This is a genomic window from Paraliomyxa miuraensis (assembly GCF_026337845.1).
Lineage (GTDB): Bacteria > Myxococcota_A > Polyangia > Nannocystales > Nannocystaceae > Paraliomyxa > Paraliomyxa miuraensis.
Genome location: NZ_JAOVZF010000155.1, coordinates 261,145 through 376,487, shown reverse-complemented (window position 1 = coordinate 376,487; position 115,343 = coordinate 261,145). Strand labels below are relative to the sequence as shown.

The window sequence follows — 115,343 nt, the reverse complement described above, 5'->3', positions numbered from 1 at the left end:
ATGGCCTCGATGGTGGGGGGAGTGGTGGCGGAGCGCAGGCTCGTGCCATCGAGCTCCCAGGGCCCCTTCGTAGGGCTCTCGTCGCAGGCTCCGAGGAGCATGATGCTCCCTGCGACGAGGCCGCGGACGAAGCTTCGGGTGACGAGGTTCGTGGTTCCGTTGTGAGTGTCCATGTCCAGCGTGCTCCTGTCGTGATCGGCTGGAGCGGTCGGCCTCGGCACGAGGCACGACTGCGTCAGCGCGGTTGGGAGCGGCCGTAGGCGGCCGCCGAGCGTCGGCACTCACGGGCGCACGGCCTCGGCCTGGCGAGGGGTGCTACCGGTGGCAGAGTCGAGGAGCAGGGCTCGCTTGGCTCGGGCTCACCGGCTTCGTGAGCGGCGACGTCGGCCTAAAAAGCAAGCGGAGGGCCACTGGGATATGGACGTGATTTCAGTGGGTTGGGAAATCGGTGGGGAGTGGGCTCGTGGCCCGGCTACGCGGGCGCGTGGATGATCCACGCGGCGGCGAGGTCTTCGGAGGTCCGTGCTCGACCCGAGGACCTTCGGGAACTTCACTACAATGATCCCGCGAATGGATGCCTCACAGGCAGTCGCGGTGTTCCTCGGACCGTCGTTGCCCCGATCTCGTGCTGCCGCTCTCCTGGATGCCACCTACTACCCGCCAGCTCGCATGGGCGATGTCTATCGGCTCGTCGCCTCGGGCGTGCGCATCATCGTCCTCATCGACGGCGTCTTTCACGGGGCCGCTGCAATCTGGCATCGCGAGCTCCTCGAGGCGATGGACCACGGGATCTGCGTGATCGGTGCGTCGAGCATGGGCGCCTTGCGAGCGGCGGAGCTGCACTCGCTGGGCATGGTCGGGGTGGGTGAGATCTTCGAGTGGTATCGCGATGGGGTGATCGACGGTGATGACGAGGTCGCTCTGCTGCACTCGGACGCCGACGACGGATACCGTCTGCTCTCTCAGCCCCTGGTAGACACGCGCCACCGCCTTATGACAGCGGTACAACGGGGTGGACTGACGCCCGAGCAGGCGCGCGATGCCATCGCGCACGTCAAGAAGGTTCCGTTCATGTGGCGAACGCACGGTGAGCTGCTGGCGTCGGAGGTCGTGGCCAGGTGGCCCGAGGACGAGAGACGTTGCCTGAGGAGCGCGCTCGATGACGCCGACCTCGACCTCAAGGCGCGGGACGCCGAGCGGGCGCTCGAGCACGCGTCAGCCAGGCTCGCGCGGGGAGACGTGCGGTCTCCCGCCGTCGATCGACCGGCGCCGAGCCGCTACTACCGAGCAACGAGCACGCGCAAGCGGGGGCTGCGGCACCCCAAGGGGCACTTGGTGAGCGGAGAGGAGGTCTGGGACCGAATCTGCTCGGATCGAGCCCTGGTGCGCGAGTGCCTCGCCGAGGCAGCGACGCGGTTCTACTTGGACTCGCTCGCGGAGCACTGGGCGGTGCAGTGTCCTGATGAGCACGTGGAAGCCTTTGGTGAGCGGTGGAACGAGCGCCACGGGGTCGACGAACTCGGGCCTTGGCTGATGGCCAACGGGCTGACGGTGGCGGAGCAGCGTGAGCTGCTGCGGCAGCATGCTCTGGTCTCGTGGATGCTCGAGCAAGGACCCGCGGCATTCGGGCTGGACTTCTCCCTGTTCTCGCGGCTTCCCGAGCTGTGGGCTCGTGAGCGCGGGAAGGAGGGGACACGAGGAGACGGTTGCAGCGACCCGGCTCGAGCGGCTCGACAGTGCTTCCTCGCGGCATGGGCTCGGGTCCGTGGGATTTGCTGTCCCGAGGCCGTCGTGGAGCGTACCGAGCAGGAGCTGGGCGGGGTCGATGCGCGCACGACCCTGGGCCTGGGGATCGAGCCGTGGCGCGGGCTGGTGGCCGAGCTGGCCTGCAGCGACTGGATCGTCCACCAGCAGCCCTACCGCTTCGGCTACACGGGATGGGCGCCGATTACGGCGGTGCTGGAAGAGCTGCAGATCACCGGGCGGGCCGCACAGCTCGTCGCGGAGGAGCGGTAGACCCATGACCGACCCGCTCGTCCCCGCGTACACCCTCGGGACGCATCGCCTGGTCCCTCCCGAGCACACGCTCGCGCGCATCGAACCGCTGCTGAGGCGCTGTGGGATCACCCGCCTCGCCGAGATCACCGGGCTCGATGACGACTTTGGGGTGCCGACCTACACGGCGGTTCGACCCGGAGGGCTGGTGCTGCAGACGGGCAACGGCAAGGGGCTCACGAAGGCAGCCGCCAAGGTCTCCGCTGCGATGGAGGCGATCGAGCTGTTCCACGCGGAGAACCCGGATCGCTCGCGATTCGTCCGCACCAGCCTGGAGGACATGCGAGCGCGTGGGCTGACGACGCTGGTGCCGCTTCGCGATCAGGCCGACCAACGCTTCTTCCATTCCGATCGCTGCGTGATCGACTGGGTGCAGGGTCGAGAGCTGATCACGGGCACGGAGCCCTGGCTCCCGGCCAGCGCGGCATACTTCATCGAGCCGACGATCTACCAGACCAACACCAATGGACTGGCCTCGGGCAACCACATGGTCGAGGCCACCGTGCACGCGCTATACGAGCTGCTCGAGCGAGATGCCATCTCCCAGGTCGTTCGCAGGGACATGCTCGACATCCGCGGGACCTGCCGCGTCGTCGATCCAACCACCATCGCGGACGATCGGCTGGCCGAGATCATCACCAAGATCCACGCGGCCAATGGTCAGCTGGTGCTGCTGTGGGTCCCCGCCCGCGCGCCCGTGCACGTGCTGTGGGCGTTCTTGCTCGACCATCGGCCGCACCACGCGTGCACGGCCCTGCTCATGGGCGCCGGGGCACACCCCGACCTTCGCGTGGCCACGGCTCGGGCGATCACGGAGGCGATCCAGTCACGGCTGACCGTCGTGCAGGCTGCCCGCGACGACATCATGACGCGGCCCTCGTTCATGCGCGAGGATCTGGCCCCGAGCGCCGCGCTTCGCTTCTTTGCGTGTCTTCGGCCGGATACCCGGTGGAGCGAACTCGCGCCCACGGCCCCAGGTTCCCACCCCGAGCGCCGCGATCTTCACGAGCACCTCGCCGAAGCGCTCGCGGCCCTCACCGCTGGTGGGCACGATACCGTCGTCCGCATCGATCTGTGCCTGCCCACGATCGATGTCCCCGTCGTCAAGGTCATCGTCCCCTCCCTCGCGCTTCGTCGCGAGCTGCTCTAGAGATGGAAGCCTACGAAGCTCGGTCCCCAGGAAGTGTCGGGTCGGTGTGGCGGGGCGCGAGCACGCCGTCGATCCACGCGAGGTCGAAGACCGCGGCGTAGATCGGGTTCCCGACCTCCACGCGGTCGAAGGTTCGCGTCACCAGACCCGACAAGATCAGGCTGGTTTCCACCGAGGAGCCGTCGGCGATGACCTCACCCCGCTCGAGGACCTGGCGATAGCGGGCCAGCACGGTGGGATCCTGCGCTTGCGCGGCCAGGACTCGGGCGGCGATGGTCCCGAGGTGCTCGGGGTCGTCGTGCTGCTGCCAGTGGTCGATCACGCGGGCTCGAACGAGCTTGGCGACCCACTCGCGCTCCCGACCGGGAGACGGCCGGGACTCCTCGCGACTGATGAGGTTGCAGATCTTCTGTGTCAAGAAGGGCTGACCACAGGTCCAGTCGATCACCGCTCGCAGTAGCCGCTCCTCGTTCCCGATGTGGGCGAGCCCCCGCGCGAGGACCCTGGCTTCATCGAAGCGAAAGCCAGACAGAGGAAGCGAACGACCGACGTTGAAGGATGTGCGGCGGCGGTCGCGGATGAGATCGGCTGGGCTCGCGACCCCGAGCAGAACCACGCTGAGCCGCCGATAGCGCGGGTCTTCGGCCCGGCGGTTGTAGAACGAGCGGAGCAGCGCGAAGAAGTCGTCGAGGCTGAAATCGAGACCGAGGACCGAGTCGACCTCGTCGATCAGGACGGCGATCGGTGTATCGATGCGTGACAACACCTCCTCGTCGATCAGCACATCGAGGCGCTGCACGGGTGACAGCTCGTCGAGGTCGCGCCACCATCGGCGTAGTTGGAGCTCTGCCTGCATGCCGAGGCCGTGCACCAGTGCCCTCGCAAGGCCGGCGTACCACTGCTCGGCGGAGATGTTCCGCGAGCCGATCGAGCTCAGGTCGATGGATACGCACGCGGCTCCCGCTTCCGCGAGGCGTGCCGCGCTTCGAACACGAAGGCTCGACTTTCCCATCTGACGGGCGTTGAACACGTAGCACAGCTCGCCATTCTTCATGTGTTCTTCGAGCAGGCGATCGGCCCTGCGGACGACGTACGACTCGGCATCGCAAGGCAGGCTGCCGCCGACCTGATACGCTAGCGCGCGGACCTCCTCGGATTGCTTGAGCAGCGCGTTCTCGACCGAGACCGCGGCCTGTCCCATGATGAGGGTCAAGATCTCCACACGGTCGGCGCTGAACACCGCGCGGGCCCGATTGTTCTCGAGGTAGGTGATTGCGACGAGGGTGCCCTGGCTGCGGATCGGAACACACAGCACCGACTTGCACGCCTGGCCCACGAAGCGAGGATCGGGCGCAAAGCGCTCGCTCTGGCTCGCGTCCTCGAGCGCCACGGGCTCGCTGGTTCGTGCGACGTATTGAACCACCGACTGAGCGAGGTCGGGTCGATCCTCCAATGTGAGCGACAGCGGCTCGATCCTCGTGGTCTCGCCGAATTCACCGTGGGCCTTGATGATGAGCTGCTCCTCGCGCACGAGGATCAAGAAGCCGCGCTCGGCCCCGGCGTGCTCGAGCGAGACTCGCATGATGGTTTGCAGCAGCTCATCGATGCCCGTCTGCCGGGTGATCGCACGAGTCGCCGTCAGCACCGAGTCGAGGTCCAGGGTGGCATGCGTGCCGGTGGAGAACCGCGCGTCGGGTCTTGTGGGGGTTCGGTGCGGAGCGGCGCTGCGGGGAGCGCCCGACAGCAGGAAGCCGTAGTGATGGCGCAGGTGCTCGAGCTTGGCGCGCGCCCCCCAGCGCTCGTAGACATAGTAGGCATCGCGGATGTAGTAGCCCGCAAGGCGCGGGCTGCCGCGCTCGAGATAGTGAAGCGCGGCGCGTTCGAACGCCAGGCCTTCCTCCTGGGTGTAGTCGTGCTCACGCGCGAGCTCGATGGCCAGGTCGTAGTGCTCGCGCGCATCCGCGAGCCGACCGGTGAGCCGACACAGCTCTGCGGCCATCAGGTGGTGCTTGTGGCCATAGTTGGCGACGCAGGCGCTCGCCCAGCGAGCCATGGTGGAGGTGAGCTCCTGCGCCTGGGCGAGGCCCTGCTCTCTGTCGGGCCCCGGGGCGAGCGTCATGCAGTGACCGATGAGCGCCAGGCAAAGATAGAAATTGGCGATCGGCGTGGCCATGGATCCTGCCTGGTTGAGCGACTCCAGCACACGCAGGTGGGCCAGCGCCTGCTCATAGCGATGGAAGTGATAGGCGAGGATCCCCTTGTTGAAGTTGACGACGTAGATCGAGGTCAGATCGCCCTGGCGCTCGTGGACGGAAAGCTGCTCGACCTCGTCGTAGACGTGGCCTTGCAAGCGGGTTGGGTCGTCGCTCAGGCCGAGGAAATTCTGTACCCCCTGGTGATAGATGTAGCCCCAGTTGAGGTAGGGAAACTGGCGATGCCGACGTAGGGCATCCGCGCACTCGTGGTACTCCCGGTCGATCTGCTCGAGCGGCTGACCGCTGATCAGCGCCATCAGAGTGCTGGTCTGCAGGCTGTTGCAGGCCGAGGCCACCTGGCCGCTCTCCAGCCCGGCGTGGTAGCCAGCACGCATCTTCTCGATCGAGTCGCGGTTGGGTCGCTTCCAGTGAAAGATGTAGCAGCCGCCGAGCACCGCGAGATCGGCCATCTGACTGCGGAGCTGGCGACGCTCGACGAGCAGCTCGGCGAGGCAACCGAGCTCGTAGCCGAGCTCGATCTGGGCGCGAGCACACAGTGCCATCCCGTAGCAGAGCAGGCCCTGGATCGACTCCTCGGCGAGGCCATGGCGCAGGGTGAGCCGCACCATCTGCGCGGCCACGAGGTCGAACAGCGCCGGGAGGGCGAGGCGGGCAGGTGGGATGGTACTCACCAACAGCCCCATTGCACCCAGGGCCTGAACGTCGGTCATGGGTCCGGCCTCGGCCAACTCCTCGATGCGCCGCGTGCCCAGCTCACGGCGGACGGTAGCGAGCATGGCGTCGACGTCTTCGACGGTGGGCTCGAGCGGGAGCTCGACCCCAAGCTCGCCGAGCAGTCCGCGGGAGATCGTGATGGCAGCGGTGAATTCATTCTGGGCGCTGAGGGCGTTGATGCGAACCCGAGCAGTGTGAACTCGCTCGAGGGCTCCACACGCGTGGCGGTCGACCATGTCCAGGTGCAGATCCATCGCCTCGTAGTTGGCGTCGATGTAGGCGGCGTCAGCGGCCTTCTGGGTCAGCTCGAGCGCCAACCGATGGTCTCGGGCGAATGCTCGTTCGTGGTCGTCTCGCGCCGGGGCTCCAAACGCTCCACCGAGCCACGAGAGCCCTGCCTCGTAGTACTCCCGGGCCGCCGCGGGGGCGACCGCCTGTCTGGCCCGGTCGCCAGCGTCGCGATTGAGCACGGCGATCTCGAGTCGCTCGGCCGGGTCGTCGACCAGGCCGAGTGCGCGGTTGAGCTGGCTGGCCGACGCCAAGATCTGCGAAGTGACTGGTCCCTCCGCGTGGCGTGCTCGCATTGCCCGACCGATGCGCAGGTGGATCCGAGACCGAGCTTGCGGCGCATTCTCGGCGTGAACGGCCTGCTGTATGCGATCGTGGGCGAACTTGTAGCGAAGCTCGGTGGCGGCCTGCGACAGGCCTTCGAGCCCGGCCTCGAAGAGGCGGTAGTCTCCCCGCGTGGGAATGAGGTAGTCGCCCTCGAGGGCGGGCATCAGCGCGGCGGCGACCTCGTGACGGGACTGGCCACACACCGCCGCGAGCAGGGAGAGTTCGAATTCGGCACCGATGCAGGCCGCCTGTGCCAGGAGCTCCCGAGTCGCGGATGGGAGCTTCCTGCGCATGTTCGACAGCACGAGCTCGACGACGTTGTCGCTCGGCTCGAGCACGCGAAGGCGCTCGTGGTCCCAGCGCCACCCACCCGCCTCGGAGTCGAAGCTCACGATCCCCTCGCCCACCAGCGTGCGCAGCAGGGTGTGGACGAACAGCGGGTTGCCGTGGGTCTTGTGATGGATCAGCGCTGCCGCCGAGCCGCTGGGGTCGAAGTGCCGCCGCAGCACTCCCCCCACCAGGGCCCGGGTGCCAGCCTCATCCAGGGCCTGCAGGTGCAGCTCGAGCCGCTCCGCGCTCGACGACCGGAGCTGCTCGAGCACGGCCCGAAGCGGATGCGCTGCCACGAGCTCCTCGTCTCGGTAGGCACCGATCACCAGGAGGTACGGGACCGCTTCTTCCACCAGCGCCAGCTGGAGAAACGCCAGCGACGCTCCGTCGGCCCACTGAAGGTCGTCGATGAAGATCACCAACGGGTGCTCGGCCCGGGCGAGCACCCGCACACAATCGACCAACGCATGGCGAAACCGAAGATCGAGCTCGGCCACCGGCAGGCTCGGGTAGGGCGCGAGCTGCTCGTACAGCAGCTCGAGCCGCGGCAGGAAGTCGGCGAGCACGGGCAGCATGCTCCCGGCAGCCGCGCGCAGAGCGTCGGACCACTCCGCGACGCGGTCGGCGGGCTCCATCAGCAGCTGGCCGAGCAACGCGTCGAGGGCGGAGAGGATCGGCTCGTAGGGAGTGTCGCGCCGGAACTGTTCGAACTTCCCCGACACGAACGAGCCGCGTCGGGCGGTCACCGGCTCGCGGAGTGCCTTGACCAGCGAGGTCTTGCCAATGCCCGGCGGCCCGGACACCGAGACGTAGACGGTCGCACCGTCGCAGGCTCGCTCGAACGCCGATCGGATCTGCGCGACCTCGGCATCTCGGCCGTGGAGCACGGCCGGCGGGGCGAGTCGAGCGGAGAAGTCCTGCGCACCGAGCTCGAAGCTCGAGATCCTCCCCGACTCGCGCCACTGGGCCAGGCACCGTGCGAGATCTGCCTGCAGGCCGCGCGCCGACTGATATCGCTCGTCGACGCCCTTGGTCAGGAGCTTGTCGACGATGGCAGCGAGCTGCCCGGGCAGCTCTGGGCGGCGCGTGAGCACCGAGTCGGGACGAAGGGCCAGGTGGCAGTGGACGAGCTCGATGAGATCTTCGCGCTCGAAGGGTGGAGCCCCCACCAGCAGCTCGTAGAGCGTGCAGCCGAGCGAATAGAGATCGGTGCGATGATCCAGTGGTTGGTGGGTCCTACCCGTCTGCTCCGGGGAGAGGTAGGCCGGGGTCCCCTCGATGAGCCGGGGGTGATCGAAGGCGACCGTCTCGTGGGAGAGCCGGCTGGCGATCCCGAAGTCGATGAGCTTGACGACATCGCGATCGCGGGCCCACACGATGTTGGAGGGGTTCAGGTCCTTGTGGATGATCGAGCGCTCGTGGAGTGCCCCGACGATCTCGGTGACCCTTGCAATCAGGGTGAGCAGCTCGCCAAGCTCGAGCTCGCCGGCAACACCGAGACGGGCGAGCGAGTCACCGCCGAAGTCCTCGATGGCGAGCACCCAGTGATCCGACGCCCGGAACAGACCGTGGACTCCGACGACACCCGGCAAGTCGAGCCCCGCCAGCAGGCGACTCTCGCGATCAAGCCGGGCGATCTCCTCCGGGGTGGGGTTGACCCCCCCGAGCACCTTGAGGATCATCGCCTGTCCGTCGATGTCACGAGTTGCCCGCATCACCAAGGAGCGGTTTCCCGCGTGGAGTTCCTCGATGATGGTGTAACCCCTCAAGCTCAACACGAGCCGTCGCCTCCGCGCACTACGACCAAGCCCAGGTGTAGTACCACGTTGTGGCGGTTGCTCGTGGTGTGTTAACCATGCGCGTGGTCGAGCGGTTTCCACGCGAGCGGGCCCACGACGAGGTCTTCGGCGCCCTCGAGCGCGACGGGGTGGCGATCGTCGAAGAGGGCATCGACACCGAGCGCATCGATGCCCTGTACGCGGACCTTCGTCCGCAGCTCGACGCGGTCCCGTGGTGCAACGTGGGCGCCAAGGACGATCCCGAGTTCTCGGGTCGACTCACCAAGCGCTTGCGAGGAATGGTCGCGCGCTCGCCTCGAGTCGGTCCCTTGCTGGTCGAGCCGCTGCTGCTCGGCGTGTGCGACCGGTTCTTGGGGCCCAACGCCCGCGACTATCGCCTGAGCACCGGCGAGCTCATCGCGATCGGAGCGGGCCAGGTCGCCCAGCCCCTGCACCGGGACGCCGACTCGTGGCGCCACTGCCGGCCGCCCTTTCCCATCCTGATGAGTGCAATCGTGGCGCTCACCGACTTTACCCCCCGCAACGGCGCGACCGTCGTCGTCCCCGGCAGTCACCGGTGGCCTCGCCTCCGCCGGCCCGAGGCCGCCGAACTCGAGCGAGCGAGCATGCCCCGCGGCTCGGTGCTGCTCTACCACGGGCAGCTCCTGCACGGCGGGGGCGCGAGCGACGATGGCGAGCTCCGTATCGGCCTCTACCTCGGCTACATCCCGAGCTGGCTGCGCCCGATCGAGAACCAGTGCATCACCAGCGGGCTCGACGCACTGCGAGCCGTCCCACCTCGGGTCCAGGCTCTGCTCGACTATAGCGACGACGGCTGGGAGACCCTCGCCTGAGACCGAGCACTACCTCACACGGACAGGGGCTCACTCGGTCGTCGCGTTGTCGATCGCGAACAGCCAGGTACCGTCGGGCTGCCGGCGGATGACATCGACCGAGTCTCCACCGAACTCCACGCGGTTGCCGTCGGCGTCGACCCCCTCGCACTTCCACGTGCTCAGGGCCATCGCGATGTCGCCGGTGACGTGCATGGCCCTGCGCTCGGCCGAGAACTCCGCCTCGAGAGCAGCGAACCCCGCGAATGTCTCGCGGATCGCCGCGTGCCCCTGCACGGAATTGCCCCCGCTGATGAACAGCGCATCGGGCTCGTAGAGCGCAACGGCTGCCTCCACGTCGCCCCGATTGAGCGCATCGAGGAGCATGTCACCACATTCGATGGGAGTCTTGGCTGGCATGGCGCTTCCCTCGGCTAGACTCGTACGTCGTCCACGTGCTCAGGGTCTGGATCCTGCGGCCACTCGTCGGGATACCAGGTCGGGTCGGGTCCCGGGTCGAGCCCGATGCAGGTCGCCATGGCAGCGGTCAGACAGTGCAGTGGTAGCTCATCGATGCTCGGTTCGTTCATCATGGATTCGTTCAACATTTGTTCATTCTCCTCACGGCGAGCGCGGCCGGATGTGGGTGGTCATCTTGTGGGTGGGCTTTCCGCTCATCATCACCCCAAGGAGCTCGTGCCTGGAGTCCACAGTGGGATCCCACCCCTCACCAAGTGCTTCGAAGCCCAACCTGTCCGCGATTCGGCCCATGCACATCGAGACTTGCGTGGTATCGCCACCAAGCCGCTCGAGGATCGACTCGAAGTCCTTGAACACGAAGTAGGCCTGGATGAGGCTCATCTCGATGTTGGTGTCGAGCGGAGCGACACTCGACATGGCGGGCGCAATCGTCGGCCTGCCCACTCGCACCACGACCTCGTCGATGAAGCCGATGAGCGCGGTCGTGTCGACGATGGGAACCTCGGGGATCGCCACCCCGCCCACGGAGAAGTCGGCCCCGATCTCGCTATTGAGCAGCGCAATCAATCGTTCGTTCGGCACGAACGGGAGCTCGTGAGCGGTGATCCCGGCCGAGATGTCGACCAAGAGCTGGAACCCCTGCAGGGCTTGCACTCCGGGCAGGAAGTCGAACTGAAACATCCGACCCATGCCGTTGCGCGTGAGCGCCCACGCCCGGATGGGCATGCGCAACCAGAAGGCGAGCAGGCCGTACTGCAAGAAGTCATTGACATAGAGCTCGCCTGGCTCGAACTCGAACTTCGCCATCGAGGGCTGCAAGTGCGTCGCCGCAACCACGTTGAACAGCGCAAGCGCGAACGCGTCGACCGCCAAGTCTTGCTCGGTGACATCGAAACCAGCGAAGGTAAGGGTCGCCCCGTAGTAGTCCTGGGCCCAGGGGTAGTAATTGCCAGCCCTTCGCTGGGCCAGGATGAGCGAGCCCTGCCCCTTCCGAGTCAGGAGCCGATAGGCCTCGTCGGGAGCGGATCCAGGAAACCAGGCATCGAGCAACGCGTCGAGCGCGGGGCTCTGCGGCTTGTGGACCACACCAGCAAACGCACGAACGTTCACGATGGCCGCACCGAGGTGAGCGTGAACCCAGAATGCACCGGGGGCATCCGGCTCGAGATCGATGCTCCGTTGATAGTAGAGCAGTGCCAGCACGTAGTTCGTGACCCGCGGCTCGGGGTCGAAGAGCGTATCTCCGTAGCCAGGCCAGCCGTTGGCGATCCGGCGGTAGGTCTCGCCGAGCCGCCCCGAGGCCCAGGCATTGTCGGGCTGGATCGCGAGCGCCAAGTGTATGGGTTGGGCGGCCGCGAGCAACGCCGAGGCCCCCGTGCCGAGCAAGATTTGGTGCTGCATGTACAGCCGTGAAGCATCCTCGACGCCGGACCACCCGATGTGGGCCAGCAGGTAGGATAGCCGAGCCCGAACGAGATCGGACATGGGTGAGGCCACGACCCCGGTCTCGGTGGCCGCGAGCACGAACATCCGCCCCCGGCCCACGGGCAACGAGCACTCGTCGAGCACCTGGCGCTCGCGAGCATGATAGGACACCACCCAGATCTTGGTAGTCCCCGGCCACTGAAATCCAATGAAGTGGCTCGAGCCTTCCACGATCTCGCGACCAAAGCACGAGAGCAGCGCATCGTGCACTGGGGATTGCAGATCGGCGATTGCATGGGGTACGCTATCCATGCCAGCCGTCTCGGCGCTGATGTGCACGAGGCCATCGAGCGCCTTGGCGTCACGCGGCTCACCTGGAACACAAAGGCTCGCCGCTACGGCTTCGTACTCGCGAGATGCATTGGTGAACTGGCCGTTGCGAGCGTAATGGCTCGCAATTTCGAGACGAGATCCAATGGTTGCCATAACACTCTACTCTTCTCATCATTGCTGATCTGGAGACTCGGGTCAAGCTCGATCATCTCCTGCCCGCGAGATTCCTACTCATAGTCGAGACACACCATCGTGAGTGACGAGTTCCTCGAGCGCTATCATCGTCGACCAGGTCGTACCTCGTTCGGTCTGCAACCATGGCGTGACGACTCTGGACGCTCGAGCTACGAGGTGCTCGCCTCGCGCCTCGGCGGAGCAGAGCCGAGTCGCCGCATCCTCGATCTCGCCTGCGGTGAAGGACACCTGCTCGCGCTGCTCGACGAGCGAGGCTTCACGCCACTTTGGGGACTCGATCGCAGCGAGGACGAACTCGCAGTCGCTCGGCGTCGCGTGGGCCCGGCGGTCGAGCTGGTCCACGCCGATGCCCGCTCGATGCCGCTTCCAACCGGTGGCTTCGACGTGGTCCTGTGCCACATGGCGCTGATGTTGATCGCGCCCGCCGAGGCCGTGCTCGACGAGATCGCCCGGATCCTTCGTTTCGGTGGCGAGCTCGTCGCGCTGACCAACCGCAAGATCGACGATCCGGCCTACGACGCCCTGCTGCACCGCATTCGCGGGATCACTGCGGAGGCAGGCTTGCCGCGGCTCCGTCTCGGCGATCCGCGCTTCTTGGCGAGAAGCGGGCTCGCCCAACTGTTTTGCCACCCACGCTACGACGAACGCAGCCTCACGATCGAGGACTTCGAGGTCCACGCCCGGCTCCCGCCGGCTCGGCTCTGGCCCCCGCTGCAAACGATGTACGATATCGTTCGCTTGCCACAGGCGCTCCAGGCCGAGCTCGAAGCGCGGGTGCTCGAAGAGTGGTCCCTGCTGACCGACCCCGACGGGATGGTCCACTGTTCCCAGGGCATGCGCCTCATCAGCGTGCGCACAGCCCGGTGACGGTGACCATCTCCGGAGCCGATCGGAACACCGTGCGCCAACGGAACATCTTCGAGAATGCCCACCATCAGCCATTCGCCACGCCCCCTCGACGAGTTGGCTGCAGCCGCTCCATCAAGTACCGCCGGTACAACTCCCGGGTTGGTTCGACACCGTTCCCCTTGACCTGGACCAGCCCCAAGCTCGCCAGCTTGAACGCCAGCTCCGTGCTCAGCTGAACGGCCATCGTTGCGGTCATCACTCGCGCCGCGGCTTCACCGAGCTCGGGTTGGGCTCGAAGGCGCCAGATCAAGGACTTGAGATGGTCGGCAAACGGTCCGTCGTCGGCCGCGGCACTGGTGACGACGTCGTCCAGGGTCATCCCCATGGCCAGATGGTACGCCGCTACGCGAATCAGGTGAGGGTGCCCGCCGATCACCTCCATCAACCGAGCGATCTCCGGCTCCCCGAGCGACAGCCCGTGGCGTCCCATCAGCTCCTGAACCATGCCCGCATCCCACTCCGACAGCGTCACCGGAAGCCCCACGTTGAATGGGGAGTGGTTGATGTTCATCGGCAGGTACATCTCGGTGGCGTAGGCCAGCACGATGCGCAGCCCTCGCCAGGGCTGCTGGCTCCTGCTCATCTCGTTCCAGGCTCGAAGCAGGGCGAGGAATTCCTCGCCAGTGGCTGGATGCTCGAACACGCGATCGACGTTGTCGATCGCCAGCACGAGGGGCTGGGGGCCGGGGAGGATGTACCTCCCGATGTAGTCCGTACAGTTGTCCTTGGCCCCGAACACGTCGTCCCACTCCTCGTCGATGACGCTGGTCTTCATGCCGAGTCGGCGGGTGATGACCGCGCAGAGCCAGCGCAAGAAGCGATCGAGGTCGGCCAGGATCACGTTGTCGGTGAGCCGAAGATCGATGTTCACCGCTCGGGCCCCGGCCCGCCCGACGCGCTCGAGCAGGCGTGTCATCAGCGAGGTCTTGCCCATCTGCCGCGGTCCCTTGATGCGGATGAGCGCACCCGGCTTGTCGATGCCACGCAGACAGGCGTCCTCGAGCTCGGGACGGACCACGTAGTGGGGCGAGTCGGAGCCCACGACGCCACCCGGAAGCTCGAGCGCCAACCGTGGCCCGTCGCTGGCGGTGGAGCACGAGATCGGCTCGGCATCGTCCGGCCCCTCGCGGCGAACCCGGAGGCGTACATCCGACGAAGACGCGCTCCCGCCGTCATCGAGGGAGCGACGCAGCGCCTCACCGAAGGCGGCCATGGTGGGAAATCGCAGCTCGGCCTCGGTCTGCACGGCCCGCAGCACCAGCGATTGCAGCGCCTCGTCGACGTTGGCGTCCTGGAGAGCCCCCTGATGGACCCCATGGAGCCCCGGCATCCGGGGCAGCGTCCCGGCGAGCTGCTCGTACAGCATCACGCCGAGCGAGAAGACATCGGAGGCGGGGCCGACCTCGAGAGCACGCCACTGCTCGGGGCTCGCGTAGCACGGCGTGAGGGCCATTTCGCCGGTCTGGGTCAGCGCGGGCTCCGAGCTTCCCAGCAATCGAGCGATGCCGAAGTCGAGCACCTTGGGCTCACCGCGAGCGGTCACCATGATGTTGCTCGGCTTGAGGTCGCGATGGACCACATCACGAGCATGGGCGTAGCTCAGCGCATCGCAGAGCTTGGCGAACAGGTGCACGATCTGCGGGATGCTCGCGTCTGCGTGCTCGAAGTAGCGGTCGAGCGGCACGCCGTCGACCAGCTCCATCACCAGGAACGGTCGACCATCGGAGGCGGTACCACCGTCGATCAGGCGGCAGATGCCAGCGTGCTCCAGGTTGGCGAGGATCTGACGCTCGCGAACGAAGCGCTGGATCAGGTCGGGGCGTGCGGCATCGCGGTTGATGAGCTTGACCGCGGCGTTCATGCGAAAGGCGCCATCGGCTCGCTCTGCTCGCCATACGGTCCCCATGCCGCCGACACCCAGCTCTCGTACGAGTCGCCACACGCCGAGCACCGTCGACGGGCCCACCACGGCGGCACCATCGGCACCGCGCTTCGCAAGGCCGTGTGCGGGTCCAAGCTCGTCGCTCATGAGCGGCGGCAATCCTATCGAATCCAGGAGTGTCTGTTGACCGATCACGAGGGCCTCCTGGCGCTGGCAATTCGTGACCGAGACGGCATGATTCGATCTCCTCGGGTCACCTCCGGTTGACCCCACGAAGCCATCGACCACACCATGGAGCGGTGCCAGCTCGACCAGCGGACCCAACGGGAGCACCGCTCGCCCGCCTCCTCGATGGCCTGCGCCGGGCTTCGGCCCTGGAAGACGCAGCCCATGGGCTTCTTTCGGCGCTGCTGAACACCGCCGCCACGGCAGCGGACGCATCCACTCACGATGGGTTGCGCTGCGAGCGTGCCGTGCTCCATCTCCGCCCCGCAGGCGGCTACAAGGGTCTCCTCGTGCTCACGCCGGGTCAGAGCCAGGTCGAGGTTCCCGACGCCGACGCCTCCTTCCTGTCCTCCGCCACCGCCTGGCGCCACGTGCAGGCCCACGGCGTTCCAGTGGCGATCGACGTCCTCACCGGCACCCTCGTGCTCGATCCGGGCGGCCCAGCCCCCTCGAGCCTCGATGCCAACGATGCCGGCTTCGATGGCCGGCGAACCCTGGCCGTCGCCCGTCGCCGCCAGACCACCCACATGCTCGTCTTGCCGCTGAACGACGTGGGCGGCGCCTTGGTGGGTCAGATCTCCCTCGAGGCCCACTGCGTGCGAGCCGTGGGCAAGCCCTTCATCTGGCCGGACTGCGTCGACGACTTGCGAGCATTGGTCGACATGGCAGCGCCCTACCTCCTGCGCTTGCCGGCACGCCGACAGGAGGTACCGACCATCGACTCCATGCTCCCAGTCGTGGGCCAGATCATGCAGCCCATCGTGCGCAACCTTCGCGTCTTTGCCCGGAACGACGAGACGATCCTCTTGCTCGGGGCCACGGGTACGGGCAAGTCGCGGCTGGCTCGCTGGTGCCATGCAAAGTCTCCGCGCTCCGAGGGCCCCTTCGAGGTGGTCGACCTCAACGCCGTTCCGGGAGATCTCCAGCAGGGAGAGCTCTTCGGCTGGCGCAAGGGCGCGTTCACCGGAGCCGGACGCGACCAGGACGGCGCTGTCTCCCGGGCTCGGGGAGGCACGTTGTTCATCGACGAGATCGACAAGCTCGACCTGAGAGCCCAGGCATCGATGCTGCGGTTGCTCGAAGACGGGACCTTCCGGCAACTCGGTGGGGACCGGGACGAAACCGCCGAGCTGCGCTTCGTGGTCGGAACCAACGCCGACCTCGAGCACGCGATCGCCGAACGCCGCTTCCTGCCGGACCTCTACTACAGGATCAACGTGCTGCCCATTCGCTTGCCGACGCTGGCCGAGCGTCGCGACGAGCTTCCCGACTGGGCACGCTTCATGGTGGAGCGCCGCGCCGGTGCCGAGCGCACCGTGGTACTGGAGGCGCCCGCCTTCGAGCCGCTGCTCGAGCAGCGCTGGCCCGGCAACCTGCGCCAGCTCGACAACGTGCTGCGACGAGCATTCGCGCTGGCCCTGGTCGACGTTCCGCCCGTGGCTGCGGCTCACGAACCGCTGACCATCGGGCACGACCACATCGAGGCCGCGTTGATGATGGAGCACGCCAGGAGTCGGCCCAGCGCAGAGCCAGGGGGCGCGCTGGCGCCGATCCAGCGCGCCGCGGCGTGGGTTGCCGACCACGCCGCCCGCCTGCACCGAGACGGGCGCGAGCTGCCCCTGGAGACCGTGGTGACGGCATTCCGCGGGCTGGTGCTGCTCGCCGCGATCGAGCGAGGCGAGCTCGAGACCGCGTTCGAGAGCCTCGGCCGGGGCAACCTCGTCAAGTCGCGCAATCACCAGAAGTCCCTCCGCACGGCCAAGGAGCAGATCGAGGCGCTGCGCTCGCTGCTGGGCGAGGAGTAGAGGTCCCGCCACGCACTTCGCGTCGAGCAGCCCCCTGCCCCATCGATGGCATTCATGTCCCCCATTGATCCTCGAGCCTCGGTTGCAGCTACTGGTCGGTCGATCCTTCGGCCCTTCGTGCTTCATCGAGACTCTCGCGCGCAGAATCCATGATGCGTGCGAGCTCGGGTGTCGGCCGCTGCTCCTCGAAGATCTCCAGCGCGAGCTCGAGCTCGCCGACCGCCTCGTCGTCGCGACCACGACGGTGGAGCAACCGGCCCAGGCCCAGGCGTGCCTTGGCCACCCGCGGGTGCCGGGGGCCGTTGACGGCCACCCAGTCCTCGATGCCGAGCCGGAGCATCGGCTCGGCCTCCTCCCACTGTTGGTGCTTGGCGAGCAGCGCGCCGAGGTTGGTGCGCACGTGGGCCAGCACGTCTCGTGCAGGGGCGTCGGTGCTTCGTAGGAGGTCGAGGGCGTACCGATAGTGCAGCAGAGCTCGCTCGTCGTCCTCCGACGACTGGAACACGGCGCCGAGGTTGATGTGCTGGTGGATGACGTCGGGGTGGTTCTTACCCAGCCGGCCGATGCGGATGTCGAGCGCACGCTGCGACGCACCACCGGCCGCCTGGAGCGCCCCCTGCTCGCGCAGCGCGGTGGCCAGGCTGTCGAGGGGCCTGGCGAGGAGGATGTGGTCGCGGCCGTAGGCGTCACCGAGGATGTCGACCGCATCTTCGAGCTTCCGCTGCGCCGCGTCATGATCTCCACGCGTGATGAGGACCTGTCCCAGCACCGTGAGGACCTCGGCGCGAGCACGAGCCGTGGCCCCCTCCTGCTCAACCAGTGGCTCGGCCATCAGTCCCAGGGTGAGGGCCTCCTCCGGCCTGGCTTGCTCGATTCCCACCACGTAGATCAACGGCACGACCGCATCGACGGCGATCTCGTTGGCGCGGTTCCTCAGCGCGTCCTGGAACGCGTGCGTCAGCAACTCGGCCGCACGCTGATGCTCGTACAGGTCGGCGCGAAGGGTTCCCTCCTCGACCTGGATCTCGGCCAACAGCGAGCCATCGAGATCCGGCACGAACTGCGACAGCTCCTCGACGATTCGAAGCCCGTCTTCGTACCTGCCAAGGACCCGAGAACGTCGAGCCGCTCCCAAGCGCTCTCGCACCTGCGCCACCATTCCGGCATCGGAGTCCTCGTGCTCGGCGGCTCGCCTCAAGGCATCGAGATCGGCACACTCCTCGTGCAGACGCAGCGCTGCGACCAGATCGACGGCCCTCTGTGCCACGGCATCGTCGGCGTCGTCGGCATCGGCGAGCGTTGCGATCGTGCCCTCGAGCTCACCTCGCTGTCGATCGAGGCAGGCGTTCCTGAGCTCGAGATCGGGAAGCGCTTCCTCGGATCGAACCTTGGTCGCCTCGCAGGCTTCGACGTACTGGTCCGCGAGCCCTCGCGCGTAGTGCTCGATCGCCTCGTCCACGGTCGCCCAGGTCTGCTCGCCATAGCCCCGGCCAGCAAGGAGCAGCGCGTGCTCGACCCGAGCTCGCCGCTCGTCGCTCCACAGCTCGGCCGTGTCCCCCGCCGCATCGCGGCACGGTGCTCGCTCCCCGCTCGATGAAGCCAGCCACCCCCCGGCCATGAGGAGCACGGAGGCGACGCCGGCCGAGGCCCACGTCATCGACCGCCGCTTCCCGAGTCGCTCGAGCTCCTCGAGCAACGCGCTCATCGACGGCCAGCGCGCGTCCGGATTGCCCGACAGCCCCCGCACGACGGCACGTCGCAGCGCACGAGGAACCTTGGGCGAGCTCGGATCGACGAGGGGAGGCTGATCGTGGCCTCCCATCATCGCCATCAGCACGGGTCGGGGGTCCCGCGAGAACGGGAGCAGTCCGTACAGTGCCTCGTAGAGCGCCACGCAGAAGCTGAACTGGTCGCTCTTGGCATCGACCCGTCGTCCCCCGAGCTGCTCGGGAGCCATGTAGGCGATCGTGCCGACGATCGCATTGCGCTCGGTGAGCTGCGCCTGGAGCAGGCTGCCGCTCGACCCGTGCGATGCAGTGGAGCCACCAGCCGACGCTCCCACCGTGGTGACGAGATCTTCGGAATCGCGGGGAGGCGGACCAGATGGATCCACGAAGCCGACGGCCCGGGCCAGCCCGAAGTCGAGGACCCGAACCCGCCCCTTCTCGTCCCGGATGCAGTTGGTGGGCTTGAAGTCACGGTGGACCAGCCCCGTTGCATGGGCGGCGGCGAGACCCCGCCCGGCCTGCAGGTAGACCTCCAGGCACTCGCGCCAAGAACGAGGCTCGTGCTGCCACTCGTGGAGCGTGACGCCCTCGATCAGCTCCATCGCGATGAAGACCTCGCTGGCGAGCTCACCGACCTCGTAGATCTGCACCACGTTGGGGTGCGAGAGCTGGGCCAGGGCTTGGGCCTCTCGCAGCAGGCGGTCGTGGTGCCGAGGTGCCGACCCGTGGCGCACCAGCTTGATGGCGACCTCGCGAGCGAGCCGCTCGTCGTAGGCTCGCCGCACGGTTCCCATGGCCCCGTGTCCCAACAGACCCAGATCGATGAAGCGACCGATGCGACGGGGCGGCCTCGGACTGCCGAAGATCCGCGCCTTGATGTCGCGCTTGTACTCGTCGTCTGGCTCGCCCTCGGCTCGCGCGTGGCCGAGCCGGGCCAGCGCGTCCTCGATCTGGATGTTCTCTGCCATGGTCTAGCCCTGGCGCTCCCCTGGGGCCGCGGGTCGTTGCTGCCGCTGGAGCTCGACCCAGTCGTCGAGGCGGGTGATCGTGCTGTGCAGCATCTCGGTGGATGCGGCCAGCTCGCCGACGTGCTTCTCGAGCAGCTCCCGAGCCCGCCGAAGGCGGGTGTTCACCGTGCTCCGAGGTAGACCGAGGATCTGCGCGAGCTCCTCCTGATCGAGATCTTCCCAGTACCGCAGCTCGAGCACGAGCTGGAGCCCCACGGGCAATCGCCGCAGCCCTTCGAGCAAGAGCCGCTCCTGCTCCTTCTTCGCGATGACTCGGCTCGGGGTCTGGCCCAGATCCTTCATCGATGCGGCGTCCAGGGTCTCGATCCCCTCGTGGCGCAGGAACCGTCGGTAGTGGTCGCGCAGCGCGTTGGTCGCGACTCCCAGCAAGAACGCCCGAAACGTCGATTCGCCGCGGAACCGGACCGAAGCGTCGATGCAGCCCAAGAACGTGCGCTGGATCAGCTCCTCGGGCTCGGTCGCCTTGTTGCGGAAGAACCGCTCCACCATCGGATAATGGCGCTCGAAGAGCTCCTCGCCGGCCGCACGATCACCCCGGCGCCACGCCTGCAGAAGCTCCACATCCTGCATTGCTGCGAGTCTACGCCCCGCGCGGATGGCCACAGCGCCCCCGACGAGGGCATCCCGGGGAGGTGGGTCTGCGACCGGCCGGTCACGGAGAGCGGTGGGCCATCCCACCGGGTTTCGTGATGAGTGAGTGCTTGCATCGGACTGGGCTTCGGGCAACGGACTCGATGGCGACATCGGGTGCCCACCATGGGCCTCGACGTCCAAGAGAAGAGTATTCCCGCGCGACGCTTTGGCTGCGGGGAGGTGCAGGTTTCTTGGGCTGGCCCCCAGAGCGCGTCGGGCGCTCGACACGTCGACGTCCCGCCGCGATCCGGCGCTCCTCCAGGCCTTCGCGAAGCTGGTAGCATCGGGCCATCCAGGACGCCTACAACGGCTGGCTCGAGACCATCCCCGAGAACCCCCAGGTCATCGAGCTCGACGTCGCCGGGATCTGGACCCTGCTTCGCGCCCCCGACAAGGCCACCGCCCTCATGGAGGCCTACCGCGAGTCGGTGTCGTTCGAGTCGATCAAGGCCGTGTTCGACATGGGCCCCGATCTCTACTTCATCCGCGGCAACAAGTTCGTCCGCTACGAGCGCAAGCTCACCGCCTCCGCCCGCCCCCTGGTAGGACGGCTGGAGGGGCGAGTCCGCGACGGAGGGCTCGTGATCGATCGACTCTGGCCCGAGCCCGGCCGCACGCTCGACATGGATGCCCTGAACCTCGCGCTGGAGCGCCATGCGATCGCATGCGGAGCCGAGTGGTTCCAGCGGCCGGAGATCCATTGATGCAAGATCGTTCGACGACCCATCCTGGACCGAGCGCGCTCGAGTGGCTCAGGTCGATGGATCATCTGCATGCCGCTCGAAGAAATGCGCCTCGGTGACCGGCACGAAGCCCAGCTTGTGCGCCACCGGGCCCGAGGTCTGCGCGTTGGCCCAGATCACCACGCGCTCGATGCCACGACGGTGTAGCTCGGCGATGCGCACCCAGGTCAGCGCCTGATAGATCCCGCGCCCACGAGCCGACGGCACCACGCCCGCACCTTGCAGGTAGCCCAGGCCCGGCAACACCCGCAGCATCGACGAGCCCACGAGCGTCTCGCCGTCGTGGGCCAGCCAGTAGGCGAGGTCACCTCCCGCGCCGGCGAAGGCCCGTCGGGCCACGTCGGTCATCGTCCGACCGAAGGCCGGCGATAGACCCCACGCGGCGGAGATGATCTCGCCCAGCCGCTCGCAGTCGTCCACCGTGGCCCGCACCACACGGACCCCGGGCGGCGGCTCGGGATGCGGCGGCGACTCGACGCGGCGCACCATGCCGATCCCACGGCCCAGCGACCGCAGCCCTCGCGCGGTCAGACGCTGGGCGAGGTCGGCGGGACTCGAGTCGGCGTCGACCACCCACCGGATCCCCGATCCCCGCTCGGCATGCTCGGCGAGCACCGCGTCGATCCGGGCATCGGCCTCCTCGGCCGTCAGCTTCGCCCGCAAGATCACGTTGTGGCCGGTGTGGCGCGAGGACGGCGTACGAAGCTGCACCCAGTGGTCCTCGTCCTCGAGCGTCGCGTCGGGGAGACGGTCGAGCGCATCCACCAGCACCCGCCACATTGCATGGGGATCGATTGGACCGGAGGTCATGGACGGCAGCCCGCTTTTGCCACGGCTTCCAAGGCCCATACAACCCAAACCCCAGGCTGCCACGACGCATCGGCCACCGAATGCGTACAATGAGCCCGTGCCAGCGCCCATGCCTCGAGTGCAGCGCATCACCCCCACGATCGGCGCCGAGATCACGGGGATCGATCTTTGCGCCCCCATCGACGACGACCTGTTCGGCGTGCTGCACGCAGCGCTGCTCGAGCACCTGGTGCTGGTGTTTCGCGATCAGCAGCACATCGAGCCCGCCCACCACGTCGCGCTCGCGCAGCGCTTTGGCACCCCGGTCCCGCACCCCGCCTACCCCACCGTGCCCGGCCATCCGGTGGTGACCGTGCTCGCCAGCAGCCCCGACCAGCCGACCAAGATCGACAGCTGGCACACCGACCTGACCTGCTACGAGTGCCCGCCCCTCGGCTCGATCCTCCGCGCGGTGGAGATCCCCGAGGCGGGCGGTGACACGGCCTTCGCCAGCTTGCAGGCCGCATGGGACGGTCTGTCCGATCGCATGCGCCGCTACCTCGACGGGCTCGAGGCCGTGCACTCGTTCGCCCACGGCTTTCGCCACAGCCTCGCCGAGCCCGGGGGCGCCGAGCGCCTCGCTCCGGTCGTGCGCGCCAATCCGCCGCGCCGGCATCCGCTCGTGCGCACGCACCCCGAGAGCGGCCGCAAGGGGCTGTTCGTCAACCGGCTGTGGACGACCGGCATCGAGGGGCTCGGCGAGCGCGAGAGCGACGCGATCCTCGGGTTCCTCTACGAGCACATCGAACTGCCGGAGCACGCCTTTCGGCTGCGCTGGCAGCCGGGCACCATCGCGTTCTGGGACAACCGAGCGACCGTGCACCGCCCGACCAACGACTACTTTCCGGCCATTCGGATCATGCACCGGGTGATGATCGCCGGCGATCGCCCGCGCTGAAGCCCACGCATCGCTACAGCGCCGCTGCGAACGCTCGGGCGAATTCCACCGGATACGGCCGATCGGCGGGTTCTCGGGCTGTCGCCCCCCGCAAGAGCCGTGCGATCTCGGTCGGGAACATGCGCAGGCGCTCGTCGTCCTCGAACGGATCGCGCTGCATGTGGGCCACGATCCGCGAGCGGTGATCCTCGATGTCGTCGAAGAACGCCCGGCCCGTGGTGACGTTGTAGATCGTGCCCGCGAGCGAATAGACGTCGGCCCGCGGATCGAGCTCCACGGGGTCGAGCACCTGCTCGGGTGCGATGTAGCCGGCCGTCCCGGCCACGAAGCGACCCCCGACGTCGGGCGCGACCTTGGCCGCCCGGACCATCCCGAAGTCGATCACGACCGTCGACAGCGGCATCGTCACCGCGGGGTCGCGGTGGCGCTCCGGGTCGAAGCGCTCGCCCCCCGCGAGCGGCAGGCGCAGCCACAGGTTCGCAGGCTTGATGTCCCGGTGGATGAGACCCGCCGCGTGCAGGGCCGCCAGCCCCGCGCAGGTCTCGAGCACCACCTTGCGCAGCTCGAACAGCGACATCTTGCGCGCGGTCGAGTACTGTTTGAGATCGGCGCCAATGAGGTACTCGAGCACGAGGAACGGTGCCCCGTTGGACACCCCGCGATCGATGATGTTGGCGACGTTGGGGTGGTAGAGGCTGGCCAACGCCGCCGCCTCCTCCACGAACGACGCCAGGATTCCCTCGCGCTCGAAGTCGGAGGCCGCTTCGAGCGCCTCGAGCTTGGGGATCTTGAGGACGAACAGGCGATCCGCCCCCGGCTTGCGCACCAACCACACCGTGCCCACGCCGCCCTCGCCCAGCGGCTTGACCAGCTCGTAGCCCTCGATGCTCCGCAGCTCTTGCTTCTTCTTGGGCGGCGGCGGCGGGGTCCGCTGGATCGCCCCCCGAATCGAGGTCTCGACCAGCGCCGCCACGGTGGGCCCGAGCGACGCGAGCCACACGTCGACCATCGAGGGCTCGCGGGTCGAGACCGCACGCGCCACCAGGCTCGCCACCCGCGGTGCGTTGGTCGCCGCCCCCGGCGTCAGCGAGTCCGGGGACTCTCCGTCCGGCGCCGCCGGTCGAAGCGCCTTGACCGGATCACCCAGGGCCCGCACCAGGCGATCGGACGCGAGCACGAGCTCGAGGCACAGCGGCTCGAGCCCCGGCTTGCGCCCCACCGCCCCCTCGAACGCTCGCATGGCTCGCGCCAACCCGACCAAGCCATGGGCCAGCTCGGTCTGCCCCGTGTGCAGCTTCTCCAGCGCCACATCGGCTTGCACGATCCAGTCCTTGCTGGTGGCACCCGAGGACACTGCCGTCCGCAGCACGTCGGCCTGCTCGCAGCACAGCTCGAGCGCGCGGTCGTGCACCATGGGCAGCGCGTTGGCAAGCCGGCGTAGCACCACCGGTCGGTCGATGACCAGCGCCCACCAGGCCGCAAACGGCCCCAGCCACTCCTCGTCGTCGTCGTCAATGTCTCGCGCGGTACCGCGGGTGGCATCGACCAGGCGCCAGAACACCTCGGAGAGCGCCCGCTCGAGCACGGGTGGGAACGTGCGCGAGCCGTCGGACAGCCCCTCGAGCTTGCGCAGCCACAGGCACGTCCGGTGGGCCGTGGAGCCGCCGCTTCGCCGGGTGGGATCAGAGGCGTCGGACTCTGCATCCAGCGCGTAGCCCCCCAGCGTCAGCGCGAGCACCTCGAGCGGTACGTCGGCATGCAGCTCCGCTCCCCCCTCGCGTCGATGCTCGCGCACCACCTCGAGGATCTCGGCGGGCATCTCCACCACCAGCTCCCGAGCCTCGGCGAGATCGGGCACCTCCATCCCCTGCCCGGCGGGATGGGTCGCGAGCAGCGGGGCCCACAGGCCCAGCGCAAGCGCCCTCGTGCATGCAACCAGCGCATTCATGGCCGCCGCCCGGTGACGCGGGCTTCCCGAGCTGAGGGCCACACGGCGCGTCTCCGCGATCGCCGGGGCGAGCGCTCCGGCAAAGCGAGCCGCACGAGCGTCGGCCTCCTCGTCGTCGTACTGGGCCGCGATGCGCACGAGGTTGTCGAGCCCGCGCTCGAGGTCCAGGGGGTCGCGCTCCGCCCCGTCGAGCACGTCGGTGATCGCGATGACCTCGATCCAGCCGCGAAGATCCTCGGGCCGTGACGACGGCGGAAAGCGAGCCATGTCGCGAAGCGCTCGCAGCGGTCGCGCGACCTCGACCTCGTTGTCGCCGCGGCGCCACAGCGCCGCCAATCCACTGGCGAGGGCGCTGGCGGTCAGCGGCCCCCCTTCCCCGGCGAGGATCCGATCGGCCAGGCGCTTCCAGATGTCGTGGCGCTCGTAGAAGAGATAGGGAGTCGCCGAGGCGACCGCCGCCAGCACCCAGGCGTCCTCGTCCGGCGACGACACGATGGCGCGCAGCTGGCCCGCCAAGAACCCCAGCCGCTCCGATGGGATCGAAGCCAGAGCCGTCACCGCACGCTGTCGCAGCACCTCGGTCTCGCCATTGACCCAGTCCAGCAACATGCCCTCGAGCTGCTCGGCGGGTCCGATCAGGCGGCCGAGGGCCCGCGCCGCGTGAACCCACACCAGCGGCTCGGGATGGAGCAGCAGCGGCTGGAGGGCGGCGAGGACGGGGCCGAGCAGACCCGACGGGTCGCCGCCTGGCATTCCGCCCACGCTGATCTCGAGGCTCCGCGCCGCCAGCACCCGACCGCGCAGGGAGCCGAACGCGGGCCGCGAGACCATCGTCTCGAGCGTCGACCGCGAGCCGAACATCCATGAGCCCAGCTCGGCGATCTCGCGGGCCGTGGCTCCGGCCTCCCACACGAGGATCTCCAGGCGGGCGCGCACCTGCGCCTGCTCGTCGCGACGCAGCTCGTCGCCGTCGCCGAGCAATGGCGCGCACCTCAGCGCGTCGACGAGCGGACCGGCCACCACGCGATCGCCCGCCGCCGCGGCCACCCGGGAGCGGAGCGCGGGCTGCTCGGAGGCCAGCTCGAGCATTGGCGCGATGTGGGCGTTGCCCCGCCATGCGCTCGCCGAGCACCACGACAGCAGCACCGATGCGGCCGGGCCCTCGAAGAACGGGCGCAACGAGGCGATTCCTTCGCTGGTGCTGGACAGCGGTGGGAGATCACGCGACAGCAGGTTTGCCGCCTTGGCCAGCGCCCCGTCGAGCGTCCCCGGGCTCGGTGATGGGGTGCGCCACCACCCCCGCACGGCTTCCTCGGCCTGGGGAGACCGCGAGAACGCCGTCGCCAACTTGGTCACGGCCGCTTCGAGCTCGATCACCGTCATCGACCGCAGACTACCGCGCTACGCCTCGCCGGCGGGTCGAAGGTGAAATCGAAGCCTCGATTGCATTGGCGGTTGCCGTTGACCCCGGCCTTGCTACCTTTTTTTCTTCTCGGGGCATCGATCGGTGCCCCTGCTGCGTTGCAGTGCCCGGATGGACCGCTCGATGCCACACCTGACCGTGCTCGAGATCCCCACTGAGCTTGGAATCCGGGTCTCCCGCTCCACGCCCACCCTCGTCGGCCACGTGCCCACGGCCGGGGTCATGGTCGGGTCCAACCCTCGACCCCAGCCCCCACCGGCCCCCTCCCCTCCGATCTCCCGTCCCGCCCCATGGACGGAGACCGTCTACATCAGCCCCTCGGGTCGCATCTTCCTGCCGCCCGGCTACGCCTTCGCCGACGACCAGCCGTCCGCGCTCACGGCCCACACCATCCGTCGCGAGCCGGCCCCGCCCCGGCCCGAACCCTACCGAGCCCGCGTCGTCATCGGGCAGGTCGCTCCCGTGGTAGCTCGGCCCCGCACCGTCACGCGCGAGTCGTGGGTCGTACCAGCGCACCTGCGGGCCGGCTGACGCATCCGCGGCTCAGCGGGCATCGAACGAGGGGATGATCTCGCCCACGAGCCGGATGCTCTTCATGACCTTCTCGTGCGGGAGGTTGCCCACCTGGTGGAAGCACATCAGGCGGTCGACCCCCAGCTCGCGATAGACCTCCATCTTGCGCCGGCAGGTCTCGGGGCTCCCGACGATCAGCGAGTCTTGCTCGCTGAGCGCATCGAACACCTCGGCATCGGAGACCTCCTCGCCGCCCATGATGCGGCCGATCACGATCTGAGCCCGATTCGGCGCGGCCTCGCCCTGCGCGGAGCGATCGCGCAGGAACTGCCCGGTGAGCCCGCCGCCGGCCAGGTCCCGCATCTTGGCCTCCTCTTCGGCCGCGGTCTGCATGAAGGTCTCTCGTGCCTCGAAGAAGGTGAAGGCTCGGTTCGTGTACCAGGCCGCCGCCGTCGCGGCGCCGTTCTCCATCGCTTCCTCGTCGGTCTCGGCGCAGTGGACGAACGTGAAGAACGCGACCTGCTCGTTGACGAACGAGCCCACCGGACGATCGGTGCTTCGCGCGGCGGCACGATAGATCTCGATCCACTCCTTCACCTGCGAGGGCGGAGCCCAGAGGGTCACTCCGAGCGCTCCCACGCCGTTGCGGCCCGCCTGCTCGAACGAGGTCAGGCTCGAGCACGCCTGCCACAGCGGCGGATGAGGCTTTTGCAGGGGCTTGGGCACGATGCCGACGTCGTTGATCTCGAAGTACTCGCTCTTCCACGAGAACCGATCCTGCGTCCACATCCGCGGGACCATCTCGAACGCCTGCTGCATCTGATCGCGCGCCTCGTTCGCCGCGATGTTGAACAGGCGCCACTCGGGTACGGTCGAGCGGGCCATCCCGAGCTCCACGCGCCCGTTGCTGAGGTGATCGAGGAACGCCGCACGCTCGGCAATGCGGATCGGGTGGTTGAAGCGATGGGGAGCCAGCACCGCCGAGTGCCCGAGGCGGATGTTCTTCGTCTGCGCAGAGATCGCCGTGAGCATCAGCTCGGGCGCGGAGGACAGGCTGAACTCGCCGCCGGCGTGGTGCTCGACCAGCCAGAAGCATCCGTAGCCGAGTTCGTCCGCGAGCTTGGCCTGCTCCAGTGTCTGTTGGATCCGCCGGTGTTCGTGCCCTTCGGTCCAGGGCTGGGGATTTTGGATCTCGGAGAATACGTCGATCTTCATGGCTGGTCGGCAATGCGCAGGATGGTCGCGGCATCTAGCAGGCCCGAACGCCGCGCCCCCGTCAACCGCCCGGGGGAGCATCGCCACTACGCGTCGGGTAGCGCGGCCGGGTCGGCGCCTGCGGGAAACTCGCGTGTGATCCACGTTCGAGGGGCTCGACGTACTGGATCCGCACGCCCCGTAACGTTCTTCCAGGCCCGTGCATATCCCCCCTTGCATGCCACCTACCCAGACGGTGTCATCCTAGACCCCCAAGGTGAGCAACGAAGAAGCCATGACGAACGAGACCCAGGACCCCGACCTCTGCCGTTCGATCGCGCGGCGCGACTTCATCATGCGGGCTGCCTCCGGCACCGTGATCGCCGCCCTCGGGGGCGGGCTCTACGCGATCTCGGACCGGCTCACCCGCGAGGCCAAGGCCCAGACCCGCGACGACGGCCGCCCTCGCGTGCCTCCCGGGCAGCGCGTGATCGAGACCCTCAAGCCGATGGGTGGCACCCCCGGCGACCCCAGCCGGGCGAACTTCAAGCTGCGCGTCCACGGCGAGGTGAAGAGCCCCTACGAGCTCGACTTCGCCGAGCTGATGGCCATGGGCCCGGTGACCGTCCGCTCCGACGTCCACTGCGTGACCGGCTGGACCATGCTCGACGCCAAGTGGACCGGGGTCACGGTCAAGGCGCTCGCCGAGCGGGCGGGGCTCGAGAGCACCGCCCGCCACGTCATCTTCGAGGCGGCTGCGGGCTACACCGCCAACGTGCGCCTGCGCGAGGCGCTGCGCGACGACGTGATGGTGGCGTGGGACTTCGGCGGGCAGCCGCTGCGCCGCCCCCATGGTGCCCCGGTGCGCGCGGTGGTGCCCGACCTCTACTTCTGGAAGAGCGCCAAGTACCTCACCGGGATCCGCTTCGTGGCGCGTGACGAGCCCGGCTACTGGGAGACCCGCGGCTACAACAACCACGCCGATCCGTGGAAGGAAGAGCGCTATGCCTGATGGCGGGGCCCAGTCGGAGGCCGAAGCACCCGCCAGCAAGCGCCGCTTCAAGCTCCGCTGGCGCCAGTGGCTGCGAGCGCTGCACCGCGACTTCGGCTACATCGCGGTGGGTCTGACCTTCATCTATGCCCTCAGCGGCTTGGCGGTCAACCACATCGCCGACTGGGATCCGAGCTTCGAGAACTTCGAACGCGAGTACGTGGTGGAAACTCCGCTGCCCACCGACGACGACGAGGCGGCGGCCGTGCTCGTGCAGCGGCACGCGGGCATCGCCGAAGCGCCCATCGACGTGTACCGCGTGACCGACGACCTGCTCGAGCTCACCTTCGAGCACCGCACCCTGCACGTGACCCTCTCGGATGGCAAGGTGTTCGAGGAGGGCCAGGAGCCCCGCGTGTTCCTGCGCGCGGCGAACTGGCTGCATCTGAACCGCGGCAAGAAGGCATGGACATGGTTCGCCGACGGCTATGCGGTGGTGCTGGTGTTCCTCGCCACCTCGGGCCTGTTCATGCTGCCGGGACGCAAGGGCCTGCTGGGCCGGGGCGCGGTGCTCGTGGGGCTGGGAATCGCGATCCCGCTGGTGTACCTGAGCTACGTGGGCAGCCCGTAGAGGTGAGGTGACCGTGGGCAACGAGCTCGTCCCCCGGGGCACCGCGCTGGTGCTGGGTGACGGCGAGCTACTCGCTCGCGGCAAGGCCGGCGCACGGCTCGCGTGACTGCAAGGGCGACCGCACCACCAACCCATCGTGCATCGCGGGCCGTTCGTCGACTGAATGCCACCCCTGAGGTACGCTACCGCTGTGCCCATGAACCGTGCGTCCCAAGCGCTCGAGTCCGAGGAACGCGATCGTCTCGTCGACGAGGCCCGCGTGGCAGAAGCCATCGAGCAGGGGCTCGCTGACGTCCAGGCCGGGCGTGTGATCGACGACGACGCCGTCGATGAAGTCCTCCGCGCCCGACTCGGAGATTTGATCGATTGAAGCTGCGCTGGTCGCAGCGATCGCTGGACGACCTCGTCGAGATCGCAGCTTTCATTGCTCGTGACGATCCCGCAGCCGCACGCGCCTGGGTGAAGCGTCTGCGAGCGCGCGCTCGACTGGCGGCTTCGACTCCCTTCGCTGCCGGGTGGTACCGGAGACTCAAAAGGAGCAGATCCGCGAGGTCTTCGTCCGATCGTACCGGATCATCTACCGCATCCAGGGCAACGAGTTGGTCGTCCTCACCGTGTTGGAGGGTCACCGCCGGCTTCGGAGCAGCATGCTCCAACCGTAGCTACACCTCGACAGCAGAGGCGGGCCCATCGTGCATCGCGGGCCGTTCGTCGACTGAATCCCGTCCCGGCCGATTCGAGCGTCGTCCTGGCCAGAACGAGACCGCGGGGGCTACCCTCGCAGTGGCCCCATGCACGACAATCCCTTTGCTCCCCCCACGGCCACCGCCGACTCTCCCGAGGGTCGCGGCTTGGTGTTCTCCGAAGAAGGCGTCCGCGTGGTCAGCAGCCTCGCCACGTGGATGCGCGGCCTGTCCACGTTCTACTACGTGGGGGTCGCGTTCCTGGCCCTCGGCGCCTGCGGAGCGCTGGTCACGGGCAGCGCGGCCGGCGTGGGGGTGGCGCTCGGGTTCTCGATCGTGATGCTCGGCCTCATCACCGCCGCGATCTGGCTGCGCTCCGCCGCCAGCGGCTTCGAGCGCGGGGTCTACAGCGACGACGAGATGACCCTCGGCCAGGGCTTCCGCAACCTGCGGGCCTACCTCATCCTCATGGGGATCATCAGCATCCTCTCGCTGGGCTCCACGATCCTGGAGGTGATGTGATGGACGCACGACGCATTCCCTTCACCGAGGAAGACGAGCGCCGCATCGCCAGCGCGGCGACCTGGGGCGTCATCGTTGCGGTGTCGTCGCTCGCCACCGGCGTGATCTCGCTGCTGGTCCAGATGCAAGCGCTCTCCAGCCTGCCGCCAGGCCTGAGTCGCCTTGGCAGCGGCTTCTTCGTCAAGGGAGCCCTCGGCGCCTCCCTCGTCCAGGCCGTGATCGTGGTGCTCATCAACGTGTGGCTCTTGCAAGCCAGCCTGTCGTTTCGCAAGGTCGCATTGACGGACGAGGCCGACCAGGCGCACCTGCTGACCGGCTTCCGTAGGCTTCGCGCGTACTTCATGGTGCAGGTGGTGCTGCTCATGCTGCTGGTGGGCCTGGTCTTGTTCGGCGTGGTCGTGGGGCTCTCCTCCTGACCGCAGCGGTCGCGCCTACAGCAGGTGCCGTACCTTGATCTCGAGGTAGCGGTTGACCACGCTCCGACGGCATGGCTCGGGCAGCAGGCCGTGCGGTTCGACCTCGACGTGCTTCGGAGGCCCAGCGTGGCGGGGCGTGGCTACGGTAGGGGGTGCTCGGCGAGCCAGGCCTGGACCTCGTCGAGTTCGGTCTTCTTGGCTTCGCCGAGCGTGGCATAGGCGTCGCGGGCTTGCTCGGCGAGGCCGCGGGCGCGCGGACGATCGGGGCCCTGGGCGGCGGGGGAGCTCCACAGAGCGCGGGCGAGGGCGAATTGGGTCTCGGCGAGCAAGGCACGATCGACCTCGTGGGTCGTACGAATAGCCAGGGCCCGCTCGAGGGGCGCGAGGGCGTCGGCTGGCTCGGCGAGGTCGAGCCGCAACGTTCCGAGGCCGGTGAGCGGGTACGCCACGTAGGGGTGGTCGGGGCCCAGCGTCTTCTCGTAGATCGCCTCCGCTCGCTCGTACGAGTCGCGGGCCCGCTCGTGCTCACCCTGCTCCTGTGCCACGATGCCCAGCTCGGTGCACACGCTGGCCACTTTGGGGTGGTCAGGGCCCAGTGTCTTCTCCCGAATGGCCAGGGCCCGCTCGTACAAGTCGCGGGCTCGCTCGAGCTGTCCCTGCGAGCGCGCCACGTCACCCAGGTTGTCGAGCGAGGTCGCCACTTCGGGGTGGTCGGGACCCAAAGCACTCTCATAGATGGCACGCGCTCGTTCGTGCAAGTCGCGGGCCCGGTCGTACTCGTTCAGCATCTCCATCACGTTGCCCAGGTTGTTCAGCGAGGTTGCCACCTGCGGGTGGTCAGGGCCCAACACCTCTTCCTTGATGGCAAGCGCTCGTTCTTGGAGGTCCCGGGCATCTTCGTAGTGCCCCTGCCTCCGCGACAAGCTGCCCAGGCTGCCGAGCGAGACCGCCACTTGGAGGTCGTCGGGGGGCAGCGCCTTCTCGCGAATCGCCAGCGCTCGCTCGTGGAAATCCCGGGCTCGGTCGTACTGTCCCTGCAACTTCGCCACGCTGCCCATACGGGAGAGGTGGATCGCGAGTGCGACGTCCGTTCCCACCGCCTGCGCCAGTGCCTCGGCATGCTCCACCCAACCCTCTGCCTCCTCGTGCTGAGCCAGATTGACCCCCAAGACGTACACCAAGCTGCCTGCCGCATCTGCCGCCTCGGCCGTCATGATGTGCACCACCGCCGAACCGTAGGCCCGACGCAGCACCTCCACCGCCCCTTCATACTCTCCCTTCTTCGCTCGCAGGATTCCCTGCCGCAACCATGCGCGGACCATCAGCGGCTCGTGCTCGAGCGCCGCCCCTTTCTCCACCACCTCGTCCGCCTGCCACAGCCCCTCCTCGTACTTCCCCGCCTCCTGCTTGGCCTTCGCCTCCACGAGTCGCACCTCCAGCGCCTCGACTTGCAGCGCCACCGCCGGGTCCTCCGGCGGCGGCACCTCGGCTCGCAGCGCTTTCAGGTCCCGGCACCGCTCCATCCCCGGCAGGCTCGTCACCGCCCGTACCGCGTTCTCCACCACCGGCGCGTCCGCCTGCCGTAGCTCGTTGACCGTCGCCCGCAGGTGTTGCCACCGCTCGTGCAAGCAACCCATTCGCAGGCTCATCTCCTCCTCGGTCTGCTCGTTGCGCGAGCGGGTCGCCTCGCACGCGTTGGTGTGCTCGTTGGTCCATGCGTCGGCATACTCGTCCAGCCGGGCCTCCACCCGCTCCCACGTACCGGGGGCATACGAAAGTCTCGTGCCCAAGATCGCCGCCTCGACCTCCTCCCTCCGCGTCTCGTCCCACGCGCCCTCGAGCTGCTTGCGTGCGCCCGTGCAGCGCTCGAGCCAATCCAGCGTTCTCGTCGTCGTCAGCCCAGCGCCCACTGTCACAAGCCCCACCGTCAGCAGCGCCACCGCCCGCCGTCGCCCCCGAGGCACCACCAGCCGCCGCAGCTCGGCCACCAGCGCCTCCATCGACGGCCACCGCTGCTGTGGCTCCACTGCCAGGCCCCGCTCGCATGCACGCAGCAGTCGGCTCGGTACCTTGCGCTTCTTCGGCGCCGCTCTGCGTCGCCCGGACACGACATTGGCGATCAGCACCATCAGCGAGTCTCCTTCGAACGGCCGCTCGCCGTAGAGCGCCTGCCACAGCGTCACGCAGAACGAGAACTGATCGGCCGCCGCTGCCGTCATGCTCGCATTGGAGAACTGCTCGGGCGCCATGTAGCTCGGTGTTCCCACCAGCGAGCCTTGCTGCGTCAGCGCCAGCGCCAGCGCTTCCACGTTCGGCTGCGGTCGCGAGCGCTCGTCCTCGGTCGACTCACCGCCCACCCGCGTGCGGGCCAGCCCAAAGTCCATCACCCGCACGCGACCGTCGTCACCGACCATCACGTTGTCGGGTTTGAAGTCGCGGTGCAGCAGGCCTGCCGCATGCGCGGCACACAGGCCCTCGCCCGCGCCCACCAGCACCTCGACCACCTCCCGCCAGCTCCGTGGCATCTCCAGCCACGCCCCCAGCGTCTGCCCCCGCACGAACTCCATCGCCAGCCACACCTGCTCGCCCAGCGTCCCCACGTCATAGATCCCCACGACGTTCGGATGCGCCAGCTTGCCCAGCGCCTGGGCCTCCCGCAGCAGCCGGCTCTTCCCCTTCTCTCCCCCCACCCCTGGCAGCAGCAGCTTGAGCGCCACCTTGCGATCGAGCTCGGGATCATAGGCCGCATACACCACTCCCATCCCGCCCGCGCCGAGCTTGCTCAAGACCACGTACCGCCCGATGAGCTCACCGATCACGAGCGCGCGCGGCCGTTCGCGCCGCTCGTCCCCGACCCCGTCCAGCGGCGCCATCGTGTGCGATCCCGCTCCGCTGGGCGCCAGCGTCGAATCCGTCTCTTCCACCACCATGACCGTCCCCCCCTTCACATGGTGCAGGTGCTCCTGCTGCTCCTCGCCCCGGGCCTGATGCTCTTCGTCGTGGTCATGGCCGCGACGCGCTGAGCCGCACGCACCGCCCCCTACAGCAGGTGCCGTACCTTGATCTCGAGGTAGCGGTTGACCAGGTCCACGGTCAGGTGTCGCGGCTCCACGTCGAGTACGTGGGCGCCCAGCTGCCGCAGGCGCCGGGCCAGTCGATCGTGCCAGCCGAGGATCTCGGCCGCGGCGGCGCGGCGGAACAGCATGGCCTCGTCGTCGCGGGGATCCACCAGCGCCGTGCTCTCGAGCTCTGGATCGCGCAGCAGGATGATGAGCGGCAGGTGCCGGGGCAGTAGACCGCGAGTGTAGCGGGCCAGCGCCTGCGCCGAGACGTCGTCGCTGACGCGGGTGAGCACGACCACCAAGGTGCGCTGGCGCAGGTCCCGACCCAGCCGCGAGAACGCAGCATCGTAGTCGGGCTCCACCAGCTCGGGGTGCAGGTCGTAGGTCGCGCGGACCAGCTTGACCGTGGTCGAGCGACCGGCCGTGGGAGCGAGCGACGCCCGGATCCGATCGGAGAACGCCAGGAGCCCCACCCGATCCCCGCCGCGGGTGGCCACGTGGGCCAACAGGAGCGCGGCGTTGAGGGCATGATCGAACAGCGGCAGCCCCTGCGACTCGGACGTCATCAGGCGTCCCGCGTCGAGCATCAGCTCGATCGTCTGGTTGCGCTCGAGCTGGTACTGACGGGCGATCAGCTTCTGGCGCCGGGCCGTGGCCTTCCAGTCGATCGCGCGGAACTCGTCGTCGCGCGAGTACTCGCGCAGGCGCTCGAACTCGTTCTCGCCGCCGGGGCGCCGCGTGGCCCGGGTCAGGGCGCTGGCGCGATCCTGCCGCGCCAGCAGCTCGTAGGCCCGCACGGCCTGCACGTCGGGATACACGTGGACCTCGTCGCTCGCGGGCAGTCGAAGCTGGCGGATCCACAGGCGCAAGGGGCTGTCGTAGCGAACGGTGTGCGCCCCCAGGCGATAGGCCCCGCGCCGCAGCGGTCGCAGCTGATAGCGCACGCTCGCCGTTCCGTGCGCGCGCAGCTGCACTCGGGCCGGGAGCCCATCGATCTCCGTCGGATCGAACGTGTCGTCGGTGACGTCGACCCAGAGGCTCCGGCGCGCCCGCGAGCGCAGGTGAAGGGTCACCGGGTTGTCGCGCCCGACCGAGAACACCGAGCGAACCTCGCGATGCACCTGCACCCGCCGCGGCCAGCACAGCAGCGCGTCGAGCCCGGCCAGCCCGGCCACCGCTGCGTCGACCAGGAGCATCGCCGACATCAGCGACTCGTCGAGCAGGGTGAGCAGCGCGAGCCCCAGCGGCCCGAGCATCAGGAGCACGAGCTTCGACGACGGGATCATGCGGCGCTCTTGGGAACGGGAGCCTCGGCCAAGATCTCGCGGATGCACTCGTCGGCGGTGATGCCCTCGAACTCCGCGTCGGGCACGAGGATGATGCGGTGGCGGAGCACGGCCGGCGCCAGCGACTTGACGTCGTCGGGGATCACGAAGTCGCGCCCACGCATGCCCGCGGTGGCCCGCGCTCCGGACAAGAGCGCAATCGAGGCACGCGGCGAGGCCCCCAGCTCGATCGAGCGATGGGCCCGCGTGCGCGCCACGATGTCGGTGATGTAGTCGAGCAACGCTTCGTCCACGCGGATCTCACCGAGCGCGCGCTGCATGGCGACCACGTCGTCGGCCGAGATCACCGCGCGCAGGCCGGTGGCGTCGAGCGAGGCGGCGTCGAATCCCTGGACATGGTTGCGCAGGATCTGCTTCTCGACCTCGCGGCTGGGATGCCCCACCTCGACCTTCATCAGGAAGCGATCGAGCTGGGCCTCGGGCAGGGGATAGGTGCCCTGTGACTCCACCGGGTTCTGCGTGGCCACCACGAAGAACGGGCGCGGCAGCGAACGCGTCACCCCATCGGTGGTCACGCAGTGCTCCTGCATGGCCTCGAGCAGCGCCGACTGGGTCTTGGCGGGAGCACGGTTGATCTCGTCGCCGAGCAGGAGCTGAGCGAACACCGGCCCGGGCACGAAGTCGAACGTCTGCGTGCGCTGGTTGAACACGTTGCCGCCGGTGACGTCGGTGGGCATCAGATCGGGCGTGAACTGGATCCGCTTGGACTCGCAGCCCAGCACCCGCGCCAGGGCCCGCACCAGCAGGGTCTTGCCCAGCCCGGGCACGCCCTCGATGAGCACGTGACCTCGAGCCAGGATCGCGGTGAGCACCTGCTGCACCAGCTCGTCTTGACCAACCAACACGCGCTCGACCTCGCGCTGGATGCCGTCGCAGATCTCACTGAAGGCTTCCGGGTTCATGCCTTTCCTTTCGGGGTTGCTCGGGTGACGTCGACGAGCTGACCCAGCTCGCGGAGCACCCGCAGATCATCCTCGCTGCCGTATCCCGCTGAATCGTCTTGGCCGCTCTCTCGAGCCTGGTGGGAGACGTCGCGAGCATCGTGTGCCTCGACCAGGATCCGCATGATCTCGGTCTCGTCGCGGCCGGTTCGGGTGGCGATGCGGTGGGCGAGGTGATGCAGCCCACGTCGGCGCCCGCCGAGGCGCTCCTGGACTCGATCGAGGGCCCACCCCACGTAGAGCCGCAGCGCATGGCGCCTCGCTCCCGCGCGGTGGTACTGCTGCGCCAGCGCATCCACGTGCTCCACGAAGCGACGCCGCGAAGGCGGTGGTGGATCGCGAGGGCGCCCGAAGTGCACGCCGCGCCAGAGGTAGAGCAGCAGCACCAACAGCAGCAGCTGGAGGATGACCGGCGTGAGATGAGCCCGGCTCATGGCGTCGAAGGGATTCTTGGCTCCCCCCTCGGCCGTCATCGAGCGCAAGCCCCCGTCGACCAGCTCGAGGCGCGGGAGCCCACGCAGCAGCTCGACCAGCATGGTGTCGTGACCGGGAATGGCCAGGGCCCCATTGGTCAGCAGGCGATCGTCGGCGAGCACGATGATCGTTCCTTCACCCATGAGGCGAACCACCGCGTAGGGGGTGCCCGCGGCATCGACCCACAGCGGATAGCCATCGACATCGCCTCCCATCGAGAGCCCCTCGTGGCCGGGAACGGCCAGCCGCGTCGACTCGCCCTCCAACAACCCCCCGTAGGGCTCCAACACGTCGCCCTCGCGCTCGACGTGCTCCACCTCGAGCTCCGGCGGAAGCCGCTCTCGGGTGGCCACCACGGCGTTGCCCCCCGCCCGCACGTGCCGCAGCAGCGCCGACCACTCCGCATCGTCGAGCGCGGCCTGGTCGAGCACGATGGGGGTGCGGCCGGCCAGGCCCTGGCCGTGATCGCCGTGATCGCCGTGAGCATGGTCGCGGTCGAGCGTGGACTTGCGATACTCGATCTCCATCCCGTAACTGCGAAGCAATTCGAGCACCCCCGCGGTCCCGGAAGGAGAGTGCGACCACGGGTACTCCTTGGTTCGCTCGAGACCCTCGGCGGTGCACGCCAGCGCGGTCCATAGCAGGAGCACGGCTCCGGCCACCGTGCCGAGCACGGTGCGCACCTGGGCGATCAGGCGATCGACATCGGTCCGAGAGATCGGTGCGTGCCCGAACTGCACGCGCTCGACGATCCGCATGACGGCGCGGGTGGGCTGCTGCAGCGCCGGCTCGCCCCGCAGGTCACGAACGTGATCTCCGTTGGTGCGCGAGGCATGCAGGCGAATGTGCCCGCGCTCGGCCAGGCGGCGGACCAGCGCGGCGTGCCCATCGGCGACCGCCGCCTCGAGCTCGCCGCGCTCGGCCCGGGCAACGGCGCGGGCAAGCAGGCGATCGACGTCGGTCAGATCGGGCTCGAGCGTCGCCGGCGGCACATCGGGTCGATCCTCGGCCTCATCGGGCTTGGGCCCGTCGGGCACGTCCTTGCGCGATGGTCCGAGCGTGCCGCGGAATTGGGCCAGCACCACGATCACCATCAGCACCACGATCACCCACAAGAGCACGTGCGCGAGCGGGCCGAGGCCAGAGTCGGGGATCGCCGCCGGCTCGGATTTCTGGCGCTGGAAGTCGTCGGGGCCGCGCTCGCGCGGCTTCTCGGCGTCGTCCTCCTCGGTCCCCTGCTGTCCGGCCCTGCGCTGCCGCCATGGCCCCGCCGTTCCCTCGACCGCCCGCGGAGCGCCGCAGGCCGCCGCAAAGGCGGGACACGGTGGATCCTCGGTGGGCAGCAACGGGCACCACCGGGCCTCCTCCTCGGTCAGGGGATAGCGCTCGTCGTGACAGAACCCGAACGCGTCGTTGGCGAGCACCTGCCGGGCCGTGCGAGGCTCGGCGGCCGCCGTCTTCGCGGCCATCGTGAGCCCCACGAGGATCGCCAGGCCGATGCCCACCCGCCGCCGTCGAGTGCGGAACACCCGGGCTGCCTCCCGCATCACGAGGCCCTCCGCTGCGGGGGCTCGCGCATGCGTGCATCCTCGGCCGCCAGCGCCATGAAGCGCAGCTGGATGTCCCAGCCATCGCCACGGGTTCGTTGATCGACGTAGCCCAGGAAGCGGGCCACCGCCACGTAGGGGATGGCGGCGTGGAAGCCCACCAGGGCGTAGAGCGATCCACCGTCTTCCACGAGCTCGCCCAGGGGGCGACCGAGCTGCAGCACCACCTCGACCAGGCCGTGTCCGAGCAGCTCGGCCGCCGCGATGCCACCCATGATGGCCAGCCCCAGGCCGCCGAGCATGAGCGCCATCTCGGTCCCGCGAAAGCGCGCCATCTGCCATGCACGATCGGTGGCGGAGATCGGCGAGCTGCCCTCGAGCAGGCTGGCCTCGTGCACCATCGCCACGCGGATCCACGCCGAGGGCAGCAGCACGAACGTGACCGCTCCGATCGCGAGGATCGAGCGGGTGACCAGCAGTGCCCCCACGTACGAGGGCAAGCGGCGCAACCACTGACGCAGCACCGCCCAAGCGCTCACGTCGTGTTCGAACAGGGCGCGGCTGGTGGCCACGGTGAACGCCCCCTGGGCCACGGTGCACAGCGCCACCGCGAGCAGCCAGACCTCGGTCCACGACCACAGCCAGGCCCAGCGGGCGACCACGCACAGCACGAGCGAGGGCAGGAGCACGGCCGCGGCCACGCGGGCATAGAGCACGCGATCGGCGTTGAAGCACCACCGCGCGGCCAGGTCGAGGATCTCTCCGAGGGTACGTGGCCGCAGCACCACGCGGGCATCGGCGAGGTTCATGGCACTCGCCTCCGACCCGCGAGGGCGAGATAGGCGATCACCAGCAGCCACAGCCCACCGGCCACCGTCCACTTGACCGGGGCGGGCACCCCCGACGGCGACCAGAAGCCCTCGATGGCGGCCGCAATGGCCAGCATGATCGCCGCTCCGCCCACGATCGTCCCCACCGCCGGGGCCTGGGCCCGCAGCGAGCCCAGCCGCGTGCGTCCTTCGGTGCGAACGAGGGCGTAGCCCATCTGGAGCCCGGCCCCTCCGGCGATGCAGATCGCGGTGAGTTCGAACGCGCCGTGGCCACACACGAAGGTCAGGATGTTGGTGCCGTGCCCCTGCACGATCACCCAGCCGAGCACGGTGCCGATGACCACCCCGTTGTAGACGAGGAAGAACATGCTCCCGAGCCCGAACAGCACGCCGGTTGCAAAGCAGCGGAACGCGATGCCCACGTTGTTGTAGACGTAGAACCCGGCCATGGTCGCGTCGCTCCCCGACTCGCGGCCCTCGAGCCCCTCGGCATAGGACTCGGCCGAGGCATCGAGCGCCTCCTGGGGCAGCACCGCGGGTGCGAATTCGGGATGAACCAAAGTGGCCACCAGGGACAGCACCAGGGGCACCACGAACAGCAGGGTGGCGATCGCGAAGAAGCGACCGTTGGCCCGCAGGGCGCGGGGAAACGCGTGGGCCACGAATCCGCCGAGCGAGCGCAGCGACAGCGGGCGGGCCCCGTAGAGCATGTTGTGGGCGCGGGCCGCCAGGCCATCGAGGTAGGCGAGCAGCTCGGTGTCGTAGCCGGCCGAGCGCGCACGCATGAGGTCGGAGCACAGGCTGCGGTAGAGCGCACCGGCGCGCGAGATCGAGGCCGGAGCGAGCCGATGCAGCGCGGGCGCCTGCGTGAGCAGCACGTCGAGGAGCTGCCAGTCGGCCTTGCGCGCGGCCACGAAGTGATCTTGCGGATGCATGGCCAAGATCTCCGACTAGTCCGAGCGGGGAGCCGTGGGGCGCCGCTCGGTGGCGCGGAGGTAGAGGAGCGCGAGCCAGCGTGCGGGACCCGTCCTCGGCGACCCGGACGAAGGGATGCCGGTGGCCGCCGCAGGCAGGCGATCGGCGAAGCGCGGCAGCACCAGCCCCGCCAGCTCGTCGGCCCGCGCCGGCCCCAGGCGATCGAGGCGGCGAACGAAGAGATCGAGTGCCTCGCGCTCGGCCGGCTCCAACCGGGCGGCCGAGGGCATGGCCGCGAGTTCTTGCGGGGTGGGCGGCGGCGACAAGCGCACGGCCGCGCCGAGGTGCGAGTGCTCCTCGACCACCACCATCGTGCCTGCCATCAGATCGCCGAGCCGGCGAAAGCGGGGATCGAGGCCCATCACCACCACGCCCAGCGCATAGCCGCTGGGGAGGAAGTCGGCCGCACGCAGGAGGTTGCGCAGCAGCGCATCGATGAACCCGATCGGGTGCCCGCCTTCCTTGACCACCCGCAATCGCAGCACCCGCTTGCCGGGGGTGCGACCGCTGGTGAGCGACTCGAACAGGACGTTGTAGCCCCACTCCATCGCGAATGCGACCACGGCGTAGACGCCCATGGACCATCCCGTGAGCTGGTCGTACTTCACCCCGCCCACCACGAGCAGACCACCGAGCACGATGAGCACCGCCGCCTTGATCAGCAGATCGATCACGTAGGCCAGCGCCCGCCGAGCCGGGCCGGCCACGCGATACTCGAAGCGCACTTGCTCGGGCGAGTCGACGGAGGCGATGGTGTCGAGGCGCTCGACGGTGGAGGGGGTCACCATCGGATGCGGCTACGGTAGCACTGGCCTGCGGCGGGCCGCCACCGAATCTCGGCGGGCTGGAACCCGTCTGCGACGGCGGCTCGCTGAACGTGGTGCGGCACACCTGGCGCGTCAGCGCCCCGAGCAAGACCGGGACGACACCCGATGGCCACCGTCAGTCGGTCCCGATCGGCCTCGTACGGCGGCACGCCAGCTCGCGGATCTCGTCCTCTGCGAGTTGCTCGGTGTCCATGAGCGAACGGTCGGCCTTGAACTCGGTGACGGAGCCGGAGCGAAGCATGAAGAACTCGCCGATCCGCTGACGGGCGAGCTTGCCCCTGACATTGGTGCGACTCTCGCTCAGCAACGACTGCATCTTGGCGATGGCTGTATTCTCCGCTACCCGGCCGAGGAACCACGTGAGGATGTTGTCTCGGGACTTGTAGTCGAGGTCGCCCGGGCTCTGCGTGGCCAGGAGCAAGCCCAGACCGGCGGAGCGAGCCCGCCGCAGCAGGTCTTGCATCGGCTCCTTGGTGGCGGGCTTGCGCAGGGCGGGCATGTAGATGTCGGCCTCGTCGAACAACGCGAGGGCCTGCAGGTGCGGGCTCGGGTTGCGGCTCGCCCAGCGTGCGAGCTCCGACAGCATGCGGGCCACCCAGAAGTCGATGCTCGCGTTGTCGCCGAGGAACTTGGTGCTCACCACCGACAGCTGCACCTTGCCGTCGTTGCGACCGAGACCCAGGAGCTGCACGGGGTCGAGCCGCTCGGAGTGCGAGGACAAGAGCTCGCCCTTGGACAGCCGTAGAGTCTCGAGGTGATCGACGAGCCTCGCGAAGTGCCTGATGTCGAGCCGTCCGACCGCGTTGATGAGGGTCGGATCCTCCTCGCCGATGAGCTGGATGACATGCTCGAGCCCGATCTCCTCGGTGGTCAATTGGCCGAGCACCTCCAGCGCCTTGGCGAGCACGCTCTGGCGGGCGAGGTCGCTGCTCGAGCCCTTGTAGTTGAGCATGGCGCAGATGGCCGCCGCGGCTTGGCGGCAGGTCTGAGACCGGTCCTGACTGGACATGTCACCGAGGCCCGCCGGTACGACCGTGAGGCCGAGGTCGCGTCCACCGGGTGTCCCGGGGGTGTACACGACCACCTCGACGCGCTCGCGAAGCGCTTGCTTGCGCGTGGTCGCAGCGGCGTCCCGCCCCGGAGCATCCCACCACCCATAGCGAGCGTAAGTGGACAGATCACCCTTGCGATCGAGCAACAGTGCGGGAATCCCTCGCTCGAGCGCCTGCTCGATGATGTTGAGGGCGAGAGTGGTCTTGCCGCTGCCCGTCGAGCCCAGGAAGGCCGCGTGGGTCACGAGGTCATCGAGCTTCATCGAGACCGGTGCGCGGGTGATGCCTGCGGTCTGGCCGACCGAGAGATCCGTGTCACGCATGGCGCGGGACGAGCCATCGCGCGCGAGAACGAGTGAGGCATCGTCGGATGCGACGGCAGCGGGGCTCGAGTTCTGCCCAGCCGCGTCGGGGGCTTGCTCGATGCCCGGCTCGCGATCGGTCGCTCGTTCCCCCGGAGGTGGCTCCCCCTCGTCGGAACCCTTCGGATCGTCCGCGGACACGACGGGATGGTCCGAGCCGCGGTCGGACGGCGTGCCATCGATCATGAGCAACGTGCGCAAGGAGGAGAGCTGAGAGAGCGGCCGCTCCTGGCGGCGCCACGCGGCGAAGCTCGGGTCGTCGCCGTGCCGCTGCGCGAACACGCGAAACGCCATGATCGTACGCCAGTCGCCATCCTCCACGGTGACCCGCCGTCCTCCGTCGCGCAGTAGCTCGCCAAGCTCCTTGAACACCCGGGAGCGGGGGTTGTCGGGAAACTCCGAGCAGCGGACGATGCCGACCATACGCTCGCCCGCGAGCTCGCGCAGCGCGTGCAGTTGCTTGCGCAACCCCCCGCCGCGAGCATCGCGGTTGCCCATGCCCACGACGAGCGGTCGACCTTCGCCGGTGATCACCAGTGCGACGCCCTCTCGCAGAGCCTCGAATGCGAGCGCCGGCTCGAGCTCTTGGCCGACTCGGGTGGCCGCCAGGCCGAGCAACTCGAGCAGAGCGTCGTCGTCCTCGGGCACGGCCTCGGTAAAGGACGTGCGAAAGTCGTTCCACCCCTGCTCGATGCGTGCGACCTCCAGCGGCTTTTCGTGCTCCCGCGGCGGCGCGCCGGTGGGAGGCTCGGTGAGCCCACCACGCTGGACGCTGCGCGCCTGGAATTCCCGGCACCAGTCGAGCACGTCCCGCGTCCGCATGTTGACCAGCGACTCGAGATCCTTGATGCAGATGGGAAAGGTGGGATCGTCGTCGTGCGAGCGCACGCCCATGCGGTCGTAGAGATGCTCGAGGCGAAGGCCGACGATCTGCTGGATGTCGGCGAGGCTGCGACCGGCGTTGAGCGTGACGGGAGCGGGATCGGACTCGATCCGATCGAGGGCAGACCTGGTGAGGTGCCCACGGATGCGCTCGTAGTAGTCGTGCAGGCACGAGAGCACCACGACGGAGGTCGGCACGTGGTCGACGACGTGGCGTAGCACGTCGACCGAGCGCGCGATGCGAGCCCCGGTGTCGTCGAGATTGAACACGTCCTCCATCTGGTCGATGAGCAGCACGAACGCGAATTGTCCCACGCGTGCCATCAAGCGCCCGAGTTGCTCGATCATGCGAAGGGGTGAGTCCTGGTCGATTCGAGGCGCGATGCCTCCCAACAGGCGTGCGTCGTACTCGTTGAGGTGCTCACAGCGCAGGTACTTGATCACCCGCGCGCGGATCTTGGGCTCCCTGCGCTGGAGGTAGAGCAGCACGCGCAACAGGTCGGGATCGAAGTCGTGGTAGGCGGGTTGCTCGAGCAGGCGGTCGACCAGGGGGCTGACGTGATCGACGTGCGCGAGATCGAAGTCACCCTCGCGGAGGTTGGCGAGCGCCTCCGCCGAGAGGGCGCGGCGATCCTCGGCCAGAGCATCGGAGAGGGTGATGAGGCCGGAGCTGGTCAGCTCGGGTGGATCGTACGGACGCTCGAGCGCGTCGATCACGTTGACGAGCACGTAGCGGGCGTAGTCCTCGGCGCGCGTGGTCATCTGCATGTAGGAGGCAAAGCCCCGGCGCCGCCCATGGAGATAGGTACGAAAGGCTCGCATGAGGTGGGTCTTGCCCGCGCCCGAGGGACCCCGCACGACCAGGATGCGGCCGCGCTGGTCTGCGTCGGAGGCCGTCACGCGATCGACGAGGCGCTCGAACCCCTCCCGGGCCTCGGCATGCACCATCTCGGCATCGAAGGGATCGCGCTCCCACACCTGGTGGGCGTGCGCGATGGCTCCGAACACGGGCGGACCGGCCGGGCTGCAGAACGCGACGAGGCGGGGATCGGCGACAGCGGATCGCGGCTCCTCGACGAGCCGTCGTCGTAGCTCGATCATCGCGTCGAGCTCGGTCCGGGCGGCTGCTTCCTCGGGCGTCGTGCCTCCCAGGGCGAACACGCGATCCATCGTGCGCTGCTGACAGCGCACGTAGATCTCGAGCGGCTCCTCGTCACCGGTCATCCGGGCGGTCCGCCGACACACGTCGAGGCCGATCCAGCGGGTCTCATCGGCCCTTGCGCCGAAGGGAGCCGTATCACCGGCATACCACGCCAGCAACTCGCGCAGCTCGTCCTGCCCGACCCCCGTGAAGCGGCGGTAGGCGGGCCTGACCCTCGCCAGGAAGCTGCACAGTGAGTAGAAGATCGGATAGACGTGCTCGATCTCCTCGTCGGTGATGCGATGATCGGCCTGGATGCACGAGTAGGCCACACGACCGAAGTCGTTGAGGAGCGCACCGACCACCACCATGCGCCGCGGCAGGCCGTGCTCGGTACGAAGTCGGTGCAGCTCGGGGCCGAGCAGTTCGGCCTCGTTGGCGGCAGTCAGCACGCGCTCGATCATCGTGACGATGGTGTCGACGGTGTCGGTGATGTCGAGGGGCAAGATGGCGTCGGTGCTCATGACGGCCTCCGGGGATCGATCTCGATGAAGTGGAAGGTCGCGTTGAGGTGTCGGGTCTCGGACTCGCGCACCAAGCGTTCGTCCATGGCACCCACGAGGTCGGCACGGTGCAAGCGCAGCAGGCCCGCACGGTTGGCCTCGACGAGCCGGGTCTTGAACGCCGGGAGCGAGTCGTGCGGCGCGGTGGGGTCGGCCTGCGCGGCCTGCCACACGGAGGCGATGAATGCTCGTTCCTCCCCGTAGCGACCGCTCTGCACCGTGTCGGCGAGCCGCTGAATTCGTTCGGCCCAGCGCTCCAGGGGCATGGGCTCGCTCCCACGCGAGCTGGCCACGGCCAGGGACTTGGCACGCCCCTGCTTGGGATCGACCTTGCGCTCGTCGGCCGTGTCGGGGACCTTGGCCTCGAACAACCAGCGACCGATGAGCGCCCGCTGGATCGCGATGATGTCGCGAGTGGGAGTCCCGGCAGCAGCCGTCGCAAGCCACCGACCGGCCTCGGGACCATCGATGGACTTGGCCCGGATCGAGACCCCCAGAGTCCGCTCGAGCACCGCGCGGCGCAGCTTGCCGAGGGTCAGCGGTCCCGCCTCGGGCAGACCGAGCGCCTGCCAGATCTGGGCGTCGACCGCCTGCGCGAGCGTGGGGATCTCGGGCAGCACGAGCCCGCGGCTCTGACGAATGAGCCGGGCGCGGAGCTTGTCGGCGCTCGCGACCTCCAACCACTGCTCCCCGGGCAACTCGAGCATCAATGCCGGAATCAAGGCGCGCCAGATCTCCGACCAACGAGCGGGAAGGTCTCGAACCCCCAGGGCCCTACGCAAGCGCTGGAGACCCTTTTGCGTGGGTACGCGACGAGCATCGAGCTCGCCGTTGCCGCGGAGTACTTCGACGCGCTCGGCGAGTCGCGAGGACCACTCTCGACGTGAGAGCCGAGCCTCCACGAAGGGAAGGAGGTCCTGCTCCAGCCTTCCCACGGAGGGCGGGCGCTTCGAGGTGGTGGCGAGCTTGGCGAGGATCAGCAGATCGAGTCGTGGCGAGCATTCATCGTTCATGCGAAGGGCTCCCATGGCGGTGAGCAGGCGGAGGCACGACGAGGCCAGTGTCCGCAGGCGCGAGTTCGGGACATCGAAATGCAAGGATCACGATGTGAGCTTGCGCGTGTCGTTCGAGCGACTCTTCCCATCGACCAAGCCCGACATGAAGGCGTGACGAATCCTCGTTCGGCCTGCATAGTGATCGATGCGGTTGTCGATATGTCCGATGAGTATGACGTGTTCCTCTCGCACACCGAGGATGACGAGCCGGCGGTGGAGGCCCTCGCGAGACGCCTGAGAAGCGAAGCGGAGCTGTGGCCGTATCTACGTCGCTGGATGTTGATCCCCGGCGAGCCCTGGATCCCCGCGCTCGAGCGAGCCATCGAGGATAGCGCTGCGGTGGCCGTGTTCTTCGGCCCCGGAGGATCCGGCGCTTGGCGCAATCAAGAGAGCCAGCTGGCCCTCATCGATCAAAACGATCGTCGAGTCATTCCCGTGTTGCTGCCAGGTGCATCGCAAGACAGCATCAGTGGCTTCCTGCGGACGCGCACCTGGGTGAGCCTGAGCGAGGAGCATGGCTTCGAGCGGTTGATCGCCGGGATCACCGGCCAGGTACCGGAGCTCGTCATGGGCCTCGATCCTGGACCGAGGCTCCGTCGGCGGCTCGGCGCATCGCGTCGCGCGATGAGACGACGTCCGCTCGAGCCGGCTCACCCGACACCCTATCGGGTGTTCGTGTCCACGACACTGTGTGACGATCAGGCGCGCCGAGCAGAGCTGCTCGAGACCATCGCGCGCGCCGGCATGGTGGCCTGCGTCGTGGATCCGGTCCCCACCGGAGCCGGAGCATCCGTGCTGGAAGCTCGACGACAGCAGCTCGAACAGTGCGACCTGTTCCTGATGCTCGTCGGCTGGCGCTACGGAACGGTGCCCGGAAGAGGCAAGCGCTCGATCGTGGAGCTCGAGTACGAGTGGGCTCGCAAGCGGGACCTACCGCGGCTGGTGTTCCTCATCGACGAGGACCGACCGGTGGTGGTGACGAGGGACTTCGACGAGGCCGACCAGCGGTGGACCAAGCAAGCGCGCCTGCATGCCTTCAAGGCTCGCCTCGTGACCAACGAGCCGATCGCTCGCTTCAACCCCGACAGCATCGGAGCGATGGTGGGTCGCAGCCTACTGCAGTGGAGGAACGAAGGAGCAACCGCGAGTGCGTGGTCGCAGATCGTCACACGCACCGAGCCTGCCGCCGTCTCGGAGACCGACCCCCATGCCGAGCCCGCACCCCGAAGGCGCCCCTCGAGCAAGAGCCGGGAGACCGCACCGCGTCGCCGTCCTCGCAAGCCCCGAGCGCGTCGGGTCTCGGTACCGGAGCTGTCTCTCTATCTCGAGACCATCGAGAGCGACAGCAGCTGCACCTCCATGGTAGGGGCCGCGACATCGATCGCGAGCCCGATCGAGCCCGATGACCTTCGAGTGAAGGTTCGATTGGCCCCGCGGCGCGCCACGGAGAACGACGACGCGCTCGAGCGCGACGAGCCGGAGCCCGAGATCGATCTGTTTCGGGTGTTCGAGCGAGCCGAGCACGAAGGCTGCCGCGTGACCGCCCTGGTGGGGCCTCCGGGCTCGGGCAAGTCCACGTACCTTCGTCGCTTCGCGCTGTGGCTCTCGCGGCGCAGCGCCACCACGCTCGGGCTCCCACTCGACACGGTGCCCATTCTCTTGTCGCTGAGCGATCTCCCTGCCGAGTTCGAGAGTCTCACGGAGGCCGCCGCCGCTCACCTGCAGCGCGATGGTCGGCTCGATGCTTCGCTGGTCGAGGCGCTGCTGCGACGCGAGCACCTGCTGTTCTTGCTCGATGGCTTCGACGAGCTGCCCAACGAGGATTGCCGGGCTCGGATCACGCGCTGGCTCGCGCAAGGCCTCGACGATCATCCCGGCGCGCGCTTCATGATCACGCAGCGCCCTCTCGAGCCCGGAGGCGGAGGCTCGTCGCTGGGTCCCACGCTGGAGGTCCAGCTGCCACCGCTCGAAGAGGCAGAGGCCCTCTCGCTGGTCGAGCGGTGGTTCCACGCCAGCCTGGGCGAGAGCGGCGGCACCCCGGCCGAGGCCAGGCGCCTGGCCGACGGGCTGTGGGCCGAGCTTCGAACGCCGGAGCTTCGAACCACGCGGATGTTCGAGCTGACGCGCAACCCGCTGATGCTCTCGGTGCTGTGCGCGGTGTTTCGCCAGCGCGGCAACCTCCCCACGCGTCGGGTGGAGCTGTATGAGCAGTGCTTGCAGGTGCTGGTGCGCCAGTGGTGCAGCAAGGGCGACCTGCCACGCCGCTTTGGTGATCGCGAGGCACGGCAGATCCTCCAGCCGCTCGCCCACTGGCTGCACGAAGAGCGCGGGCGCACTCATGCCGACGCGCGATCGATCGCGACCGTGCTCGAGCCCCAGATCTGCACGAGCCTGGGCTACGCCGAAGTCGATGGGGAGGGATTCCTCCGCGCGGTGAGCACGACCGACGGCATCTTGACCACGAAGGGCGGCCAGAGCTTCGGCCTGCTGCACCTGTGCTTCCAGGAGTACTTGTGTGCAAGACACCTGCGGAGCCTGTCCCACGGCAACCCTAGCGTGCTCGACGAGTTGGCGGAGCGCTTCGGAGATCCGTGGTGGCGCGACGTCACGGTCCTCTTGGTCGCGCTCGGCGAGCCGACGCTGTTCGAGCCCTTGATGCAGCGCGTCGTACGACGCTCGGCCTTCGTGGAGCACCTCGATCTGGTCGTCGACTGCTTCCACGACGCCGCAGGAGCGAGCGTCGCGCCCTTCGAGGGGTTGCTGATGTCTCCGCCGCTGGACCAGCCCGAGCTGTGGTCGCGCCAGCTCGCCGCCGCACGGATACTCGAGAAGGTCGCGCCCGAGCGCTTGTTGGAGATCGCTCCGGATCTTCGCGAGCACCCCCACGAGCCGCTGCGCCGCCTGCTGGGCCACGATGCGCGGACCGAACCCATCACCCGGCGCTCGCCTCGCGGCGGCTACGCCCTGGTGGAGATCCCCGCTGGTTGCTTCGAGATGGGCTCGCACCACCGCGAGCGGGATCGCAAGGGAGGTGAGGGGCCACGCCACCCGGTCGCGCTCGCGGACTTCTTCATGGGCAAGTACCCGGTGACCAACGAGGAGTATGGACAGTATCTGCGCGTCCACCCCGAGGTCCCCGAGCCTGCCTACTGGGGCGACCCTCGCTACAACCATCCCCGGCAGCCCGTCGTGGGTGTGTCGTGGCACGAGGCCATGGCGTACTGTGAGTGGGCGGGATTGTCGTTGCCCACCGAGGCGCAGTGGGAGCGCGCCTGTCGTGGCGACACGCAGACGGCCTACTGGTCCGGGCGACGAGAGCAAGATCTGGATCGCATCGGCTGGTACGACGACAATTCCGGACAGCGCCTGCACTTGGTGGGAGAGCTCGCGCCGAACCCGTTCGGGCTCCACGACGTCCACGGCAACGTGTGGGAGTGGTGCCTGGACGACTTCGGCGACTACGAGGGATGCACCACGCGGTCGGGCGATGGCCTTCGCCATGCGCCGCAGGCGGAAGGCAACCGCGTGATCCGGGGCGGGAGTTGGATCGACCCGGCACGCAAGGCGCGTGCGGCCTCCCGGCTCAATCGTCACCCCGATGATCGGATCGCCTATCTGGGCTTTCGCGCGGTCGAGCGTCTCGAGCCCGAAGAGGACTGACCGCGGCCCGACAGGCCGGTCATGCGCGGTGGCGGCCCTGGCCGTTGGCCGCGGAGCGCCCGGGCGATGATGCCGACCTGCTCCCGATACGGGTCTTCACTCAACCCTCGCAGATCCACGGGATGACGCGTGCGCAAGAACGGGGGTAGCTTGCCGTTGCCTCGACCGATGAGCACCGGGATGAGCCGCCGGCCCTCGGTTACGGCCTTGTCGAGCAGGGCCGCGTACTGCGTCTGCACCCACGGCTGGGCCATGGTGTGCGCTGACACGGCCATCAGCCCCTGGGTGCTGCCTTCTACGCCCTGCTCCAGCCGCCGTGTGGCTTCCTCGCCATGGGCGAGCTCCCACTCGTCGAAGAACACCCGCAGGTGCCGCTGGTGCAGCTCGGCTGCGAGCCGGTGGACCTCCTCTCGATCGGCCTTGGCGTAGGCGACGTACACATCCCAGCTCACGCCATCATCGGCCCTGGGCGCGGCCACGAGCGTGGTCTTCGTGGGATCGGCACCAGCCCGCGCGCGCAGGATGGGAAGCTCCTGGTCGTCCTCGAGACCCTCGAGCATCAGCGCGTTGACCCCGAACTCGAAGGCATCCTTGATCGTGCGACCGAGCGCGAGCGCGCGGTAGAGCGCCACCGAGAACACCTTGGCGGCCTCATCCCTGATCGCGCCATCGATGCCGATGACGAAGTCGACGTGCTCGACGATGGCCCGGACCTGCTGGGCGGAGTGGCATGCATTGAGGAACACCAGCCGCACGGTCGACCCGGCCCTGGCGAACAGGTCGCCAAGCGCTCGGCCCGAGACGACCTTGGTCTCCGTTCCTCGATCGCCGTGCAGCATGATGCCCCCCGGCTCGGGAAGCTCGGGATCCGGGGTCAGATCCCGGGAGGCGTTCCTTCGGCGCGCACGGTCGGGCTGGCGCGTACGGCCGGGTCGACGAGCTCGGCCATGCCCGCTGAACTGCACCACGGTGGGTCGCTCCACCAGCAGCACGCGCTGGATCGCGTTGGGCGTGGTCGCCCGCTGGTGCTCGAGCTGGAGCACGCCGCCGAGCCCCGAAGCGTCGAGCTCGGCCGTGATCGCTCGGACCTCGCCGTCGAGGTCCAGCGGGGTGGTGATGGACGGGTTGGCCGTGAAGACGGCCACGAGAGGAGGACTCGACTGCCGAACGCGCGCAGAGGACATGATCACCACCGGAGGTTGGGTCTCCTGCCACCGGGTGAGCCGATGGCAGGCGTGGGGGAGCGGTGCTCAGCCCGCAGCCGTCGGCGCTCGCTCGAGCTCTTGCCGCAGCGCGTGCAGCCACTGCTCCACGTCGTCCTCGGTCAGCTCGCGGGAGTGCTCTTGCTGCCCGAGTTGTTGGTGCAGCTTGGTGAGGCGCCGGACGGCGAGCCGAAGACGGCTGCGCACGGTCGACTCCGGCGCCTCGATCGACTCTCCGACCTGCTTGGCGGTGAGCCCTTCCCAGTAGTAGAGGTCGATGACCTCCTGCTGCTCGAGGGTCAGCTGCTGGAGCGCATCGAGCAGCAGGCGATGGTCCTCGCGCTCGGCGAGCACCGAGGACTGGCGCCGGCCCGTGAGGTCGGCCAGCGAGCTGCTGGCGGGAGAGAAGTCGCCTCCCTGTCGGTAGTGCTTGCGCACGTGAGCGTTGCCCACGTAGCGCGCAATCCGAAACAGATAGGTCTTGAACAGAGACTCACCGCGGAACTCGTCGCGGTTCTGCACGATGCGGGAGAAGGTCTCCTGCAGGAGATCCTCGTGCGCATCGGGGTACTTGAGCCTGAAGTACCGCCGGAGGCCCGCGAAGTGCTTCGCGAGCAGCCGCTCGCCCGCCTTGCGGTCACCCTTGCGCCACTGCAGGAGCAACTCGAGGTCGGGATCCTCGCGGATCATGGTGGTGCTTGTAGCACGACCATCGTCCAATCGATAGGCTGCGAGTCCCACGGTGAACGTCCTGCTACGTCCGGTCCGGCAGACCGTCGACCGGCCTGGTCTTGATCCAGATCGTGCGCGTCTCGGTGGTGGGAGGCGAGGCGTTGCTGGTGGCTCGTACTTCGACCTCGAGGGCATCGGTCATCGCCCCGAACTCGCAGTAGGCCTCGCTGGTGTCGCGTGACCAGGCGATGGTATTGCCGGCGACCACGTGGGATGCCGTGATCTGCCAGTCATATCCGCCGCTGGCGAAGTCGGCGAGATCGACTCGGATGGTCTCACTGGGCTGGCTCAGATCCGCGTGCCGTGCCTCGAGCGAGTGGCCGTAGTCGTAGAGACTGTTGGTGCCGTGCTTGACCTGGAGATCGCTTGCGCCATCGAGGAAGCCTTGGAGATGGACTGGGTCTTGGGCGATGACGATGAGAGGACTGGACATGGGTACGACTTTCCTGGGTGATCGCATCGGGGTGATCACTCTCGGTGGGTTGGGTGATGGGGTGATTACGAAAGGTATCGATATACAGGGTTCATGGAATCAGCGATTCCGCGGCCTCGAGCATGGAGAGCAGTCGCTGCCGCTCATCCTTGGGTAGTTCCTTCGCCTCCACCCGCCGCAGCAGATAGCCACGAACCGACGTCGCGAGCTCCTGGGCACGGTCTGGAGCGACCTCGACCAGTTCGCCCGCTGCCATCAAGTCCAGCTGAGCGGTCTGCTGTTCCACACTGTCGCCGATCAGGAGTGAACCCTTCCTCAGCGCCTCCTGGGCCACGCGATCGAAGCACGAGCGTGCGTTCTCGAAGGCCGCGAGGTCGTGACCCATGGCATGTCCGATGGCGACGTTCTGCCATGCGTCCAGGCTGCGCTCTGCGGAAAGCGACGAGCTGTTGTTCAACAGCGGCTCGAGTTTCTTGGCCCACGCGCTTGCCGCTGGAGGATCGTTCTCGGAGATCGCCAACCACAACAACTCGGTCAAGGCTGAGATCTGCATGTCTCCGGGCCCGGATGCAGCCGCCTCGAGGAGTTCCCTGGCGCGTTCCTTGTCGTCGTCGTTCTGCGCCAGCCAGCGACCGAAACCGACGGCAGCAGCGAGCCATTCGGGGCTCGACGACAGCGGCTCGAGGACATCCAGGGCCCCCTTGTAGTTGCGATATACGAGAGCCGGATCCGAACCGCGATGCTCCAGGATCGTCGCGAGGTTGAGGGATCCTCTGCCGATCTCGATCCTGTCGCCCCACCAACCACGCACCAGGAGTGCATATATCTGATATGCGAGTGCACCATCCAGGTTGCCTTCACGCTTGAGGACCGCAGCCGTCACCTCGTGGTAGTCTGCGCGTCGGGGGCTGATCCAGGGCTCGCGAAGACGACGCAAGACCGAGTGAGCTTCATTCAGCGATTCGCGCGCCCGGTCCAGATCACCCAGCCTCATCACCGCGATCTTGGCCGCGAGCAGCTCATTGTCCAGACGAGCATCATCGTACGCCGCGGCGTCCGCGTGGCCTGCGGCCTTCCGGTAGGCTTCGTAAGCGTGTTCGTGTCGTTTGTCCATGAAGGCCAACACGTCACCACGCCATCGGAGAGCGAATGCCAGCTCGAGGTCCTCGTCACCAGCAGCCTCCACGGCCCGGTCGGCCAAGTAGAGCGCCTCGGGAAGATGGTTGTTCAGCCTTAGGGGATAGGAGATCAGCAGGAGTTGGACAACTTCCGCCTTCAACGGCCGCGGGGGGGGAGCACTCCAGCGCTCGGCTTCGAAGCGATCGATTTCCCCCTGAAGACTCGCGAGGTCCAGGTCTTTGGATCGCTGGAGAATGCTACGGAGATGCTCGACCCGCGTCTTCAGATTCTGTTGACGAGCGACGATCTCGTCGTTGCCTCCCGGTCGACAGAGTTCCTCGGCCTCCACACGCATGCCCTGGTGCAGACTCTCGAGGCGCTGGTACGTCCGACGGAGCCCAGCCTCGGTCAGTCGCTCTTCCAACTGGCGCCACTGTGGACGCATCTCCTCCATGTTGGCGACCGAACCTTCTAGAGAGCACGGCTCGAACGTCGGCTCTCGCAACCACATGCCCGTCACCAGCCCGACGGCCAGGCTCAGCGACAACGCACTCGCGAGCACGCCGCGACCCCGCCGAGGCACCAGCCCCTCGGCCAGCTCGCGCATCCCGCCAAACCGCCGCTCGGGATCCGCCGCCAGCCCCCTTGCCAGCCGCCCCCGCAGTCGCCGAGGGATCCGCCCGGAGCCGCGGATCCGTCCGCGCTCGATCTCCCCGAGCAGCCCCTCGCGCTCCTCGCCCGCGAACGGCCGCACACCCGTGAGCGCCTCCCACAACGCCACGCAGAACGCGAACTGATCGCTGCGCGGTGTGACGCCATCACCCCGCAGCTGCTCGGGCGCCATGTAGGCCAGCGTCCCGAGCAGCGCCCCCGATCGCGTCGCCGACATGCGTTCGTGCGTCGAGGCATCGCCATGAGAACCATCGGTACGGTCCGCCAGCAGCACGTCCCCCGCGATCAACCCCGCCAGTCCAAAATCCCCCACGAGCACCCGGCCATCGCTGGCCACCAGCACGTTGTCGGGCTTGCAGTCACGATGGATGATCCCAAGATCGTGCGCGGCGGCCAGTCCCAGGGCGGCCTGCTGGTACGCATCGAGAATCGAGCGGCGACTCTGCCCCCGCTGCCAGTCGCGGAGAGTCGTCCCCTCGACGTACTCCATCGCCAAGTAGACCTCGCCCTCGTGCTGGCCACAGTCGTACACCTGCACGACGTTGGGGTGGTTGAGCTTGGCGAGGACCTTGGCTTCCTTCAGCAAGCGCGCGCGGAGCTTGTCGTAGCGCACGAGGGGTACGGCCTGGACGAGCTTGATTGCCACGGGCCGATCGAGCTCCGGATCCCTTGCCCGGTACACGATGCCCATGCCGCCGCGACCGATCTCCGCTTCCAGCCGATACCGGCCCACCGCCTCCAGTCGCGCGGAGGCCTCATCGATCAACCCCAGTCGCTGTCTGGCCCGGATGTACTCGGCTCGCGCTTCGATGCCGAGCCGAGCGATGGCCGGTGGTAGGTCCAGCTCGCCCGTCGCATCCTGCGCTCGAACCTCGTCGATCTCGTCCGTCACCGGGCCAGCATTAGCTTCGCCCGATCCCAGGTGTGGGTTCAACCGGCGCGACACCATTGCCCGCCATCGCGTCGGTTCGACCATGTGTCGGCCCCAGTGTCGCGGACCCCGAAACGATCACCTTCCCGGTTCGGAGCTTGCTCACACACCAAGGTTCGATTCGTGGTGACCGGTCTCGAGTGTGTGGACACCGTGACGCCGATGGCTCCCACACGAGCCACGCATCGCGAACGAAGGAAGCATGACGATGAACCGCTACCTGGGCAACAAGAACACCAAGGAATTCCATGACCTGAACAACGAGACCATCGGGTGCCAGATCGCCAAGATCAAGGACCGCGTCTACTTCTCCAGCCCGCAACAGGCCAAGCAAGCGGGATACGACCCCTGTGCGCATTGCCTCAGCGGGTCGAAACGCTAGCCGAACATCGTCCGGACTGATTTGGCGGCAAGGACGATGAAGCATGCGCTCCTGGTGGGTGTGCCCGAACGGGCCACCGATGGGCACCTGGATCGGGCACTCGGGGTCGAGGCCATGGCTCGGTTGCTCGACGAGCTCGGAGGCTGGTCGAGCACCGTGTGTACGGGCGCCGAGGCCACCCGGCCTCGGGTCCTCGCGGCACTCGAAACAATGGTCTCGACGTGCCGGGCCGAGGATGCCTGCTTGTTCTACTTCTTCGGCCACGGGGGTGTCGTGAGGTTCTCGGGGCTCGCCGGCGATCTGGGGCAGCGGCCGGTGTTCTACCTGGCCACGCTACGACCGGAGGGTTCATCCGAGCGAGTGGGCGTGCTCGACATCGAGATCTCCGATGCGCTGGCCCGGCTCGATCGCATCTGCAGCAACGTCGCCACCATCATCGACTGCTGCCATGCGGCCGCGATGGTGCGCGATGGCCCGTTCCCCACGATCACACCACCCTCGTGGGTTCGCACGCTCGCCGAGAGGCTCGAGCACCGAGCGCTGCTGCTGTCGGTGAAGGACCACCCTCGCGTGGTTCGGCTGTTCGGCTCGTCCTCCCTGCGTCGTGGCTACGCCACACAGCACTCGGGCGGCCTCTACGGTCTGCTCACGCAGTGCTTCGTGGATCTGGTACGCGAGGCCGGTCTGCGCTGCGATCGCCTCACCTGGGACGCGATTGCGATCCGTGCTCGCGAGTGGGTGAGCCGCCAGCGAGGGACCGAGGAGCAGCGCGTGGTCTTGGCCGGTCCGCGGCATCGCCTGCTGTTCTCGCGCCATGCCGTGCCGCAGCCGCGCAGCGCCGCATTCATCCCGGCCCCGACCACGGGCCGAGGTTGGATCCGGGCGGGCTTGCTCCAGGGAGTGCGGCTCGGCGACCGCTGGGGCATCGCCGAGCTCTCGCTCGACGCCGACCTCCAGCCCCGATTCCTCGTGGAGGCCGAGGTTCGAAGCACCGACCTCGACAGCGCGGAGGTCGTTCTCTCCGATCCATCGATCCGGCCCGTCCTCGGAGCCACTGCCATCATGCACGTGGTGGAGCAACGATTGCCGGTGGTCGTCGACGGGGTGACCGAACTCGAGGACGCACTACGGGCCTCGAACCTGGTCCGCACGGTGGCGAGCAACTCCCCGGAGGTCATCGCGCGGGTACGCCCTGCCGCGATCGAAGGGCCGAGCCGAGCCCTCGATGTCTTCGATGCCAACGAGCGACCGATATGGCTGGGGGTCTCGGCCGAGGCGGAGGGCCTGCGCGATGTCGTGGATCTGGTGGAGGATCGAGCGCGAGCCCGGCGCTTCGAGGATTCGCTCGCCATGGCATCCTCTTCCGCCGCTCGAGACATCGACGTCGTCTGGCGATGGGGGACCTTCGGGCCGGACGATCATCCGCAAGAGCTGCCGCTCTCACCACCAAAGACGCGCCGAGTCCCACGCATCCACGTTGGCGACCGGCTGTGGGTGGAGCTGAGCCATCGTGGGTCGACCCCCCGACAATGGTTCGTGTCGGTGCTGGAGATCGGCATCGAGGGGCGCCTGAGCCTCCTCAATGCACACGAGCCCGACGGCATCGAGGTCATCCCCGGGGTCGAGTCCCACGTTGGCTTGCGCGGACATCGACGTCGGCAGGGGCTGGCGTGCCACTGGCCGTCGCGGGTGCCCTTGGAGGGTCCTCGCCCGGCCCGCCTGATCATCCTCGCCAGCCATCGGCCGATCCCGCTGGGACACCTCGTACGACTCCCCGAGCCCGACGACCTCTCCGCGTTCGCGGTCCAGGGCCTCTGGCCCCACGCAGCGGGTGCCATTCGCGGCGATGCGCCTCGCCCCTTCGTGACGTCGGAGAAGTGGGCCTGGGGCACGGTCCCCTTCGAGGTCGATCCAAGTCCGCGCGGCGGAGGCAGCAGCGGAGCGTGCTCATAGTGTCCAGACGAGCCCCGTGGGTCAGTACCCCTTGCCGGGGTTGAGGATCCCATTGGGATCGAACGCCCGCTTGATTCGCTGCATCAGCGCCCGCTCGGCCTCGCCCAGGGCCCAGCCAACGTAGCGCTGCTTGAGGGTGCCCACTCCGTGCTCGCCCGTGATCGTGCCTCCCAGCTCCACCGCGGCGCGGACCAGCTCGTCGAACGCGGCGTGGGCGGCCCGGGTGGAGGCCTCGTCGCGCGGATCGAACACGATGGTCGGGTGCAGGTTGCCGTCGCCCGCGTGGCCGAACGTGCCGATCACCAGTCCATGCCGAGCCCCGATCGCCACGGCGCGTTCGAACATCTCGGGCAACCGCGGCTTGGGGACCGCGATGTCGTCGAGCAGCGTGGTGCCCAGGCGCTCGAGGGCCGGCAGCGCCATGCGTCGGGCCTGCAGCAGCATGCGCCCCTCCTCGGGATCATCGCTGCACACGACGTCACGCGCATGGTGATCGACACACACACGCTCGCAGGTCGCAATCACCTCGGCGGCATTCGGGGCGTCGCTCTGCACCAGCACCATGGCCGCCGCCTCCGTGTCGAGCTGCATGCCGGTCATCGCGTCGACGGCACCCACGGTGACGCGATCCATGACCTCGATCAAGGACAGCGCCGCCCGAGCCTCCATGGCCACGATCGCCTCGGCGGCCTCGCGTACGCTCGAGAAGAACGCGACCAGGGTCGACGCGGGTGGCGGCACGGGCAGCAGCCGCACCGTTGCTCTCACGATCACCGCCAGCGTGCCCTCCGAGCCGACGAGCAAGCGCTTGAGGTCGAGCCCAGCCACGTCCTTGGTGGTGATCGACCCCGCGCGGATCACCGTTCCATCGGCCAGCACGGCCCGCAGCGCCGCCACGTGGTCACCGGTGACCCCGTACTTGAGGCAGCACGAGCCGCCGGCGTTGGTCGCGATGTTGCCCCCGATCGTCGAGATCTCTCGGCTGGCGGGATCGGGCGCATAGAACAGGCCATGCTCGACCGCCGCAGCGGCGAGCCGACCGTTGATCACCCCGGGCTCGACCTCGGCGGTACGCGTGAGGGGATCGATGCCCACGATCCGATCCATCGCCGCCACCGAGAGCACGATGCAGCCGTCGATCGCGTTGGCGCCCCCGGCCAGGCCCGTGCCCGCGGCGCGGGTGACCACCGGGATGCCATGTGCGTTGGCCAAGCGCAGGGTCGCGATCACGTCGTCCTCCGAGCGTGCGCGAACGAGTGCCGCCGGAACCCCGGCCGGAGCGAGGGCCGCCTGATCGCGAACGAAGCCCGTGAGTACGTGGGGGTCGCGAACGACGGCGCGGCCGAGCGCTCGCTCGAGGCGCTCGAGCCCTTCGTCGACTCCGTGCTCGATCTGGTGCCCGAGCTGGCCCTCGCTCTGGCCCATGCCCACACCCCACGATAGCAGCTTTGACGGACCCCGGGCGCCTGCGCCAAGCTATCCGACCATGGCGATCGATCCCTCCAAGACCGCGTTGTTGCTCATCGAGTACCAGAACGAATTCACGACCGAGGGTGGCGTGCTCCACGGGGCCGTCGCCGAGGTCATGGGCCGCACCGAGATGCTCACCAAGACCTGCAACGTGGTCGAGCGCGCGCGCGCCAAGGGCGTGACCGTCATGCATGCTCCGATCACCTTCGCGCCCGGCTACCACGAGATCAGCGCGCACCCGTATGGGATCCTCAAGGGGGTCGTCGACGGCAAGGCGTTCGTCAAGGGCACCTGGGGCGCCCAGATCGTCGACCCGCTCACCCCGGCCGAGGGCGACATCGTGATCGAGGGCAAGCGAGGGCTCGACACCTTCGCCAGCACCAACCTCGACTTCATCCTGCGCAGCAAGGGCATCGAGACCGTGGTGCTCGGCGGCTTCCTGACCAACTGCTGCGTCGAGTCGACCATGCGCACGGCCTACGAGCACGGGTTCGAGGTCATCACGCTCACCGACTGCGTGGCCGCAACCTCGGTCGAGGAGCACGACAATGCGATCAAGTACGACTACCCGATGTTCTCCAAGCCGATGACGGCGGCGCAGCTGCTCGAGACGCTGGGGTGAGCGGCACCCTCGGGTGCGTCTCGGAGCGCCTCGCCGACCCTCGTCGCGGCGCCCGACACCCGCCGATCAACGGGTAAGCGACACCGGCATCGAGAACATGCGGTTCGTGTTCGCTCGCTCCGCCGGTCAGCGCTCGCCGTTTCGCAGCTTGCTCAATCCCCCGGGCGGGTTGCCCAACCGCGGGCCTTGGCGGGGTGAGCTCGCACGCGCAAGCACCCGAAATCACGAGCAACACGACAGCGGCATGCCACCTGCTAGGGGCCACGGCAACCCACCACTTCCCCCCAATCCCCGACCGTCCCCGAGCAATCACCATGTCCCGCCGCATCACCAACATTTCTCGCTTCGTCTCCATCACCTCGCTCGCATCGCTGGCCGCCCTCTCGGCGTGCGACATGGAGGCTCCCGAGGGGCGCACCCCCAATCAGCCGCAGCTGATGACCGAGAGCCTCGAGCAGCTCGACCCGGCGGACTGGGTGGCGCCGGTGTATCGCGTTGGTGGCGAGGGTGAGGGCGGGATGAGCCCGCGCTCGCTCGAGGCCACCGATCGCTACCTGGTCGTGCTCGACGAGAAGATGCTCGAGGGCGACGCGATGAGCGACGTCATGCTCGACTTCGAGGGCTTTCCCGTGGAGGAGACGTTCGACTCCCCCGTGCTGCGCGGCTTCGTGGCCGCCCTCAGCGACGAGGAGATCGAGGACGTGCGCCGCCGGCCCGAGGTGGCGTTCGTGGAGCAGGAGCTGATCCTCGTGCCCGACAGCGCGGCCTCGTGGGGGCTCGATCGCATCGACCAGGCCGACCTGCCCCTCGACGGCGAGTACGAGGCCTCGGCCACGGGCCAGGGCGTGCACGCGTACATCGTGGACACGGGCATCCGCGCCACCCACTCGCAGTTCAGCGGGCGCGTCGGCAACGGCTGGTCGGGCGTCAGCGGCGGCACCGACGACTGCGACGGCCACGGCACCCACGTGGCCGGGACCGTCGGTGGCACCAGCTACGGCGTTGCCCCGGCCGTCACGCTGCACGCGGTGCGGGTGTTCGGCTGTGGAGGCTACGGCTCGACCACCGCCATCATCAACGGGCTGGCGTGGATCCGACAGAACGCCCAGTTCCCCGCCGTGGCCAACATGAGCCTGGGCGGCGGAGTCTCGCCTGCGCTCGACCAGGCGGTGGCCAACACGGTGGCAGCCGGGATCACGGTGGTCGTGGCGGCCGGCAACGAGAACCAGGATGCCTGCAACGTGTCCCCGGCTCGCTCGCAGGCCGCGATCACGGTGGGCGCGACGCGAACCAACGACGGCCGTGCATCGTTCTCCAACTACGGCTCGTGCGTGGACATCATGGCCCCGGGGGTGGCGATCCGCTCGGCCCTGCAGACCTCGGACAGCGCCTCCGGCGATCTCAGCGGCACCTCGATGGCCTCACCGCACGTGGCGGGCGTGGCTGCGCTCTACCTCGACGAGCATCCCGAGGCCTCGCCGGCGCAGGTTCGCCAGGCCTTGCTCGGAGGCGCCGTCTCGGGGCGCCTGTCGTCGCTGGCGGGCTCGCCCAACCTGCTGCTGTCGACCACGTTCCTCGGCGGTGGCGGCGATGAGCCGCAGCCCGAGCCCGAGCCCGAGCCGCAGCCCGACCCCGGCACTTGCCCCGGCTGCGTGCTGGTGCAGGGCTCGCTCGCCGGGACCGGCAAGTACGCCTGGGAGCCCGACGGCAACTACTTCCACAGCAAGGCCGGCACCCTGCGCGCCGAGCTGCAGGGCCCGGCGGGGACCGACTTCGATCTCTACCTCTACCAGTGGAAGGGCGGCGACTGGCAGGTCGTGGCCAGCTCCACCAGTGCCTCGTCGACCGAGTCGGTGCTCCACACCGGCAGCGAGGGCTACTACATCTGGCGCGTGCACTCCTACACGGGCGCGGGCAGCTACGATCTGCGGCACGGCAACCCGTAGCTCACCGCAGAGCATCGGCCTTCGACTGGCGCTGCCAGAACCACGAGAACGGGCCCACGCGCACGGGCCGGCCATGGTGCAGCGTCCGTGCGTGCCACTGCGGCAGCTGGGCCAGGTGCTCGTCCCACAGCGCGGCGAACCTCGAGGACTCGAGCGCTTCGTCGCGCCCACGTGCCTCGAGCTCGGCCCGCTCGGCCCCGCCGACCGGCTCTCGTGCCGCGTAGTCCTCGAGCACCCGACGATGCAGCCGTTCGTGAGACCACCAAAGGCCATCGTCGGGGCGCTCGCCCGCCCGTCCACGACCGCCGAGCCCGTCGCGATCGACGGCGACCGGCTTGAACACCGACAGGCACGGTGACGAGGTCCCGGTCATCCACACCCGCGGCTCGGCTCCGGCCCGCACGATCATCGACCCCGTGGTCTGCCCTGCAGTTCGCGTGGGCAGCCACGATGCGTGGGCACACGGCATCCGCATGCGCCATCCATCGGCGGGATGGCCGGGCTCGTCTCCTTCAGCGCCATGATCGCGCAGGGCTGCGGCCAGCACCGCGAACGGGTCGCCCTCCTGCGAGACCAGGCGATGCGAGCAGGCCCGCCGGGCCCGTCCGCCGGTCGCCACCGCCATCAGCGGAGCGCCAAAGGCTCGGGCGAAGTCCAGATCGCCGCGCCCGCTCCACCAGCCCCGGGCGCGCGCCACCACGGCGGCCTCGGGGTGCAGCAGATCGTGATCGTGTCCGATCCCCAGCACGTTGGACGACGCATACCGCCCCTGGAGCCGCCGCGCGGCCCACAGCCAGCCCGCGGTCTCGAGCAGCCACGCCTCCTCGGCGTCCGCGAGCAAGAAGCTGCTGTGATAGCGAAAGCCGCGCGAGCGATGACCCATGCGTCCGCCCTGGGGGTACCGACGCAGCAGGCCCGTGATCACGTCCACGCCCTCGCGTGCGGTGTCGGCTCGCTCGAGCGCCAGGCGTAGCAGGTCCATCCCGGTCAGCCCGGCCGCGGCCACCGGCATCCGCGTGAACACGGCCTCGTTGGCGATCGCCAGCCCCCGCTCGTTCACCCCCATCTCCGCCCCCCACATCCACGAGGGGCGCGACATCACCAGCGCACGCCGGGGCACGCGATCCTCCACCTCCACATGGGTGCAGCGCCGACGCGCATGGCGAGACCCGGTGGGGTACCCGGCCGGCTTCCACTCGACCGACTGAGCCTCGCCCGGCTCGCGGTCGCTGTTCTTTGCCAACCATACCCCTTGCGGGGTCACCATCACGATCGAGTCGCACATCGCGGGTCGTGTCCTCTCGGGTGACGAGTCATGCGAGTGTCCCGGGGACATGGCTCCGCAGGCGCTCGACGACCTCGTCGGCCGCGCGCTCACCCGCCTCGATGGCCCCATCGAAGTACCCACACCAGTGCATGGCCGTCTCCGTGCCCGCAAAGTGGATCCGTCCGGCCGGCTCGCGCAGGGCGTTGCCCACCTCGCTGAGCACGCCGGGCTTCATGAGCCCCACGTAGCACCCACCGCTATGAGGCTCGCGCGACCAGTCGTGATCGACATAGCCCAGCGGATCGGCCGCTTCGGGTCCGAACAGCCGCACGAGGTGCTCGATGACCCGCCGCTTGCGCTCCTGCGGCGGCAGCTCGCCATGGGTCCTGGCCTGGTCGGCGATCACGAACACCACCAGGCCACAGTAGGACAGGTCGGGCGCACAGCCGTCGAACGTGGCCCGAATCGGCGTGCCGTCGCTGATCGCCTCGCCCGAGAGTCCCGCCTCGCGCCAGAACGGCCGGCGGTAGGCCACGTTGCACTTGATCACCGAGCCCATCGGCATGCCCACCTCGGCCCTGCGGCGAGCCTCGGTGCGGGCCGAGCCGAGCTCGATGCCCGCGGCCAGGGCGGGCGGCACCGCCACGATGGCGTGACGTGCCTCGAAGCGGCGCTCGCCGGCGAGCACCACCACGTCGTCGCCCTCGTGCCGAACCGCCGACACGGGGCACCCCAGCACCACCGGCTGCTGCAGGCGCTCGGCGAGGCCGAGCGACAGCGGCTGGGCTCCGCCGTGGATCCGCCACGCCTGGGCACCGCCACGGGTGGAGGTGAGCCGAATGAAGCCTCCTCCCGAGCGCAGATAGAACAAGAAGTACAGCAGCGACAGTTGCTCGGGCTCGCCCGCGAAGACCATCTGCGTGGCGATCTCCAGCACCGAGCGGGCACGGCCCCCCGTGACCGTCGCGTCGAGCCATGTCCGCACCGTCTGGCGATCGAGCGCAGCGGCGTCCGTCATCGTCGCGGGCGCATCGAGGGGCACCTTCCGTGCGAAGAGCTCGAGCTGCGCCACCCGGATCGCGAGCTCGCCGAGCCCTCGCACCCCGATCCACGGCAGCAGCCCGCGGTAGGTCGAGCGCACCCCGCAGAGCTCCATGACCTTGCGTCCCTCGTCGTGCTGCGCGTAGGTGCGAAGGCCCAGCGCCTTCGCCAAGGCGAGCGCTCGATCCTGCGTGGGCCCGAGCCACTGGCCACCCAGGTCGACCGGATGTCCCTCGAGGGTCTGGGTGAGGGAGCGACCGCCCACGCGATCGCGCGCCTCGACCACGATCACCGAGCGTCCCGCCGCCTGCAGCCTCCGGGCCGCACACAGACCCGAGAGACCGGCTCCGATCACGATGACGTCGGCACGCCGGGTGGACATGCGACCGATCGTACCGCGTGACGCGAGGATCGCGCCACGAGGCCTGCGCACCATGTCCATCCCCAGCGCGAGGCCATGGACTTGACTCCTGAAAAGAGAATGATAAGTTCGCTTTTCAGGAGTCCATGCCCCAGCAAAAGAAGGAGCACGTGCGTCAGGCCATCGTGACGGCCGCCCGCCGGCACTTCGCCGAGCAAGGGGTCAAGGGCTCGCCGCTGGCCGCCATTGCCGCCGACGCGGGCACCTCGATCGGCAACCTCTACAAGTACTTCTCGGACAAGGACGCACTGTTCGAGGCGGCCATCCCCCCCACCCTCACCCAGGAACTCCGCACGCTCCTGCGCGAGCAGGTCGAGGCCCTCGGGACGGCCCGCAACGCCCACGCGCTGCCCGAGGATCATCCCTATTGGCTGGCATCGGCTCGTACGCGCGCGTTCTCCATCGAGCACCGCTACGAGCTGCTGTTCCTGCTGCGCCGCGCCGAGGGCACCCCGTACGAGTCGTTCCACGACGATGTGGCGGCCGACCTCACGCGCCTCTCGGTCCGCTACGCCAAGCAGGTCTACCCCGAGCTCCCGCTGGGAGCCGCCAACCTGAGGGCCCTTCGCAGGATCTACCGCGCCTACGTGGGATCGATCGCCGACATCCTCGCCGAGGAGCAATCGCCCCGTGCGCTGGCCGAGGCCACGCGCACGCTGAGCGCCTATCACCTCTCCGGTCTTCGAGCCTTCTTCACCGCTGCGGCCGCGGCCGCGCCTGCCGAGGAGAACCCATGACCACCCTCTCACTGCGATCCGCCCCCACCACCCATCTGCTCTCGCGTCTCATCGAGGCGCCCCATCTCGACCGGCTCGTGCGCGAGCTCCCCAACGAGCGCTTCACCGCCCTGGTCCGCGAGATCGGCGTGGAGGATGCCGGCGAGCTCGTGGCCCTGGCCACCACCGAGCAGCTCGTGGCCGCCTTCGACGAGGACCTGTTCGTCAGCCGCCCCGGGGAGCGAGAGACCTTCGATCGCCGACGCTTCGTCACGTGGCTGGAGGTCCTGCTCGAGGCGGGCGATCGAGCGGTGGCCCACCGAGTGGCCGAGCTCTCGGAGGACTTCGTGGCGCACGCGCTGTCGAGCCTGGTGCTCGTGTTCGACCACGACCAGCTCCGCGAGCGCATCACCGAGGACGACCCGGCCGCCATCGAGGCCGACGGGGCGCTCGAGCGCGCGCTCAACGAGGAGATCGACGGCTATCTGCTCGTCGCCAGGGCGGAAGAGGGCTGGGACGCGGTGCTCGCCCTGGTGCTGGCGCTGGACCGCAGCCATCGATCGCTGCTGGTGCGAGTCCTCGATCGCTGCGCCGCCCTGGCCTCGAGCTACGTGGATGACCTCGACGCGCTCGCCGAGGTGCTCTCGGAGGCGCAGACGCTCGCCGAGGACGTCGAGGCGGCCCGCGAGGAGCGGCGCAGCCTACTCGGCTACGTGGAGCCGCGGGCCGCCAAGGGCTTCCTCGCGCTGGCCCGAATGCCGATGACGGGCGAGCTGGCCGGGCAATCCCGGGATGCCACCACCCGTGCGTACTTCCGGGGGCTCGAACGCAAGGGACGCTCGACCGCGCCGACCCGCGAGCACACCGACCAGCCCCTGGAGAAGCTCCTCGCCCAGCTTCCCTCGCCCGCGTCCGGGGGCGACCTCGAGGACGAGGCACCACGACTCACGCTCGCCTTGCAGGCGCTGGGGGGCGAGGCTCCGCCTCGCTTCCAGGAGCGGCTGGCCGAGCTCGCATACCTCTCCAATGTGGTGCTCGCGGGCCTGGCCGACGAGCATGGCCAGCGACTGCGACCGAGCGAAGCAGCACAGGCCGCCCTGGCCACCGTGGCCCTGGGGGCCGAGCTGCTGGCCCGGGAACGACATGGGCTCGCGTCATCCCCCTCGATGCGCGCAACTCCAGACGAGCTGCGCGAGGTCCTCGAGGCGCACCCGGCCGATCTGCTGTTCCGCAAGGCCTGCAGCACCCTCGTCTCCCGGGGCGCACCCAGCCCCTCGGGAATCGTTCGCTCGCGAGCCGAGCTCGAGCAGGCCCTCGACGCGCTCGCCCTTCACCCGAAGCAAGCGCCCAGGTGCTCGAGCCCCGCCGGTGCTGCCCCTGGCTCGAAGACCGACTGACAGCTCAGGCCCGGGTCGAGCGCCATACACAGGCCATCGCCGCCTGGATCGGTCACGTCGCAGTAGGGGCTGCAGCACCCCGCTGCGGCACAGCCGGGGAACGCCGCCGCCGGGACGCAGTGGAGCGACTCGCCGCAGGCATACGGGGCCTCGCACGGATCGCCGGGACCTACCTTGGGAACGCCCGAGCCGGGCACGCACTGCGGAGCATCCTCCACCCATGCGCAGTGCTGTCCCTCACCACAGTCGGGCGCCAGCGGATCGCAACGCTCGAGGCAGAGGATGAGCACGCCATCGTTGCTGATGATGCAGTCGGTGCCCGGCCGACACACGGGCTCCTCCTCCGAGCCCTGGCACAAGGGCACGCACTCGCCCATCAGCGTGTCGGGATCGACGGCCCAGCACATCGAGGTCGCGTCGCAATCGTCGAGACCGCTGGCGGCGCTGCCCTCGACGGAGCAAGGCTCACCCGGGACATGGGGCTCGGGGGCGATCGGGCTGCAGCGCGTGGCGTTCCATGCCATGCCGCCGTCGTTCGCCCAGGGCATGCACTTGTCACCGGCGCAGCAGTCTTGAGCCCATACATCGCACTCGACCAGGGTGCCCCCGCCCTCGGTGTCGCAGCCCGGCGGAGGGTCGATGAAATTCGAGCCCGTGCTCGAGCCCGCGGTGGTGTCGACGGCGGTGGTACCCGGGCCGGCAGTGGTCGTGGTGCTCGTTCCAACGACGGTGGTCGCCATGGTGGTGGACGTGACGTCGCTCGTGGTGGTGCTCTGGTCGTCTCCGCTGGTCGAGAGCCGGGTGACCTGTGAACCACAGGCCAGACCCGTCAGCATCAACAACCCGCCGAGCGCACGTCTCACACCGTTCATCGCGGCTCGATCATGCCCAAAGGGCTCGCTCTTGGCGAGGGCACCGTCCAGATTGCTCGCACTCAGCGTTGGGATCCGACGATCCGATCGCCTTCGCCGCGGTACACCACCTCGCCATCGAGCATCGTGGTCACCACGCGGGCCTCGTGGATCTGGTGCGGCGGCACCTCGAAGAGGTTGCGGTCGAGCACGGCCAGGTCGGCGCGCTTGCCCTCGACCAGCGAGCCCGTCACATCGTCCCAGCGATCGAGGTAGGCTCCTTGCACGGTGTACGCGGCCAGCACCGGCTCGAGCGCGACGACCTCCTCGGGGATCCACGCGGGCCCCGGCGGCTGCCCCGTGCTGCGCCGCGTGAGCGCCACCGTAATGCCCTGCAGCGGATCCATCGAGGAGACCGACCAGTCGCTGCCCATCACCACGCGAGCGCCGGTCGCCATCACGCTGCCGATGGGGTAGAGCCAGCGCGAGCGCTCGGGGCCCAGCACGGGGATGGTGAGGTCCACGATGTACGGATCGGCATACGCCCAGAGCGGCTGGAAGCTGGCGATCACCCCGAGCGATTCGAACCTGGGGATGTCGGCCGGATCGAACAGCTGCAGGTGTGCGATCACGTGGCGGCGCGACCGGGGAGGATTGTCGCGCATCGCCGCCTCGAGCGCGTCGAGCGTCACGCGGATGGCCCGGTCGCCGATCGCATGCACGTGGATGTCGAATCCCCGCGCATCGGCCTCGCGCACGACCTCGTGCAGCTGCTCGGGCGGGAGGTTCAGCGTACCCGTCGACTCACTGCCCTCGTAGGGCCGCAGCAGCGCGGCCGTGCCCGCCTCGATCACCCCGTCGGCGAAGATCTTCACCGCCGTGGCCCTCAGGCGGGGGTGCGCGATGCGGTCGCGCCTTCGCTGCAGCTCGGAAAACTGCGCCGCCCCCTGCGAGGGCTCGAGCTGCTGCGCCACGACCACCCGTGCCGTCAGCTCGCCCGCGGCCGCCAGGCTCTCGTAGGCCGCGAGCACCTCGGCGCTGCCGTTGGCCTCGTGTAGCCCCGTGATCCCGAAGCGGTTGGCCATGGCCAGGCCACGCCGTAGCCCTGCTTCATAGTCGGCCGCCCGTAGGGGCGGCAGGTGCTCCTGCGCGAGCTCCATCGCGTCCTCGCGCAGCACCCCGCTGGGCGCCCCGTCGGCGTCGCGCTCGATGCGACCATGGGGTGGATCGGGCGTGTCCGCGGTGATGCCCGCCCGCCGCAGCGCCTCGCCGTTGAGCCACGCGGAGTGGCCATCGGCCGACGAGAGATACACGGGCACGTCGGGCACGATGGCGTCGAGCCACGCGCGGCTCGGGTTGCCCTGGGGAAAGAGCGTGAGGTCCCAGCCGCCGCCCTCGAGCCATGGGCGCCCTCGCTGCTGCTGCGCGCACCGCTGCACCGTCTTTCGCAACTGCTCTCGATCGGCGATCCCATTGAGATCGCACTGCGACAGCTCGATGCCCCCCGTCACCGGATGCACGTGCGCATCGTGGAAGCCCGGCAGCACGAGCTGGCCCGCGAGGTCGACCACCCGGGTCCGGAGACCGCGGTGGCGCAGCGCAGCGTCGTTGGTCCCCACCGCCAGGAGCTCGCCGTCGGCAATCGCCAGCGCCTCGGCCCAGGGCCGGGAGGGGTCGAGCGTGTAGACGACCCCGTGGGTGAGCACGAGCTCGGCGACCGGAGCACGCCCCTCCTCGGGAGCTCGGGTCGATCCTCGAGGCCCGCACCCGAGCCCGAGCCCGAGCAGCGCCAACAGCCCGCTCGCCACGGTCCACCGCCGCCCCCAGGCCCGAGACATTCCTACCCCCCGGCCCCGCCCTGGATGGGGATCACCCGCGCCGAGATCCCGGTCATCACGAGCTGACCGCTGACCCGCTCGATGCGATCGACCCCGGCGGGGATCAGCGCATTGATGTTGAGCCCCGGCAATCCGTGCGGCACGACCACGGTGCGCGGGGCCATGCCCTCGGCTGCACGCACGGGGATCCGCAGGCTGCTCCCACCGCTCCCCTGGATCTCGACCAGCTGCCCGTCGTCGACGCCGAGCGCCGCGAGATCACTCGGCGACAGCCAGGCCACCGCCTCGTCGGGCCCCGTGCGCTGGCCACCGTGGAGCCAGCTATTGTGGCCAAGCCGGCGACGACGTCCGATGAGCGTGAAGGCGTGGGGATCGGCCTCGGGCCAAGGCACATCGAGCGCGGCCGAGGGCTCGGCCCGCAGCCTTCGCAGCTCGTCGGCCACGCGCTCGTCCCACAGCCGCAAGCGATTGCGCCGCAGCCACCGCCCCGGACGTACGCGCGGCACGGGCAAGCCAAAGCGCGGCCGTGGCAGCCAGCGATCGAGCGGCAACCGGGCGAGCCGCCAGTGCGGACCGGGCAGCCCCAGCGCCACCGCGAGCTCCGCCAGGATCCGCGTGTCGGACCGCGCCTCGCCCTGCGGGGGCATCACGGGGCCCGAGACCGGCAAGAGCGGCCCTTGCAGGAACGGCATCGATGCCACCGCGAGGTCCCAGCGCTCGAGCCAGCTGGTCGCCGGCAGCAGGGCGTGGGCATGGCGACCGGTGGCGCTCTCGAACATGTCGACGCAGGCGAGCACGTCGAGGGAGCGCAGGGCCTGCTCGGTTCGCGCAGCGCCGGGGATCGAGCGCAGCGGATCGCCGGCCAGCACCACCAGCGCCCGAATGCGCTCCGGGCCCGGCTCGAGGATCTCGTCGGCCAGCACCCCACCCGGCAGCGTGCCGAGCAGCGAGCGAAAGCCCCCCACGCGGCTGCGGTGCTCGTTGTGCACGCCCGACCAGCGAAACACGCGATCGACCGTGCGCGCCATGGGGCTCACCAACAGGCCGCCGCGACGATCGTAGTTGCCCGTGACCCACGCGAGCGCCTGCAGCAGCACGTAGGCCAGCGTGCCAAAGCCCCCCATGTTGACGCCCACCGACATGTGCAGCGCAGCCGCTGGAGCCGACCGCAGGCGCGCGGCCAGGCGCTCGATCTCCGGGCGTGCGATGCCGGTCCGCGCCGCGACCTCGGCCAGGCTCACGCGCTCCACGGCTGCACGCAGCTCGTTCCACCCATCGACGCGCTCCGCCGACGGCGCCCCGTCGGCGCACAGCGCCAGCAGGCCCACCAGCAGCCACGCATCCGTGCCGGGACGGATCGCCAGGTGCTCGCCCCAGCGCTGCGCGCTCTCGGTGCGCCGAGGATCCACCCACACGATGCTGCCCCCGCGATCGAGGATCCCCCGAAACGTCGCCGCACTGCCGCCTTCCATGTGCACGAAGCTCGACTGGCTCACGTAGGGGTTGGAGCCGAACACCAGCGCGAGGTCGGTGTGACCGAGATCGGGGACCGCCTGCACCACGGGAGTGCCGTGCACGATGTCGGCCCCGGCGAACTTGTTGTTGCAGTCCTGGCTGCCCGCATAGAACACGTTGCGGGTGCCGAGCGCCTTGCCGAACGCCAGCGTGGAGACCGCCCCCATCGCGTTGAAGGCCATGGGGTTGCCGAAGTACACACCGACCGCATGGGGCCCGTGTGCATCGATCACTGCACGCAGCCGCTGCGCGACCCCGTCGATCGCCTCGGACCAGCTCACGGGGCGACCATCGAGGCGCGGGTGCAGCAGACGCTCGGAGTGGCGGGCCACCTCGAGGAAGCGGGTCCCCTTGGCGCACACATGGCCGCGGCTGCCGGGATGCTCGCGGTCGGGCCGCAAGCGTACGAGCTGCCCGTGCTCGTCGTGCTCGGCGATGAGCCCGCACGCCGCCTCGCAGATCCGGCAGTAGGTCCGCATGATCGCCGCCAGAGTACGACGTCGATCGGCGCGACGGGGTGCCCCGATTCGGGCGCTTCGTGAGGTTTGGCGTGACGATTCCCCGGGGACCCGCCATCATGGGGACTGGAGGATCGATCGAATGCGATACGAGCGAAGTTGGGTCGTGGGTGGGGTACTGCTGCTTGCTGGATGCACGGAGGTCGGCGAGGAAGCGCTGGCGTCGTCGCGCGACGACTTCGAGCTCGCGGCCGAGCCGTCCATTGCCCAGATCCCGATCGTGACCTCGATTCCCCTGGGCCTGTGGTTCACCCCGATGGCGCTCGAGAAGGGCGACTTCGACGGCGACGGCGACACGGACCTGTTGGTCACCGGGGTGGAGGCGGGGGTCGGCGTCACGGGAGCGGTGTTCCTGGGCGATGGCGCCGGGGGCTTCGCCGCGGCCATCGACGCCAACTTCACCGCCTGCAGCGCGTTCCCGGTGGCCGGCGACGTCGACGGCGACGGTCGTACCGACGTGGTCACCGTGGGCTGCGCCAACGACCTCGCGGTGCTCCTGGGCCAGGCCAACGGCACGCTGGCCCCGTGGTCGGCGTGGCCCGCGGTCGAGTACACCCCGGTCGCATCGACCGTGATCGCCGACTTCGAGGGCGACGGCGATTCCGACGTGATGACCATGCGCAAGCCCGACTCGGTGTACCTCGACATCGCGCTGGGCAACGGGGGCGAGGGCATCTGGCGCATCGAGACCACGGAGGTCGGCAATGCGGCGTGGAGCGGCTTCGATCCCAGCGGCCTGGCCCTGGGACACTTCGACGACGATGGCTTGCTCGATGCGGCGCTCATCGAGCGCGAGCACGACATCGTGTTCATGCAGGGGCTGCCCCCCGCGACCTTCGGGTTCCAGCGCGAGCTCGGCGTGGACATCCCCCCGTGGTCCAACCGCGTGGGTGACATGGACGACGATGGCTACGACGACCTCGTGGTCTCGAGCCGCACCATGCCTTCCGTGCAGACGTTGCTGGCCGACGGCGTCGGTGACTTCAGCCTCGGGAGCACCGTGATCCTGACCGGCTTTGCGCCCTACGACACCGCGGTGGGCGACATCACGGGCGACGGCATCCCCGACGTCGCGATGGTCGACGACGCGGTCGCCCAGATCCAGTGGCTGCGCGGCAACGGTGCGGGCGGGCTGCTCAACCTCCGCACCTTCACCCTGCCCTCGCCGGCCATCCGCATCCACTCGGCGCACGTCGATGGCGACAACCGGGAGGATCTGATCGCGGCGACGTTCGCCGACGACTCGATCACGCTGGTGCTGAGCAACAACTGAGCCGAACGCGAGACCTGACGCACGAGGCCTCGAAGCGCCCCCAACCGGCGTTTCGGGGCCTTCTTCGTGCGAATTGCTTGGACCCATGATCGTCGGCAAGGGGGCCGGCACTACCGCCGCGTGCACGCCACGACGTGCCGGGACCCCATGACTCGCTTGGCTCACTTGTTCTCCCTTGCCGCCGCCGTGGGCCTGGTCTCGATGCCAGGGCTCGCACAGGCCTCTCCGTCCACTCTGGCGTCGCTGCAGACGATCGCCGTGGCCACCGAGCCGGGCGTGGCCGAGGCCACCGTGGCATCGCCCTCGGGCACGACCACGACGGAGGTGTCGGTGACGGTCCGTACGGACGCCGCGGCCGAGTCCGCTCCCGAGGCCGTGGTCGCACCCGAGCCCGCGGTCGCACCCGAGCCGGCTCTCTCGGCCGCCGACCAGGCCGCGCTCGAGCAGCGCTACCGCATCGCCGACCGGATCCACGACGATCGCAAGTCGGGCCGCGGCCTGCTCGCGGGAGGGCTCACCCTCGCCGGCTCGGCCTACCTGTTCACCTCGCTCGCCGGCGCGCTGGCGATCGACCGCGCGCGCGACTTCACCGACGATCCCCTCACCGAGGGCGACGAGAGCCGTCGCGGGGATCGTCGACGCGCCTACGGACGGGCCCTGATGGTCCCGGGGATCGGACCCGCGCTGGCCATCGTGCGCGCCGATACGGCCGTGCGCGCCTGGGCGGCGGGAGTCGCCGGGCTCGCGCAAGGCGTGGGCGTGGGCCTGGCGCTGGTGGGCGTGCATCGGCTGGCCCGCGCGCGTCGGCTCGAGCGAGTGCAGCTGTCGGCCATGGGCTCGTCGAGTCAGGCCCACGTGGCGCTGACGGTGCGCTTCTAGTCCAGGTCGGGGGAGGATGATCATGCACCGCTCCATTGCCCTCGCCGTGCTGGCGAGCACCGTGCTCGCCACCCATGCTCGCCCGGCCCTCGCGGCCGAGCCCGCGCCCGTGCACGTCACTGCACCCCGGCTCGATCGCCCGCCTCACCCTCCCCCGTCCCGACGCATGGCCAAGGCCAAGCCCCTCAGTCGCAAGGACCGCCGCACCGCCCGGGCCTTCGTGGCGGCTGGCAGTGCGGTCTTCGGGGTCTTCTATCTCACCGCCACCTTCGTGGGCGCCAACAGCCTCGACGAGATCCACGAAGACGGCCAGGTCACTCCCGAGGAGCGCGACGAGGAACGGATCTCCAAGCTGGTGTTCCTGCCCGTGGCCGGACCACTGGTGGCCGCCCCCTTCGGCCGCACCAAGGGCGACAAGGCCGGGCTGGTCGGCTTTGGCCTGATACAGGCGGCCGGTCTCGCCTACCTCGCGGGCGGCAGCGTGATGCTGGCGCGGGACCGCCGGGCGCGTCGGCTCGAGCTGATGGCCGGACCCACGCCCAGTGGCGGCACGCTGGGACTGCGCGGGCGGTTCTGACGCTGGTCGGGGCTCGCTACATCGACAAGACCGCGCTCGTCGATGCGCTGCGACGTGATGGTGCTGCCGAAGCTCGCCGGACAACCGGGCGTGGTGATGGAGCTGAAGCGAGTTCGCGCGGATGCGGGTGAGACACCGGCGCGGGCGATCGCAGGGGCGCTCGAGCAGATCCGAGCGCGGGACTACGCGGCCGAGCTACGAGAGCGTGGAGCGACGCCGATCCGCCGGATCGCGGTGGTCTTCGAGGGCAAGCGGGCCCACGTTCAGGTCGAGTGAGACAGGACGTCCTCGCGCCAGCGCTCGATCACGGCGAGTTCCTCGGCGCTGGGCCGACGATTATACGCACCGGCCACCTGCACCACCGTACGCGACGAAGGGCGAACCTCCACCGTGACGCGACGCCGGCCATCTCGCCGTACGCTGAAGATCGCCGACGTTCCGCGGTAGCCGTGGTGATCATAGAGCCGCACGCAGTGCGACATGGCCTCGCTCTCGCTGGCGAGGGCCTCGCTCGAGGTCAGCTCCTCGAACGTCCAGGTCGACTCGCCGACGGAGTACGTCCCCTCCCAGCCATGGGGCGGCCAGCGGAGACGGCGGCACCCGATGAGCAGCCGACGGCGGTGGTTGCGAGCCTCGTCGAGAGCGGCACGCACGCTGCGACCGCTCCACTCGAAGGGCTCGCGCCAGCGCTCGGTGTGGCGGTGACGGGCCCACTGAAGGACTCGAAGCTGGTCCTCGGGCTTGAGCGCGTCGAGCCGTTCGCGATGCCGCACCAGCCAACGCACGGTGTCCTCCCAGAAGCGGCGATCGTCCTGCTCGGGATCGAGAACGGTTGGATCGATGCGAAAGCTGGGGTCCATGCCCAGCCGCCGGACGTCCTCGGCCGTGCCTCCGAGCCGCCGGACCTCGGCGTACATCAGGCCATCGACGAGCGAGAGAGGATCGGGGACCTCGTGGAGGTGAGCCGGGAGCTTCTTGGGTAGCGGCCCGAAGCCGCTGCCCCAGCGGCCACGAAACGCGAGTCGATGCAGGCGCCGCAGGCTCCCCCCTTGGGCCAGGGTGATGGTCCAGGCCAGCCACCTCGGCTCGAGTGCCTCTCGCGGCACCAGCCAGGCCCCGAGCAGGAAGCGGGGAAAGTCGAAGCGGGCGAACACGTGCTCGACCAACGCGCCGACCTTCTGCGCAGCGGTGCCGTGGGCAGATGGTCGCCACGACCGCGGAGAGCGGATCCAAAACGGACGAAACAGCAGGATCGCCACCAGCGAGTCCCGCGGGCCTCGCCATCGACCGCCCTCGGAGAAGCCGGCGAGGGGGCACAGATGCTGCGCGGCGATCTCGTGCAGGCAACGCAGGTCCTCGGCCATGTCGGCTCCGATCAGCAGCGAGTCGACGTCGAGGGTGGGCAGGCGCTGCAGGTGCTCGGCGAGGCGTGGCTCGACCGGCATCTCGGGCTCCCCGACGAGCCCGACCGGCAACGCGGTCGTCGGGGCAAGCGCAGGGAGCGCGGCGAGGGGGTTGAAGAGCACCGACCCGTCGAGCCGGGCGGTCAGCTCCCACATCAGGCGATCGAAGGACTCTCCCGTCCACCAGCGCTCGTAGTCGTACTCGTGCTCGTGGCAATCGAAGTCACGAGCATCATCGACCAGATCGTGGGCCTGCGCCCACGGGTCCTCGCGGCGGCTGCGATGGTGCCTCCGGAGGTACCGCGCGCGCAGCTGCCCCGGCCGCAGCGGCCGGTGCCGATTGATGATCCGCTCGGACATGGCCGCGACAACCTGCCGCCCAGGGTAGGGCAACTCGGTGCGGCGTCAACCTCGATCTTCGGACACGATCCCGGACAGGGCATCCGAACCCTGCCTCAGTGCGGCCCCCAGTCGAGCGCATGGCCGAGCCCCTCGAGCGTCCGATCCCTGGGCAGCGGCTGGCCATCGGCCCCCACCACCAGCATGCGCGCGTGCTCGGCATCCCACCGTAGGTGCCCCTCCCGATCGCAGGTGTAGCCGACCCGTCCCGCGTCGCGTTCGCTCGACCACTGCCACGGCCTCGCCACCCACACCGTCTGCCGGCAGAACAGCCCCTCCTTGTAGAGGTAGGCGGTCCCGCGATCGTCGGGCAGCGCCGACCACTCGACGATGGTGGGCCCGAACGGAAACGAGGGATCGGCCGCGAGCACCCCGGCCAGCCCACCGAGCGCGAGCACGATGTGCAACACGCCCAGTCCGAGCTTGCGCCACAGGGGTTTGCTGCGACGCACCACCGTGGCCGTGGACGCCAGCGTCGCGGCCACGCCCACGCAGGCCAGCAGCCACGGAATTGCGCCGAGCCACGGCCGTGGCATCCGCGTGGGTACGTCGAGGGCGTGGAACATCCCGTGTACGCCAGCGCCCAGCCCGAACGCGACGAGCCCCAGCAGCAGCGCACGGTGACGCAGGAGCAGGGCCATCGCGTGCGCCAGCGTAACACGCGGAGCCGTCGTCGGAGCCATGGAGCCGACACGAACCGCCAAGTCCGCTATCCTCGGATCCATGGCTTGGGTTGGACTGGGACTTGGATTCGGAGACGGAGACGGATGACGAAGTGGCTCGTGGGTCCGTGCCTCATCGCGTGCGGGCCCTCGGTCGACGAGCCGGAGCTCGGTACGTGATGTGGTCCCCCGACGGTCGCAGCCTGTATCGGGTCGAATCGGGTCAGTGCAGGCGGTCGCGCCAGTATCCGGGTGCTCGATGGTGGTGGGCGAATGCGATGAGTGTCGGGGTCCCGTCGAGGATCCCAACGATGAGCGAGTAGCGGAACCTGCGAAGCGCGAATGCGCGTAGCATCAAGCCTCGCGGTGCATTCACCAACAGCGGTGCGCTCTCGGGAAAACGCGTAATCTGCCGCAGCTTGTCGGCGTACTCGTCCAACAGGATCTGGCCGTAGCCCACTCGCTCGCGTTCGACGTAGGCAACCGCGTCGTCGAGCTCATCGGCTGCCTCTTGGAGGATCCGCAGCTTGGCCATCAGCTGCCGTACTTCGCCCTCAGCGTCCGCAGGTGATCCTCGGCATCGTAGAAGGTCGCTTCGCCGTTCTCGATCCTTTCGAGGCGCCGGGCGATCTCCGCCTGCCATTCCGGGCTCAAGGTTGCCGGTTCTAGGCTCATGCTCAACACGCCGACGAGCGCCTCACGTTCGTCGGCGGGGAGGGCGAGGGCTGCTTCGAGAACCTTCTGGGCAGCGGACGTCACGATGGGGGAATGGTACGACGTGAACGACGGGACCGCCACGGGCGCACAGTGTGCCGGGCGACCGAGGGCGTTGGACGCCGGGAGGCCGTAGCTTCGGTCACCGCAGTCCACGTGGTCGGGCACTAACCGTCGACGAGATCCTGTTGGCATGCGGTTTGCGACATGCGCGCCCGCACCAGCCGCAGTTCTCGCCGTCGCTCCCAGCCCCCTCCGCGGCCTACTGAGCGCCCTGCCTTGGCCCATGTCGCCTGCCACCTGCGTCGGGCGGGGTGGACTGGGTACGAAACTGTGCTCGGCTTGGTGGCCGATGGGCTGCTCGCTCGAAGCAGCTCGTTGCTTCGATGGCCGGGTCAGCGGGACGGTCCCCACAGCCGATAAGCACTCCCACGGCACCCATGAACGCGATCCTCTGCGCGAGGACCTTCATCGGTCGAGCTCCTCCCAGCCGCCTTCGATGTTCGTGACGCGTCCCTGACCTCACGAGTCACGGCGTACTTCGTGGGTACGACCCGTCAAACGCGATTGGTCGATTTCCATGATTTCCGAGGAGTCGACCGAAGCAAGCCCCGCCGAACCACGGGCGGTGACTTCGGAGCTGGGCCCGTTCCAAATGGTACACACATCGGAAATCGATTTCTCTTGTGGATATCTGCGTCGGCCGGGCGGTATCTTTGTCGACCGCGTGGACCGGGTGCAATATCGTGCTCGGCCCGATGGCTGATGGTTGCTCGCTTGAAGCGGCTCGTTGCTTCCGATAGCCTCGTCTGCACGATGAGCGCAGCGATGAAGGTCGTACGTCGTTTGATTTCCATGGTGCTCCCTGCCATCGCGTTCACCGTGGTCGTCGTGGCCGGGCTCTCCGTCGCCACCATGCTGCCGCACACCGCACGCGCGCATGGGGGTTGCTCGGAGTGCACACACGCGATCACCCACTGGACCTGCGGACCGACCAACAAGGACAATCGCAGGTGTCACAAGACGTCGGCGGCGCTTTGCATGAACCTCGCGACCGAGTGCGTCGGCAGCACGACTGCCATCTCGGGCGGTGGCCTCGGTGATGGTGGCAACGACGAGTACTCGATCTCGACGACCACCTACTAGGTGCCATGTCCGTGCGTCGATCCCTGATTCGATGGACGACGGGCACGGCCCTCGTCGGCGTGCTCTGTGGCATTGGATGGTGTCGGACCACGGATCGCCTCGACCATCGGACTGCTCGAAGCGAGCACCAGGGTCGCGTCGACTCGCGCCCGTCGACCGTCGTCGCGCTCGGAGCCATTCGGCCGCGTACCATCGATCCTGCCGAGCCTCCGCTCGAGTGGGTCCGGGAGGGAGCTTCGATCGAGCCACCTGGTGAGGCGCCTGCTCTGCACGAGATGGTCACTGACGAGTTCGCGCTCGAGGAGCTGATGGGCCTGCTCGAGTGGTCGTTGTCGGTCGGGTACGGGGGCGAGGCCGGGCTACGGGCAGCTCGGTGTGTCGCCCAGTTCGAGTCGCAGCTCGACGAATACTGTGCGTGGGAGATCGAGGCGGTCCTGCGTCGACGTTCGGAGGACCAGGAGACCGGAGAGATCGTCTACGCCAGGGTGGAGCTGATCCGTGGCGTCGACCAGCCAGCGTGCCGGGCGTTGGCCTCGTGCTCGACCGAGGTCTGGGCCGATCGCGGCCCGGTTCCGATGCCAGCCCACCTCGGCGCGGAGCTGCCGTTCTCGCAATCGGGACGCAATTCGTACTGGGACCCCAGCAAGGGCTCGGACATCGGGGCGCACTATCGTCGACTCGTGGTGGACGAACGGCGCGACCTCGAAGAGCTCGAAGCGGCCGCCCACGAGCCGACCCAGGTCACTCCCTCGTCGCTCGGGTGGAACCTCTTGTTCTTGCGACATCATCTGGATGAATTCGACTGCGTGCTCGATGTGCTCGAGCAACGTGAGGAGGCGTGTGGCACATGAGACGGACGCTGCTGCGGATCGCCGGAGCCAGCGTCGCGGGCTTGGTCTTCGTGCTCGGGTTGGTCTGGTATGCATCGTTGCACGACCACATCCCGGAGCACTGGCCGCGGGTCTACCTGGCGTCCGATTGCCCCGCGAGCGACTTCGCGATGGCGGTGGCCGAAGGACCGGGCCGGGCGGTGTCGTTGGTCACCATCCCACTCGACGACGGGGCGCTCTCGATACGCGCTTGTCGACTCACGCTGGACCGGCTCGCGGTCGACAGCGTCGTGTGGTGGCCAGCGACGAAGCTACCGGACTCGCTGGTCTGCGGGATGCTCGTGATCGATGGCTCGCGGTGGATGGCCCGAAACCAGCACGCACGGTGGCCGGTGTTCGTGGGGGCCGACGGGCGGGCGTACCTGGGGGCTGATGTCGAAGGGCTGCGGACGGTGGGGCTCGAAGTGAGCGACGAGGAGTACGCACGGATGCTCGAGCGACTCGCCGGGCTCGCCGAGGGCAGCACTCGCCGCGATGAGGAATGAGCGGGGCAACGCCCTCAGCGGTCGACCGATCGCCCCGCCTTGGCCAGGTCGCCCGCCACCACCGCGACGAAGCGATCCATCCGCACGTGCTCGACCAGCGCCGCCCTAACCTGCTCGGGAGTGAGCGCCGCAATCGCATCATTGAGCTTCTGGGTGAAGGCCATGGTGCGCCCGAGGAACAGATCCTCGAGGTGCTGGTCGGCCACCGTGTCGTCGCTCGACAGCGAGGTATCGAACGCAGCCTTGTAGCTGGCCTTGGCGGCCTCGAGCTCCTCCTTGGTGACCCCGTCGCGAACGAGCCGCTGCAGCTCCTCGGTCATCGCCTGAAGCACCTTGTCGGCGTTCTGCGGTGCACACTGGGCGCCGGCCACGAGCTGGGCCGAGGCATCGAAGGAGTCGGCCGAGAGGAACGAGAACGCCCCGTACGACCACCCTTCCTTCTGGCGCAGGCGCTCCATCAGCCGCGACTCCACCGCGCCGCCGAGTACATGGTTGGCCAGCACCAGCGCGGCGTAGTCGGGGTCGTCGTCGCGCAGCTTCATGGTCTGCCCCATGACGACCATGGCGTTCTCCTTGTCTGGCGTGTCGATGTAGACCGGCGTGCCCCCGGCGACGTCGTGGAACGGATCGGGCAGGCGCTGGTACGGACGCTTGGCGGCCCAGCCCTCGAGGTGCTGCTCGACGGCGGTGCGCAGCGCCTTGGCGTCGAAGTCGCCCACGACCGAGATCTGCATGTCGCCCGCCCCCCAAAGGCGCTGGTGCACGCTCACCAGATCGGCTCGCTTGACCTTCTTGAGCCGTACGATCGACTCCTCGACGGTGGCGCGGTAGCGGGGATCGGAGGCGGGATAGGGCCCCAGGGTGCGGAACAGGTGCTCGAACGATCGCGTGCCCGGCTCGTTGCCGGCCTCTTGCAGCGCCGCGAGCTGCTCCTGCCGCAGCACCTCGAGCTCCTTGGCGGGAAACGTGGGCTCGCGCAGCATCTCGGCCAACAGCGCCACCACGCCGGGCACGCTGTCGCTCACGGTGTTGACGTAGACCCAGGCCCCGGTGTCGCTGCCGCCGATGTAGACCTGTGCCTTGAGCCGATCGAGCTCGTCACGCAGCTCCTGGCGCGAGTGCTTGGTGGTGCCACGCATCACCATGTCGCCCACCAGGCCGGCGGCCGCGGTCTTGCCCCGCAGTTCCTCGAGCGAGCCCGCCCGCAGGCGAATGCGCATGGTCACCGCGCCGCCGCGGGTCTGCTTGGGCAGAAGCGCCAGCGCGATGCCTCCCGGCGTCTTGTCGCGCACGGTCTTGGCCTCGATGTTGGCGATGGTGGCAGCAAAGGCCTCACCCTCGCGCAGCGCCCCTCGCCCCTGGTAGCCGTCGACATAGGCCATCACGTCGGGCCCGGTGGTCAACGGCGCACGATCGGGCGCCTTGGTGGGCAGGAACATCCCCACCGTGCGGTTCGACGGCTTGACGTAGCGCTTGGCGAACGCCTTGACCTGGGCGGCGTTGATCTGCTCGACGCGATCGCGGTGGACGAAGAACATCCGCCAGTCGCCCAGGGCCGCCCACTCCGTCAGCTCGATCGCGATCTCGGTGCTGTCGGTGAGCGCGAGCTCGATGTTCTTGAGCTGGCGATTGCGGAAGCGCTCGACCTCCTCCTCGGTGATGGTGTCGGCCACCCCGGCGATGAGCTCCAGCAGGCGCTCGCGCACCGGCTCGACCGGCTTGCCCGGGGGCACCTCGGCCGAGAACTGCACCCAGCCCGGGTCGTGCAGCGGCTGGGTGTGCCCGTACACGGCCGAGGCGATCCCCGGCTCCACCAGCGCCTTGTACAGCCGCCCCGAGGGCTCGTCGGTGAGCGCATGCACCAGCGCCTCTCCGGCCACGTAGTCGGGGTCGGCCCCCGCCACGCCGTGGAACAGCACCCCCACCACGCCCACGTCGCCCACGCGCTGCAGGTTCACCGTGCGCTCTCCGTCTTGCACCGGCTCGACGGTGTAGGTCGGGGGCAGCGTCCGCTGAGGGCGGGGGATGGTGGCGAAGCACTCCTGCACCAGCTCGAGCGCGCGCTTGGCCTCGAACGCTCCGGCCACCACCAGCACCGCGTTGTCGGGCTGATAGTACTTCTCGTAGAACGCTCGCAGCGCCGAGACCGGCACGTTCTCGATGTCGCTGCGCGAGCCGATCGTCGACTTGCCGTAGTTGTGCCACAAGAACGCGGTGCTCAGCATGCGCTCGTCGAGAACACCCGGGGCGTAGTTCTCCCCCATCTCGAACTCGTTGCGCACGACCGAGAACTCCTTGGCGAGCTGCTTGGGGTCGATCGAGCTGTTGATCATGCGATCGGCCTCGAACCGGAGCGCCCACTCCAGGTTCTCGTCGCTGGCCGGCATGGTCTCGTAGTAGTTGGTGCGGTCGTACCAGGTGGTGCCGTTGAACTGAGCCCCGTGATCCTGCAACAGCTGCCACGGGTCCTGGTGGGTGGGCGTGCCCTTGAACAGCATGTGCTCGAGCAAGTGCGCCATGCCCGTCTCGCCGTAGCCCTCGTGCCGCGAGCCCACCATGTACGTGACGTTCACCGTGACCCGCTCGCGCGAGGGGTCGGGAAACAGGAGCACGCGCATGCCGTTGGCCAGCTCGTACTCGGTGATGCCCTCGACCGTGTGCAGCTGCTTGGGCGGCGCGACGTCGGCGGCCGCCTTGGTGTCGGTGGGAGGCGTGCCATGCACGACCTCCTCGGGCATCACGGTGACGCCTCGCTGGCACGCGGCGGTCGACAGGGCGAGGGCCAGGGTCGGGGCCAGCAACGAGGCCACTTGGCGGAGGGCAAGCGCGGGAGCACGACGACGCGGGGCGAGGCTCATGCCGGGCACTCTCGCACACTCTGGAAGGCCCGTCGGCAGCACCGCGCACCGTGGCCCAAGGACCGAGCCTCGGCCGCCCCCGGCTCGACGAAACGCGCGACGAGCCGTTCCTGCGCACCAAACGCCCGGAGTGCGGACCACCCCCACCCCGCGACTAGGCACTGTCAATCGGGCAGCGAGTGTCCGTCGCGCGCGAGGTAGGCGACGGTCCTGGGACCGAAGCCCGGCCGAGGCTCGTGATGGACGAAGAAGCCGCGCGGCAGTCCGAGCGCGGTCAGCCAGTTCACCCGCGTGCCACCCTCGCCGCTCGGGGGGAACTCGATCTCGGCGACGCACAGCGTGGTCCTGCAGCTCGCGGACACCAGCGTCGCCCCGGGCGGCGCGTGAGCGGCGAGCCCTTCGGCGATCCGACGCTCCATCGCCGGGGCCCAGCTCGGATCCACCGGCTCGGCATCGGCAAGGTCGACGATGTCCTCGATGCGACGCGCGACGAGCTCCTGCTCACGAACGAGGCTCGCCTCGTCGTCCTCGTCGCCGTCGTCCTCCTCGCGATCCTCGTCTGGGTCACCGGCGGGCTCCGCGAGCTCCTCGTGGGGCGCGTCGGACTCGGGCGCCGGGGTCGCGCCGCTCAGCCAGCGGCGTGGCATGAGCGGGAGGCCTCGACGCACGCGCGGGCTCGTCGCCGCGACGCGCTCCTGGCTCGACTCGTACACCTTCGGTCTGCGCACCACCGTGGACGATGGATCCGCCGAGCCGCACGTGAACACACCGATCAGCATGCCGATCCCCGCCAGCCCCAGGAGCACGCCCCATGTCCCTCTCTTCATCGTCGTCGTCTCTCTGCTCGTCGCTCTCGTTCTCGGGCTCGGTGAGGGCGGTCGCACGGGCGACCATGCCCTCACCGACGGTCGAATCGACTCGGGGTCGATGCTCAGGGACTCTCGTTGGTGCGATAGCTGAGGATGCGATCCTCGTCGCCCAGCGTGCACTCGATCACGAAGTGCCCGTTGTCGTACTCGGTGAAGCCGTTCAGCGGAAACTCGAGGCTGAAGAAGCCGGTCGTGCTCGGCGATTCCTCGTACTCGGAATCGGTGAACGTGCCGCCGACCGAGACCGAGTGAACGGTGCACTCCGGGCGCTTGTAGGACGAGCCTCGATTCTCCACCCTGACCCGCACGAACTCGAGCTCGCTCTGGGTGTCGTCGCGCAGCACTGGACACCAGTACGTCTGCTCCGCCCCGAGGTCGTTCTCGAGGTATCGAGCCGAGAAGATCGTGTACTCGGGATCTTCCTCGGGCTGACACGCGTGAGCCGGGAGGATCTTGTTGTCGCCAGCCATCGCAATCCGGGGTCCGAGCCCCTGCATCACGACCCCGCCCAGCGTCAGCCCAACACAGGCAACGATCACCGTGACGAGTCGGCCGTGGTCATTGAGTCTCGTTTCGCTCTTCATCGACGTTCCTTTCTGCTCCAGTTGATTCCCTGGACCAACCAGCGTTCCGGTCCCCTGCGATTCGACTCGGCGAGTGGAAGCGAGTACCCCTTGCGGGCGAGATAGGCCATGGTCCGTGCGTGCCGCCCCGGCTGCGGCGGATGACGCACGAAGAACCCCCGAGGCAGCCCGAACACGGGCAGCCAATTGACGTGCTCGGTACCGGGATCCCCCGGTGGATGCACGAGCTCGACGATGCACAGCGTGGTCTTGCAGGTCGAGGACACGAGCGCGACGCCGGGCGGGCCGTGTGCGGCGAGCCCCTCGGCGATCCGATGCTCCGCAGCCGCCGACCAGCTCGGATCGAGCGTCTCTCGCTCCGCGGCGGCGGTGATGACCGCGGCGCGGCGCTCGGCGATCTCACGCTCGTGTTCGATGAGCTCGTCGAGCGCGGGCCCCTCTCGACTCACGTCGTCCTCGGCCGCCTCGGCCTCGGCGCGGCGCGTGCCATCGCCTCGCTCGACCTGCGTGTGCCGCCGCGCCAGCTCGTTCGCCAGCGCGACGAGCTCGTGGCGGCTCCTCGCCGCCGCGTGCGGCGAGCCATCGACGAGCGCCCCCGCCGACGCGCCGGCGAGACCGGCGAGCACGAACAGGGAGACATGCGTCAGTCGACTCATCGATCGCTTCTCGTCTCGGGATACAACGACGCGCCGAGATTTCATCACCGCGCCACCGCCCCCGGCGCGCGGCTCGGCAACGAGTGCCCATGCCCACCGTCGACGCGACCATCATCGACCCTCGCAGCGCCCCCCAGACGCTGCCGACGCCCGCGGGGCTGGCCGCGATCGCGAGCGCACCGCCCGAAAGCGACACCTACGGCAAGGACCCGACGGTGGCGCGGCTCGAGTCGCTCGCGGCCGAGGCCATCACGTGTGCTCGGCGCGAAGACCGAGTCGCTCGTCGACGAGCGCGCGCAGCTCGTTGGTCTCGAACGGCTTCTCCACGCACTTGTTGGGCACCTTCTCGAGGAAGCGGCGGACGCTGTCCACCCGCGTGCCGCCGGTGATGAAGACGATGCGCTCCTCGGCTCCGGGCACGAGCTCGGCGAGGATGCGATGGAAGTCGCACCCGCTGGCCCCCGGCATCATGATGTCGCAGAAGATCACGTCGAACTCCTCGCGGGTGCACAGGCCCAGCGCATCCTGGACGTTGGACACGCAGGTCACGACGTGGCGCCGCAGCGAGCGCTCGATGGTGCGAAGGATGAAGGGCTCGTCGTCGATGACCAGCACCTTCCCCGACGTGGCCGATCGCCGAAACAGAGGCTCGGGGGCGGCCTCCGCCGACTCCTCGGGAGGAGGACCCACCGTCGGGAGCTTCACCGTGAATCGTGCGCCCTCCCCCGGGGTGCTCTGGACGTCGATGGTGCCCCCCATGCCGTGGATCAGCGAGTGGCAGATCGACAGGCCCAGGCCCGTCCCCTGATCGACCGCCTTGGTGGTGAAGAACGGATCGAACACGTTGTCGATGACTGCATGCTCGATCCCGGGGCCCGTGTCGGACACGTACAGCCCGATCATGCAGTCCTCCGACGCATCGATCCCGATCTCGAGGCGCAGCGGGTGAGCCCCCCGGCTCGCACGCACTCCGGCCATCGCGTGCGAGGCGTTCTCCAGCAGGTTGATCAGCACCTGCTCCAGCTCGAGGCGACGTCCGACCACCTGTTCCTCGCCGACCTCGACCACGAGCTCGAGCTGCTCTCGCTGGAGCAGCCGGGCCATCGTCAGCGCCGAGTCCACGGCATCCCGCAGGGTGATCACCTCCATGGGCGCCTCGCTCTGACGGGCGAACAGCTTGATGTTGCGTACGATCTTGGTGATCCGGTTGGCCCCGTGATCGATGGCCGCGAGCGACTCGGCGAGCTCGTCCCGGAGCCCCTGCGGCAAGTAGGACGCCATCTCCGGGAGGTCCTCCGAGAGGATCTCCGCGTTCCCCACGATGAAGCTCAGGGGGTTGTTGATCTCGTGGCAGAGCCCCGCCGCGAGCCGGCCCAGCCCCTCGAGGCGCTGTGCCTTGCGCAGCTGACTCTCGGCCAGGGCTCGCTCGGCGATCTCCTTGCGCAGGTGAGCGTTGGTGGCCGCCAGCTCTCCCTGCTGCTCGCTGACCGAGTGCTCGAGCTCCGCCATGCGGGCCTTGTCGCGGCGGGAGAGCACCCACTTCTCGCACAACACGCTGGCCATCTGACGCACCTCGAGCATGTCGAAGGGCTTCTTGAGGATCAGCACCCGATCCCGCGCCGGGAGGGCCGCCAGTCGCTGCGGGGCCGTACCGTTGATGTGCGCCGTGCACAGGACCACGTGCACGTCTGGATCCACCGCCGTGATCCGCTCGGTGGACTCCATGCCGTCCCAGCCGGGTGGCATCCGGATGTCCATGAACACCAGGGCGTAGGGCGCGTCGGCCTTCCGCGCCGCGGTCACGCGAGCCAGGGCTTCCTTGCCCTGCATGGCGAAGTCCAGCTCGAACGTCGGGCCGAGGGTGGCCGAGACCGGGGCCGAGACCGGAAGGTCCCCGAGCACCGAGAGGGTCAGCTCGTCCAGCGCCCGGCACCGCGTCTGCTCGTCGGAGAGGCTCTGGTTGAAGTCATCGTGGATGGCCGGATTGTCGTCGACGACGAGGACCCGGAAGGCGGCCTCGGAGGCCAGTGCCGCAGGCTCCGCTCGGTCTGCGACGAGCTCGAGCGCGCGGCTCGGTGCCGGGTCGGTCATGACCGCCCCCGGGGAAGCGTGAGACGGAACAGCGCGCCCACGCCGGGGCCCTTGGTGTGGGCGCTCAGCGAGCCGTTCATCGTGTGCGCAGCGACGATCGAGGAGTGCAGGCCAAAGCCGTGGCCGTCCTCCTTGGTCGTGAAGCCGTGCTCGAAGATCCGCTCGATCAGCGACTGCGGGATGCCCACGCCGTTGTCCTCGACCTCGAATGCGATCCGGTCGTCTTGCTCGACCACGCGGACCACGAGCCTGCGCGGCCGGCCTTCCACCGCCTCGAGCGACTCGATGGCGTTGAGGATCAAGTTGGCGAGGATCTGCAGCGCGGACTGGCGGTCGAGGGCAATGGTGCCGCCGACCTCGGATTTCGCGTCGACCTTGATGTCGAGGTGCACGAGCTTGATGGAGAACATCGCCAGCGTGCGCTCGACCAGGTCGAGGGGCACCACGTCCTCGATCCGATCGCCGGGCTTGGCCACCGATTGCTGGGCGTCCACCGTTGCGCGCATCAGCTCGAAGTGCTCGGCGAGGCGGGACAGATCCGAGCCCATCCGCTCGCGCTCCGACATCAGCTCCTCGGTCAGCTGGCTGAGCAGCGCCGGGAACTTCTGGCCGCGGGGATCCTCGGTCATGAACGCACCGATCCGCTCCCCGTTGTCCTGGAGCAGCTTGGCGAGCCGGGGCAGCACGGGGACTCGAGACGAGGCGAAGGCTCGGGACAGCGACGAGACCGACACCCCGACGCTGTTGAGCACGTTGCTGACGTTGTGGAGCACGCCGGTGATCACCTCGGCCATCCCCGACCGATGCGAGGCCTCCATCAGCTCCTGTCGGGCGCGCTCGAGCTGGAGCTCCGCGGTCTTCTGGGCCGTGATCGTGAGCGAGATGCTGATGAGCCCGCGACGTTTGCCGTCCACATCGTTGAGCGCCGACAGATGGTTCGAGTACCAGTCACGCCCCCCCGTCAGGTGTTCGACATAGGACTCGATGTGCTGCGACTGACCGGTCTCGAGCACCCGGGTGCTCGCGCTGAGGAACTTGTCCTTCTGCTGCGGCTGGAGGAACGACAGGTAGCTGGTCCCGATGACGTCCTCCCAGCGGTAACCCTCTGCGATGGTGTTGGAGTACAGGATCCTCAGATCCATGTCGGTGAAGGTGATGAAGGCTGGCGCCTGCGCGAGGATGGCGTGCAGGGTGGCGACGTCGGGTAGACCCGGGGGAAGTCTCGGTGGGCTGGACATGACGAAAGGAGGGGCTCGCGACTCATGCCTAGGCGGACTGGCCGACGACGTGCGCCAGCGAGATGCACATGTCGCTGGCGCGGCGGAGCAGCTGAAGCTGCTCGGGAGTCAAGGTGGTGGCCGACAGCTCCGAGAGGGCCGTGCGCAGCTCGGTGAGGGACTCGATCATGCTCTCCTCGGAGGAGGGCGCGTCTCCCCTCGACACCAGCTGCTGCTCGCACTGCGCGAGCCGGTGCTCGAGACGCTGGACCCGGTCACGAACCTTCAGGTCGGTCTGCCAGCGAGACGTGGTGGCCAGGGCCATCTGCTTGACCGCGCTCGGATCGACCGGCTTGCGCAGGAACAGCAGCTTGTCGGTGGGCCCGAGCTGCTCGACGATGTCCTCCCAGGTGTAGTCGGTGTACGCCGAGCAGATGATCATCTGGATGTCGGGATCGCGCTCCCAGATCCGGCGGATCGTCTCCACCCCGTTCCATCCGGGCGGCATGCGCATGTCGACGAACGCGAGCGCAAAGGACTGCCCTGCCTCGACCGCTCCCTGGACCGCCTCGACCGCGGCGCGCCCCTGAAACGCGGAATCGAACTCGTAGGCCGGAAGCGCCGCGCCCCGGGGATCGCCGCGCTCGTCACCCAGCACATCCGACATCAGGTCGTCGAGTCTGGTGCTCGGGGTCGAAGATCGCAGCATCGAACGAAAATCGTCGTGGATGTCCGCGTTGTCATCGACGATGAGGACCCTGTACTTGGCCGATACCGAATTGCCTTGCCCTGGCATTCTCCACTCGACGGCGCCCCACTCGAGCAACCCACCTCGCACACGGACCGTACCATGATGGACCTCAGCGATTCTATAAGGAAAGTGCGGCCGGACGATCAGCCAACGCCGGACCCGAGACTCGGCCGAGCAACGTCGGCTCGTTGTGTGCGATCGAATCGCACCTTGGGGCAACGACCCTCTCACCGCCGGAATCGAGCGTAGCGGCGACCGACGAGGCGGTGGAGCGGATCCCGCGGGCTCACCATGGGCTCAGGCCGCGATGCCGGACCACTTCGTCAGCCGCGACAGCTCCGACACCACCCGCTGCTGATCGATGGGCTTGCCGACGTAGCCATTCATCCCCGCCTCGAGGCAGCGGCCCCGGTCGCCGGCCATCGTGAACGCCGTCATGGCCACGATCGGCAGCGATGCGACCTCCCTGTCCGACGCGTCGCGGATTGCGGTCGTGGCCTCGAAGCCGTCCATGACTGGCATCTGGATGTCCATGAACACGATGTCGAAGTGGTCCTGGCGCACGCGCTCGATGGCTTGACGCCCGTCACCGACCACCTCGACCTCGCAGCCGAGGCGCTCGAGCATCCGCTTGGTGACCTTCTGGTTGATGAGGTTGTCCTCGACGACCAGGGTGCGGATGCGTCGCAGCGGAGCCTCGATCGCGGCAACGGGCACGGGTGCGGGCACCACTGCGGGCGCGGTGGCCATGGGAACCGAGAACCAGATCTCCGTACCTCGGCCCAGCTCGCTGTGCACCCCGAGCCGACCGCCCATCCGCTGCACCAGCTCGCGGCAGACGGCGAGGCCCATGCCGGTGCCACCGCGAGTCCGATTCCACGAGTCGTCGAGCTGCGTGAGGTCGTCGAAGATCACCGCTTGCTTCTTGGCCGGGATGCCGATACCCGTGTCCTCGACCCGAACCGTGAGCGTCGACTCGCCGTCGTCGGACTCGGCCGGGTACGCGACCTCGATCCGTACGTGGCCGTGCTCGGTGAACTTGAGCGCGTTGTCGACGAGCTTGTCGACGATGCGCAGGACCTGCCGGCCGTCGCCGATGAAGCGGCTCGGCAGCTCCTGGGGATAGCGGAGCGAGATCTCCACGCCGGGCCGTTCCAACCGGGCGATGACTCGTGCCGTCGCGGCGCAGAGCCCCTCGCGCAGGTCGAATGGCTCGTGCTGGAGCTGCAGTCCGCCCGTCTCGGCCTGGAACAGATCGAGCGCATCATCGACGATCTCGAGCAGCGAGCCCCCGGCTCGGTGCGCCATGGCGAGGTTCTCCCGCTGCGCAGGGTCGAGCGGGCCCGCCATGGTGTTCTCGAGCATCCCGAGCACCCCATTGAGCGGGGTGCGCAGTTCGTGGCTCATGCAGGCGAGCACGGCGCTCTTGAAGCTGCTGGCCATCTGGATGTGGTTGCGCGAGCCCTCGTGGAACCACGCGAGGATGAGCAGGGTGGCCGAGAGGGAAATGCCGATGAAGGCCAGATCGCGCTCGGGGCTCCCCAGCATGTTCTTGGGCTCCGTGAACCCCACACCCGCCAGCCCGATGACGGTCACGGTCAGCAGCAACCCCGCCATCGCGAGGGTCCACCAAAGGGCCGCGCGCCGGTCGAGGAGCTGAACGGCCATGATCGGGACCAAGCTCCCGAGCGGAGCTGCAAACAGCCACGGATTGCCGAGGACGAGCATGATCGCGACGATGGATGCCTGCAGCGTCGACAGCATCACGTGGGCTGCGAGCGCATGCGAGCGCATGCGATACTGGAGCACCAGGCTCACCCCGTAGCCCACGCCGCCCACGATGCTGATCACTGCGTTTGCCGCGGCGAATTCACCAGCCACGAGGGCGATGAGGCTCCCCACGACGGTGAAGGTGAGCATCGCGGCGCTCAGGGTCAGCAGCATCAGCCACTGGTGTCGAGCGCGTTGGTCGAGTCGGAAGAAGTCCGCCGGCAGCAGGCGGTGCAGCCGAGGCAAGCGAGTCTGCTCCGTGACCATGCGGGAGCTCGCGTGCACGGAAGCCTGAGAGTGCCCCACCGACTCATGGTGACACCGGCACCTGGGCTCCGGCAACGAGCCGCACCCGTGGCGTCACTCGACGAGTCCTCGTGACCGACCCGTCCCCGCGACGCCCGATGTCCGTCCGAGCAGCGGATTGAACGATGTATCGACCACCTCCTGCCCGACCATGGCCGAGCATCGACCGGTCGATCCAACCGCGTCCCGTGCTTGGAGATCCTTCGGCGCTCGGGTACCTCGCGCCGCTCACCCGCGTCCCGGTACGGCTCGCCGATCCCACAGGAGCGCCACCGCCCCGCCCAGCGCCGCAACCACCGCTGCGGTGTGGAACATGACCGCGTAGCTCGTGCGCTCGAGCACCACGCCCAGCACGGGGCCGCCCACCAACAGCCCCAGATCGAACAGCGCGGTGAACATCGACAGCGCCGCCCCGCGCTCGCTCTGGTCGGCGCGCGTGACCACCAGCGACGAGAGGATCGGAAACACGAACGCGTGCCCGAGCCCGCACAGGAGCCCGGCCACCGCCATCTCGAGCGTGCTGCCCATCCCGCTGAGCACCACGAGGCCGATCACCGTGCCGGTCATCGCGGGCGCCAGCGCCCGCCGGGCCCCCACCCGATCGGGCACCCACCCTAGGAGCAGCCGCAGCACGATCGCCGCCAGCGAGTACACGGTGTAGTAGAGGCCCATGGACCCGATCCCCAGGTGCTCGACGTAGGTCTTGAGGAAGGTGAAGTAGCTCGCGATCGCCAGCGCGAACGACAGGCCCATCAACCACAGCGGCCGCAACGAGGGCAGCATGACGGCGGCGAGGAACGAGCGCGGCGCGGGAGCATCGGCCTGGGCGGCGGGGCGGGAGTCGGCCAGCAGCCACGAGCACAGGCCGCCCAGCGCCGCCGCGATCGAAGAGGCAACGAACAGCTCCGCGTAGCCGGCATGCGTGAGGATGAGGTCGCCCATCACTCCCGCGAGCGACATCGGCAGCAGCCCCGAGACCCCGAACAGAGCGATGCCCTCGGTGCGCCGCGAGGCCGGCACCACGTCGGCCGCGATCGTGAACAGGGTCGAGAACAGCATCGCCTCGGCCGCGCCGTGGATGATGCGCACCACGAACAACCACGGACCGATCGAGTCCACCGAGAGATACGCGAACGTGACCGCGAGGTGCATCACCGAGCCCCACCGCGCGACCACTCGACGCCCTCGACGATCGAGCAAGCGCCCCACCGCCGGACGCAGCGCGATGGCGGAGGCGGCCATGGTGCCGAACACCACCCCGATCATCAGCTCGTCGGCCCCGCGCTCGGCCAGGAAGCCGGGCAGGTGGAGGTAGGCAAAGAACGCCCAGCTGTGCAGCAGGTTCGCGACGAAGGCCAGCAAGAATGCGCGCGTGAGCAGCTTGGCCGGGGGCACGGCCGGGAGTCTATCGAAGCTGGGCCGGTGCGCCGGACCGGGCGTAGGATTGCCGCTGATGTACGACGAGGGCGAGGCTACCCTGGCCGGCGACGAGACTGACGGGTCCGTACCGGCCGGTCACGAGCCTGCCCCGGGCCTCGATCGGGGGGCCCGACTGGGGCGCTACACCGTGCTCGAGCTGCTCGGTCGCGGGGGCATGGGCCTGGTGTATGCGGCCTACGATCCCGAGCTCGACCGACGCGTGGCGGTGAAGGTGCTGCGCAGCCGCGGCAAGGGAGCGAGCAACGAGCGCGCCGCGCTGCGGCTGCTCCGCGAGGCGCAGGCCATGGCCAAGCTCTCCCATCCCAACGTGGTCACCGTGCACGACGTGGGCACGACCAACGGCGAGGTGTTCCTCGCGATGGAGTTCGTCGACGGGCCCTCGCTCGATCGCTGGCTGGCCGACGAGCCCCGCGGGTGGGCGGAGGTGATCGGGATCTTCGCCGACGCCGGTCGGGGCCTCGCGGCGGCGCACGCCGCGGGCCTGGTGCATCGGGACTTCAAGCCCGCCAACGTGCTCGTCGATCGCAGCGGCCGCGCCCGGGTCACCGATTTCGGGCTGGCCCACGTGGGCGATCCTTCCCTGCTCGGCTCGAGCGGAGCGAGCTCGATCGAGACCAGCGCGATCGAGCGCAGCGCATCGTCCATGGCGCAGACGATCGGGCTGGTCGGAACCCCGGCCTACATGGCACCGGAGCAGCACGCCCAGCTCGGCGTGGATGCGCGCACCGACCAGTTCGGGTTCTGCGTGGCGCTCTACGAGGCCCTGTTCCACTTGCATCCCTTCGGGGGCGACAGCGTGTACGAGCTCGCCTCGGCCGTCACCCAGGGCTCGCTGCGCGAGGTGCCGAGCGACACCACCGTCCCGGCCCACGTGCGTCGGGCCGTGCTCCGGGGGCTGGCGCGAGCCCCGGAGGCTCGCTGGCCCTCCATGGAGGCGCTGCTGGCCGCACTGCTCGACGACCCCGCCCGACGACGGCGGCGGTGGGTGGCCGGGGCGGCGATCGTGACCGTGGGCGGAGGGGCGGTCGTGGTCGCGGTCGGGCTGGGGCTTCGGCCGCAACCCGACCCGGCGCCGCCTCCGTGTACGGAGGCGGGAGCCGAGCTCGACCGGGTGTGGACACCCGAGCGACGCGCCGCGATCGGCCGCGCGTTCGATGCCACCGGTCAGCACCACGCCCCGACGGTGTGGGCCCGCAGCGCCGAGGTGCTCGAGCGCTACGCGACTCGCTGGCGCGACTCGGCGCTCGATGCATGCGAGGCCACCCGCGTGCGCGGCGAGCAGAGCGACTCGCTGTTCGACCTGCGTCGTGCGTGCCTCGAGCGCCGTCTCCACGAGCTCGATGCCCGCCTCGCGATCTTGGCCGAGGTGGACGGCGACATGCTCGACCACAGCATCGACGTCGCGAGCTCGCTGACCCCGATCGACGTCTGCGAGGACACGCGACGCCTGACCGATACCGTGCCGTTGCCCGAGGATCCTGCGAAGGCCGAGCAGGTGGAGGCGCTGCTCGACCAGCTCGAGACGCTCGACGCCAGCATCACCGCCGGCCGTGCCGCCCAGGTCATCGACGAGGTGGACCGAGCGGTGGAACAGGCGGTTGCGCTGGGTCACGCGCCCACCCGCGGCCACGCCCGGATCCTGGCATCCTCGGCGCACGAGGACCTCGGGCACTTGAAGCAAGCCGAGCAGCTGCTGCTGACCGCGGCCGAGGATGCCGCGGAGGGGCGCGACGATCGTCTGGTCGCCCGCGCGTGGAGCAACGTGCCGTACCTCGTGGGCTATCTTCAGGGGCGCGCGGACGATGCCGTCACGATGGCTCCGGCGGCCCGCGCCGCGCTCGCCAGGGTGGGACGCCCCGACGGCTTGGTGGTCGTGTTCGAGCAGGGCATGGGCACCACCCGCTTCCGCCAGGGAGACCTCCCGGCGGCGCGCCACCACTACGAGCAGGCGCTCGCGCTCCTCCACGAGGATGTGGCCAGCGCCGAGCCGCGCGCGCACGTGCTGAACAACCTGGGGGTGCTGTCCATGATGGAGGCCGACTACGCGGCGGCGCGCGACCAATTCGAAGCGTCGCGGGCCGCCCGAGCCGGGCTGCGCCCCCCCGAGCATCCCGACGAGGCCGACTACCACCAGAACCTGGGCAACCTCAGCACGGCCCGGGGCGACTATTCCGCCGGACTGAAGCACTACGACCAGGCGCTCGCGATCATCCGGGCGGTGCGACCCGAGGGCCCCGAGGAGCTGCTCCTGCTGACCAACCGCTCGCAAGCCCTGACCGCGCTGCACCGAACCGAGCAAGCCCGGGCCGATCTCGAGCAGGCACGAGCGCTGGCCGAGTCGCTGTATGGGTCGGACCACCCGGTGGGCTACACGATCTGGGGCAATCGCGCTCATCTCGAATTCTCACTGGGCCGCCTCGACGAGGCACGGGTCGCAGCCGAGCATGCGATCGCGCTGGGACGTGCCGCCCTGGGATCCGAGCACAAGGACATGGGGGTGCTCATGATCGTGCTGGGGGCGATCGAGCTGCGAGCCGGCAACTTCGAGCGCGCCAACGAGATCATCGACCAGGCGACCGCGCTCATCGAGGGGGGCCATGCGCCCGACCACCCGGAGGTCGGTCTGGCGCTGCGCTGGCGTGGCGCCGTGGCGCTCGAGCAAGGGCAAACCCAGCAAGCCTGCGAGTTCCTCGAGCGCGCCACCACCCTCCTCGAACGCGGCGACCCACAGGAGCTCGCGTACGCGCGCTTCGACCTGGCCCGCTGCCTGCCTCCGGGCGAGCGCGCTCGCGCCCGTCGCCTGGCCGAGCAGGCACGCGAGCGACTACGCGCCGACCAGAACACCGATGACGTGGCTGCAATCGACCGCTGGCTGGCCCGCAACGCGATCTGATGGGCGAGCGGTCGCAATCCATGGTTGAATGCCCCTCCGGCCTCGCGCGAGGTGCCCGCTCGCGCTCGACTCGCACGAGGCTCGGAGGACCCCCACCAAGGAGCTCACCATGAAGATCCAAGCCCTGCTGCTGTGCCTGTCCGCCTCGATCCTGCTGCCCGCCTGCGGCGCCGGCTCGCCCGATGCCTACGTCGAGAAGAGCACGAAGATCGCCTGCCAACACTACGAGAAGTGCGAGCCGGAGCTGTGGGAGCAAGGAATGTTCGAGTCGGTCAACGACTGCCGCGACCAGCTGCTCGACATGGAATTCGACGGACAGACCCTGCGCGACCAGTTCGTCGAGAGCTGCACCGACTACGACCGCGGCGCCGCCCGCAAGTGCCTGTCCGCCGCTCGCAAGATCAAGGGCGATTGCGACGTGAACTTCGACGAGGTCGACGAGCCCGCCTGTGACGAGGTCTGCGGGGCCCCGGCGGAGCTGGGACTCGGCAACCCGCTGAGCGGCGAGCTGGTCGCCCGCGTCCTCGAGCAGATGGAGGCCGACGGGGAGCTCGGCCTCGAGGTCGAGGTCGAGGACGAGCTCGCGGCCGAGTAGCGGGAACCTCGACCCGCCTCGCCCGTAGAACCCGGCATCCTTCCTCGAACCTCGACGGGCGGCGAAGGCCCGATCGGTGCATCCCGTTGCTCCGGTCGTGGCCCTCGCCGTCAGGTCGAGAGCAAGGGCAGCCCCGATGCCGTGGATCCTCCGTGGAGGTGCGCTGCTGGGCCTTGGCCTGGCCGCCTGCACCCGTGTCATCAACCCGCCTCTCACGCACCCCCCCGAGCCGCCGCCCATCGACGTCGTTGCCGTCGAGGCCGAGCTGGAGCGGGCCGCCGCCCTGCTCGCGAAGGCCGAGGCCGACGGCAAGCTCGATCCTCGCGAGTGCGCCGAGGTCACCGCGGCGTTCCGTGCCACCCATGATCCCGCCCACCCGAGCACGGCCCAGGGCCTGTTCGACGCCGGGGTGGTGTGGGAGCGCTGCGGCAACGTCGACGAGGCCAAGGCCGCCTATCGCCAGACCCTGGCCGTCGCCCCCGAGCACGCGGGTGCCCACAACAACCTGGGCGTGCTGCAGTGGGCCGCGGGCGACCGAGCCGCCGCGGCCGACTCGTTCGAGCGCGCGGTCAGGGCCGATCCTTCTTCACCCGAGGCCCGCAACAACCAAGCCGCCGCGGTGCGCGAGCGCTACCTCCAAAGCGGGTCCGCGGACGACTTCGCCAAGGCCGAGCTGGCGCTGCGCAATGCGCTGGCGGTGGACTCCGACAACCCCGTCTCGCACGAGAACCTGGCGCGGCTCTACTACGACCGCGGGCGCCTGCACGAGCGCTCCTACCTCTTGTTGGCCAAGCTGGTGGTGACCCAGGCGACTCGCGTGCTCGAGGAACACGGCCACAGCAGCGCCGAGCTCTACAACCTGCACGGGCTCTTGCTCATGGAGGACCACGATCAGGTCGCGGCCCTGCGGGCGTTTCGCAAGGCCACGGAGCTCGAACCCGACCACGCCGAGGCCCACCTCAACGTCGCCATGATCGCGCTGCGCTTTCGCGACTATGCAACGGCCGAAGAGAGCCTGACGCGCGCGCTCGGTGATCGCGACTACGAGCGCAACGTGACCGCGTGGCTGGGCCTGGGCGTCGCCCAGCGGGGGCTGCGTCGCTACGGCGACGCCAAGAAGACGCTGCTGCGCACCCGTGATCTCGATGGCGCCGATCCCCGCGCGCTCTACAACCTGGGGCTGCTCTACCACGAGCACATCGCCCCCTCGGCCCCGCAGGACCCCGACCCGCGGAAATTCGACGACACGGCGTACCTCGACGCGCGACGGTTCTTCGAGCGCTTCGTGTCCGAGGCCGCCAAGGCGCATCCCCAGGAGGTCGCGGACGCTCGCATGAGGATCGCGGGGATCGACCGCTTCCTCGAGGACGTCAAGGACATGGCCAAGCTGCAGGCGGACGTGGAGGCGGCGGAGGCCGAAGCGGCGCGGCTGCAAGAGGAGGAGCGCCAGCGACTCCTCGAGGTCGAGCGACGCGCCAAGGCGGCCCAGGCCACGCAGGGTTCGTAGCGCGCCCGGGCCTCGGTCGGGATTGCGCGCGTCGATCTCGCTCGTCCTCTGATCACACCGCACGTCGAACGCGCCTCGCCCTGACGACTCCTCGAGGCTTTCTCGTATGACTGAGCGGCACTTGCGCAGATGCCACCGGGGATGCGCCCGAGCGGCCGGTGCTATCCTTCGCTCGCCTTCACGCGTCCTGCAGGGCCACCCGTAACGCGGGCGCTGGCGCTCCTCCCGATGCTCCCGTACTTCAACACCTCCGGCCCGTGCATCCGCGGCGAGCACTACATGCTGCCGCCCGAGCGCCGGCTCGAGGACGTGCAGCAGCTCATCGAGAGCCGGCGCTTCTTCACCCTCCACGCGGGACGACAGACCGGCAAGACCACCAGCGCGCGCTGGCTGGTCAAGCACTACAACGCCGGCGATCGCTTCTGTGCGCTGTGGGTCGACATCCAGGATGCCCGCGAGCTGCCCGATCCGGCCCGAGCGTTCGAGCTGGTGCTCGACGACCTCGATCTCGCTGTCGGGCGCGACCTGCCTGGCCTGGCCCTACCCTCCGGCCCCGCACGCGCGCTCGAGCCTCCGCGTAGCTGCATCCGCCGCTACCTGCACGACCTGGCCGCTCGGGCTCCACGACCGCTGCTGGTGCTCTTCGACGAGGTCGACGGCTTGGTCGGGGAGGCCATGGTCTCCTTCCTCACCCAGCTGCGGCAGGGCTACATCAGCCGCGAGGAGCTCCCGTTCCCGGCCAGCGTGGTGCTGGTGGGCCAGCGACAGGTGCGGGACTACGCGCTGCGCGAGGAAGACCGCAGGGCGCTTTCGTGGCTGGGGACCACCTCGCCGTTCAACATCACCGCCGAGGCCACCACGCTCGGGCAATTCTCCGAGGCGGAGGTGGGTGAGTTGCTGCAGCAGCACACCACGGCCACCGGGCAGCGGTTCGGTGCCGAGGCGGTGGCCAGGATCTGGCACCTCGGCTGCGGGCACCCGTGGCTGACCAATGCGCTCGCCGATCAGATCGTCCGCCGCGACGTCAAGGATCGCACCGTCGAGATCACCGCCGAGCACGTCGAAGCGGCCAAGGAGACCATCATCCTCGAGCGCCGCACCCACATCGACTCGCTGGTGGCGCGGCTTCGCGAGGATCGAGCACGGCGCGTGCTCGCACCGATGCTCGTGGGCGACCGCGCCTCCCTCGACGTCCTCGACGACGACTTCGCCTACGTCGTGGGCCTGGGCCTGATACGACCGCGAGCAGGGCAGTACGAGATCGCCAACCCGGTCTACGCCGAGGTGCTCCCGCGCGCGCTCACCTACAACCAGCAGTTGCAGATCACCAACCAGCCCGCCTGGTACGTGCGGCCCGACGGCGCTCTGGACATGCCCAAGCTGATGGCCGACTGGCAGGTGTTCTGGCGGGAGGATGGGCACCTGGCCGCCGAAGGCTTTCGCTACCGCGAGGCCGGACCGCACCTGATGCTCATGGCCTTCCTGCAACGCGTGATCAACGGTGGCGGAAGGATCGAGCGCGAGTACGGGCTCGGGCGCGGGGCGCTGGATCTGATGATCGAGTGGCGAGGCCGACGGTATGCAATCGAGGTCAAGCTGCGACGCGGCTTGGTCACCGAGGAGCGAGCCCTGGATCAGGTCACTCGCTACCTCGAGCACCTGGGGCTCGACGAAGGCTGGCTGGTGATGTTCGACCTTCGCTCCTCGGCGAGCCCAACCCAAAGCTGGGACGAGCGGCTGACCACCCGCGAGGTCGAGCACCGCGGCAAGCGGGTGCACGTGGTCGGGTGCTGACGGGGGACGGCCAAGGGCCCAAGCGGTGCTGCCGATCCGCGTGTTCGTGGACGGCAAGGATCGCGTGCGGTGCCTTCGCATGCCGCGGCTGGGCGTCTGGCCCAGGTCTTCCGCCGAGCCGTCGTGGAGTTCCGAGCGCCGCGAGGTGGTCGGCGGCGATCGAGCGCACGATCATGCGGTCGGGTGCGGAAACGCGCCGGAGCGGCATCGAGGGCGAATCCCGGGGGTCGACCGAGGCCGAAGGAATTTCGGCGAGCGGCGCAGCCAAGCTCGGCTCTCGGTGCACTCATGGCACGGAGGCAGGGTGAACGAGAAGGTCGGCGAGCAGAGCACGCTGGCGGAGAGTGACGTCATGGTCACCACCACAAGCGATGGATCGCTGCGGGAGAGCTCCGCACACGGCTTCGATGCACGGACTCCGGCGCGAAGGCATGCGCTCGGCTTGGCCCGCCGGGTGGCCTCCCATCGCTGCCCCGTGCTCATCATGGGGCCCACCGGCGTGGGAAAGGAGGTGCTCGCCGAGGACATCCATCGCCACGGGGATCGTGCGACCAAGCGATTCGTCGCGGTCAACTGCGCCGCCGTCTCTTCCGCGCTGTTCGAGAGCACGTTCTTCGGTCACATGCGCGGCTCGTTCACCGGCGCAACGTCCGACAAGCCCGGGCTCGTCGAGCTCGCCGACAGGGGGACGCTCTTCCTCGACGAGGTGGGCGAGCTGTCCCTCGACAACCAGGCCAAGCTGCTGCGCTTCCTCGCCCAGGGGACGTACTGGCCCGTGGGCAGCACCACCGAGCGGCGCGCCGACGTTCGCATCATCTCCGCGACCAACCGCGACATCAGCGTGGGAAGTGACGCGTTTCGCGAGGATCTCTACTACCGGCTGAGCGTCATCACGATTCGCATTCCCAGGCTCGAGCCCGTCGATGTGAAGGCCATCGCTCGCTCGCTCGCGATCCAGCTGGCGGCTCATCATGGCATCGACCTCGAGGACGACGACGTCGCCACCGTGGCCGAGCACTGTGCGGGCCGCGAGTGGAACGGCGGCGCGCGCGAGCTTCGGAACCTCGTCGAGCGCCTCATGGTGCTGTGGACCCCCGATCGACCGCGCGAGGAGCTGTTCGCCGAGGTCCTGGGAGAGCGGTCGAGACGAGCCGGCCCGGCGCGGCAAGAGCGGGCGGAGCCTTCGCTCGCGAGTGCACGCGTCTCCAAGGACCTCGACAGCCTCGTGTTCCTCGGGATCGCCGCGCAGTGCGAGGACGTCAAGGAGCTGGCCCAGCGCACCGAGCGAACCGTGCAGGCGGTGTACCTGCGCCTCAAGAAGCTCGGGCTCGGGCCGCGGAACATCGGCCAGAATCCCGAGCTCACCACGCGCATGGAGGAGTTCCGACGCCGCGTGGCTCCGGAGCTCCCGTGGATCCGGGTGCTGCTGACCGGATCGTGAGCCTCCCACAAACCCCGTAGTCTCGCCCACGCTCGTTGCAACCGACCCGCCCGATCTTTTGGTTGCGTTCTCGCCGCCCCTTGACGACGATCGCCGCTCCGCGAGCCATGACGGCTCGCGATTCGCGGCACGAGGGGCGAGCATGGCAAGCGATCGGGAGGTCAACTGGACGGACATCGAGCGAGCAGCCGCGCTGCGCGACCCTCAGCTGGCCTCACTGGTCATCCGCTACATGGACCAACCCGATCCGCCCGAGGATCGCGACGAAGATGCCGACCCCAGCGCCTCGGTGCCCGCCCAGCCCCGCGACGCGTGGACGCTCTCGCGCCTCAAGAGCACGATCGGGACCGGACGGCTGGCGTACAAGACCGCGGACGAGCAGCGCTCGATCCGGCGCGCGTCATGGGACGCGCTGATGGCGTCGCCCCACCCGCCTCCCCGCTTGCGCCTCGGCACATTGCTGGCCGAGATCTACGAGCAAGGCGACGAGCCCGGCCGCGCGGCGCTCGAGGAGATCTTCGCGCGCGCCCGCGTGGGCTGGGGCCTGTGGCAGGCGCTCAAGCGGATCTTCAAGCTGGCCGAGGAGCGCCACGACGCCTCGATGTTCGGGGTGCTGGCCTGGCGCCTGGATGCGATGGGGCAGACCCCCACCCGCGCGGGGGAGATCTCGCCCGGCACCTTCCTCTATATGCAGCGCCGGGCGTGGCGGTTCCTGCGAGAGCTCGGCCGTGCGGTGCCCGAGGCCTATCCGCAGTTCGCGGTCCAGATCCTGCGCCGCTACCCCCGTGACTTCAACTTCTGGAGCGCGTGGGTGGTGGGGCACATCTGGGGGCACGAGCTGCTCAAGGGCCAGGGACGCGGGGGCCTGGGCCGACCGCCCACCGACCTCAAGAAGCGGGCGTACCCCGACGCGTGGAAGCGCTCGCCGGATCCGCTGCTGCGATTGCTCGAGGACGCGGACAACAACGAGATCTGTCAGTTCGCGATCCGCTGCATCACCACGGACTTCCCCGAGCGCCTGCGCGCGGTGGAGCCGGCGTGGCTCGCTCGGCTGGGCCAAAAGCCGCTGGCCTCGGTGCACGACTTCGTGACCAAGCTGCTGCGCGACGACCCGCGCTTCCACCCGTCCAAGCTCGCGAGCCTGGGGCTGCACGAGCTGGCGCTGTCGCTGCTGCGCAGTGACAGCGACGATGCCCGCAAGTACGCGGTGGAGTACGTCCGTGCGCACGTCCCCGAGCTGCCGGTCGACCTGCTGGTGACGCTGGCCACCGAGGGCGCCGCGGACGTGCGCAAGCTGGCGGCCGAGCGCCTCGAGCCCAAGGACGCCAAGACGCTGGGGCTGCCGGCGCTGGTGCGGCTGCTCGGGGCCAGCGAGACGGCCAAGATGGCGGAGAAGAAGCTCAAGGCGAGCTTCGGGCCCGACGACATCGATGCCGAGTCGTTCATCGTGCTGTGGACCGGCAACCGCAACCAGCAAAAGCTGGTCACCAAGCTCTACGAGGACGCCAAGAAGAAGATCCCCGCCCGCCACTGGCTCACCCTGCTCGAGGACAAGCGATTGCCGCGCTGGAAGGAGTCGGAGGTGCTGCGCACGCTGGGCAGCTACTCGGGCCAGGACATCGGCATCGACTGGATCAAGCAGGCGCTGCTCGATCGCCGCTACACCGACTGGGTGGGCCGATGGCTGCAGGGCGGCATGCTCAAGGGCGATGCGCTCGACGTGGACTGGGTCAAGGGCCTGGTGATGCGTCCGCGGCTGCGGGCCATGGCGCTCGCGGTGCTGGGCAACCCCAAGCTCTGCAAGCCGACCCGCGTGGGGCTGCCGTGGCTGCTGGCGATGGTGCGGCAGGCCGACGAGAGCCTGCACCGCTTCGCCCACCGCTACATGCTCGAGCACTTCTCGCCGTCGGACTTCAAGGCGACCGAGGGCGGGGGCTCGGGATTGGACAAGCTGTGGGGCCTCGCCGCAGGCCCCGACGAGCCCGAGACGGTGCGAACGTTCGCCGGCACGTACCTGCGGGTGCACCACCCCACCCAGGGGGCCACCATGCAGGAGGCCAAGGACTTCGGCATCAAGCCCCGGCTGTCGCACGGGGACTACGCGCTGGCGCGCGTACGCCCGCTGTTCGACGACGGGCGCGCCGACGTGCGCAAGCTGGCGCAAGACATCGCCAAGCACGAGCTCGTGCGCTGGGGCGATCGCGTGCTGCCCTATCGCCTGGCGCACAGCCGCCACCGCGAGGCTCGAGCCGCCGCCAACCTCGTGCTGCTCAAGCTCGGGCATGCCCAGGACGCCGCTGCCGATGCCGACTACGACGGCCCCCCGGCGGACTGGCTGCTGCCCGACGAGGTGTTCATGCTCGCCGAGGCCAGCCACAAGGCCACGCGCGAGGTGGGGCTGACGCTGATCCGCCGGTGCTACGACCAGGTGGGCGGCGCACGGCGCCTGGCGTGGCTGATGGAGAGCCCCGACCGCGAGGTGCGATTGTTCGCGGTGCGCCTCTTGTGGGAGAAGCACCGGCCGGGCGCGTACGTGTCCACGCCCAAGGGGCAGCCGCGGCCCGATCCGGCCGAGGTCGCGGCCTCCCGTCGCTTCGACACCACCGAGGCCCTGCGCGAGTTCCTGCGCACGGTGATGTTCGGGCTGCCACCGGGTCGCATGGAGCGTCGCGAGCACTCCCAGGGCGACGAGCTGCCCGATCGCCCCCTGCCCGCCTCGGTGGCCAAGGCCCGGCTGGTCGCGGTGATCCGCGACTTCGGGCTCGAGGACCGTGCGTTCGCCGAGCTGGCGCTGCCCGTCCTCGAGGCGTTCGCGCACTCCGAGGGCAAGGGCGAGCGCCACGGCTGCATCGCCGCCCTCGCCACCCTTCGCCACGCCCACCCCGGGCTCGTCGTCGACCTGCCGACGTCCTCGATCCCGCTCAAGCCCAGCCGCCGTCCTCGCCTCGGCGCCGTCGCGCTTTGATGACCTCGCTCGGAGCGTTCTCATGACTCGCAAGCTCTGTTCCCACGTCGAGCGCGTTCGGGCCGTGAGCGGCTCGCTGTCCGGCCGCCTGTTCGCCTACGCCGGATTCCGCGACGCCGAAGCGGTCGATTCCTCCTTCGTCCACGTGATGTCGGCGGGCAAGCTCACCGAGCAAGCCTCGATCGAGCTCGACTCGGCCGTCACCGCGCTGTGCTTCCTGGCCGACGATCTGCTGATCGCGGGCGGGACCAACGGAAGCCTCTACGGCATCGAGGTGAGCGGCGAGACGGCCACGCTGCGGTTCTCGGCGCCCACGCTGCCGTCCTCGACGCTGCGGGCCCCGATCACCGCGCTGGCCCGCGACGACGCCGGCCAGCGGCTGGTGGCGGTGACCGAGGACGGACACGTGGCGGCGTTCGAGCTGGTGGTGGAATCGGCCACGCCCTCGCTGGCGCCGCGAGGCAGCCGCAAGATCAGCGCCCGACCGCTGCGCGCGGTGACCATCGAGCCCGGTGGACGCCGGGTGGTGGCCGCGGGCGACGACGGCACCCTGCGAGCGCTGCCCCTGTCGGCGGAGCTGGCCACGGCCGAGCTCCGCGACATGCCGGGCGCCGAGGGCGGAGTGTTCGCCCTGGTGGCCACCGACGATGGCCGCGTGGCGGCGGGTGCCGGCGACGGCTCGATCCGCCTCTACTACCTCGACGGCGCCGTCGACGAGGAGAACCGCTCGGGCGACGCCGGGCACATGGGCCCGGTCCGCGGCATCGCGCTGGGGGCCCGGCTCCACGACGACAACGGCCAGGAGCTGCCGCGACGGCTGTTCTCGATCTCCGAGGACGGCCAGCTCAAGTCGTGGCAGCTCGACTCCAAGCGCAAGCCCAAGGCGGTCGAGGTGGGCAAGGCCGGGCTGTGGGCGCTGACGTGGCTGCCGGCGTCGTCGCGCGCCAAGGCGGACAAGCGCGGCGGGCTGCTCGTGGTCGCCGACAAGCGCCGGCGAGTCTCGGTGCTCACGCTCGATCTCCAGAGCGACATGGGAGACGAGATCGATCGCCTCGACAGCCGCTTCGCGGGGCTGCGGGAGGAGCTGGGCGCGCGGGCGCCCAAGGCCCGCGAGGCCGCGCTCGAGGCCCTCGAGGGGCTGCCCGAGGACGACGCGCGGCGGATGCTCGACCAAGCGCTGGCCAAGGACGACAAGCCCGAGGTCCGCACGCTCGCCGCCAAGATCATCGGCCGCTCGGGCCGCCGCCGCAGCCGCCCGGCCCTGCGGGTCGCCCTCGACGACGGCCACAAGGACGTGCGGCACGCCGCGCTGGCGGCCCTCACCACGCTCGAGGCCGACGCTCCCCTGGCTCCGGCGCGAGCGGCCCTGGGCTCGCGCCACGTCGACATGCGCATCGAGGCGCTCTCGCGGCTGCCCCGGCTGCGCGACGTCTCGCCGATGGTCCCCGCGATGATCGCCGATCGCCTTCGCGACGGCGACGCCAAGGTGCGGCACGCCGCGCTCGATGCCCTCGAGGCGCTCGAGCCCGCGGGCTCGCTCGAGCCGGTTCGCGTGGCGCTGGGCCGAGGCCCCGCCGACATCCGTGCAACCGCGCTCTTGCGGCTGGGCCGACGCGGTCATGGTCGTGATGGAGAAGGCTACGCACTGCTCGAAGAGGCGCTCGACGACGAGGACGCCGAGGTGCGACGCGTGGCGTTCCTGGTCGCGGTCGCGGGACGCCCGGCGCTGAGCACCGCGCTGCGCAGCGTGGATGCGCAGACCCACGCGGCCATGGGCAAGCTCGAGGAGGGCGGACCGCTGGCTCCGGCCGCGGCGGCGAGTGCCGCAGGGCTCGACGAGAACACTCGCGCCCCGCTGTTCGCCGCCCTGGTGTGCCGCAGCGCCGACACGGCCCTGCGAGGGGCGCGAGGCCTGGGCATGCTGGGCGACCCGCGGGCCACGGGGGCGCTGTTGCAGCTGTCGCGCGAGGCCGATGCCTCGGTGCGCCGCGAGGTCGTCTCGGCGCTGGTGGCCACGGCCACGGTGATGGCCGGCGACGAGCGCCTGCGCACGCGGCTGCGGTGGCTGCTCGACGATCCCGACGACTCGGTGCGCGCGGCGGCCTACGATGCCCTGCGCACCCTGGCCGAGCCCGACGGCGAGCCCGGGGCGGTGGCCCTGGCCGCCACCGCGCTCGGGGGCGGCCACGCCGACGTCCGCAGCCGCGCGCTGCAGCTCCTGGTCAAGCTCAAGCCGGGCAGCGGTGGCGACAAGATCCGCGAGCAGGCCGACGTGCTGCTGGGCCATGCGCTCGACGACGAGGACCAGGGCGTGCGCGGCGAGGCGTTCCGCACCCTGTGGGCCTGGCACGAGAAGTCGCCGCAGACCGTCCTGCGCCGGGCATCGCAGTCGCGCCACGCCGACATCCGCGAGCGCGTGGTGGGCGAGCTCGATCGCCAGCGCGACGCGTGGGCCGACGAGCTGCTGCGCGAGCTGGTCTCCGATGCGGTGGCTGCGGTGGGTCTGGCGGCCTACCAGGCGCTCGTCGACAGCAAGAACGACAAGGACCGCAAGAAGAAGTTCGAGGGCGACGACGAGATCCACCGGCTGGCCCTGGGCTCGCCGCGACCGGCCGTACGCGCCGCCGGCTGCGGTGGCGCCAAGAAGGGCAGCGCCCAGGCGCTGCGGGTGCGCCTGGTCGAGCTGCTCGACGACGAGGCATCCGAGGTGCACCTGGCGGCGATCGAGGCGCTCGATCACCTCGTGCCCAAGGATCAGCAGAGCTTCGCGGTGGCGTTCGGCAGCAAGTTCTGGGGCCTGCGCGTGCGGGCGGCCGAGCTGTGCGGCAAGCGTCGCGACGATCGAGCGATCGGACCCATGCGCGCCCTCTTGGCGCTGCCCGCCGGTGACATCAACCGTCCGCCCGATGCGCTGCGCCAGCGCGCGGCCCGAGCCATGGCCGACGTGGGCGATGCGGAGGCGATCGCCGACTACGTGACGCTGCTCGACGACGCCGATCCGATCGTGCGAGAGATGGGCGCGCGCGGCCTGGCCGGGGCGGTGGTCCCCGGCAAGGAGCGCCCGCTGGTCAACGCGCTGTCGCATCCCGATCTGCCGGTGCGCAGCTGGGTGGCCGAGGGCCTGGCCCGCATGGGCGACGCGCGAGCCGTGCCCGTGCTCGCGGGCACCCTCAAGCACCCGCATCGGCCCATCCGCCTGGGCGCGATCCTCAGCTTCGTGGCGCTGGGCCCCGACGGCATCCGCGGGATCCTGCAGGGCCTCGAGGACGGCGATCGCGAGATCCAGGACCTGGTGTTCGCGGTGGTCGTGGCCCGCGATCTGGCCCTGGCCCGCGCCGGGCTCCCGCCCGATCTGCTGCTGGCCGCCATCGCCTCGTCGCGCCCCGAGATCCGCCTCGCGGCCGCGCACGCGCTGGAGGCCCGCGAGGCCACCGAGGCCATGGGTCCCCTGGCGCAGGAGCTGGTGGGCCCCCCCAAGCCCGAGCGTGCCGCCGACATGAAGAAGTGGCCGGCCGAGGCCGAGCGAGGGCCGCTGCTCAACGTGCTGGTCTCGGTGCTGGCCAGCGACGACCCGGCGCAGCGCTACGCAGCGGCGCGCGTGCTGTCGCTGCGCCCGCAGCCCGAGGGGTTCTGGCGCGAGCTACAGCGGCTGCGCGCGCCGACCATCGCCGCCAAGCCCGACGCCCCGGCCACCAACTGGGAGGACGAGCGTCCGCAGCCGCGCAAGCGCGGGTGGATCCGCCGGCTGCTCGAGCAGGTCCGCGACGAGCAGACGGGCACCCTCACCGAGCGCGTGCTGGAGATCCTGCGGTTCGTGGGCGGACCGCGGCCGCAGGCGGCTCCGCCCGCCCACGATGCACCGGTCGACCGCGCCGCGATCGACTCGCTGGTGTTCGGCACCTACGTGGGTCTGGTCCGTCAGGCGCCCACGCGCGGCGAGTCCGACGAGACGCACCGCGTGCGCCGCGATGCGCTGGCTCGCCTCGGCGCGCTGGCCCTGCGCCCCGAGGTCGGTCGCGCCGCGGTGCTCCCGGTGCTGCGACGAGCGCTCTCCGATCCCCACCACCTGGTCCGCAAGGCGGCCCTCACCACCCTGCAGGGGCTCTACGACACCGGCGACACCACCCCGCTGGGCCTGGCCCTGCAGTCGCAGGCCGCCGACGTGGGTCGCGGTGCGGTGGACGAGCTGGTCGCCATGGCCGGCAAGGGCAACGCCGACGCGCGCCAGCTCGCCCTGCACGCGGTCGATGCTCCCAACGCCGAGGTCCGCAGCTACGCGGTCACCATGATCCAGCGCCTGTTCGACGGCGGAAGCCTCGAGCCGTGGCTCGTTGCCCTGGGCAGCCGACACACCGACGTGCGGCTCTCGGTGGTCGACCGCCTCGTCGACTCGAGCGACCCGCGGGTCGACGAGGCCCTGCGGCGCGCGCTCGAGAGCGATCACGAGGATCTGCGCCTGCGCGCCGCCGAGGCCCTCGCCGCCCGCGGCGAGGCCCGCACGGTCGACGTGCTGGCCGCGTTCCTTCGCCGCGAGGACGCCCGCGTGTCCCAGCGCGCCCTGCAGGCGCTGGTGGCCCTGTCCCACGCGCGTACCGACGGCGACTCGGCCCGGCGCGCGGGCGAGGCCGCGGCGCTGGCCGTGGCCGCGCGCATCGAGGACGACCCCGACAAGAATGCCGATCGCTTCGCGCTGATCGACGGGCTGTCGCGCATCGGACACGTGGCCGGGCAAGCGGTGCTGCTCACGCTGCTCGGCGACGAGCAAGGGCCGATCCGCACCCGCGCCTTCGATGCGCTCGTCACCCTGGCGCGCCATCCCACCGAGGGCCCGCGCCGCCTGCCCCGCGGGGGCACGCGCGCGCGCCACGACGACACGCGCGTGCTGGGCTACCTCGGCCATGCCACGCAGAGCACCGACCCCGAGCTGCGCCGCCGCGCGGTGGCGGTCCTGCGCGACGTGGACGATGCCGGGGCCGAGCCCTTGCTGGCCACGCTGCTCGAGGATCGCGAGCCCGACATCCGCGTGGCCGCGTGCGAGGCCCTGGCGTTCCGCGCCGAGCACGTGCCCGGAGCCTCGCTCGAGGCCCTGGCCCTGGCCCTGCGCGAGGGTCGACGCGAGCTGGTGCTCCCGGCTGCGGCCGGCCTGGCCGGCAAGCGGCGCCCCGAGGCGTTCCAGGCGCTGCTGCTGGTGCTCAAGGCGGGCGAGCAGCCCGAGCGCGAGCGCGCCATCCTCTCGCTGGGCACGCTCGGCGATCGGCGGGCGCTCGAGGAGCTCGAGCCGCTGCTCGATCCCGACGCCGAGATCACCGACGAGGATCGAGCCCTCGCCCCCACCGCGATCGAGGCGCTCGGCCGCATGCTGCCGTGGCTCGTCTCGGGCGCCTCGGGGGCGAATGATGAAGAGGAGCACCGGCGCGTGCGGGCGCTCGTGGAGCGGATGGCCCGCGAGGGTGCATCCAACCTGCGCACCCGAGCGCTCACGGGCCTGCGTCATGCGGGCGACCCCCGCAGCCGCAGCGTGCTCGAGGCGGCGGTGGCCGATCGCTTCGAGGATGCCTCGGTCCGCCAGCATGCGATCCGCGAGCTGGGCGAGCTGCGCGATGGTGCGGCCGAGGCCGTGCTCGCGGATGCGCTCGACGACGACGCCTCGCCGGTGCGCCGCGAGGCGGTCACCGCTCTGTCCAAGCTGTTCGCCGACGAGCCCACCCGCACCAACCTGCTGGCGCTGCGCAGCCGACACTCCGACGTCTCGGCCCCCGCGGCGAGCTTCCTGGCCAGCCACGGCGATCCGGTGACCCTGGTCGCCCGCATGGGCGAGATCGACGACGCCGACGTACGCCGTCGCCTGCGGCGAGGGCTGGTGCGACGCGGCGAGTGCCCCCAGGCGTCGGTGACCTCGCTGCTCACCGCCGACACCACGGCGGCCCGGGCCGATGCGGCCTGGATCGCGGGCGCGAGCGGTCAGCCGGCGCTCGCCCCCGCCGTGGATCGGGCCGCCACCCTCAGCGCCGACGCCTGGGTGAAGACCAAGCGCGCCGCCCTGGGCAAGGACGCCGAGACCCGCACGCGGCTGTCCGAGCTCGCCTCGGCCTGGCGCGCGAGCCTGTGGGCCGCGCGTCGGCTCGGCGAGGCGGCCGGGCTGACCGCTGCGCGCACGGCCGTGGACCAGACCGAGGCTCCCGCCCACGTGCGTCGAGAGGCGCTGCGCCTGCTTGCCGACCACGGCGATCCGAGCGACGTGGCCCGAGCCCAGGCCGCGCTCTCCGATCCCGATGCGGGCGTGCGCCGAGCCGCCGCCCAGCTCGTGTCCGCCCGCGCGCCCGATCAGGCCGCCGCGCTGCTCACCGCCCAGACCGTGGCCGACGCGGCCGCGATCGCCCCGGTGGCCCAGGCCGCGCTCGACCGCTCGGCCAACGACCTGCTCGCCTCCGATGCCGCGCGCGTGGTGGTGCTGCCCACCGCGCTCGGTCTGCGCAAGGTGCAAGAGCTGGGCGCGCTGGCCCAGACCTCGGGCAAGGGCCCGGGCCGCCTCACCGCCATCGGCAGCCTCGGTCGCCTCGGAGGCGACACGGCACGCCAGACCCTCGAGGGCATCCTCGGCCGCAAGGACGAGCCCGAGGAGGTTCGCAAGGCCGCATTCAGGTCCCTGCGCCGTCTGCAGCGAGCCCAGGCCCGCGCCCGCGCCCACGCTTCCGCCCGAGGATGACCCTCTGACCACCTCCCACACGCTCACGCGCACGAGATCACGATGACGAGCCAAGCCGCCGAGGTCCGCGTTCGCTACGCCCCCGCCACCGACCCCGTGGCCGAGGGCGATGCCTTCCGCCTACGCATTCCCACCGATGGCATCCGCGCCGAGTGTGCCTTGGTGGCAGAGCTCTCGCGCCCCGGAGTCGCACGCGACGCCTTGCTGACGATGGGCGAGATCCTCACCAGCGATCTGCGCTTTCGCCCCCGCAGCCGCGCCGACTACCTCGCCTACCTGCTCGCGCAGGGCAAGCGCGTCACCCAGGAGGTGTGGAACGCCCAGCGCGACTTCTTGCGCTCCAAGTACGGCGAGGCCGCGCAGGAAGAGTCCCCGCTCGACCCGGTGCTGAGCGTCGACGAGCGCGGCCTGTCGATCGAGGTGTTCTCGGCCGACGAGTCGGCCTACGCCCGCCTGTGGATGAAGGCCGACCAGGCCTACCGGGCCAGCGAGCTGCGCGCGGGCACCTCGTACGTGCGCCTGCCCCCCGCGCTGCTGGCCGCGCTCGGTCGCCTGCGCTCGTACCGGAGCTCCACGCTCGAGCTGTCCCCCACCGCCGCCGGCGAGGGTGACGAGCAGCGATTCCTCGTGCCGCTGCGCTGGATCCGTGCGTTCGGCCAGGTGCAGTCGGCCTCGACCCTGCCCCTACGGAGCTTCGAACTCGCCCCCGTCGACCTCTACAACGTGCTGCTCACGCTGCGCCAGCGACGAGCCCGCAAGCCCCCCCGGGCCCTGCGCTACGAGCTGGTCCCCGGCGAGCGGCCGCGCCTGGTGCTCGAGCCCTGGGAGGTGGTGATCGAGTCCACCGGAGCCGTCTACGAGGGCGCCATGCCGATGGTCGTGCGCACCTGGGGTCGCAACCGGCTCTCGGTGCTGGCGCGTCTGCTCCCGCACGCTCGCAGCGTTCGCATCCACCTGGTGGGCCCCGGCCTGCCCGCCTACTACGTCATCGACCTCGGCGACGCCGAGCTCACCCTCGCGCTCTCGGGCTGGACCGACGCGGGCTGGGCCGGCATCGCGACCTTCGATCTGCTCGACGCGGGCGAGGTCGACGAGGTGCTGGCCCGCAAGGCGCTGTCGCTGCTGCAGCAGGGCCCGCGGACCCTGGCCGAGCTGGCCACCGAGACCGGGCGCGCCACCACCGAGCTGCGACCGGCGCTGCTGCACCACATCCAGCGCGGCATCGTGATGCACGACGTGGCCCACGGCCGCTACGTGCACCGCCCGCTGCTGTCGGTGCCGCCCGATCCCGAGGCGCTGCGCTTTCGCGACGCCCGCGAGGCCGAGGCCCACCGCCTGCTCGCCAGCCGCACGGACGGCAAGGATGCAGTGCGCCTGACCAGGGTCCACGACCTCGGCTCGGAGGGCACCAAGATCGAGGGCGAGGTCGACGACCCGCAGGCGCACCGCAGCTACAAGACGTCGTTCACCCTCGATCGAGAGGGCCGCACCGTCGACGCCTCGTGCACCAGCCCGCAGTTCCGCCGCAGCGGCCTGCGCGAGGGCCCCACCGTGCCCATGATGGCGCTGCGACTGCTCTACGCCCGGCAGCGCGCCGAGCTCGAGCGGGCCCGCAACACCGAGGAAGGTCGGCGCCTCATCCGGGCCGAGACCCGCACCTTCGTCCGCCGCGACCGCACCGGTTCGCTCACCTTCCGCGTCAGCCTCGACCACCGCCAGGTGACCGTGCGCTGGGGTCCCCACCCCGATCGCATGCGCATGCAGAGGCTGCTGTTCTCCACCCCCGAGGAGGCCAGCACCGAGTACTTCGGCCGGCTGGAGAAGCTCTCCTACAAGGGGTTCATCGACGCCAGCGCAGCCGACTAACCTCACTGCCATTTCTCCCTTCGTGCCCAACCCGTCGGCACGCCCACGATCGATGCGCTCCCACCGGGTCGCAGCCAGTCGCTCGTGGGCGCATGCCGATTTCGACGTGGTGAACACTCGTTCGGACGAGCCCATCGCGAGGCTCGTTGCTCGGGTTTTCGTTCCTCGCACCGCCCGTCGATCGTTGACACCACCGCAGAGGATCGATAGCGTGACCACACCGCGAGTCGCGGGGAGAGGGAACCGAGTTCGTTAGCCACGTGCCTCGTGCACACGGGTGGCGCTGCGCCACCCCGGACCAACATCACTGCATTGCTCCACAAGGTAGGCTGTTCGTGGTTTGTCTGGTACGGAGGGGGTGCTAGCGACCGGGTTATCTGGACCAACCACGCAGCCGTCGTTCAACCCAGTCGCTAGCACCCCCTCCGTACCACAAACCGGTGAGCCTACCGTGTCCCGTGTCGAGTAGTAGCGTCTTGGTTCCCTCTCTTCGCCGGCTCGAGGTCCTGCCCGGAGACCTCGCCCGGCCCGCTCCCTTCGCTCCTTCGTCTCTTCTCCTTGTCGTGCCCCGATGACCGACGCGGCCCCGCCTTCGGAACGAGCCCTCGACCCCTGGCCCACGATCGCCGAGGCGGGAGGCATCGATGCGTGGGTGGTGGCCGAGCTGCGCGCCCGTGGTCTGTGGGACGAGGGCACGGACACCTCGAGCCTCTCGGACCGCGAGCGCAAGAAGTACAAGGCACGCCGCGAGGAGGAGCGTCGCGTCCGCCGGATCCTGCGCCAGCATGCGTGGTCCGAGTTCCGCCGCAACCACCTGGTCCACGTGGGTGCGGGCATCTTCTATCACGACACCCCCGACGTCGATCGCTTCGACATCGCCGACCCCGAGGCACGCCGCCAGGACAACGCGCTGCCCAAGCTGCCCAACACGGGCGCCCTGGCCGAGGCGCTGGGCCTGTCGATCCCTCGCCTGCGCTGGCTGGTGTTCCATCGCGAGGTCGACAGCGGCACCCACTACCACCGCTGGCACGTGCCCAAGCGCGACGGTGGCCTGCGCCTCATCAGCGCGCCCAAGCCCCAGCTCAAGGCCGCCCAGCACTGGATCGCGCGCAACATCACCGAGCACCTGCCCGTGCACGGCGCGGCCCATGGCTTCGTCCCCGGGCGCAGCACCGTGAGCAACGCCACCGTCCATGCCGGCGCCACGGTGGTGATCAAGCTCGACCTCAAGGACTTCTACCCCTCCGTCACCCAGCCGCGCGTCAAGGGCCTGTTTCGCAAGGCGGGCTATGGCGAGCAGGTGGCCACCGTGCTCTCGATGCTGTGCACCGAGGCCCCGCGCGAGGTGGTCGAGCTGCGCGGCAAGCCGAGCTACGTGGCCCTGGGCCCGCGCTCGCTGCCCCAGGGTGCGCCCACCAGTCCCTCGATCACCAACGCGCTGTGCCTGCGGCTCGATCGCCGCATGCAGGGCCTGGCCCACAAGCTCGGCTTTCGCTACTCGCGCTACGCGGACGACCTCACGTTCTCCTGGCACGAGACGCCTGCCAATTCCGGAGCGGAAGCACCGGTCGGCAAGCTGCTGCACCGCGTGGGTGCGATCGTCACCGCCGAGGGCTTTGGCGTGCACCCGAACAAGACCCGCATCATGCGATCGGGTCGGCGCCAGAAGGTCACGGGCCTGGTCGTCAATGCCGTCGAGACCGCCACGATCCCCGCCGCCCGCGTGCCCCGCAAGCTGCGACGCCTGCTGCGGGCCGCCCTGCACAACCGAGCGCGCGGCAAGTCCGGCCCCGAGTCGCTCGACCGCCTGCAGGGCTACGCCGCCTATGTCTACATGACCGATCCGTCTCATGGCCGGCCCCTGCTCGAGCAGGTCGCAGGGCTGCGCGACGCTTCCCCCACCCCCGAAGGAGGCCCGACGTGAGCGACACCTGGGAAGTCAGCCTTCAGCTCGTGGAGGGCGGCTCCAAGAAATTCTGGCGTGCGCGCGTGGAGGGCGGAACCCTCTACGTCAACTACGGTCGCATCGGCACCACCGGCCAGACGCAGGTCAAGGAGCTGGGCACCGACGACAAGGCCCGCGCCGAGCTCGACAAGGTCGCCGGCTCCAAGCGACGCAAGGGCTACGCGGACGCAGGCGATGCGGTCGCGGCGAGCTCGACAGCGGCGGCCGCCCCCGTGCTCTCGGTGGTCCCCGCCAAGGAGCTCGACAAGGCCGCCACGCTCTCGTTCACCTCGGGCGGCCGCACGATCGAGGCGCGCCTGATGGTCGAGGGCGGGGTGCTCAAGACCGAGGTCGCCGAGCGCTTCGCCGGCGACGAGGCCGCCGCCGCCGCGCTCGACCGCGCCCGCAAGGCCCTGCGCGACGACGGCTGGCGCGAGGGCTGAGCGGCGCTCGCTTGGCGAGGCGTCGCGAGGCTTGGCGAGGCGTCGCGAGGCTTCGCAGCGGACCGACCGCCCTCAGCGGTTCACGGCCGCGATCATCAGCAGCTCGCGCTTGGCCACCTCGTTGTTGGGATCGAGCTGCAGCACCGCTTCGTAGCGCTCCCGGGCCAGCGGCAAGTCGCGCTCGGTCACCGCCTGGCGGGCCTGCACGATCATCAGCAGGATCTGCAGCCGCGCATCGGGCTTCTGCTCCAGCGCCTGCTCGAGCTTCTGCGCCGCGTCGGCGTAGCGCTTCTGCGACAGCAGCTTCATTCCCTCGTTCACCAGCCCGCGGTGCTCGCTGCGGCGCACGTCGGCATTGGGATCGCGCCGCTTGAGCTGCGACGCGAGCTGCTCGCTGCGCTCGATCACGCTGTCGAGCTGGCGCCGTGCGGCGTGGGCCCGACCCGGCGGCGAGCCCTCCGCCTCGGCCGGCGGCGCTGCGGGCTCGCGTCGGGGCGGAGCCGCTGGCCCTCGCATCGCGCTCGCCGAAGGCGGGGCGGGTGGGTGCACCTCCCGGGCCCGCGCGCCAACGTCCTCGCGCCGCTGCTGCCGCACGCGCGACACTCCTCGCAGCCGCCGGTACGATCGCTCGATCCGCAGGTAGATCTCCGAGACCAGGTGGCGAATCTCGTCCGGTGCGTCGCGCGGGGTCAGGCTCGGGTGCCAGCGCCGCGACAGCCGCTCGAACGCACTCTGCAGCGCCTCGAGATCGTCCGCCCCGTCCTGTAGCCCCAGCACCTCGAGATCGCTGCTCGCCATCAAGGTGGCCAGCTCGGCTCGGAGCTCGTGCATCTGCTGCACCTCCGCCTCGGTCAGCGACAGCCGCAGGCCTCCATCATCGGGAGCATGGACCAGCCCCAGCTCGTGCATCGAGGGTCCCTCGACACTCGGTCGCTGCGACAGCGCCTCGGCCTGCTCGACGAGCCGCTGCAGTGCCTTGCGCCGCTCCGGAGTCATGCCGGAGAACTGCAGACCGAAGCCCGGAGTACGTCCGGACAGGCGCGCTTCTTCGGCCGAGACCGTGTGGACCACCGTCCCCTCGAAATCGAGCACCCCGGCGCCGTCGGGTAGCAGCAACCGCACCGCCACCGCCACATCGCGCTCGGGTGGCGTCTGCGTACACACGAACATCCCGCCGAAGCTGATGTCCTTGGTGTAGAGCGTCACCAGCTCCGACCAGCTCCCCACGTCGACCACCGCGGGCTCGCTCAGCGAGTATCGCTCGGCCTGACGACGGTCGGACCCCGCCGCGCGCTCGGGCATCGACACCGGCTCGGGCATCGACACCGGCT

Annotated in this window: 81 protein-coding genes and 1 pseudogene (1 of these 82 running past the window's edge); 38 read left to right on the top strand and 44 right to left on the bottom strand. The window is 69.4% G+C overall.

The features are described from left to right. Positions 1-101, bottom strand: the start of a protein-coding gene (locus OEB96_RS25320) for an RCC1 domain-containing protein (RefSeq protein WP_266219295.1). 1,027 nt of this gene lie to the left of the window's left edge; 101 of the gene's 1,128 nt are visible here — the first part of the coding sequence; its start codon is at positions 99-101; its stop codon lies beyond the left edge, outside the window. A gap of 469 nt (positions 102-570) precedes the next feature. On the opposite strand from OEB96_RS25320, the gene OEB96_RS25315 reads away from it, so the two are divergent. Together OEB96_RS25315 and OEB96_RS25310 are read left to right on the top strand one after the other, a co-directional pair. Then, positions 571-2,016, top strand: coding sequence for a TfuA-like protein (locus OEB96_RS25315; protein WP_266219294.1), 1,446 nt, complete (start codon positions 571-573; stop codon positions 2,014-2,016). Between the two features lie 4 nt (positions 2,017-2,020). Next, positions 2,021-3,205 carry a YcaO-like family protein gene (locus OEB96_RS25310; RefSeq protein WP_266219293.1) on the top strand — a complete coding sequence of 395 codons (1,185 nt, stop codon included), beginning with the start codon at positions 2,021-2,023 and terminating at the stop codon, positions 3,203-3,205. 10 nt (positions 3,206-3,215) lie between these two features. On the opposite strand, the gene OEB96_RS25305 is transcribed toward OEB96_RS25310, so the two are convergent. Then, positions 3,216-8,960, bottom strand: a complete 5,745-nt coding sequence (locus tag OEB96_RS25305) for an AAA family ATPase (protein WP_266219292.1) — start codon at positions 8,958-8,960, stop codon at positions 3,216-3,218. On the opposite strand from OEB96_RS25305, the gene OEB96_RS25300 reads away from it, so the two are divergent. Further along, positions 8,936-9,712: a phytanoyl-CoA dioxygenase family protein gene (locus OEB96_RS25300; RefSeq protein ID WP_266219291.1), complete on the top strand. Its 777-nt coding sequence runs from the start codon at positions 8,936-8,938 to the stop codon at positions 9,710-9,712. The genes OEB96_RS25305 and OEB96_RS25300 overlap by 25 nt on opposite strands. A 30-nt stretch (positions 9,713-9,742) precedes the next feature. On the opposite strand, the gene OEB96_RS25295 is transcribed toward OEB96_RS25300, so the two are convergent. The 3 genes from OEB96_RS25295 to OEB96_RS25285 are packed head-to-tail and all read right to left on the bottom strand — an operon-like array spanning position 9,743 to position 11,908. Continuing rightward, positions 9,743-10,111: a YybH family protein gene (locus OEB96_RS25295; protein WP_266219290.1), complete on the bottom strand. Its 369-nt coding sequence runs from the start codon at positions 10,109-10,111 to the stop codon at positions 9,743-9,745. A gap of 14 nt (positions 10,112-10,125) precedes the next feature. Further along, positions 10,126-10,299: a hypothetical protein gene (locus OEB96_RS25290; RefSeq protein WP_266219289.1), complete on the bottom strand. Its 174-nt coding sequence runs from the start codon at positions 10,297-10,299 to the stop codon at positions 10,126-10,128. A gap of 13 nt (positions 10,300-10,312) precedes the next feature. After that, positions 10,313-11,908, bottom strand: coding sequence for a hypothetical protein (locus tag OEB96_RS25285; RefSeq protein WP_266219288.1), 1,596 nt, complete (start codon positions 11,906-11,908; stop codon positions 10,313-10,315). A gap of 273 nt (positions 11,909-12,181) precedes the next feature. Between OEB96_RS25285 and OEB96_RS25280 the strand changes: the two genes are divergently transcribed. Further along, positions 12,182-12,991: a class I SAM-dependent methyltransferase gene (locus OEB96_RS25280; RefSeq protein ID WP_266219287.1), complete on the top strand. Its 810-nt coding sequence runs from the start codon at positions 12,182-12,184 to the stop codon at positions 12,989-12,991. A gap of 67 nt (positions 12,992-13,058) precedes the next feature. Here OEB96_RS25280 and OEB96_RS25275 read toward each other — a convergent pair whose 3' ends face one another. Then, the gene (locus OEB96_RS25275) at positions 13,059-15,062 is read right to left on the bottom strand and encodes an AAA-like domain-containing protein (protein WP_266219286.1); all 2,004 of its coding nucleotides are present in this window, start codon (positions 15,060-15,062) and stop codon (positions 13,059-13,061) included. A gap of 326 nt (positions 15,063-15,388) precedes the next feature. Here OEB96_RS25275 and OEB96_RS25270 point away from each other — a divergent pair, with 326 nt between their 5' ends. Continuing rightward, positions 15,389-16,945, top strand: a complete 1,557-nt coding sequence (locus OEB96_RS25270; RefSeq protein ID WP_266219285.1) for a sigma-54-dependent transcriptional regulator — start codon at positions 15,389-15,391, stop codon at positions 16,943-16,945. 88 nt (positions 16,946-17,033) lie between these two features. Here OEB96_RS25270 and OEB96_RS25265 read toward each other — a convergent pair whose 3' ends face one another. After that, entirely contained in the window at positions 17,034-19,640 is a 2,607-nt protein-coding gene (locus tag OEB96_RS25265) for a serine/threonine-protein kinase (protein WP_266219284.1), read from the bottom strand. 3 nt (positions 19,641-19,643) lie between these two features. Next, positions 19,644-20,270 carry an RNA polymerase sigma factor gene (locus OEB96_RS25260; protein WP_266219283.1) on the bottom strand — a complete coding sequence of 209 codons (627 nt, stop codon included), beginning with the start codon at positions 20,268-20,270 and terminating at the stop codon, positions 19,644-19,646. Between the two features lie 470 nt (positions 20,271-20,740). On the opposite strand from OEB96_RS25260, the gene OEB96_RS25255 reads away from it, so the two are divergent. Next, entirely contained in the window at positions 20,741-21,037 is a 297-nt protein-coding gene (locus OEB96_RS25255) for a hypothetical protein (RefSeq protein ID WP_266219282.1), read from the top strand. A 48-nt stretch (positions 21,038-21,085) separates the two neighbouring features. Here the strand turns inward: OEB96_RS25255 and OEB96_RS25250 are convergent, their stop codons facing one another. Beyond that, positions 21,086-21,886 carry a GNAT family N-acetyltransferase gene (locus OEB96_RS25250; protein WP_266219281.1) on the bottom strand — a complete coding sequence of 267 codons (801 nt, stop codon included), beginning with the start codon at positions 21,884-21,886 and terminating at the stop codon, positions 21,086-21,088. A 97-nt stretch (positions 21,887-21,983) separates the two neighbouring features. Here OEB96_RS25250 and OEB96_RS25245 point away from each other — a divergent pair, with 97 nt between their 5' ends. Next, complete coding sequence (locus OEB96_RS25245) at positions 21,984-22,823, top strand: TauD/TfdA dioxygenase family protein (RefSeq protein WP_266219280.1); 840 nt, start codon at positions 21,984-21,986, stop codon at positions 22,821-22,823. 13 nt (positions 22,824-22,836) lie between these two features. Here OEB96_RS25245 and OEB96_RS25240 read toward each other — a convergent pair whose 3' ends face one another. Beyond that, positions 22,837-26,154: a serine/threonine-protein kinase gene (locus tag OEB96_RS25240; RefSeq protein WP_266219279.1), complete on the bottom strand. Its 3,318-nt coding sequence runs from the start codon at positions 26,152-26,154 to the stop codon at positions 22,837-22,839. 163 nt (positions 26,155-26,317) lie between these two features. Between OEB96_RS25240 and OEB96_RS25235 the strand changes: the two genes are divergently transcribed. Continuing rightward, positions 26,318-26,725 carry a hypothetical protein gene (locus tag OEB96_RS25235; RefSeq protein WP_266219278.1) on the top strand — a complete coding sequence of 136 codons (408 nt, stop codon included), beginning with the start codon at positions 26,318-26,320 and terminating at the stop codon, positions 26,723-26,725. Positions 26,726-26,737: 12 nt separating this feature from the next. On the opposite strand, the gene OEB96_RS25230 is transcribed toward OEB96_RS25235, so the two are convergent. Then, a complete protein-coding gene (locus OEB96_RS25230) occupies positions 26,738-27,922 on the bottom strand; it encodes an LLM class flavin-dependent oxidoreductase (protein ID WP_266219277.1) in 1,185 nt (394 codons plus the stop codon). Between the two features lie 274 nt (positions 27,923-28,196). On the opposite strand from OEB96_RS25230, the gene OEB96_RS25225 reads away from it, so the two are divergent. From OEB96_RS25225 to OEB96_RS25205, 6 genes and pseudogenes are all read left to right on the top strand, one after another. Beyond that, positions 28,197-28,913, top strand: coding sequence for a molybdopterin-dependent oxidoreductase (locus OEB96_RS25225; protein ID WP_266219276.1), 717 nt, complete (start codon positions 28,197-28,199; stop codon positions 28,911-28,913). Beyond that, entirely contained in the window at positions 28,906-29,523 is a 618-nt protein-coding gene (locus OEB96_RS25220) for a PepSY-associated TM helix domain-containing protein (protein WP_266219275.1), read from the top strand. The genes OEB96_RS25225 and OEB96_RS25220 overlap by 8 nt, the downstream gene beginning before the upstream one ends. 196 nt (positions 29,524-29,719) lie before the next feature. Further along, positions 29,720-29,893, top strand: a complete 174-nt coding sequence (locus OEB96_RS25215) for a hypothetical protein (protein ID WP_266219274.1) — start codon at positions 29,720-29,722, stop codon at positions 29,891-29,893. Then, positions 29,890-30,185, top strand: a pseudogene (locus OEB96_RS46705) (type II toxin-antitoxin system RelE/ParE family toxin). The gene OEB96_RS25215 and the pseudogene OEB96_RS46705 overlap by 4 nt, the downstream one beginning before the upstream one ends. Before the next feature lie 129 nt (positions 30,186-30,314). Then, positions 30,315-30,728, top strand: a complete 414-nt coding sequence (locus OEB96_RS25210) for a hypothetical protein (protein ID WP_266219273.1) — start codon at positions 30,315-30,317, stop codon at positions 30,726-30,728. Then, on the top strand, positions 30,728-31,144 hold the full coding sequence (locus tag OEB96_RS25205) for a hypothetical protein (protein ID WP_266219272.1): 417 nt from the start codon (positions 30,728-30,730) through the stop codon (positions 31,142-31,144). Before OEB96_RS25210 ends, OEB96_RS25205 begins: the two co-directional genes overlap by 1 nt. 140 nt (positions 31,145-31,284) lie before the next feature. On the opposite strand, the gene OEB96_RS25200 is transcribed toward OEB96_RS25205, so the two are convergent. The 9 genes from OEB96_RS25200 to OEB96_RS25160 all read right to left on the bottom strand — a co-directional run bounded on the left by OEB96_RS25200 (position 31,285) and on the right by OEB96_RS25160 (position 46,159). Then, the gene (locus OEB96_RS25200) at positions 31,285-34,017 is read right to left on the bottom strand and encodes a serine/threonine-protein kinase (protein ID WP_266219271.1); all 2,733 of its coding nucleotides are present in this window, start codon (positions 34,015-34,017) and stop codon (positions 31,285-31,287) included. 167 nt (positions 34,018-34,184) lie between these two features. Beyond that, complete coding sequence (locus tag OEB96_RS25195; protein WP_266219270.1) at positions 34,185-35,492, bottom strand: DUF58 domain-containing protein; 1,308 nt, start codon at positions 35,490-35,492, stop codon at positions 34,185-34,187. Continuing rightward, positions 35,489-36,454 carry an AAA family ATPase gene (locus OEB96_RS25190; RefSeq protein ID WP_266219269.1) on the bottom strand — a complete coding sequence of 322 codons (966 nt, stop codon included), beginning with the start codon at positions 36,452-36,454 and terminating at the stop codon, positions 35,489-35,491. Before OEB96_RS25190 ends, OEB96_RS25195 begins: the two co-directional genes overlap by 4 nt. Beyond that, positions 36,451-38,514 carry a DUF4129 domain-containing protein gene (locus tag OEB96_RS25185; protein WP_266219268.1) on the bottom strand — a complete coding sequence of 688 codons (2,064 nt, stop codon included), beginning with the start codon at positions 38,512-38,514 and terminating at the stop codon, positions 36,451-36,453. Before OEB96_RS25185 ends, OEB96_RS25190 begins: the two co-directional genes overlap by 4 nt. Continuing rightward, on the bottom strand, positions 38,514-39,323 hold the full coding sequence (locus tag OEB96_RS25180) for a hypothetical protein (RefSeq protein WP_266219267.1): 810 nt from the start codon (positions 39,321-39,323) through the stop codon (positions 38,514-38,516). The genes OEB96_RS25185 and OEB96_RS25180 overlap by 1 nt, the downstream gene beginning before the upstream one ends. After that, the gene (locus tag OEB96_RS25175) at positions 39,320-40,279 is read right to left on the bottom strand and encodes a stage II sporulation protein M (protein ID WP_266219266.1); all 960 of its coding nucleotides are present in this window, start codon (positions 40,277-40,279) and stop codon (positions 39,320-39,322) included. The genes OEB96_RS25180 and OEB96_RS25175 overlap by 4 nt, the downstream gene beginning before the upstream one ends. Positions 40,280-40,294: 15 nt before the next feature. Next, positions 40,295-41,107, bottom strand: coding sequence for an RDD family protein (locus OEB96_RS25170; RefSeq protein ID WP_266219265.1), 813 nt, complete (start codon positions 41,105-41,107; stop codon positions 40,295-40,297). A 154-nt stretch (positions 41,108-41,261) separates the two neighbouring features. After that, complete coding sequence (locus OEB96_RS25165) at positions 41,262-45,107, bottom strand: AAA family ATPase (RefSeq protein WP_266219264.1); 3,846 nt, start codon at positions 45,105-45,107, stop codon at positions 41,262-41,264. Beyond that, positions 45,104-46,159 carry a hypothetical protein gene (locus OEB96_RS25160; RefSeq protein WP_266219263.1) on the bottom strand — a complete coding sequence of 352 codons (1,056 nt, stop codon included), beginning with the start codon at positions 46,157-46,159 and terminating at the stop codon, positions 45,104-45,106. Before OEB96_RS25160 ends, OEB96_RS25165 begins: the two co-directional genes overlap by 4 nt. 201 nt (positions 46,160-46,360) lie before the next feature. Between OEB96_RS25160 and OEB96_RS25155 the strand changes: the two genes are divergently transcribed. Then, positions 46,361-49,861, top strand: a complete 3,501-nt coding sequence (locus tag OEB96_RS25155; protein ID WP_266219262.1) for an SUMF1/EgtB/PvdO family nonheme iron enzyme — start codon at positions 46,361-46,363, stop codon at positions 49,859-49,861. Here the strand turns inward: OEB96_RS25155 and OEB96_RS25150 are convergent. The 4 genes from OEB96_RS25150 to OEB96_RS25135 form a co-directional block, all read right to left on the bottom strand. Further along, on the bottom strand, positions 49,813-51,006 hold the full coding sequence (locus OEB96_RS25150; RefSeq protein ID WP_266219261.1) for a TIR domain-containing protein: 1,194 nt from the start codon (positions 51,004-51,006) through the stop codon (positions 49,813-49,815). The two genes, OEB96_RS25155 and OEB96_RS25150, sit on opposite strands and share 49 nt — an antisense overlap. A 105-nt stretch (positions 51,007-51,111) precedes the next feature. After that, positions 51,112-51,753: an RNA polymerase sigma factor gene (locus tag OEB96_RS25145; RefSeq protein ID WP_266219260.1), complete on the bottom strand. Its 642-nt coding sequence runs from the start codon at positions 51,751-51,753 to the stop codon at positions 51,112-51,114. 64 nt (positions 51,754-51,817) lie between these two features. Further along, the gene (locus OEB96_RS25140; protein WP_266219259.1) at positions 51,818-52,228 is read right to left on the bottom strand and encodes a hypothetical protein; all 411 of its coding nucleotides are present in this window, start codon (positions 52,226-52,228) and stop codon (positions 51,818-51,820) included. 91 nt (positions 52,229-52,319) lie between these two features. After that, positions 52,320-54,911: a protein kinase domain-containing protein gene (locus tag OEB96_RS25135; RefSeq protein ID WP_266219258.1), complete on the bottom strand. Its 2,592-nt coding sequence runs from the start codon at positions 54,909-54,911 to the stop codon at positions 52,320-52,322. Between the two features lie 247 nt (positions 54,912-55,158). Between OEB96_RS25135 and OEB96_RS25130 the strand changes: the two genes are divergently transcribed. Next, positions 55,159-55,332 (top strand): Ada metal-binding domain-containing protein, encoded by a 174-nt coding sequence (locus OEB96_RS25130; RefSeq protein WP_266219257.1) that lies wholly within the window; start codon positions 55,159-55,161, stop codon positions 55,330-55,332. Positions 55,333-55,368: 36 nt separating this feature from the next. Next, positions 55,369-57,285: a caspase family protein gene (locus tag OEB96_RS25125; protein ID WP_266219256.1), complete on the top strand. Its 1,917-nt coding sequence runs from the start codon at positions 55,369-55,371 to the stop codon at positions 57,283-57,285. A 21-nt stretch (positions 57,286-57,306) separates the two neighbouring features. Here the strand turns inward: OEB96_RS25125 and OEB96_RS25120 are convergent, their stop codons facing one another. Further along, complete coding sequence (locus OEB96_RS25120; protein ID WP_266219255.1) at positions 57,307-58,710, bottom strand: FAD-binding oxidoreductase; 1,404 nt, start codon at positions 58,708-58,710, stop codon at positions 57,307-57,309. A 61-nt stretch (positions 58,711-58,771) separates the two neighbouring features. Here OEB96_RS25120 and OEB96_RS25115 point away from each other — a divergent pair, with 61 nt between their 5' ends. Beyond that, complete coding sequence (locus OEB96_RS25115; RefSeq protein ID WP_266219254.1) at positions 58,772-59,377, top strand: cysteine hydrolase; 606 nt, start codon at positions 58,772-58,774, stop codon at positions 59,375-59,377. A gap of 314 nt (positions 59,378-59,691) precedes the next feature. Further along, positions 59,692-61,323 (top strand): S8 family peptidase, encoded by a 1,632-nt coding sequence (locus OEB96_RS25110; protein ID WP_266219253.1) that lies wholly within the window; start codon positions 59,692-59,694, stop codon positions 61,321-61,323. A 1-nt stretch (position 61,324) separates the two neighbouring features. On the opposite strand, the gene OEB96_RS25105 is transcribed toward OEB96_RS25110, so the two are convergent. Beyond that, the gene (locus OEB96_RS25105) at positions 61,325-62,608 is read right to left on the bottom strand and encodes a C69 family dipeptidase (protein WP_266219252.1); all 1,284 of its coding nucleotides are present in this window, start codon (positions 62,606-62,608) and stop codon (positions 61,325-61,327) included. A 28-nt stretch (positions 62,609-62,636) separates the two neighbouring features. Further along, on the bottom strand, positions 62,637-64,013 hold the full coding sequence (locus tag OEB96_RS25100; RefSeq protein WP_266219251.1) for a flavin monoamine oxidase family protein: 1,377 nt from the start codon (positions 64,011-64,013) through the stop codon (positions 62,637-62,639). 125 nt (positions 64,014-64,138) lie between these two features. On the opposite strand from OEB96_RS25100, the gene OEB96_RS25095 reads away from it, so the two are divergent. Together OEB96_RS25095 and OEB96_RS25090 are read left to right on the top strand one after the other, a co-directional pair. Next, positions 64,139-64,789 carry a TetR/AcrR family transcriptional regulator gene (locus tag OEB96_RS25095; RefSeq protein WP_266219250.1) on the top strand — a complete coding sequence of 217 codons (651 nt, stop codon included), beginning with the start codon at positions 64,139-64,141 and terminating at the stop codon, positions 64,787-64,789. Continuing rightward, the gene (locus OEB96_RS25090) at positions 64,786-66,165 is read left to right on the top strand and encodes a DUF6178 family protein (protein WP_266219249.1); all 1,380 of its coding nucleotides are present in this window, start codon (positions 64,786-64,788) and stop codon (positions 66,163-66,165) included. Before OEB96_RS25095 ends, OEB96_RS25090 begins: the two co-directional genes overlap by 4 nt. Here the strand turns inward: OEB96_RS25090 and OEB96_RS25085 are convergent. From OEB96_RS25085 to OEB96_RS25075, 3 genes are all read right to left on the bottom strand, one after another. Further along, positions 66,099-67,037 carry a hypothetical protein gene (locus OEB96_RS25085; RefSeq protein ID WP_266219248.1) on the bottom strand — a complete coding sequence of 313 codons (939 nt, stop codon included), beginning with the start codon at positions 67,035-67,037 and terminating at the stop codon, positions 66,099-66,101. The two genes, OEB96_RS25090 and OEB96_RS25085, sit on opposite strands and share 67 nt — an antisense overlap. Before the next feature lie 62 nt (positions 67,038-67,099). Next, entirely contained in the window at positions 67,100-68,824 is a 1,725-nt protein-coding gene (locus OEB96_RS25080; RefSeq protein WP_266219247.1) for an amidohydrolase, read from the bottom strand. A gap of 32 nt (positions 68,825-68,856) precedes the next feature. Continuing rightward, positions 68,857-70,848, bottom strand: coding sequence for a molybdopterin-containing oxidoreductase family protein (locus OEB96_RS25075; RefSeq protein ID WP_266219246.1), 1,992 nt, complete (start codon positions 70,846-70,848; stop codon positions 68,857-68,859). A 121-nt stretch (positions 70,849-70,969) separates the two neighbouring features. Between OEB96_RS25075 and OEB96_RS25070 the strand changes: the two genes are divergently transcribed. The 4 genes from OEB96_RS25070 (at position 70,970) to OEB96_RS25055 (ending at position 73,892) form a co-directional block, all read left to right on the top strand. Beyond that, positions 70,970-72,160 carry an FG-GAP repeat domain-containing protein gene (locus OEB96_RS25070; RefSeq protein WP_266219245.1) on the top strand — a complete coding sequence of 397 codons (1,191 nt, stop codon included), beginning with the start codon at positions 70,970-70,972 and terminating at the stop codon, positions 72,158-72,160. 147 nt (positions 72,161-72,307) lie between these two features. Beyond that, positions 72,308-73,039, top strand: coding sequence for a hypothetical protein (locus OEB96_RS25065; protein WP_266219244.1), 732 nt, complete (start codon positions 72,308-72,310; stop codon positions 73,037-73,039). A 22-nt stretch (positions 73,040-73,061) separates the two neighbouring features. After that, positions 73,062-73,616: a hypothetical protein gene (locus OEB96_RS25060; protein WP_266219243.1), complete on the top strand. Its 555-nt coding sequence runs from the start codon at positions 73,062-73,064 to the stop codon at positions 73,614-73,616. A 57-nt stretch (positions 73,617-73,673) separates the two neighbouring features. Then, positions 73,674-73,892 (top strand): PD-(D/E)XK nuclease domain-containing protein, encoded by a 219-nt coding sequence (locus OEB96_RS25055; protein WP_266219319.1) that lies wholly within the window; start codon positions 73,674-73,676, stop codon positions 73,890-73,892. Here the strand turns inward: OEB96_RS25055 and OEB96_RS25050 are convergent. From OEB96_RS25050 to OEB96_RS25035, 4 genes are all read right to left on the bottom strand, one after another. Further along, positions 73,880-75,379 (bottom strand): PcfJ domain-containing protein, encoded by a 1,500-nt coding sequence (locus OEB96_RS25050; protein ID WP_266219242.1) that lies wholly within the window; start codon positions 75,377-75,379, stop codon positions 73,880-73,882. The genes OEB96_RS25055 and OEB96_RS25050 overlap by 13 nt on opposite strands. Before the next feature lie 95 nt (positions 75,380-75,474). Continuing rightward, a complete protein-coding gene (locus tag OEB96_RS25045) occupies positions 75,475-76,059 on the bottom strand; it encodes a hypothetical protein (RefSeq protein ID WP_266219241.1) in 585 nt (194 codons plus the stop codon). A gap of 244 nt (positions 76,060-76,303) precedes the next feature. Then, entirely contained in the window at positions 76,304-76,615 is a 312-nt protein-coding gene (locus tag OEB96_RS25040) for a hypothetical protein (RefSeq protein ID WP_266219240.1), read from the bottom strand. Further along, positions 76,615-76,839 (bottom strand): addiction module protein, encoded by a 225-nt coding sequence (locus tag OEB96_RS25035; RefSeq protein WP_266219239.1) that lies wholly within the window; start codon positions 76,837-76,839, stop codon positions 76,615-76,617. Before OEB96_RS25035 ends, OEB96_RS25040 begins: the two co-directional genes overlap by 1 nt. A gap of 810 nt (positions 76,840-77,649) precedes the next feature. Between OEB96_RS25035 and OEB96_RS25030 the strand changes: the two genes are divergently transcribed. From OEB96_RS25030 to OEB96_RS25020, 3 genes are all read left to right on the top strand, one after another. Next, complete coding sequence (locus OEB96_RS25030) at positions 77,650-77,940, top strand: hypothetical protein (protein ID WP_266219238.1); 291 nt, start codon at positions 77,650-77,652, stop codon at positions 77,938-77,940. 275 nt (positions 77,941-78,215) lie between these two features. Beyond that, positions 78,216-78,791 (top strand): hypothetical protein, encoded by a 576-nt coding sequence (locus OEB96_RS25025; RefSeq protein ID WP_266219237.1) that lies wholly within the window; start codon positions 78,216-78,218, stop codon positions 78,789-78,791. After that, positions 78,788-79,315 (top strand): hypothetical protein, encoded by a 528-nt coding sequence (locus OEB96_RS25020; protein ID WP_266219236.1) that lies wholly within the window; start codon positions 78,788-78,790, stop codon positions 79,313-79,315. Before OEB96_RS25025 ends, OEB96_RS25020 begins: the two co-directional genes overlap by 4 nt. 14 nt (positions 79,316-79,329) lie before the next feature. Here OEB96_RS25020 and OEB96_RS25015 read toward each other — a convergent pair whose 3' ends face one another. From OEB96_RS25015 to OEB96_RS24975, 9 genes are all read right to left on the bottom strand, one after another. Further along, positions 79,330-82,173 carry a M16 family metallopeptidase gene (locus tag OEB96_RS25015; RefSeq protein ID WP_266219235.1) on the bottom strand — a complete coding sequence of 948 codons (2,844 nt, stop codon included), beginning with the start codon at positions 82,171-82,173 and terminating at the stop codon, positions 79,330-79,332. Positions 82,174-82,337: 164 nt separating this feature from the next. Further along, entirely contained in the window at positions 82,338-83,000 is a 663-nt protein-coding gene (locus OEB96_RS25010; protein WP_266219234.1) for a hypothetical protein, read from the bottom strand. Between the two features lie 104 nt (positions 83,001-83,104). Then, complete coding sequence (locus tag OEB96_RS25005; protein ID WP_266219233.1) at positions 83,105-83,626, bottom strand: hypothetical protein; 522 nt, start codon at positions 83,624-83,626, stop codon at positions 83,105-83,107. Continuing rightward, entirely contained in the window at positions 83,623-84,282 is a 660-nt protein-coding gene (locus OEB96_RS25000) for a hypothetical protein (RefSeq protein WP_266219232.1), read from the bottom strand. The genes OEB96_RS25005 and OEB96_RS25000 overlap by 4 nt, the downstream gene beginning before the upstream one ends. Positions 84,283-84,531: 249 nt before the next feature. Continuing rightward, positions 84,532-86,373, bottom strand: coding sequence for a response regulator (locus tag OEB96_RS24995; RefSeq protein WP_266219231.1), 1,842 nt, complete (start codon positions 86,371-86,373; stop codon positions 84,532-84,534). Then, the gene (locus tag OEB96_RS24990; RefSeq protein ID WP_266219230.1) at positions 86,370-87,611 is read right to left on the bottom strand and encodes an ATP-binding protein; all 1,242 of its coding nucleotides are present in this window, start codon (positions 87,609-87,611) and stop codon (positions 86,370-86,372) included. The genes OEB96_RS24995 and OEB96_RS24990 overlap by 4 nt, the downstream gene beginning before the upstream one ends. Positions 87,612-87,639: 28 nt before the next feature. Beyond that, the gene (locus OEB96_RS24985) at positions 87,640-88,299 is read right to left on the bottom strand and encodes a response regulator (RefSeq protein ID WP_266219229.1); all 660 of its coding nucleotides are present in this window, start codon (positions 88,297-88,299) and stop codon (positions 87,640-87,642) included. A 339-nt stretch (positions 88,300-88,638) separates the two neighbouring features. Then, positions 88,639-90,396 carry an ATP-binding protein gene (locus OEB96_RS24980; RefSeq protein WP_266219228.1) on the bottom strand — a complete coding sequence of 586 codons (1,758 nt, stop codon included), beginning with the start codon at positions 90,394-90,396 and terminating at the stop codon, positions 88,639-88,641. Positions 90,397-90,645: 249 nt separating this feature from the next. Beyond that, a complete protein-coding gene (locus OEB96_RS24975) occupies positions 90,646-91,812 on the bottom strand; it encodes an MFS transporter (protein ID WP_266219227.1) in 1,167 nt (388 codons plus the stop codon). 58 nt (positions 91,813-91,870) lie between these two features. Between OEB96_RS24975 and OEB96_RS24970 the strand changes: the two genes are divergently transcribed. The 10 genes from OEB96_RS24970 to OEB96_RS24925 all read left to right on the top strand — a co-directional run bounded on the left by OEB96_RS24970 (position 91,871) and on the right by OEB96_RS24925 (position 114,012). Beyond that, on the top strand, positions 91,871-94,750 hold the full coding sequence (locus tag OEB96_RS24970; protein WP_266219226.1) for a serine/threonine-protein kinase: 2,880 nt from the start codon (positions 91,871-91,873) through the stop codon (positions 94,748-94,750). A gap of 109 nt (positions 94,751-94,859) precedes the next feature. Further along, complete coding sequence (locus OEB96_RS24965; protein WP_266219225.1) at positions 94,860-95,345, top strand: hypothetical protein; 486 nt, start codon at positions 94,860-94,862, stop codon at positions 95,343-95,345. A 136-nt stretch (positions 95,346-95,481) separates the two neighbouring features. Continuing rightward, entirely contained in the window at positions 95,482-96,852 is a 1,371-nt protein-coding gene (locus OEB96_RS24960; RefSeq protein WP_266219224.1) for a tetratricopeptide repeat protein, read from the top strand. 228 nt (positions 96,853-97,080) lie between these two features. Further along, positions 97,081-98,646, top strand: coding sequence for an ATP-binding protein (locus tag OEB96_RS24955; RefSeq protein ID WP_266219223.1), 1,566 nt, complete (start codon positions 97,081-97,083; stop codon positions 98,644-98,646). 352 nt (positions 98,647-98,998) lie between these two features. After that, positions 98,999-100,087: a sigma-54 factor interaction domain-containing protein gene (locus OEB96_RS24950; protein ID WP_266219222.1), complete on the top strand. Its 1,089-nt coding sequence runs from the start codon at positions 98,999-99,001 to the stop codon at positions 100,085-100,087. 142 nt (positions 100,088-100,229) lie between these two features. After that, positions 100,230-103,052, top strand: coding sequence for a hypothetical protein (locus tag OEB96_RS24945; protein WP_266219221.1), 2,823 nt, complete (start codon positions 100,230-100,232; stop codon positions 103,050-103,052). Positions 103,053-103,074: 22 nt separating this feature from the next. Next, on the top strand, positions 103,075-109,758 hold the full coding sequence (locus tag OEB96_RS24940) for a HEAT repeat domain-containing protein (protein ID WP_266219220.1): 6,684 nt from the start codon (positions 103,075-103,077) through the stop codon (positions 109,756-109,758). Positions 109,759-109,800: 42 nt separating this feature from the next. Continuing rightward, the gene (locus OEB96_RS24935) at positions 109,801-111,624 is read left to right on the top strand and encodes a hypothetical protein (protein WP_266219219.1); all 1,824 of its coding nucleotides are present in this window, start codon (positions 109,801-109,803) and stop codon (positions 111,622-111,624) included. 571 nt (positions 111,625-112,195) lie between these two features. Beyond that, a complete protein-coding gene (locus OEB96_RS24930; RefSeq protein ID WP_266219218.1) occupies positions 112,196-113,548 on the top strand; it encodes a reverse transcriptase family protein in 1,353 nt (450 codons plus the stop codon). After that, positions 113,545-114,012: a WGR domain-containing protein gene (locus OEB96_RS24925; protein ID WP_266219217.1), complete on the top strand. Its 468-nt coding sequence runs from the start codon at positions 113,545-113,547 to the stop codon at positions 114,010-114,012. Before OEB96_RS24930 ends, OEB96_RS24925 begins: the two co-directional genes overlap by 4 nt. Before the next feature lie 72 nt (positions 114,013-114,084). Here the strand turns inward: OEB96_RS24925 and OEB96_RS24920 are convergent. Next, positions 114,085-115,343, bottom strand: a 1,259-nt coding sequence (locus tag OEB96_RS24920) for a PilZ domain-containing protein (protein ID WP_266219216.1), incomplete at its 5' end; no start/stop codon positions are given.

Coding starts and splice junctions, on each gene's coding strand:
- OEB96_RS25075 (WP_266219246.1), bottom strand. CDS start 70,848: ATGCGGACCTACTGCCGGATCTGCGAGGCGGCGTGCGGGCTCATCGCC.
- OEB96_RS25115 (WP_266219254.1), top strand. CDS start 58,772: ATGGCGATCGATCCCTCCAAGACCGCGTTGTTGCTCATCGAGTACCAG.
- OEB96_RS25105 (WP_266219252.1), bottom strand. CDS start 62,608: ATGTGCGACTCGATCGTGATGGTGACCCCGCAAGGGGTATGGTTGGCA.
- OEB96_RS25015 (WP_266219235.1), bottom strand. CDS start 82,173: ATGAGCCTCGCCCCGCGTCGTCGTGCTCCCGCGCTTGCCCTCCGCCAA.
- OEB96_RS25165 (WP_266219264.1), bottom strand. CDS start 45,107: ATGAGCACCGACGCCATCTTGCCCCTCGACATCACCGACACCGTCGAC.
- OEB96_RS25000 (WP_266219232.1), bottom strand. CDS start 84,282: ATGAGTCGACTGACGCATGTCTCCCTGTTCGTGCTCGCCGGTCTCGCC.
- OEB96_RS25285 (WP_266219288.1), bottom strand. CDS start 11,908: ATGGATAGCGTACCCCATGCAATCGCCGATCTGCAATCCCCAGTGCAC.
- OEB96_RS24950 (WP_266219222.1), top strand. CDS start 98,999: ATGGTCACCACCACAAGCGATGGATCGCTGCGGGAGAGCTCCGCACAC.
- OEB96_RS25020 (WP_266219236.1), top strand. CDS start 78,788: ATGAGACGGACGCTGCTGCGGATCGCCGGAGCCAGCGTCGCGGGCTTG.
- OEB96_RS25055 (WP_266219319.1), top strand. CDS start 73,674: ATGGTGCTGCCGAAGCTCGCCGGACAACCGGGCGTGGTGATGGAGCTG.
- OEB96_RS25155 (WP_266219262.1), top strand. CDS start 46,361: ATGTCCGATGAGTATGACGTGTTCCTCTCGCACACCGAGGATGACGAG.
- OEB96_RS25050 (WP_266219242.1), bottom strand. CDS start 75,379: ATGTCCGAGCGGATCATCAATCGGCACCGGCCGCTGCGGCCGGGGCAG.
- OEB96_RS25085 (WP_266219248.1), bottom strand. CDS start 67,037: ATGAACGGTGTGAGACGTGCGCTCGGCGGGTTGTTGATGCTGACGGGT.
- OEB96_RS25255 (WP_266219282.1), top strand. CDS start 20,741: ATGGAGGCCTACCGCGAGTCGGTGTCGTTCGAGTCGATCAAGGCCGTG.
- OEB96_RS25130 (WP_266219257.1), top strand. CDS start 55,159: ATGAACCGCTACCTGGGCAACAAGAACACCAAGGAATTCCATGACCTG.
- OEB96_RS25045 (WP_266219241.1), bottom strand. CDS start 76,059: ATGGCCCTGCTCCTGCGTCACCGTGCGCTGCTGCTGGGGCTCGTCGCG.
- OEB96_RS24990 (WP_266219230.1), bottom strand. CDS start 87,611: ATGTCCAGCCCACCGAGACTTCCCCCGGGTCTACCCGACGTCGCCACC.
- OEB96_RS25240 (WP_266219279.1), bottom strand. CDS start 26,154: ATGACGGTGATCGAGCTCGAAGCGGCCGTGACCAAGTTGGCGACGGCG.
- OEB96_RS25145 (WP_266219260.1), bottom strand. CDS start 51,753: ATGATCCGCGAGGATCCCGACCTCGAGTTGCTCCTGCAGTGGCGCAAG.
- OEB96_RS25235 (WP_266219278.1), top strand. CDS start 26,318: ATGCCACACCTGACCGTGCTCGAGATCCCCACTGAGCTTGGAATCCGG.
- OEB96_RS24960 (WP_266219224.1), top strand. CDS start 95,482: ATGCCGTGGATCCTCCGTGGAGGTGCGCTGCTGGGCCTTGGCCTGGCC.
- OEB96_RS25030 (WP_266219238.1), top strand. CDS start 77,650: ATGGTGCTCCCTGCCATCGCGTTCACCGTGGTCGTCGTGGCCGGGCTC.
- OEB96_RS25070 (WP_266219245.1), top strand. CDS start 70,970: ATGCGATACGAGCGAAGTTGGGTCGTGGGTGGGGTACTGCTGCTTGCT.
- OEB96_RS25265 (WP_266219284.1), bottom strand. CDS start 19,640: ATGGCAGAGAACATCCAGATCGAGGACGCGCTGGCCCGGCTCGGCCAC.
- OEB96_RS25095 (WP_266219250.1), top strand. CDS start 64,139: ATGCCCCAGCAAAAGAAGGAGCACGTGCGTCAGGCCATCGTGACGGCC.
- OEB96_RS25315 (WP_266219294.1), top strand. CDS start 571: ATGGATGCCTCACAGGCAGTCGCGGTGTTCCTCGGACCGTCGTTGCCC.
- OEB96_RS25025 (WP_266219237.1), top strand. CDS start 78,216: ATGGTCACTGACGAGTTCGCGCTCGAGGAGCTGATGGGCCTGCTCGAG.
- OEB96_RS24935 (WP_266219219.1), top strand. CDS start 109,801: ATGACGAGCCAAGCCGCCGAGGTCCGCGTTCGCTACGCCCCCGCCACC.
- OEB96_RS25260 (WP_266219283.1), bottom strand. CDS start 20,270: ATGCAGGATGTGGAGCTTCTGCAGGCGTGGCGCCGGGGTGATCGTGCG.
- OEB96_RS24965 (WP_266219225.1), top strand. CDS start 94,860: ATGAAGATCCAAGCCCTGCTGCTGTGCCTGTCCGCCTCGATCCTGCTG.
- OEB96_RS25185 (WP_266219268.1), bottom strand. CDS start 38,514: ATGCGGGAGGCAGCCCGGGTGTTCCGCACTCGACGGCGGCGGGTGGGC.
- OEB96_RS25230 (WP_266219277.1), bottom strand. CDS start 27,922: ATGAAGATCGACGTATTCTCCGAGATCCAAAATCCCCAGCCCTGGACC.
- OEB96_RS25100 (WP_266219251.1), bottom strand. CDS start 64,013: ATGTCCACCCGGCGTGCCGACGTCATCGTGATCGGAGCCGGTCTCTCG.
- OEB96_RS25090 (WP_266219249.1), top strand. CDS start 64,786: ATGACCACCCTCTCACTGCGATCCGCCCCCACCACCCATCTGCTCTCG.
- OEB96_RS25210 (WP_266219273.1), top strand. CDS start 30,315: ATGCACGACAATCCCTTTGCTCCCCCCACGGCCACCGCCGACTCTCCC.
- OEB96_RS25300 (WP_266219291.1), top strand. CDS start 8,936: ATGCGCGTGGTCGAGCGGTTTCCACGCGAGCGGGCCCACGACGAGGTC.
- OEB96_RS25290 (WP_266219289.1), bottom strand. CDS start 10,299: ATGTTGAACGAATCCATGATGAACGAACCGAGCATCGATGAGCTACCA.
- OEB96_RS25110 (WP_266219253.1), top strand. CDS start 59,692: ATGTCCCGCCGCATCACCAACATTTCTCGCTTCGTCTCCATCACCTCG.
- OEB96_RS25310 (WP_266219293.1), top strand. CDS start 2,021: ATGACCGACCCGCTCGTCCCCGCGTACACCCTCGGGACGCATCGCCTG.
- OEB96_RS25205 (WP_266219272.1), top strand. CDS start 30,728: ATGGACGCACGACGCATTCCCTTCACCGAGGAAGACGAGCGCCGCATC.
- OEB96_RS25140 (WP_266219259.1), bottom strand. CDS start 52,228: ATGTCCAGTCCTCTCATCGTCATCGCCCAAGACCCAGTCCATCTCCAA.
- OEB96_RS25275 (WP_266219286.1), bottom strand. CDS start 15,062: ATGAGCGACGAGCTTGGACCCGCACACGGCCTTGCGAAGCGCGGTGCC.
- OEB96_RS24940 (WP_266219220.1), top strand. CDS start 103,075: ATGACTCGCAAGCTCTGTTCCCACGTCGAGCGCGTTCGGGCCGTGAGC.
- OEB96_RS25170 (WP_266219265.1), bottom strand. CDS start 41,107: ATGGTGACCCCCTCCACCGTCGAGCGCCTCGACACCATCGCCTCCGTC.
- OEB96_RS24955 (WP_266219223.1), top strand. CDS start 97,081: ATGCTCCCGTACTTCAACACCTCCGGCCCGTGCATCCGCGGCGAGCAC.
- OEB96_RS25220 (WP_266219275.1), top strand. CDS start 28,906: ATGCCTGATGGCGGGGCCCAGTCGGAGGCCGAAGCACCCGCCAGCAAG.
- OEB96_RS25250 (WP_266219281.1), bottom strand. CDS start 21,886: ATGACCTCCGGTCCAATCGATCCCCATGCAATGTGGCGGGTGCTGGTG.
- OEB96_RS25175 (WP_266219266.1), bottom strand. CDS start 40,279: ATGCATCCGCAAGATCACTTCGTGGCCGCGCGCAAGGCCGACTGGCAG.
- OEB96_RS25125 (WP_266219256.1), top strand. CDS start 55,369: ATGAAGCATGCGCTCCTGGTGGGTGTGCCCGAACGGGCCACCGATGGG.
- OEB96_RS25195 (WP_266219270.1), bottom strand. CDS start 35,492: ATGATCCCGTCGTCGAAGCTCGTGCTCCTGATGCTCGGGCCGCTGGGG.
- OEB96_RS25215 (WP_266219274.1), top strand. CDS start 29,720: ATGAACCGTGCGTCCCAAGCGCTCGAGTCCGAGGAACGCGATCGTCTC.
- OEB96_RS24985 (WP_266219229.1), bottom strand. CDS start 88,299: ATGCTGCGATCTTCGACCCCGAGCACCAGACTCGACGACCTGATGTCG.
- OEB96_RS24945 (WP_266219221.1), top strand. CDS start 100,230: ATGGCAAGCGATCGGGAGGTCAACTGGACGGACATCGAGCGAGCAGCC.
- OEB96_RS24970 (WP_266219226.1), top strand. CDS start 91,871: ATGTACGACGAGGGCGAGGCTACCCTGGCCGGCGACGAGACTGACGGG.
- OEB96_RS25225 (WP_266219276.1), top strand. CDS start 28,197: ATGACGAACGAGACCCAGGACCCCGACCTCTGCCGTTCGATCGCGCGG.
- OEB96_RS24930 (WP_266219218.1), top strand. CDS start 112,196: ATGACCGACGCGGCCCCGCCTTCGGAACGAGCCCTCGACCCCTGGCCC.
- OEB96_RS25040 (WP_266219240.1), bottom strand. CDS start 76,615: ATGGCCAAGCTGCGGATCCTCCAAGAGGCAGCCGATGAGCTCGACGAC.
- OEB96_RS25060 (WP_266219243.1), top strand. CDS start 73,062: ATGCACCGCTCCATTGCCCTCGCCGTGCTGGCGAGCACCGTGCTCGCC.
- OEB96_RS25190 (WP_266219269.1), bottom strand. CDS start 36,454: ATGAACCCGGAAGCCTTCAGTGAGATCTGCGACGGCATCCAGCGCGAG.
- OEB96_RS25010 (WP_266219234.1), bottom strand. CDS start 83,000: ATGAAGAGAGGGACATGGGGCGTGCTCCTGGGGCTGGCGGGGATCGGC.
- OEB96_RS25120 (WP_266219255.1), bottom strand. CDS start 58,710: ATGGGCCAGAGCGAGGGCCAGCTCGGGCACCAGATCGAGCACGGAGTC.
- OEB96_RS25180 (WP_266219267.1), bottom strand. CDS start 39,323: ATGAACCTCGCCGATGCCCGCGTGGTGCTGCGGCCACGTACCCTCGGA.
- OEB96_RS24995 (WP_266219231.1), bottom strand. CDS start 86,373: ATGACCGACCCGGCACCGAGCCGCGCGCTCGAGCTCGTCGCAGACCGA.
- OEB96_RS25065 (WP_266219244.1), top strand. CDS start 72,308: ATGACTCGCTTGGCTCACTTGTTCTCCCTTGCCGCCGCCGTGGGCCTG.
- OEB96_RS25160 (WP_266219263.1), bottom strand. CDS start 46,159: ATGAACGATGAATGCTCGCCACGACTCGATCTGCTGATCCTCGCCAAG.
- OEB96_RS25005 (WP_266219233.1), bottom strand. CDS start 83,626: ATGAAGAGCGAAACGAGACTCAATGACCACGGCCGACTCGTCACGGTG.
- OEB96_RS25200 (WP_266219271.1), bottom strand. CDS start 34,017: ATGGCGCCGCTGGACGGGGTCGGGGACGAGCGGCGCGAACGGCCGCGC.
- OEB96_RS25295 (WP_266219290.1), bottom strand. CDS start 10,111: ATGCCAGCCAAGACTCCCATCGAATGTGGTGACATGCTCCTCGATGCG.